Genomic DNA, 115,343 nt, shown 5'->3' with positions numbered 1-115,343 from the left:
GATGTTTTGTCCTGTTCCCATCGACCATTCAAGCTTATCATCTTTTACATCATATCTTCCGACAGCTTTTGAACCTTGAGCCGTGAACCATAATTTATCTTTTAAATAAACCAATCCATGAGATCCGTATAAAGGTCGTGTGTCAATATTTTTGAGAGGCTTTAAATTTTTTAAATCAATCAAGTTGATCTCATGAGCGGTTCCATTTACGGTATTGGCAACATATGCAAGTGAACCGTCATCAGAAGTCACAACTTCATGAGGATCTTCACCAACTGGAATTTTAGTGATAATTTCAAGGGAATTGTAATCTAAAACCACCATATTATGATCGGTTTTTGATAATCCTAAAATATATTTTGTCTGAGCAATGGTAAAGTTTGAAATAAGAAAAAAAAGGAATAAAGTGAAAAACCGCATATAAAATTGTTTTAACGTCATTTTTTTGGATGAAATTTTTTTCTGTTTGTTAAATCACGAATCAATTTTAATTTCTTGTAAAACGTGTAATAATCATACAATAAATCGAATTAAATAATTATTTTTGTTCTTTAACAATTATTAAAAAAATATTAAAGTTTTATGGCATCTGGTTTTTTTGCGATTTTGGATGATATCGCAGCTTTGATGGATGATGTGGCGGTTACAAGTAAAGTAGCAACTCAGAAAACAGCAGGAATCTTAGGAGATGACTTAGCTGTAAATGCTGAAAAGGCTACCGGTTTCCTTTCTTCAAGAGAAGTTCCTGTATTGATGAAAATTATGAAAGGCTCATTCATTAATAAATTGATTATTGTGCCTGTTGTTTTTTTCCTTGAATGGCTGTATTCTCCTGCTATAAAGTTTATTTTGATTCTAGGTGGTTTATATCTTGCCTTTGAGGGAGTTGAAAAAATCATTGAATTTTTATTTCATAGAGATAAAAAAGGGCATGAGGTGATAGAAGAAGCTACTGAAGTTGCAGATGAAAGTGAAGATTCTGAGAAAGTAAAAGTAAAATCAGCTATTACAACCGACTTCATTTTATCCCTTGAGATAGTAATCATTGCATTGGCTGCGGCAAAAGATGGCTATGAAGCTTTGAAATCACAATTTGATCCGTTTCTTGTAGAAATTGTTACAGTTTCAGTGGTGTCAATCATTGCAACTATAGGTGTTTACGGAATCGTAGCTTTGATTGTTAGAATGGACGATGCTGGTTTTAAATTAATTAAAAAAAGCAAAGGTAAAGGTTTTGTTGCTAAAATAGGAAAGCTTTTGATAGACGCTCTTCCTTGGGTAATTAAAGGATTAGGTATTGTTGGAACAATTGCGTTGATTTTAGTAGCTGGTGGAATTTTCGATCATAATATTGATTTTTTGCATCATAGTTTACCAACATGGAACGAAGCACTGAAACAAGTTGTATTCGGCTTGGCAGGAGGGTTGATTGGTGTTGCACTTTTCACAATGGGAAAAGGAGTTGTTTCCTTGGTTAAAAGAAAATAGAAATTTGATAAATAATGAAACAAAGCGGGGCTTCAAGAATTGAAGCCCCGCTTTGCTTTTAATAGAGAATATAGAATTTAATTAATCTTGCCCGTTCATTGGTTTAATATGTCCTTGTTGATCATATTGAAGCTCTCTTACTTTAATGCTTCTCAAATGATTTTTTCCACCTGAAGGTTTACTGTCATGATAGAATAAATACCACTTTTTGTCAATTTCTACAATGCTGTGGTGCGTTGTCCAGCCTACAACCGGACTCAGGATTTCTCCCTGAAAAGTAAATGGACCGTAAGGATTATTTCCGATTGCATATACAAGCTTATGAGTGTCACCGGTAGAGTAGGAAAGATAATAGGTATTGTTGTATTTGTGAATCCAGACTCCTTCAAAAAATCGGCGCTCATGATCTCCAGCTTTTAAAGGATTTCCGTTTTCATCTAATATCAGAATATCTCTTGGCTTTTCTGCAAATTCAAGTATATTTTTACTTAATAAAGCGATTTTAGGAGAAAGTGCATTATCCTGATCATTGGGTTCTTTTGCTTCGGATAAAAGCTTATTGTTTCTGTATTTTTCCAGTTGACCACCTTTCAACCCTCCAAAATAAATATAATATTGATTGTTGTCTTTTAAAACAGTCGGATCGATGCTATAACTTCCTTTTATAGGATTTTTTTCAGCAGTAAAAGGACCTTCAGGAGTATTTGATGTTGCCACTCCGATTTTAAAGTTTCCTTTTTTATCTTTCGCAGGGAAATAGAGAAAGTATTTACTGTTTTTCTCAGCAATATCAGGAGCCCAAAGTTGTTTGTCAGCCCATGGAATGTCTTCTAGTTTTAAAACAATTCCAAGGTCTTTTGCTTTTTCCTGCTGAATATTGTCCATCGAAAGCACATGATAATCTTTCATGTTATAGTGACCTCCATTAGTTGGATCTTTTACTTCAGTATCAATATCATGAGAAGGGTAGATGAAAATTTTGTTATTAAAAACATGGATCGATGGATCTGCGAAGTACAAATCATCAAATAAATATCGAGGATTTTGCTGAGCACATACGATCTGAGTGAAGAATAACAGAATCAAAGCCTTTTTCATAGTCGTTTTTTAGCGATTGAAACACTAAAATAGAGAAAATGAAGAGGAAATGTAGAAGCTTTGATGAAGAAAAACCTCAATATTTCTTCAATTTCTATTGTGGAAAGTGTTAATGTTTATGATAAGCTAGAAATTAAAGCATAAAAAAGAGACTTAAAAAATTAAGCCTCTTTTACTATGATTAGTTGAATAAATCTTTTACTTTATCAAAGAAAGTTTTCTCTTTTCCGGATGGTTCTGCAACCATTTCTCCGCTGTTCATTTGATTTTCGAAGAACTCTTTTTGCTCTTTCGTTAATTTTTGTGGAGTCCAGACATTGATATGAATAAACATATCTCCTTTACCGTAGCTGTCGATACTTGGAAGACCTTTTCCTGCCAATCTTAGGATTTTTCCGGATTGAGTTCCCGGATCTACCGTGATTTTCACTTTTCCACCAACTGTTGGGATTTCTTTTTTGGTTCCCAAAGCTGCTTCAGCAAAAGAAACATATAATTCTTGGTGAAGGTTGTCACCCTCTCTTTTGATTACTTTGTCAACTTCTTCTTCAACGATTACCAATAAATCTCCAGGAACTCCGCCAAATGGAGCGTCATTTCCTTTTCCTCTTACATTTAATTGGATTCCGTCTCTAGCTCCTGCAGGAATATTGATCGTGATTTCTTCTTCGTCTTTTACTAAACCTTGTGCATTAGCTCCTGCCGGAATTTTATCGGCAACTTTTCCGATTCCCTGACAAGTTCCACAAGTGGTTTGAGTCTGCATTTGACCGAACATGGTGTTCATCACTTTCATTTGAACTCCGGAACCACCACACGTAGGACAAGTTTTTGAAGTGGCACCTTCTGCCATCTTCATCTTTTTCACCTTAATGGTTTTTTGTGTTCCGTTTACCATTTCTTCAAGGTTCAGCTTGATTCTGATTCTTAAATTAGAACCTTTCACTTGCTGACGACCACCGCCGCCGCCAAATCCTCCGAAACCGCCACCACCGAAAATATCTCCAAACTGGCTGAAAATATCTTCCATGTTCATTCCGCCGCCGAAACCGCCACCTCCGAAGCCGCCGTTTCCGCCAACTCCTGCGTGACCATATTGGTCATATCTTGCGCGTTTCTGTTCATCGCTCAATATTTCATAAGCTTCTGCTGCTTCCTTGAACTTCTCTTCAGCCTCTTTATCACCCGGATTTTTATCTGGGTGAAATTTGATAGCCATTTTACGGTATGCTTTCTTTATTTCGTCGGCTGATGCAGATTTGCTGATCTCAAGAACCTCGTAATAATCTCTTTTTGACATCTTTTATATGAGTAATTAGTAATGAGAAATGGGTAATATTCAAACTGCTTATTACCCATTACTTATTGCTTATGTTTTAATTTCCTGTAACTACTTTTGCAAAACGAATCACTTTATCTCCTAAAGTATATCCGGTTTCGATTACGTCTACGATTTTTCCTTTCAAATCTTCTGAAGGAGCAGGGATTTGAGTAATCGCTTCATGGAAGTCTACATTAAAGCTGTCTCCCGCTCTTACTTCCATTGCTTTCAATCCTTTTTCAGTCAGTTTATTCTTGAATTTGTTATAAATCAATTCAACACCTTGCAGATCAGCAGAATTTCCGTTTTTAGCAATTTCCTTAATCGCTCTTTCAAAATCATCCAAAACCCCAAGCATAGAAACCATCATATCCTGATTGGCATATTGGAAGAATTCCATCTTCTCTTTGCTGGTTCTTTTTTTATAGTTTTCAAATTCAGCATACAATCTGATGTAACGGTCTTTTTCTTCTGCCAAAAGTTCCTCTGCAGTCGGTTGAGCTGTCACATTGTCTTCAGCTGTTGTTTCGTTCTGAATATTTGTTTCTTCTTGATTATTGATGCTTTCTTCGTTAATATCCTGATTTACCATAATTCAATCTTTATTTTCCTTTTTATTCGCAAAGATTCTGCCAAAGGAAAAAGCGTGACATTTAGGCAGAAAAGGTAGCTCATTCAAATTAAGAATGAATCGGACTAATATTTTGCTATATAGTCTAGAATTTTAAAATCTATTCTCCAAAAAATGTTTGGTAAAGAAGGTAAAGATTCAGAATGATAATGATAAAAGAAATAATCCAAACGCAGGTTTTCAAAAAAGGTTTATTGACAAATTCACCCATTTTTGCTTTATCACTTGTGAACATTACCAACGGAACAACAGCGAAACTTAATTGCATAGACAGAATTACCTGACTTAAAACCAGTAATTCTGTAGTCCCTTTTTCTCCGTATAAAATGGCAACTATAAGAGCGGGAATTACTGCAATTAATCTTGTGATCAAACGTCTTAGCCAAGGTTTTAATCGGATATTTAGAAAACCTTCCATTACGATTTGTCCCGCAAGAGTTCCTGTAAGAGTTGAGTTTTGTCCCGAAGCTAATAAAGCAATGGCAAATGCAATACTTGCCATGGAAGCCCCTAAAATAGGAGTTAACATTTTATAGGCATCATGAATATCTGCAACATGTTTGTTTCCTGTAATATGGAATGTAGCGGCTGCTAGTATCAAAATAGCTGCATTGATGAAAAAAGCAAGCATTAAAGAAACGGTACTGTCTAACGTGGCAAACTTTATCGCTTCCTTTTTTCCCTCTTTGGTACGGTCGTAGTCTCTTGTCTGTACAATGCTGCTATGCAAATATAAGTTGTGAGGCATTACGGTTGCTCCTAAAATTCCTATGGCAATGTATAGCATAGCAGGATTTTGAATGATTTCTGCTTTAGGTATTAATCCTCCTAATACTTCATTAATAGCTGGTTGAGAAATAATTAATTCATAAACAAAACAAGCGAGAATAATAAAAATCAATCCTCCCACAATACTTTCGATCCAACGGAATCCTTTTGATTGAAGTAAAAGAATAAGCAGTACATCAACGGTGGTAATCACAATTCCCCAGGTTAAAGGAATACCAAATAATAAATTCAACGCAATAGCGGAACCTATCACTTCCGCAAGATCACAGGCTGCAATGGCAATTTCGCAGAAAACCCAAAGAATGAAATTGGTTGTTGGGCTGAAATGATCGCGACACGCCTGAGCAAGATCTCTTTCCGCAACTACGCCTAGCTTTACAGATAGGTGCTGCAAAACCATTGCAAAAATATTAGAGATTAAAATTACTGAAAGTAAAGTATAGCCAAATTGAGCTCCTCCTGCAATATCTGTTGCCCAGTTTCCGGGATCCATATATCCAACAGCAACCATTAAACCCGGACCTGCAAAGGCAAGGTATTTTTTCCAAAAACTGGCATTTTTAGGAACTTTTACAGAAGAATAAGCTTCTGATAAAGAGTGTGAAGTTTTATCTTTTCGCCAAGCGCTTTTTAAATTGAAATTCATAAATGTTAGAAATGACTAACAAATGTAATTAAATATATCAAAATGACCAATTAAGGACACGAAAAAATCCCGAAAATCATTTCCGGGATTTTATTTTTATAGATTCTAAAGATTTTATTTAGCGAATCTTACTGCCATTTTTCTGTCAACAGCTCTGGCTTCGTTAGAGGCACTTGCATCTACAGTTGCAAACTGACTTCCATATCCGTCTGCAGCGATTACCTGTGCTCCAACTCCTTGTTTACCTAGCCAAGATTTGATGAAGTTGGCTCTATCAGCAGATAGTTTTAGGTTTTTAGCTTCGTCACCTGTTTTATCTGTGTATCCTCCAATTTTAATTTTTGCTTCGGGGAAAGCTTTTAAAATAGCGACCAAATTTTGAAGCTGTCCTTCAGAACCGGCTTCTAACTCAGTTGCACTACCTATTTTGAAGTTTACATGGTCGAAATCATACCATTTGCTTTTTAATGCATCATCATTAGCTGCATTTTTATACCCATCGGTTTTCAGGAAAGTGATCATTTGATCTTCCATCCCTCCTTTATAGCCTTTTAATGCTGTTCCGTTTAGATCAATATCTTCATCTACCTTTGTAACAGTTGTTGTTACTGTAGTATCTGAAGGGGTAATAGTAGCCGTGCTGTCGGTAATTACGGTTGTAGAATCTGTTGTTGATAGCGTTGCATCTGCTTTTTTCTTCTCACACTGCTTCCAGATGAAATACGTTGCGGCAATTAATAATAACAAAGGAAGAAGCCATTTCCAGATTGAACCGCCACCGCCGTCATTGTTGTTATTATCAGAAGAAGAATATGATGGTATAGAATCTGTCACTTTAGAGGTAGCATCAGAAATAGTTTCTGTTACCTTAGACGTAGCGGCAGAAACACTTTCAGAAGCTCCTCCGAAAATATTTCCTAATCCTAGAGTTCCAAGAGAAAGACCAGCGGGAAGTAATGAAGAAATAATTCCTTTTTGATCGTTTAACAGACTTGAAATTCCGGATTGCCCTAAATTATTATCTGCGGCATATTTTCCGATAGAACCTGCGGCGGCTCCTGTCACTAGGTTGAGTAGTGAGCTTGAGGAGTTGTTGCTGATTCCGGCGAAAGTAGCGATTGTATTTACTAATCCACTCAGTTTGTCTCCAAAAATTGAGGATAATAATGTCGTAATGATGGAATTGTTAGAAGATTCTCCCAACAAATTACCTAAAATTCCACTCGAAGAGGCATTCGTAATGGCATCCAAAACTCCCGGATTATCCGAATTATTTGCCAATCCTCCTACAACAGCAGGCAATAAACCTCCAATTGCTTTAGAAATACCTGATTCACTTTCTCCAAACTGGGCTGCAGCCTGAGATACTAGAGCAGGACCTAATTGTCCTTTAATTAAATCAATGACATTTAAAGACATAATAAATTATTTTGAGATTAATGTGTTATAAATTTATAAAAAAATATCTTTAAATGGTGAAATCAAAAAAAAATCTTTAAAAATCGCGAAGATTTTTAAAGATTTATCAAATTTATTGCGTTAATTTTAATACGCTTTTGCGAATAAAACTCGTCTTTTAGATGGTTTTCCTGAGATTAAAGAAACACCTTCTTCGATGTCATCATCCAAAGGAATACATCTGATAGTTGCCTTCGTTTCATCTTTAATCTGTTCTTCCTCCTCAGCAGTTCCGTCCCAATGTGCATAGATGAAACCTCCTTTTTCTTCCAAGACTTTTTTGAACTCTTCATACGTATCAACTTTCGTGATATTATTTTTTCTGAATTCAAATGCTTTATTGTAAATATCCTGTTGAATTGTTTTCAATAATTCTTCGATGTAAGAATCTAGACCATCGATAGAACGAACTTCTTTCGTTAAGTTGTCTCTTCTTGCAATTTCTACTGATTTGTTTTCCAAATCTCTTGGTCCCATTGCGATTCTTACAGGAACACCTTTCAATTCGTACTCAGCAAATTTCCATCCCGGTTTGTTTTGAGTATCGTTGTCGAATTTTACAGAAATTCCTTTTGCTCTCAATTTAGCCTGAATATCCAATGCTACTTCACTAATTTGTTCTAATTGCTCTTCTCCTTTAAAAATCGGAACAATTACTACTTGAATCGGAGCCAAAGTTGGAGGCAATACCAATCCGAAATCATCCGAGTGAGTCATGATCAAAGCTCCCATCAAACGGGTTGAAGTTCCCCAAGATGTTGCCCAAGCATGTTCTATTTTACCTTCTTTGTTGGTGAATTTTACATCAAATGCTTTTGCGAAATTCTGACCTAAGAAGTGAGAAGTTCCCGCCTGAAGTGCTTTTCCGTCTTGCATTAAAGCTTCAATACAATACGTTTCATCAGCTCCTGCAAATCTTTCAGAAGGTGTTTTCAATCCTTGAATTACTGGGATTGCCATAAAGTTTTCTGCAAAATCTGCATATACTTTATTCATTTTTTCAGCTTCTTCTACTGCCTCGTCTTTTGTAGCGTGAGCAGTGTGTCCTTCCTGCCATAAGAATTCTGCCGTTCTTAAGAAAAGACGTGTTCTCATTTCCCAACGAACAACGTTTGCCCATTGGTTGATTAATATCGGTAAATCTCTGTAAGACTGAATCCAGTTTTTATAAGTATTCCAGATAATTGCTTCTGAAGTTGGTCGAACGATCAATTCCTCTTCCAGTTTCGCATCCGGATCTACAATCAGCTTTGAAGGATTGTCCGGATCTGTTTTTAATCTGTAGTGAGTCACCACTGCACATTCTTTGGCAAAACCTTCAGCATTCTTTTCTTCAGCCTCAAACAAGCTCTTGGGCACAAAAAGCGGAAAATAAGCATTAACGTGACCTGTTTCCTTGAATTTCTTATCCATTTCATCACGCATTTTTTCCCAGATTGCATAGCCATATGGTTTTATTACCATGCAACCTCTTACTCCTGAGTTTTCAGCTAAGTCAGCTTTAACAACTAACTCATTATACCATTTGCTGTAATCTTCGCTTCTTGAGGTTAATTTTGCCATTATTTTTTTTGATTTTTTTAACTTTTTCCTATTATTGTTATCTAAAAATAAAAATCTATTTTTGATAGATATTTGTACATGAGTTTTGGTACGTTTTTAGTACAGATTGCAAATATAATTTAAATTAAAAATTTTTACGTTATCATGAAAAGAAATATACATAAAAATTTGCTTGGTATGGTAAAATCAAAAGGAGTTTTAGCAGTGGCAGGCGGATTATTACTCGTGTCTTGTGGTGCTCAGATGGGTGGCTACAGTGAGACAGACGGGGTTTACTATGACCCTAATAAAGATACACTACCAGAAGGAGTGATTATTAATGATGGCGGCAACAGAGTAGGTGAATACTACGATTACAATGAAGGTTCTAATATTATCCAAAATTCAGAAGCGAATTCTAGAGAAGGAAGATATGATTCTTGGAATGATTATAACTGGAATACTAACAATAACGCAACAGATTCTGACTGGGGAGCTTTTGCCGGTTCTCAGACTAACTACTACGATAATTCATGGGGATGGGGTTCTCCGTGGGGATGGGGTGGTTGGTATAGCCCGTATTGGGGTATGAACAGCGGATGGGGCTGGAACTTTGGCCTTTCATGGGGTTGGGGAAGCTCTTGGGGCTGGAACGGTTGGAACTCTTGGGGATACCCGTATTGGGGAGGTTACTATAATCCTTATTGGGGAGGCTACTACGGAAGTCCATATTGGGGCTGGAATGGCGGATACTGGGGAAGTAATTACTATGCACCTTATAAAAGAAGAGGAGCTGACGGAAGATTATATAACAGCTATAATGGAGGATTTGGTAATAAAAATGGGGTAAACTCCGGAGGTTTCAGAAATAACGTTAATTCTAATAATGGAGGTTTCAGAAACGGAAATACAGGAGGCTTCAGAGGAAACAATGGCAACAACGGAGGTTTTAGACCAGGAAACAATAATAATGGTGGATTTAGAAATCAGGGAGGATTCCGTAATCAGAATTCACAACCTAGACCAAATTATAATAACTACCCTCAACAATCTCAGCCAAGACCAAGTGACGGAGGTTTCAGAAATAACAGCGGAAGCTTCAACAACTCTAATAGCGGAGGTGGATTTAGATCAGGAGGTTCTTCAGGCGGCGGCGGTTTCAGATCCGGCGGTGGAGGCGGTGGCTTCAGAGGTGGCAGATAATAAAAAATAATAACTATTCAAAAAATAATGTTAAAAAAATCTTTAATAGTAATGAGTATTTCTGTTGCATTTTTTGCGCAGGCTCAGGATATTTCGGTCTTAAGGAATTCCATCGACGTATATTCAAATACTCCGATGAATGGTTCTTCAAAGTTTAACGCGATGGCAGGTTCTAACGGGGCTTTAGGTGGAGATGCAAGTTCTTTGCTTACTAACCCGGCCGGTTTAGGGGTTGCTATTTCGGGAGATGTTTCCGCAACGCTTTCTATTACCAATAATAAGAACAAGAGTTCATTGGCTGGTTCTTCTATTGATTATAATGTTAATAAAGTAGATATCGGAAATGTAGGAGGTATAGCAGCGTTTCAGTTGATGACAGAAAGCGGATGGAAGTTTGTAAATGTTGGGGTTAATTTCTCCAATCAGTCTATTGAGAATTATGTTGAAAGCCCGGGGAACTCAAAGATAGTTCTTCAAAAAGATCTTATTGATTCTAATAACAATCCTGTTACAGGTAATTTGACGTATTTAGGGCATGCTTATAACAGATACGGAACAAAGTCTAAGATGAATATTGGGGTAGGTGCGAATTACGAAAATTATTTATACTTCGGTGCTGGTCTTAATTTTCATTATGCTGATGTTGAACAATGGGATACGGCAGCATTCGGACTGGATTTAGATAATTCTGTTTCTTCTTTCAATAAACAATATACACCTTATACCGAAAAATCAAATGGGTTTTCAGCTTCATTTGGTATGATTGGGAAAGTAAGTAAAGAATTAAGATTAGGAGCTACCATTGAAACACCGACTTGGTGGAGAATGGATAGAATTTACACGGAATACGGTTTGGATAACCAAGGATATATGGGATCCGGAACGTACAGTGAGACTGTAAACTTTAGAAGTCCTATGAAAGCAACCGTGAGTGGTGCTTATGTTCCAAGCAAAAATCTTTCTTTCAACGTAGATTATACATTAGGAATTACAAGACCTAAGTACAAAGAGGAAATAGATGCAGATAAAGAATTGAATGATTTCTTTAAAGATAACTACAAAAACCTTTCAGAAGTAAGAGTAGGAGCAGAATACAGAATTAAATCTTTCAGATTAAGAGGAGGGTATTCTTATGCTTCAAGTCCTTTCGATTCAGGTACAGTGAGTGCTTATTCTAATGCGGGAACTGCAGGAAATACAAGCTATAATAACTGGACATTGGGTGAAAGAAATACTTTCGGAGCAGGTTTAGGATACGACTTCGGAGCTTTTTATATTGATGCCTCTTACCAGAATGTAAGTTCAAAATATAACAATCCGTTCTTATATGGTAAGGTGATCTCAGGAAGTCCTTATTATTCTACAGGATATAGTTCTTCAGACTTTGATGTAGCCAATGAAAGCTATGCAGTATCTGAAGTTAAAAATACTTTTAACAACTTCTTTATTACATTAGGATGGAAATTCTAATTTCCAGATGTGTAATGAGTGATTAAATTGAGGCTCCGAATTTTAATTCGGAGCTTTTTATTGATAAAAGTTTAGAATCAAGAAAGCATAAAAAAGAGAGACTTTACGTAGAGTCTCTCTTATTATATTTTAAAAAGGATTGTTTATTTAATGATGATGACCAACATGAGAATGATCATGGAAGAGATGCATAACCAAAGCCAAAGAAACCCCTAAAATCACTAATCCGATTTTTACCCAGTCGATATTATGGTTCTTATTGCTTTCAAATATGATTACAGAAGAGATATGTAAGAAAATTCCTCCTACAATTGCTAAGAAATACGGCTGTAAATCGGGATTGAAATAATTACCCAATAACATTCCCATTGGCGAAGCCAGCGCGAATAAAGCCACAATTAAAAGGGACGGATAAGAAGTGGTAGACTTACCTTCTTTTCTGTTGAATAAGAATGCTCCCAAAATAAAAGAAATAGGTAGGTTATGGAAAACAATTCCTAGTAGATAAGGGGATAATTCCTGTTCTTCATTCGCTAAAGGAATTCCTTCAATGAAAGCATGAATGAATAATCCTACCATTAAAGCAACAGGAAGAATATTATGATCGTTATGATGATGAAAATGTCCGTGCTCAAAACCTTTGGTTAAAGCTTCCAGAATCATCTGTAGCAAAACACCGGCAATGACAAAAATTCCCAAGCTACTTCCTGCTTCAGCTGTGTATACTTGAGGGAAAACTTCATTTAAGCAGATCGTAATTAAAAATCCGGCGCTTAAAATTAAGAGATTTTTTGCCAGTTTTTCTTTTTTACCAAAGTACTTTCCCAGTAAAACTCCGGCAATGACGCTTAATATAAGTAGAGTAACAGTCATATTAATTTAAAAGTGGTGAGAAACAAAGTAAAACAATTATAAGATTCACACTTATTATGATGAGGTGTAATTTATAGTTTGTTTTATTTTTAAAAATTATTTTTCTGAAAAAAATTAAAGGTATTCCAATAATTACCAATAAACTGGAAATAAGAAATTGAGGAGGAGGAGTATGACTATCAAAATATCCGAATTGAATTCCGGAATAAATTGAAAAAAGGGTCGCTAATAAAAATACAATATTAGTATTCATCCTCAAACCAATTTCAGATTATTTTTTCTTAAATAAATTGATACAACGGGGTGATTTTTCTGCATTAAATTCAGACAATTGATAATCTCCCCAGATTTTAACTCTTTCAAAACCACATTCAGTGGCGTAAGAATTGATGGTTTCTAATGTGTGAAGTTTTACTTTTTCAAAGAAATGAAAAGGTTTACCATCTGCTTCAAAACGGATGTCTTTAATGATATGTCTGCCTTCAATCTTTTTGGTAATATTGAAATCAATTCCTTCTCTGTGCACCTCCATTTCAGGAACCAAAGTCTCTCTTACAAACTCTTCACTCAGATAATCCAAAACAAAGAAGCCGTCAGGTTTTAAAGAATTGTATACAGATTGAAAAACACTTTTGTCATCTTTTTCATTGTCGAAATATCCAAAGCTGGTAAACAGGTTGAAAACAGCATCTACAGGTTTTGAATCAATGGCGTCTCTCATATCATGAACTTTAAAATGTAAAGTTTCATTTTCAAACTGCTTGTTGTGTTCAATACTTTGCTTAGAAAGATCCAAACCAATCACTTCATAGCCTAATTTATTAAGGAAAACCGAGTGTCTTCCCTTTCCGCAAGCAAGATCGATGATGGTGCTAGAAGTTGGGAGCTGAAGCTCTTTTGTAAGTTTTGTGATAAAATTTTCTGCTTCAGTATAGTCTCTGTTACTATAAAGCAAATGATAATAAGGGGTATCAAACCAAGATTCAAACCATTCCATAATACAAAAATAACTAAATTTGTGCGGTAAAAGGAAAAGTATTTTAAGATTGAAAGATTGAAAGATTCAATTGATTGAAAAAATGAATACCTAATCTTTTAGTTTTTAATTCTTTAACACTTTTAATAATTACTTATGGACATAGACAATATACAGATACAGATAAAAACATTTTTTGGTCTTGAACAAATTTTAGCAGAAGAGATCAAAAAACTGGGCGGAAGAAAGGTCGAAGTTAAGAATAGAGCGGTAAACTGCGAAGGAGATTTGGGCTTTTTATATAAGATCAATTACTCTGCAAGAACGGCATTGAAAATTTTAGTACCAATTCATGAATTTAAAGCCTTCAACCAACATCAGTTTTATGACAGGCTTTTCAAGTTCAATTGGGAAGATTTTATGGATGTAGATCAGTCTTTTGCGATTGATGCAACCGTAAATTCTGAAACTTTTAAGCATTCTCAGTTTGTAACACTGAAAATGAAAGATGCTATTGTGGATTATTTTCAGGAAAAATTCAAAAGACGTCCGAATGTAGAAACAAAACATCCCGATATTAAATTTCACCTTCATATCGACAGAGAATTAATTACAATCTCTTTAGACTCTTCGGGTGATCCTTTGTTCAAAAGAGGATACAGAAGAGAGCAGGGTGAAGCTCCTATTAATGAAGTTTTAGCAAGCGGAATGCTGCAATTGGCAGGTTGGGACGGAAAAGGAAATTTCCTAGATCCAATGTGTGGTTCAGGAACTTTATTGATCGAAGCAGCGATGATTTCGATGGATCTTCCTGCGCAGATTTTCAGAAAAAGATTTGCTTTCCAGAATTGGCAGAATTATGATGCTGATTTATTTGCGAAAATTAAAGAATTCAGAATTAATCGTGTAAGAGAATTTACAGGAAAGATCGTTGGTTACGATATTGATGCAAGAATGCTGAATGCCGCAAGAATGAATATTGAAGCTGCCGAAATGGAAGATGTGATTGAAGTAAGAAAACAGAATTTCTTTGATTCTAAAAAAGATCTTTTCCCATTATTGATGGTTTTCAATCCGCCTTATGATGAGAGAATTTCGATTAATGATGATGATTTTTACAAAAAAATAGGAGATACCTTCAAAACACATTACCCAAATACATTGGCTTGGCTCATCTCTTCAGATTTGGAAGCGGTAAAGAAAATCGGTCTTCGTCCGTCAAGAAAAATCAAGCTTTTCAACGGAAAATTGGAAACAAGATTTTTGCAGTATGAAATGTATGAGGGAACGAAGAAGGTACATAAATTAGAAAACTAGAATATTACTTTAATACATCACTTTTCATTTAATAATAAAATTTCCAGATTTGAATCCTACGATTTCCATTGTTGTTGCCATATTTAACCGAAAAGATGAACTTTTCGAGCTTCTCAATTCACTGACTTTTCAAACTGATAAAGTTTTTGAAATCATTATTGTAGATGATGGTTCGCTCATAGATCTGAAACCTACAATTGAGAATTTTAATGGGATTTTAGATATTAAATATTTCAGAAAAGATAATTCAGGACCGGGTTTGAGTAGAAATTATGGTGCTAAAAGAGCGGCCAATGATTGGCTGGTTTTTGTGGACAGTGATGTAATTGTAGAAAAAGATTATATCGAAAATATTAAAAAAGATATTCTTGAAATTCCTTGCGATGCTTTTGGTGGAGCAGATAAGGCACATAAAGGCTTTAATCTGATGCAGAAAGCAATCTCTTACTCTATGACCTCGGTTTTTACGACAGGAGGGATCAGAGGAAATAAAAAAGCGGTTTCCAAGTTTCAGCCCAGAAGTTTTAATATGGGAGTGAAAAAAGAAGTCTTTGAAAAAGTAGGAGGGTTTTCAGAAATGAGAATCGGTGAAGATCCGGATCTTTCTATGACGCTTTGGGAAAATGGCTTTACAACGGCTTTTTTCGATGATATTGCGGTGTATCATAAAAGACGTGTAGATTTTGGTAAATTTTCGAAACAAGTCTATCAGTTTGGCTGTGCACGACCAATTTTGAATCAGAGACATCCTAATTATGTAAAGATTTCATTTGCATTTCCTTCTTTATTCCTGTTAGGATATGTTTTAGGATTTGTGGAGTATTTCGTGTTGGGAAGAGGTTTTATCCTTGCCTTATTTGGATTGTATACTTTTATGGTATTGCTTCATGCGCTTATTGTTACTAAAAATGTTGCGATTGCTGCAATGGCTGTAGTTTCTACTTATATCCAAATGTTTTCTTACGGTTATGGATTTTTAAAATCGTGGATTTTACTGAATGTATTAAAAATGAAACCGGAAGAGGCATTCCCAAAACATTTTCATAAAAATTGAAAAAAATAAGTTATCATTTGTCATTCTGACGAAGGAAGAATCTCATTATAAAAAGATTCTTCATTTCACTTCGTTCCATTCAGAATGACAGTGTAATACTACATTTAAAAAAAATAAAAGCTGTTGAATTTCAACAGCTTTTATACAATAAATTAGAATATGGAAATGGTTTCATGGTTGAGAACGCCTGTTTTTAGCATGCATTCTCTCATTTTCGTATATGTTCTTTCAATATCGTGATCTAACCCGATTGAGAATCTTATTAAGCCGTCTGAAATTCCCATTTCGGTACGTTCTTCTTCTGGAATCTCAGAAGAAGTAGAGCTCCCGGAGCATGAGAATAATGTTTTGTAGAACCCTAAACTTACGGCTAAATAACCTAAGTTTTCCTGTTGCATCATTTCCATCAGTTCGTTCGCTTTTTCAGTTGTTCCTGCGTCTAATGTCAATAAACCACCGAATCCGTATTCCTCATGCATCATACTTTTCATAAGCTCGTGGTTTTTGTGGGATTTCAAACCAGGATATACTACTCTTAATCCGTCGTTTTCGAATTTTTCAGCAAGATACATCGCATTGTGGCTGTGTTGCTTCATTCTGATATGAAGAGTTCTCAGGTTTTTTAAGATACTTGCCGAACGGAAGCTGTCCATAGTGGGTCCCAACAACATACAAGCTCCAGTATTTACGTTTTTAGTATCATTAATAAATTCCTGACTTCCACAGTAAACACCACCAACAGTATCGCTGCTTCCATTGATGAATTTCGTTAAAGAATGGATCACAATATCTGCTCCCAATGAAGTAGGGGAGATTGATAAAGGTGAAAAAGTATTGTCAACAATCAGTTTTAGATTGTGCTTTTTACAGATTTCAGAAAGTCTTCTAAGATCGGCAACTTCCAAAAGCGGGTTGCTTACACTTTCGCAGTAAATAACTTTTGTATTGGGTGTAATAGCGTTTTCTATCGATTCAAAGTTGTTGATGTCAACGAAAGTTGTATTGATGTTATAAGGGGGAAGAAAGTTCTTTAAAAAGGCATATGTTCCTCCGTAGATGGTTCTGCTTGAAATAATATGGTCTCCACTTTTGCAGATCTGCATTAGAACAGAAGTAATTGCTCCCATTCCGGATGCTGTTACATTAGCCGTTTCTGTATTTTCCATTTTAGCCAAAGCTTGTGAAAGATACAGATTCATAGGTGAAGAATGTCTTGAATACAGGTAGCATCCGTCTGCATTTCCTTCGAAAGTATCAAACATTGTTTTTGCTGAAAGGAAAGTATAGGTTGAGCTATCTGAAATAGAAGGATTTACTCCTCCGAATTCTCCGAAATATTGTAAATCCTGAATTTCGTTAGCCGCATTAAAGTGGTCCATAGTTTTGATGATTTTTAATACGGATAAAAATGTAAATAACTGATGTTTTTTACAATGGTATTTTAATTTTTTAGAATATAAATCTATAGAATTGAAAAAATGTAGTAATATTGTTTAAATTATGTATCGAATATAAAGTTAAACCAAAAATATAACTATGGATTTTGATGATTTTGACAAAAAACTGTTGATTTATTTGCAGGAAGATGCTAAACAAACTACCAAAGAACTGTCTTACAAACTAGGTCTTTCTGTAACGGCTGTTTATGAACGTATTAAAAAATTAGAAAAACTAGGAGTAATTTCAAAATATGTTGCGATCCTGAACAAAGATAAGATCAATAAAAACTTTACGGTACTATGTCATGTGAAGTTGGTTCAGCATAAAAAAGAATACGTCATTGAATTTGAAAAAGAAGTGGTGAATTTACCTGAAATAACAGAATGTTTTCATGTGAGTGGTGATTATGATTATATATTGAAGATTAATGTGAAAGATATGCAGGATTACAGAAATTTCATGCTTTCCAAATTAACTACGATTAAACATATTGCAAGTACACACAGCTCGTTTATGATCTCTGAAGTGAAAAATACGACTGCAATTGTTGTGTGAAAATTTTGAATAAATATAGTTTTAAATATCTCCTTTACACCAAGACTCCATTTTTAGAATTAATAGGATCAGGGAGTTCAGTTTCTCCGGTCATTTGTAATAAATCAATTTCAATGGTTCTGCAGATTGAGAGCATAGGAACATCAAACATTAATCCGGCAAACGGATTTTCGGAGTAGTCACCTACTAATTCCATAATAATATAAATCCATCCGATGATTATACAAAACGGAATGCTGTACCATACTCCCCAAGTTCCGAGTTTAGCAAATTCGTTGACTAAACCTAATGGAAGCAACATAATAAAAAGTACATTGAAAATAAATGCTGTACTTGCAAACTGTCTTGGGGAAGGGAATTTTTTAATCCTTTCTGCTTGTCCCTGGAAGTTGTAGAATTCATTGAGACAATTTTGCAACTGTGTCTGATTGAATTCAGAAATCGCTTTGATATTTTTTAGATCATTGACATCTTTTGCCTGTTGAGAGACTAAAAATGTTGCGAAGTTTTTATAATGAGATTGAAGTTCTGCCTCTTCTTCAGAAAGGTATTTGTTAAGAAAAATAGGGGTTCTTCCATAATCTGGAAACCCTGCTTTAATTAATCTGTTACGTCTATGATTAATATGTGAAGAGTGCTCTTCTTCTGCTTTGATGTGTTCCCATTCAGTCGGAACTAAAAGCTGATCTCGAAATGCATATAACCACGCAATGTGGCGATGTACAATTTTTTTTCTTCGGTCTTCTAAATCAAAAAGTCCAACTTCTTCATTGTCTGTATTAAAAGCATATACCATAGAAGCAAAGGAACGGCTGGAGTTTACAATTCCGCCCCAAATTTTTCGGGCTTCCCAAAGTCTGTCATAAGCCTGATTATTTTTAAAACCCACTAAAAAAGCTTCTGCGGTACCAATGAGGGCAACCGGAACCCAAGGAATGATCATCCATTCCCAACGAAAAAAGTGAAATAAAACGGTGATTAAAGTACACCAAATTGAAATCCAGATAAGATGAGTTCCGGATACATTGAGAATTTGTTTGTAATTAATGTATTTTGTGGTGATCATTGGTGCTTTGCGTTTTAATACTTTATTAAAAGTAATAAAAAAATTGCACAAAAAAACCTCTAAAATATTTTAGAGGTCTTATTTATTTTTACCAGAATTAATACTTCAGCATTTCTTCTATTTTTGCGGAAAGTTTTTCAGCGTTTGGAAGCATTTCTTTTTCCAGTATTAAGTTGATCGGAACAGCCGGAGTATCTAGTGATCCCATTGTTTCAACCGGAGCATCAAGATATTTAAAGCAATTCTTAGAAATTCTGTGGGCAAAAGCTTCTGCAAATGAATTGGTAAGTTGTTCTTCTGTTAAAACGATACATCTTCCATGAGCTTTTACTCTTTCGAATACCAATTCTTCATCAAGAGGAATTAGAGTTCTTAGATCAATTACTTCAACTCTTCCATTGAAGTTTTTCACAGCTTCTTTAGCCCAATACACTCCCATACCATACGTCACTACCAATAAAGTTCTTCCTTTTTCAGTTTCTTCTTTATCAGCTTCAATGATTACTTTTCCTTTTCCGAAAGGTAGGATATAATCTTCCGCAGGTTCGATTGTTTTTGCATCTTCAGTTCCCGGAACTTTGCTCCAGTACAACCCTTTGTGCTCTAACATAACTACAGGATTTGGATCGTAATAAGCCGCTTTTAATAAACCTTTAAAGTCCGCAGCGTTACTTGGATAAGCGATTTTAATTCCTTTAATATTCGCTAAAATACTTTCAACGCTTCCACTGTGGTAAGGACCACCACCTCCGTATGCTCCAATCGGAACACGGATGATATTGCTTACAGGGAATTTACCCTGACTTAAATAACTTGATTTTGAAATTTCAGTAATCAACTGGTTGATTCCCGGATAGATATAGTCTGCAAACTGTACTTCAACGATCGGTTTTAAACCAACTGCGCTCATACCTGTTGTGGAACCTATAATATACGCTTCCTGAATCGCTGTATTGAATACTCTCTTGCTTCCGAACTTTTTACCTAAAGTAACTGTTTCACGGAAAACTCCACCAATTCTTTCACCAACATCCTGTCCGTAAAGAAGGGCTTCCGGATGTTTCCACATTAATTCTTGGATAGCGTGAATAGCAGCATCCACCATTACAATTTTCTCTCCGCCTGTAGGTTCACGAGTTCCGACTTCCTCCGTAATAGGAGTTGGAGCAAAAACGTGTTGCATTACGGTTTCTGGTTTCGGATCTTCAGCATTTTTAGCTCTTTCGAAGGCTTCTTCAGCTTCAAGACGAGCTTTTTTCGTAATTTGTTTTAATAATTCTTCATCAACACCAGATTCAAGTAATTGGTTTCTAAGAATTTCTCCTGGATCTTTTGCTCTGTGTTTGGTTAAATCTTCTTCGTCTCTATAGAATTCTCTTCTAACTCCTGAAGTATGGTGACCAATTAAAACTGTTTTTGCACAAACAACTAAAGGTTTTCTTTCAGTTCTTACAAAGTCAACAGCTTTTTTCATCGCTTCGAAGCTTTCAACGAAATCAGTTCCGTCTACTCTCATTCTGCTCAATCCTGTAAATCCAGCTACAAAATCGTAAGCATCACAAGTTCTGGCTTCTTCTTTTGTTACGGAAATTCCCCATTCATTATCCTGAACCAAGAAAATAATAGGAAGTTGATGTAAAGCGGCAAACTGAAGCGCTTCACTCACTTCTCCTTCCGTTACGGAATTGTCTCCAAGACTGCAGACAACAACCGGATTGTTTTCAAATTGCTGTAAATTAAAATCCTGAATATATTTTATCCCTTGAGCAACACCTGCAGTCGGAATCGTCTGCATTCCTGTTGCTGAACTTTGGTGAATGATTTTGGGTTTGTTTTCATCTCTGCTTGAAGGGTGAGAGTAATAAGATCTTCCTCCGGAAAAAGGATCGTCAGCTTTTGCCAATAATTGTAACATCAATTGATAAGGTTCAAAACCAATCCCTAAAAGGATACTTTCGTCTCTATAATAAGGAGAAACCCAGTCTTCTTTTTTTAACTGATATGCTGTTGCCAATTGAATGGCTTCGTGACCTCTTGAAGTACTATGAACGTATTTGCAAATATTTCTGTTTTCTTCATAAATGTCTGCCATTGCTTTAGCAAGCATCATATGGTTGTATGCTTTTAACAGAATATCCTGAGAAACTTTTCCGTGAAGTGTATTTTCCATAGGAAGCAAATATACATAAAAAAACAAAATACTAACAAGTGTTAGTATTTTGTGTTAAATGCTATGTTTTTCTTTATTATTCTTTGATAACTTTTTTAGAAATTACATCTTTATCAGTTTTTACTTCAATGATGTAAACTCCATTCGTATAAGCCGATAAGTTAATGGTTTCCTGATCATTGTTAATTACACCATTTTGTAATTTTTTACCAGATAAATCATATACTGTGTAAGTAGATTTTCTAGGTGCTTTCATTACATTTACAACATCTTTAGTAAGTGTTGGAGCAACAATAATTCCGCTAACAGAGTTGGTTGCTTCTTTAGTACCTAATACTTCGTTGTATCCAGTTACAATGATTGAATAGTTTTGAGGGGCTGCAGTTCCTGCGTCATTTACTAATGTTCCTTTATTCGTAATTTCAATTCTATAAGCTCTTCCAGCTACAGGAGCATCAATTACAACTTGTTCAACGTTATCAACTGTATTGTCAGCTTTCGTGGCAGGAGTCATTGGGCTATCTGCGTTTAACTTCCAAGGATAGTAAATAGTATTATTCGTAGTATCAATTATTCTTAAATCAATATCATTGATTAATTTAGATGTTCTATTATTATAAACATCAGATACAAGTTGGTAATTGGGTGTGTATTTAGGGTCTAACCAGCTAATTGTTACTTTTAAAGGTTCTGAGCCTGAAGCTTTAACTGTTTTAGAGTTTGTGACCCCACTTGTTAAAGTTTCATTATTAAAAATAACTGTATTGTTAGATTTTCCAACTAATAACTCAGCTCCTTTCTTAGCATTGATAAAACCCCATCCGAATTGAGGATCTGGACCAATATTTCCTGCTTCTGATGCAGAGTGAATAGTAAGGACTTTTGCTGACGTAGCACTTAGTAATGAATTGCTGAATAATTGCTTATTAATTTGAGTCCAAAGCCCGATAATACCTGTTACGATAGGCGCAGAGAAAGAAGTTCCACTTCCTTGTGCCCAAGTTGAAGCGTTTGAAGTATTAACGGTGGCTGCATAAAAAACATTTGTTCCAACGGTTGATATATCCGGCTTAATTCCTCCGTCATCTCTTGGACCGGCACTACTATAGCTAGAGTGAATAACATCACTTGCGGTATTATAACGATAATTATTTGTAGTGATAATGTCTGTTGCCCCTACTACAATTATGTTTTTTGCAAGAGATCCAGTTCCAATACAATCATACCCTAAAGAACAATTATTGGGAGGTATAGTATCTGTTGAGCTGAATGCAACAGCTCCACTTCCAGAGTTGTAATATTTTGGAGCACTTGATCCAGTTCCGGTTGGTCCCATATTAAAATAATTTCCAGCGGATTTTACAATAATATAAGAGGGATTGTTATAGACAATTTCATCATACATTTTGTCATTAGTGTTGTAAGTTCCTTGGTAATCATAGAATGTACCGTTTGAAGCTTTAAAACCATTATATGTAAAAGAAGCATATCCGGTAGAGTTATAAGCTTCTGTCCATCCCGAGTTAACCCCGTAAGAATGGTTAGATACATTAGGCTGGGCTATAAGAATCTTTTGAAAAACGGTACTTGTTGAAGAGTTATTAGGTAAAGTTGTTGTACTAAACATATAGCTATCCATTGTAGAATTGACAGCAACACCTTTAGCATTTCCAACCGGTACACCATTACTAGTTAAGGGGGCATCTCTTCCCCCGATAAAGCTTGCTACACCTGTTGAATGATCAGAGTAGCTTTGTAAAACATCTTCTTTGTTGGTGATTCTTCCAGTAGCATTATTAAAGGCATTATGAGTATCATAAATATTTCCACCATCAAAAATAGTATACTTTATATTCTCTCCATTAAAAGCACCTGTCAAACCAGTAATATTTCCTGAAGTATTGAGCAGATCAGAATTTGAGTTTTGCAACTGTCTTGTATCTTCTGCTTGTAAAAAATAAGGAACTCCAAAATTAAATCCAGCTAAATTAGCTCTTAGAGATTCTATTTCTTTTAGCTTTTCTGCATCTAAATTTGTTCCATACACTTTCGCAACATAAGAGTCGAATTTTACATTGTTCTCTTTGTTTTGTCTCTCAAACTCTCTTTTCAAAGCATCATTATTCTGTGCGCTAACTAAAGCTACAGCTAATGTGCTAATTAAAAGTAAATGTTTCTTCATAACAGTCAATAATAAAATATATTAAGTTGACAAATTTATATAAAATATTTAAAATAGGGTCTAAAATTACAATAGAATGTATGAATCGTTATTTGGCTTTTTATTTTTATGTAAAATTGCTGTGTTAATGAAAATAATTATCGTGATCTGTAAATTGTAAAAAGATTTTTTTAGTTAATTTTAAATGTAAAATTAAAGTAACTTTACATTCTCTTTTAATTAAAAGCTGAAAAATTTAGATGTATTTAGTTTTTGACACAGAAACCACAGGTTTACCAAAGAATTTCAACGCTCCGCTTTCAGACTCTGATAACTGGCCAAGAATGGTTCAGATTGCGTGGCAGTTGCATGATGATGATGGAACTTTAATTGAAAATCAGGATTATATTATAAAACCTGAAGGGTATGATATCCCCTTCAACGCTGCAAGAATTCACGGGATTACAACAAAAATTGCCAATGACGAAGGTCGTGATCTTGAAGAAATTTTAAATGAATTTGCCAAAGTTTTAGAAAAAGTAAGAGTCGTTTCCGGACACAATGTTGAGTTCGACTACAACATCGTTGGAGCCGAATTTTACAGAAAAAATATAAACGACAATCTTCAGGAAAAACCAAAAGCCGATACCATGATTTTGGGAACGGATTTTTGCCAGCTTGGAGGCGGTCGTGGAGGCAGATTCAAGCCTCCGAAATTGGAAGAATTATACGAAAAACTATACGGTTATAAGTTCGATGAAGCGCACAACGCGGCAGCCGACGTAAATGCAACGGCTCAGGTTTTCTTCGAGATGATGAGAATCGGAGTGATTCCTGCTGAGGTTTTAAAAACTTCGGAAGATCAGCTTGCGTATTTTAAAACGCTCTATCCTGATCCAATAAAGCCTTTCAATATTATTATCAGAAGGCAGGTTGCGGATTTCAATAATAAGAAAAAGCAATCTGATGTCGGAAGTATTGATGATATTGATTTAGGGAAATACTTTAATTTCGATAATAAAAGTGTTTTTTCAACTTTAACGGCGACTTCAAGCATTAATGATTTAATTAAAAAAGCTTCAGACGAAAATTTCCCGGCGGTCGGAATGGTGGACTTGGGAAATATGATGGGAGCTTTTAAGTTCGTTTCCGCGGTAGAAGGAGCAAATGGTGACAGAGCCAAAAAATATAAAGAATATCTAGCAAAAAAGCAGGAAGCGGAAGAAAACGGAACTGAATTCAATGAAGATGAGCCTGCTTCGGAACCGTTAATTCCTGTCGTTGGATGTGAATTTTATATCTCAGATCGTTACGAGCAAAAACAGTTTACTAAAGACGATCCCGACAGAAGAACGCAAGTTGTTTTACTAGCGAAAGATTTTAACGGATATAAAAATTTAGCAAAACTTTCAAGTATCGGTTTCCTGAAAGGATTCTATTTCGGAGTTCCAAGGATTAGCCGTGAGTTGATTGCTGAATATAAAGAAGGAATCATTGCATTAACTTCAGGAATTCATGGAGATATTCCGGATGCGATTTTAAATACGGGTGAACAAAAAGGGGAGGAGCTTTTCAAATGGTGGAAAGATACTTTTGAGGATGATTTTTATGTTCAGATTCAAAACCATAAACTTCCTGAAGAAGAGCATTTGAATGATGTTCTGTTACACTTTGCTGATAAATATGATGTCAAAATTTTAGCTCAAAACCAAACTTTTTATACCAACAAAGATGACTCTAATATTCAGGATATTGTAAGTTGTATTAAAGATGGTGAAAAGCTGACAACGCCTGTTGGAAAAGGTTTTGGGAAAAGAAGAGGGTTGGCAACCGGAGAATATTATATTAAAAACTCTCATGAAATCAAGGAAGCTTTTCTAAATTATCCTGATGCATTTGATGCATATGAAGAATTTACGGCAAAATTCAGTCCATATACTTTAAAAAGAGATGTTCTCTTGCCGAAATTTGATATTCCGGAGCAATTTATTCATGCTGAAGATGAAATTGATGGTGGAAAACGTGGAGAAATGGCTTATTTGACCCATTTAACTTATGAAGGAGCGAAAAAAAGATACGAACCAACTGGAGGAATTACTCCTGAAATAAAAGAACGTCTTGATTTTGAGCTGGAAGTTGTTGCTAATACAGGTTACCCTGGTTACTTTTTGATTGTACAGGATTTCTGTAACGAAGCCCGAAAAATGGGAGTTTGGGTTGGTCCAGGTCGTGGATCTGCTGCAGGTTCTGCGGTTGCTTATTGTACCGGAATTACCAATGTTGATCCCATTAAATATGATCTCCTTTTCGAGAGATTTCTGAATCCGGAAAGGATTTCCATGCCCGATATTGATATCGATTTTGATGATGAAGGACGAGATAAAATTATCAAGTGGGTAGTTGAAAAATATGGTAAAAATCAGGTAGCGCAGATTATTACGTACTCAGTTTTGGGTGGAAAATCTGCGATTAAAGATGCGGGAAGAGTGTTGGATGTCCCGATTCCTGATACAAATAATATTGCAAAACTGATTCCTCCAAGTCCGGGAATGAACATTGCTAAAGCTTTGTCTAAATATGATAAGCTGAAACCAGAAGAACAAATGCTTGTCGATGAGATGAAGTATGTTCTTAATACACCGGATGATTCACGTCATGGAGTTTTAGCAAGTGCTAAAAAAATGGAAGGTTGTATCCGAAATACCGGAATTCACGCTTGTGGTGTAATCATTACGCCGGAAGATGTAAGTAATTTGGTTCCGGTGACGATTGCGGCGAAAGATGCTGATATCTTGGTGTCACAGTTTGATAACTCGGTGGCGGAAAGTGCCGGTCTTCTGAAGATGGACTTTTTGGGTCTGAGAACATTGACGATCATTAAAGATGCTTTGAAAATAGTTAAAGCGAGACATGGAGTTGATATTGATCCAGATTTGATTCCTTTGGATGATGTTAAAACATATCAATTATTTAAGGAAGGAAGAACGGTTGGGATTTTCCAATATGAAAGTCCGGGAATGCAAAAGTACATGAGAGAGCTTAAACCGACGGTTTTTGCCGATTTGATTGCAATGAATGCATTGTACCGTCCAGGTCCAATTAAATATATTCCAAACTTTATTAATAGAAAGCACGGCATTGAGGAAATTGTTTACGATTTACCCGAAACTGAAGAGTATTTAAAAGAAACTTACGGTATTACCGTTTATCAGGAACAGGTAATGCTTTTATCTCAAAAATTAGCCAATTTTACAAAAGGTGAAGCCGATACATTGAGAAAAGCGATGGGTAAAAAGCAGATTGAAGTTCTGAATAAAATGTACCCGAAGTTTATCGAAGGCGGAAGAAAAAATAATCTAGATGAAGGTCCGTTAGAGAAAATCTGGAATGACTGGAAAGCCTTTGCTGAATATGCTTTCAACAAATCTCACTCTACTTGTTATGCGTTTATTGCTTATCAAACGGCTTATTTGAAAGCAAATTATCCGGCAGAATATATGGCGAGTGTGATGAGTAATAACATTAACAATACTGAATCGATCACTATGTTCATGGAAGATTGTAAAAGTATGGGTGTCGATGTTTTGGGACCGGATGTGAATGAATCTCAATATAAATTTTCAGTAAACGAAAAAGGACAGATTCGTTTTGGTTTAGGAGCGATTAAAGGTATTGGTGAAGGTCCGAGTGAGGGTATTACGAGAGAAAGGGAGAATGGCAGATTTAAAAATATCTATGATTTTTTTGAAAGGATTTTACCTTCTCAAATGAATAAAAGAGTTGCGGAAAGTTTGGTTGTTGCAGGAGCTTTCGACGAATTAGATTCTTTCCACAGAGGTCAGTATTTCGATATTGATATGGCGGGAAGAACCAATTTGGAAAGATTAATTCGCTATGGGCAAAGCTTTCAGGAGAGTAAAAATGAGATGGAACATTCTCTTTTTGCTGATTTTGCAGAAGAAGTTCAGATTGAACAACCGAAATTAGCACCTTGTCCGGAATGGCCAAATATGCATAAACTCAATAAAGAAAAAGAAACGATCGGGTTCTATCTTTCTGCGCATCCTTTAGATGAATTTAAATATCAGTTCCAATTTATTCAGGGAAGTCTTTCTAAGAAAAATGTTTTAGAAAAAGATGAAGAAGCAAAAGTCGTGGTAGATGAAGCTCCGGTTTTGGAACAGGATTCTGCAGATGAAACAACGGATTTAACGGAAATTGTTTCTGATGATATCGTTGCAGGTGAGGAAGAAGAAGTGATTGAAGAGGTAACTAAGAAAGCAGAGCCCAAAGGTGTTTTCCATTTCTTGAATCTTGATGAAGTGGATGCTTATAAGGAGATAGCTTTTGCCAATAAACAAGAAGAGTTGTTTGAAGAAAAGAAAAAAGACTGGAAGACTCTTCAGAAAGAAAGAGAAAATGGCGGTGGCGGAAAAGAATACACGGTTGCAGGTCTTATTACTGAATATGTTGTGAGAGATGGTTTTAGAAGTGGAGAAAAAGTTGCTTTTGTGACGCTGGAAGATTATTCAGGATCCTATTCTTTCCGATTGGGAGATCGTGACTATATGAAGCTGAAAGAAAAGCTTGAAGTTCAGCGTTTTGTTATTTTGAAGATTAAATTTGCGCAGGTAAAAGACGGAAGAGTTTTTGTAAATGTAAATGAGGTGATAGAACTTCAGGAAGCTTTTGAAAGATTTGCAAAAAGTATCTCTTTGGTAATGGATGTGATGGATTTCCGACCGGAAGATTTAAATTTCTTCAGAACAGTTCTAGAACGTAATCAAGGGAATCAGAAACTGAAATTTTATATTAAAAACGTTGATGATGAACTAAATACGGAGCATTTGGAAGTGCAATCAATGAAGCATTCTGTGAATTTGAATGGAGACTTGATTAAAGAGATACAATTGCTCAATAAGTACGAGTTTTATCTTAATTAAATTGAATATATTTTGTCTTTTTAATGATAAAAGTGGCTTTTTAAGTCACTTTTTTTATTTTTTATTTGTAAAAAAAGTATTGTTAATATTCATTTTTTGTTGAAATATTGTTGTTTTTTAAAGTGTTGATAATCAGCATATTTTAAATATATCTCTTTTTATTGATTTTTTATTTAAATTTTATTTATTGTGTTTTATTGTTAATTAAAACATTGTTTTGTTAAGTGATTTTTAATTAAATGTTAATTTTAGGTGAAATTATTATGTTTGTTTTGTATTTTTACCGCAATAATATTTAATAAGCATGAAGAGAATTTTACTAATGTGTATGTTGGCCTTAGGGATAGGGGTTAGCGCACAGACAAATATTGCCAATTACGCTTTTTCTAAAAGTACCGGCAATACTTATACGCCAATTACTGGAGGGACAAAATTATTCCCAACAGGAACGAATACTACTTATGATAATGAGGTTTCGTCAGCAATTACATTATCTTCGCCTTTTACTTTTGGAGGTGTCGCTATGACAACTTGTTATGTAAGTGCAAATGGGTATATAACTTTTGGAGCTGCCCCTACGGGTACAAACTATACTCCTATGTCAACTTTAGGTTCAACAACAGGTGCTATTGCTGCTTTTGGTCAGGATGGAGGGTTCTCATCGGCTGACACTACACAGCCACCAGGAAATCATGAGGTGAGATATGAAGATTTAGGAACTGAATTTGTTGTGCAATGGCAGGATCACGCAAATTATCATAACAGAGCTACGGAAAATTTAAATTTTCAAATTAGATTAGTCTATGCAACAGGGCAGATCAATATAATCTATGGAAGTTGTACAGATCCTGGAACTGTAAGTACGTCAGGAACATCGCCTCAGGTGGGTATAAGAGGGAATAGTACCACTTATGCAACCAATGTAAGTTCACTTATGAATGGTAATATACCAGCAGGAACAACTTGTGATTGGTCTAAAGTGGTAACTGGAAGTGCGAATAGTAGCTCTTTATTGTTTTCAGGAACAACCAATGTGAATGTTAAAATACCGGCAGGATTGAAGTATTCATGGACTCCGGGTACGCAATTACCGGTAAGAACTTTCGCTGCAACCACTGCGGTAACTAATAGCGGGGCCACTTTAAGTTGGACGGCTCCTACGGGTGCAACTACTTATAATGTTCAATATAGAATTATAGGAAACTGTGATTGGACTAATTTTAGTGGAAATCCTGTTTCTGCTACCACAGCTTCATTAGCAGGTTTAGATCAGAATACGACTTATCAGGTTCAGGTTCAGGCTTTAAACGGAACCGCCCAATCTATGTATTCCCACATACCAAACTTGGCGGGAAGTGGGAGTGGATATGTAGCAGCGGGAACTTTTACAACGGTAGCCAATTGTGCGAGTACGGTGACAGGGCTTGCTTCCTCTGCTTTAACTCCAAATACGGCGACCATCAGTTGGACTGCTTCTACGGCACCTCCTGCAAATGGGTATGAATATTATTATAATACATCATCTACTACTCCAGCTAATAATGTTACACCATCGGGGTCAACTGCGGCTGGTGTAATTACAGCAAATCTATCAGGTCTGGCTCCTTCTACGCAATATTATTATTGGGTGAGAGCAAATTGTAATGGTACAGACAAAGGAGTTTGGTCTAGTTCTGCAAACTTTACAACGTTAGGTCTTTGTCCTACCGTTACGGCTCCTGCAGCAAGTGCAACAGGTCAAAGTATAACTCCTACTATTACATGGACGGCAATAAATGGAGTGACTGGATATAAATTAAGAGTTGGAACTACCTCTGGAGGAACCGATGTTATAAATGATCTTGATTTAGGAAATGTAGCGACTTATACTTTTCCAAGTGCTTTAAATTATTTTACGACTTATTATTATTCCGTAACAGGATACACTGCTACAACTGCAGCACCGGCTACACCTTGTACAATAAGAAGCTTTACAACAATAGCTAGCTGTATAGAGCCAACAGCATTAACAGTTGCTACTGCGAGTGTAACACCTTCAGGAGCTACAGCTTCTTGGACGGCTCCCTCAACGGCTCCAGCTACTGGATACGAAGTGTATTATAGTACTTTAAATACAGCGCCTACATCAAGTACGGTTTTAAATTCTACAAATTCAACTACGTCTACAACGACATCTGCTCCAATAAGTGGATTGTTACCTTCTACAATTTATTATGTTTGGGTGAGATCATCATGTGTTGGTACTGATAGAAGTGTTTGGACAGGGTCTACATCATTTGTAACCTTATGTCAGCCACCGGTAGTATTGTCTGCTACAGGAGCAACAGTTTGTCCTGGAACAACGGCAACACTATCTGCGACTACAGGTACAGGAGCGACAATCAATTGGTATGATAGTTCAACTGGAAGTACAGTTTTGGCAACGGGGAATTCATATACTACACCAGCTTTAGCAACTACGACTAATTACTGGGTGTCGGCTGCAACCGGAACAAACGGATCTGTTGGTTTTGCGAATGCGGTTTCTACAAGTAATTATACATTGGAGGCAGGTTTGTTCTTTAATGCTTTGGTTGGTTTCACACTGGAAGGTGTATATGTTTATCCTACAGGAACTGGAGCTGGAACAGTGACTATTGCATTACAGGATGGAAGTGTTTCTCCAGCAACAACTATTCAGTCTATTACTGTAAATCTAACTGGTAGTGCTACTCCTGTTAAAACATTTGTCCCATTAAACTTTATAGTTGCTCCGGGAAGCAGCTACAAGTTGATGATGATGACAAAAACAGGAAGTGTAACTGGATTGATTAGAGAGTCAGGTAGTTCTTGGGGATCTTATCCTTTAACATTGCCTGGAGTTGTGTCGATTACTAATGGAAACTGTTGTTCAGGTAATACAACTTCAACAAGTTATTATTATTTTTATGATTGGAAAGTACGTACAGGATGTGAATCCGCAAGACAAATGGTTACAGCTACTGTAAGTTCATCAGGTTGTCTAGGTACTTCCGAGACTTCAGGAAAAGAAGAAGTTAAAGTATATCCAAACCCATTCAAAGATGTATTAAATATCTCAGATGTGAAAAACGTAAAATCTGTCTCTGTAATGGATATTGCAGGTAGATTGGTGAAAACATTTGAGAATCCGAATTCAACGCTTCATTTAGGAGAATTAAATTCAGGGATGTATTTGGTTGTTCTGAATATGAAAGATGGTTCTAAACAGACTATTAAAGCAATAAAAAAATAAAATTTGTTTTTAGCAGGAATTGAGAAATCAGTTCCTGTTTTTTTTTATAGTATTAAGTGCATTGAAAAAAAGAGCTTTCCAAAATGGAAAGCTTCTTTTTTATTGTAATAGAATTTTATTTATTGGGTATAGGCTGAATGTCTCCTGTATTCAAAAGGTCAAAAACAGTGGGGAAGAACATGACAAGAATGAAATAGATGATAATCATTAATACAATCAATGCAAAAAGAATAATGACTAAACTGTTGGGCTTGTTTTTCTTTTTAGGTTCCATGATGTTGTGGTATTTGGTTAATAGATCAAATGATATCTAAACCTAAGCTAATTTCTTGCCACACTGTTTGCAGTATCTAGCATCATCATCAATATCCTCATTACCGCATTGTTCACATATCTTTTCTAAATTCTGTCTTTTGTTGCGCATTTCAGCGGTTACAATCCCTGTAGGAACCGCAATAATGGAATAACCAGCCAACATTAAAATAACGGCAAAGAATTTTCCCATAGGAGTAATAGGAGAGACGTCACCATATCCGACTGTGGTTACCGTTACCACTGCCCAGTAAATAGATTGTGGGATCGTTTCAAAGCCGGGTCTTCCTCCTTCTACCATAAACATTAAAGAGCCGACGATGACCGAAAAAATAATCAGAAATAAAAGGAAAATATAAATCTTGCGGGAGCTGTTCTTTAAGGCTTTTACAATAAGATAGCCATCGTTCATGAAATCCAGAAGGTTGAAAATTCTGAAAATCCTCAGCATTCTCAGCATTCTGAAAATAAGAAAGTATTTGGTAACAGGAAAGAAAAAGCTCAGATAGAATGGGACTAAAGCTAGGAAATCAATAATTCCAAAGAAACTAAAGATATATTGCTTTTTATTTTTGACTACAGCAATTCTGGACCAGTATTCTGCGGTGAAAAATAATGATATGATCCACTCTAAAATGATAAAAGTGTAATGGAATCTTTTGTCTAATTGGGGTACACTTTCCATCATGATGATGGCAGTACTTATTAAAATTAATGATAACAATATGATATCGAAGAGTTTTCCGAGCTTGGTATCGGCACGATAAATTATGCGATAAAGGAATCTTTTCCAGAGAATGTCTTCAGGAACAAGGTTGTGCTCTCTTTCCATTTTGGGTTGTTATTTCACAAGAAAGTTAATAATTTCTATTGAATATATACTAAATATTCGACTGTTAAAAGATTCTCTATAATGTTAAAAATTTTTTAATCGAAAATAGGTGAGTTATTGTTTGTAATTTACTGTTTTTCAAAATGTTATATTAGGTAAAATACGAATAAAATACTTAAAATAAAAATTTATTTTTTAATATATTTTAAGATGTGATTTGTAATTTTATTCAACAAAATCTAATATCATGAGAAAATTATTAACTTCTTTTATTCCAATATTCATATGTGGTATTATATATGCTCAGGTTGGGATTAATACTACGTCTCCAAATGGAGCAGCAGTGTTGGATATTACTTCTACTCAGAAAGGGATTCTTATACCCCGTCTTTCAGATGCGCAACGAGATGCGAACCTTGCTGATAATAACGCGTTAACAGTACCACCTGCAGGTGTTGTGAACGCTAACCTTACCGCAGGAACCTTGATCTTTAATACAACAGCCAATAATTTCCAGTATTGGGATGGTACCCTCTGGAGACAGTTCTTTGTTCCCACAAACTCTCAGGCTGGTAACGACGGTGTCGTTAAGATCAATTCTGGAAACGCAAATGTAAAACCCTCTCTTAGTTTAGGTGCATCAGGTAGTACGTATGGTGCAGCTGTTACAGTAACGTACGCAACACCTTTAGTATTTGCTCCGAGTCCTACTACAAGCTGGCCGGAAACAACAGTACCGTTCCCTGGTGTAACGTCTAATATTTATGTGTCTGCTACAAATAAATGGCGTGAGAATGAAATTTACGGACAAGTTCATGTATGGAGATTGATTGCGACTGTAACTCCGGGATCCAACTCTTCCGGATCAGTAAAAGCAACCTTCAGAAATCCTGATTCCGGTTTTGAAATTACTTCGGTTCAGCTGCTTCCGGCAGGTTCAAACGGAACAGGGAATATTCTTACCTTCTATTTCTACACGATTGCAGATGCTGACAGTCTTAACCCTGGAAGAGGTTATGTAATGACGATGCAGGCAGATATGACCTGTAATGTAGTTATAGAATCTTTTACAAGAGTATCATTATTTAAAGATTAGTTTCAAGTATATTTTAAGTGTTTGTTGTGAACCGGCCTTTTCTATAAGGTCGGTTTTTTCTTTGCTTCTTCAAGATGAGGTATGCTTTAAAACTCTCAATGGTAAAGTTGCTTTTAATGTGGGGATCGGGCAGAACATAATTTTATCTTCGTTTAAATCTATTAAAATTAATATCTTCGTTGAGGTACAAAATTTATGTAATGAAGCTAAGAACTGTAATTTCAAAGATTGAAGAAAGAATACAAATACATCAGGCAGAAGATTTTGATAATGTAGGACTGTTATGCGGAGTTCCGGATCGTGAAGTTTCCGGAATTTTGGTGTGTCATGATGCATTGGAAAATGTAGTAGAAGAAGCGATTGAGAAAAACTGCAATTTAATTGTCTGTTTTCATCCTATTATCTTTTCGGGGTTAAAATCATTAACGGGTAAAAATTATGTAGAAAGAGCTGTTCTAAAAGCGATTGAGAATAAAATTGCCATCTATGCTATTCATACAGCGTTTGATAATGACTTCTTTGGAGTAAATGCAGGAATTTGCAATCAGTTAGGATTAAAAGATCTGAAAATTCTTCAGCCTAAAAAAAATAATTTAAAGCAATTAACGGTTTTTGTTCCGAAAGAGCATTCCGGAAAAGTAAAAGAAGCCCTTTTCTCAGCCGGAGCTGGAAGTATTGGGTTTTATGATGAATGCAGCTTTACAATCAACGGGAACGGTACTTTCAGACCCATAGAGGGTTCAAATCCGTTTTCAGGGCAGCAGAATATCAGAGAAAATGCTGATGAGGATATGATCTCTGTAATTTTTGAAGACTATAAAAAAGGGCAGATTGTCAACGCAATGAAAACAGCACATCCCTATGAAGAAGTTGCCTACCAAATCTATAGCTTGGATAATGATAATCATCATTCAGGATTGGGAATGTATGGAGATTTTGAAGAACCGATGGATGAAAAAGATTTCCTGAAGTTTGTGAAAGAAAAATTCAATCTCGAAATCATCCGACATTCAGATTTTAATAATAAAAAAATTAAAAGAGTAGGTGTTTTGGGAGGTTCTGGAGCAAGCGGAATAAAATCTGCTATCTCTAGAAAATGTGATGCTTATTTAACGGGAGACGTAAAATACCACGATTTTTTCATGACAGAATCAAAAATGTTGATTTGTGACATCGGACATTTTGAATCAGAACAATTTGTAACTCAACAATTATTTGAAATATTATCACAAAAATTTAGTACATTTGCAATCTCAAAATCTATTGAGAAAACAAACCCGGTAAATTATTTCATTTAAAATATGGCAAAAACCAACGATATTTCAGTTGAAGAGAAGTTAAGAGCTTTATACGATTTGCAGATCATTGATTCTAGATTGGACGAAATCCGAAATACAAGAGGAGAATTGCCAATTGAAGTAGAAGATCTTGAGATTGAGATCGAAGGTCTTGAAAAAAGAGCTGAAAAATTTCATGCAGATATCAAAGATCAGGATGATCAGATTAAAACGAAGCATGAAGTGATTAACCATGCAAAAACTTTAATTGAAAAATACAAGTCTCAGCAAGATAATGTAAGAAACAATAAAGAGTTTGAAGCATTAGGTAAAGAGATTGAATATCAGGATCTTGAAATTCAGCTTTCTGAAAAAAGAATCAAAGAATTCGGAGCTAAAATTGCTCATAAAAATGAAACGTTAAGTGAGTTGAATGATAAAATCAATGATTTAAAAAATCACTTAAAATTCAAAAAAGAAGAGCTAGAAGGTCTTATTTCTGAAACTCAGAAAGAAGAAGAATATTTGCTAGAGCAGTCTAAAGATTACGCGTCAAAAATCGACGACAGATTATTAGCTTCTTACAACAGAATCAGAACGAACTCTATCAACGGTCTTGCAGTAGTAGGTCTTGAAAGAGGAGCTCCAAAAGGATCATTCTTCACAATTCCACCTCAAAAGCAGATGGAAATTGCTCAGAGAAAGAAAATCATTATCGATGAGCATTCAGGAAAAATTCTTGTAGATGACGAATTGGTAATGGAAGAAAACGAAAGAATGAAATCTGTAATTAAATTCTAATTTTCAATTACGATTTAAAAATATAAAAGCTGTTTCAAATTTTGAGACAGCTTTTTTTATGTCATTGCGAGAAGCGAAGCGACGAAGCAATCTTTTAATATCATCATAAAGTCTGTCATTCCGTAGGAATCTAAGCAATGAGTATAATAATAAAATTTAGATTCCACGCTCCACTTTGTTTCGCTCTGAATGACAAATAAAGTATTAAGACATAAAAAACCGCTTCGATAGAAGCGGTTTAATATTATTCGTGATGTTCATACATCTTATTGTAAAGATCAATAAACTTCTCTTTAATAGCTTTTCTTTTTAGTTTCAGAGTTGGAGTTAAAAGACCAGCATCAATGCTCCAGATTTCAGGAGTCAGTTCAATTTTCTTGATCTTTTCCCAATTTCCAAGATGTTCGTTGATGCCATCAATTTCTTTTTCAATTCTTTCTTTCAGTTCAGGGCTTTTAGCAATTTCCTGTGGAGTAGAACCTAGGTTTAAATTGTTTCTCATCGCCCAGCTTTTTGCAAACTCAAAATCAGGTTGTACTAATGCACATGGCATTTTTTCGCCATCACCTACGACCATGATCTGTTCTATGAATTTCGATGCTTTTGCAAGGTTTTCGATGGTTTGAGGAGCAATATATTTTCCGCCGGAAGTTTTGAACATTTCCTTTTTACGATCGGTAATCTGTAAGAATCCGTCGCTGTCGATATGTCCGATATCCCCAGTTTTGAAATAGCCGTCATTGGTAAAAGCTTCCTTGGTCATTTCATCATTTTTGAAATATCCTTTAAATACAGAAGGTCCTTTTACAGTAATTTCTCCGTCTTCCTGAATTTTTACACTTAAATTATCCAAAGGATGACCTACAGTTCCTATTTTCATGCTGTCAAAACTGTTTACGGAAATTACAGGAGATGTTTCTGTAAGACCATAACCTTCCAGAATAGGAATTCCGGCATTTTGGAACATTAAATTCAATCTTGTAGATAAAGCGGCAGAACCGGAAACTAATGTGATGATTTCACCTCCCAAACCTTCTCTCCATTTTTTGAAAACCAATTTATCAGCAATGATTTGTTGTAAACCTGAAGGTTTTGAAACGGTTTTCTTTTTCGTGATAAGATTAAGTGCCCAAAAGAAGATTTTTGATTTTAACCCTCCTGCAGAAGATCCTGTATTGTAGATTTTATCATATACTTTTTCTACTAGTCTCGGAACTACACTCATATAATGAGGTTTAACCTCTTTTACATTTTCTCCCATTTTATCGATGCTCTCAGCAAAATAGATTGAGAAACCGTTATATTGGAAAAGGTAAAAAAGCATTCTTTCAAAGATATGACAGATCGGTAAAAAGCTCAATACTCTTGTGTCTTTGTAATCTAAGCTTCTTTTTTTAGGAATTCTTGGGATAGAACCTAAAACGTTTGAAACAATATTCTCGTGAGTTAGCATAACTCCTTTAGGCTTTCCGGTTGTTCCGGAAGTATAGATTATGGTTGCCAAATCATCCGGATTAATAGCCTTGGAAAGATCTTCCACTTCAATTTGTGTAGAATCGTCTTCACCCAGATCCAGTATTTCTTTCCAGTTGGCAGCGCCACTTACGTTTTCAAAAGTGAAAATACCTTGTAGGGAAGGGATGTTGTGTTTCACTTTCATGACCTTATTCAGAAGATCCTTATCAGAGACAAAACAGTACTGAATTTCCGCATTATTGAAGATAAATTCATAATCTTCGGGGGAAATACTTGGGTAAACGGGTACGGAAACAACTCCTATCTGAGAAAGCCCCAAATCCATTATAGCCCATTCAGTACGTGAATTGGTCGTGATTAAAGCGATTTTATCTCCCGGTTTTATTCCTAATTTTAAAAGTCCGCGAGAAATTTTATTTCCTTCATTGATAAACTCTTGAGTGGATGTTTTTTTCCATTCACCATGATATTTAGTCACGAACATATCAGACTTAGGAAATTTTTCCAAAGCGTGATATGGTATATCAAATAATCTCTTGATCGTCATGATTCTTTAAGTGTAATTTTAATAAATTTAAATATAAGCATTTTTTTTAATTGGGGAAATCGGAAGCGATTAATTAGAAATTAATAAAATGTATGCCATAATATATTTAATAATTCAAACTTAATTTATATATGATGAATATTTAAAAATTAAGGGTATTCCTTGATTTAGTCTAATTTGTGATTCTATTTTCAGATTTGCTCAAAAAGTGTAAATTAGCGACCATCTAATTATTCAATTTGTATGGACTTTAATTTATCAGAAGAACAGCTGATGATTCAGCAGGCAGCAAGGGATTTTGCTCAAAACGAACTATTACCGGGAGTTATCGAAAGAGATCGCGACCAGAAGTTTCCTGCAGAACAGGTAAAGAAAATGGGAGAAATGGGACTTTTGGGTATGATGGTAGATCCTAAATACGGAGGTGCAGGTATGGATAGCGTTTCTTACGTTTTGGCAATGGAGGAGATTGCAAAAATTGATGCTTCTGCAGCTGTTGTAATGTCTGTGAACAATTCATTGGTATGTGCTGGTCTTGAGAAATTCGCTTCTGAAGAGCAAAAAGTAAAATACCTTACTCCTCTTGCAAGCGGGCAGGTAATCGGAGCTTTCGCTTTGTCTGAGCCTGAAGCAGGTTCTGATGCAACTTCTCAAAAAACAACAGCAGAAGATAAAGGAGATCACTATTTACTAAATGGTATCAAAAACTGGATCACAAATGGTGGAACTGCATCTTACTATATTGTAATTGCACAAACTGATCCTGAGAAAAAACATAAAGGAATCAATGCTTTCATCGTTGAAAAAGGATGGGAAGGTTTTGAAATCGGAACGAAAGAAGATAAATTGGGAATCAGAGGAAGTGATACACATTCTTTGATCTTCAATAACGTAAAAGTACCGAAGGAAAACAGAATTGGTGAAGACGGTTTCGGATTCAATTTTGCAATGGCTGTTTTGAATGGAGGTAGAATCGGGATTGCTTCTCAGGCTTTAGGTATTGCTTCAGGAGCTTATGAATTGGCATTGAAATATGCTAAAACAAGAAAAGCTTTCAAAACTGAGATCATCAATCACCAAGCGATTGCATTTAAATTAGCTGATATGGCAACTCAGATCACGGCGGCAAGAATGCTTTGCTTCAAGGCTGCTTGTGAGAAAGATGCTGGTAAAGATATTTCTGAAAGCGGAGCGATGGCAAAACTATACGCTTCTCAGGTAGCAATGGACACAACAATCGAGGCTGTACAAATTCACGGTGGATACGGATATGTAAAAGAATATCACGTAGAAAGATTGATGAGAGATGCAAAAATCACTCAGATCTACGAAGGAACTTCTGAAATTCAGAAGATCGTAATTTCAAGAAGCATTGCAAAGTAATTGCTTAATTATATATTGAAATAGTAAAAGGCTCTCAATTTGAGAGCCTTTTTACTTTCACACGAACCACAAATATTAATTATATATTTATTTTATTTTATTTTATTTTTTCCGGGATTACTTCTTTCTTTTGTCGTTTAAGGTTTTATTTTTCCATACTTAAAGTTAGTAAGAACTACTGGTTTGGTAAATGAAATCCGATTAAAATAAAATTAAAAAAGACAAAACATCAAAACAGTCATTCTGACTAAGGAAAAATCTTTTATCAATAGTTGAGATCCTTCCTTCGTCAGAATGACAAATAGGTATGAATAGTTTGTGTTTTTAAATGAATTTAAATTGAATTAGAATCGTCATTTGGAGTGTTTTTGTTTTTCTTTTTATAAAAATAGTATCCAATACCAACAATTAAAAATAATGGCCACAACGGAAGAATAAATAGGAAAATTGACATGATAACATCCCAACCGGAAGAAAGAGCGGCAAATGTTTTCTCGCCGAACGTTTTGGGTTCTTTGTTTTCGGTGTATCCGCCGTCTTTTCCGTAAAGAGTGATGTCAACTTCGCACATCGTATTCTGAACAAAATCCTGACCCGAAACTTCAACGCCTTTGTTTTCAACGGTACCGATATTGTAGCTGAGATCTTCCATCAGATATTCAAATTTCTGAATAGGAACTCGTACTTTTAAATAGGCTATTTTCTTCTCGTTATTGTTTAGCGAAGTATTCTCACTTTTTATGAAGCCGTCATACTTTTTTACTTCTTCTTTTACGATATCTCTTGCTGTTTCTGCATCATCTACCGTCAGTTCCAATACTCCGGTTTTTACCATTTTGTTTTTCGGAACATTCAGTTCGTAGTTTTCTGTTTTAGGTTTGTCTTTGTAGACGATTTTGGTTTCTTTAATGACTTTCGGAACCGGAACATTTACGACAATTTTCTCTTCTTTTTTTACTGAATCTTTTTTCTCTGTTTTTGCTTCTAATTTTGTCGATGAAATCTTATCTGAAAGCGAGTCTACTATTTTTGAAGTATTTTCAAACTGCTCTTTTACTTTTTCTTTAGTGTTCTCAAAATCTTTAATTTTAATATCGGCAGAATCCAAAGTTGCATTGGCCTGATCGCTGACTTTATTGATTTTATCCGAAGCTGCAGAAACTGCACTATCAGCTGAATTTATAGCATTCTCTAGATGAGAAGTTGTTGCCTCTCCTTTTTTACACATGATAAACGTGCTTGAAACAGCAACCAGTAAGATGAATTTTTTCATAACATTAATTTTTTCGATGTGGTAAAATTAGGAGGGGAGCTTTTGTAAAGATTGTAAATGGATAGTTTATTGAGTGTAAAATTTTATGTATTTGATTTTTAATATTTTGTAAAATTATTTTAGGTGTTTTACAAAAGCTTTTTCAATATAAAACCCTTTCAAAATCATCTGAAAGGGGGATTTTTTTTATAATGGATTTAAAAATGTTTTGAAAGATTATCGGCTTTCTTAAAATTTATTATTCATACTTATTTTTGAGCGTATTTTTTGTAAAGGTATGGCAATACTTTTTCAGTTTGTCCGGTTTCTTCAATATTATGTTTTATCCAATGCTCAGCTGTTTTTTTTGAAAAAACTAATGGTAAAAGTAACCAGTTGATGAGCCATCCGATTATGGGAATGTCGACTCCCATATAAGTTTCTGCGTAGAAAGCTGAGCCGTTTTCTGTGGGTTCATAATAATGATTGATTCTGCCCACAGTTAAGCTACCGGCTTTAATTAAGAAAGAAAACTCAGTCTCATCAAGAACTGTTGTCAACATTTTATTGTTGATTACTTCATGAAAATCGTTGAACTGTTCTTGGATTTTACTGTAGGCACCAACGGCAAATCCATTATTCGTACCGTTTTGGGGATGAGTGAGTGGTGTAATGGCAATATGATCTCTGTGATGCCATAAATGGTAAAAACTTACTTCAGGACCAGTGAAATCTTTTCCGTTCCAGGTTGTCTTTTGTGCCAGATTTTCAAACCACCATTTCAGCATTGTTGGTGTAATTCCTTTAGCATCTTCATGCTGAATTTGTACCCGAAGCGCACCTGTCCAATCTTTAGTTACATCTACCCACTTTGCAGAGTATTGAGGCTTAAAACCGGTATCACCTAAGTTCTCATGTACTTTCCTGGCTAAGAGCCTGTTTTCTCGAATGCCTTTTTTCTCTGGGGAAATCCATATGTGTTTTTCGTTTGACATAAGCTTTAAATTTTAAACAAATTTCAAACAAAATGAGCTTGTTTTACTGACACAAATGTGTCATTTTGAACGTTCTAGGATTTTTTTTCTGATTCGGGTCAAAGACTGCCTCTTTACTCCGAGATAAGTGCAGAGATGAGAAATAGGAATACGATTGAATAGAGTAGGGAAGTCTTCTACAAAATTTAAATAACGCTCTTCTGCATTGTCATTCAGTAGAGCTTCAAGTCGGTTAAACATTCTGCAATAAACTTGTTCAATCATAATCCGGAGATATTTTTCCAATACAGGATATTTCTCTGCACAAGAATCAATATGTATTTTTGGAATGCTTACAATGATAGTTTTTTCTAATGCCTGAAAACTAAATTTGCTGGGTTTATTCTTACTTAAAGCGTCTAAATGAACCACCAGTTTTTTTTCATCAACAAAATTAACGGTAATGTCTTCTCCTTTTTCATTGATATAAAAAGCACGTATTAATCCCGAATGAATATATCCTATGGATTTTTGAAATAACTCTGCCTGAATGAAAATATCTTTGGGCTGAAGCTCAAAGATTTCCAGCTCATTTCCTAATAATATTAAAGCATCATTAGGAATATTAGGGCAGGTTTCTTGTACAGTTGAAAGGTAGCTTTGGATTATTGAATTCAAGATTGTTCGATTTCTTAATTTAAATATACAAAGTTTACATTAACATAGTTGTTACAATCAACTATTAACTATTAATAAAACAGACTTCCAACAAAAAGAGGCGATCTCAAAAGGATAGCTTCATAGTTTTTAAATGTACATTAATTTTCTAAATTCTAATCTTTTGTTCCATATCCGATCAGTCCAGGGAAAGACATGAAAAATTTTCCGGTTTCAACACCTTTATCCAAAGATTTCCACCAATTGTTTATTTCTACTTCTGTAAATATTCCTTTGGAAATCCCTTGTTGTAATACAGGTATATAGGTCTTTTTCACAATATCCAGGATAATTTCATCGCTTCCGTAGTACGTGTAGGGTTTTGCATTTACGTTTTTAAATCCATTACTTTTCAGTTCGTAATATAGATCGGCTCCGATACGATTATTAGGGAAACTATCTGTTAAGTAATGAGTTATTCTTCTTGTAAGTTCTTTATCTTCATGAGAGATTAGTGTTCCATCCCAATGAAATTCAAAAATAACCAGTTTACCACCAGGTTTTAATAGTCTTTTGAATTCTTGCAGTACTTTTTGAATGTCTGTGATATACATTAAAACTCTCTCTGTTCTAATGGAATCAAATGACTGATCAGGAAAAGGTTGTGAACTTGCTTCAGCAACAAAAAATTCGATAGGTAAATCAGAATTTGATATTTTGCTTTTCGCAACTTCAATCATGACGTTGCTGATGTCTGTACCTACAACTTTTCCTGTTGCACCTACACGTTTTGCTATTTCCTGCGCCTGAATACCGACACCGCAACCTACATCCAGTACCTGATCGCCTGTTTTTAGATCCATCGATTTCATTTGTTGCTCTAAACCCTCTTTAACGACTGGATGGGAAGCTACATTTTCTAAAAACTGTATTAAAATTTGATATTGGGAATTATCGACGTGTTGAAAGCCTGCAATAACAGTTTGTTTTTCCATGGTAATATGTTTTGGTGTTTTTTGTGACAGAATGAGTAATGGACAAAGTTTTTTACTGCCTTCTGTTGGCCTCAAATATATAAATTTTAAGAGAGTATTATTTATTGAAACAAAAAATCCGCAGAAAAAATTCTACGGATTATATTATTAAAGGCTTTGTTTAATTAAGCATTCTTAAACTCACTAATGAAGTGAAGCTTCACATTCGGGAATTTCTCCTGTGTCATGTGAATAGTGAAAGAAGAGTCTGCCAAGAAAACCAATTGGTTGTATTTGTCTCTTGCTAAGAATCTTTGCTTCAATCTTGCAAATTCTTTGAATTCATCTGATTTTTCATCAGCTTCTACCCAACATGCTTTGTGCATAGAAAGAGGTTCGTACGTACATTTAGCCCCATATTCGTGTTCTAAACGATATTGAATAACTTCATACTGAAGTGCACCCACGGTTCCGATGATCTTTCTGTTGTTCATTTCAAGGGTAAATAACTGAGCAACACCTTCGTCCATCAACTGATCGATTCCTTTTGCCAATTGCTTAGCCTTCAACGGATCATTATTATTAATATATCTGAAATGCTCAGGAGAGAAGCTTGGAATACCTTTGAAGCTTAGTTTTTCACCGCCTGTCAATGTATCTCCAATTCTGAAACTTCCCGTGTCGTGAAGACCTACAATATCTCCGGGGAAACTTTCATCTACCACTTCTTTTTTGTCTGCAAAGAATGCATTGGGTGAAGAGAATTTCATTTTCTTACCTTCTCTTACCAGTAAATAGTTTTCGTTTCTTTTGAATGTTCCTGAAACGATTTTAACGAAAGCCAATCGGTCTCTGTGTTTCGGATCCATATTCGCGTGAATCTTGAAAACGAATCCAGTGAAAGTGCTTTCTTCAGGTTTTACAATACGTGTATCACTTTCTTTTGGCTGTGGCATCGGAGCGATGTCAATGAAGGCATCCAATAATTCACGAACTCCAAAATTATTCAAGGCAGAACCAAAGAAAACAGGTTGTAAATCCCCTTTCATATAATCTTCACGATTAAATTCTGGGTAAACGGATTGAACTAAATCTAATTCTTCTCTTAATGTTGTTGCGGCCTTTTCACCAATTACATCATCAATTGAAGTATCATTAATATCATCAAACTTAATCGTTTCTCCAACTTTCTGTTTTTTCTCTTCTAAGAACAATTGAATGTTGTTTTCCCAGATGTTATAAATTCCCTGGAAGTCACTTCCCATACCAATCGGCAAAGAAAGCGGACAAACTGTTAATCCTAGTTTTTGTTCAACTTCATCCAACAAATCGAAAGCATCTTTACCTTCACGGTCAAGCTTATTAATGAAAACCAACATTGGGATGTTTCTCATTCTACACACCTGAACCAATTTTTCGGTCTGTTCCTCAACCCCTTTTGCAACGTCGATAACAACGATTACGGAGTCTACGGCAGTTAAAGTTCTGTACGTATCTTCTGCGAAATCTTTGTGACCCGGCGTATCCAAAATATTGATTTTGTGATCTCTGTATTCAAAAGCCAATACGGAAGTTGCCACAGAAATCCCTCTCTGTCTTTCAATTTCCATGAAGTCGGAGGTAGCTCCTTTTTTTATCTTATTGGATTTTACTGCACCTGCTTCCTGAATCGCACCTCCGAAAAGTAGTAACTTTTCCGTAAGAGTGGTCTTTCCGGCATCGGGGTGAGAGATAATCCCGAAGGTTTTTCTTTTTTCTATTTCTTTGATTAAGTCTGACATATTGTATTTTGAAGTTGCAAAAATCGTGAATTTTGTCGAATTCTGAAAATTGAATTTGTTTTAACCACAAAAGTCACTAAAGAGATTATTCTAAACACATTAGAGCAGATTAGTTTTTTGCCATAAAGAATTGAAAAACGAAAGTTCAAGATAAAAAATCTTTGATTTTTTTAAACTAATGTGTTCTTCTATACGCAAAGAAAATACTCTTAAATATACTAATGTGTTAAAAGCTTTTGTGACTTTTGTGGTTAAATTTTAAGGCACTATAATTATAAACTGGATTTTCTTTTAAGCAAATATGCTAATCCTAGTCCAATAAAAACCATCGCCGCACTAAACGGAAAAATATAGCTCATTCCATAAATATCCGCAACACCACCAATTAATGGTCCCGCAACTCCTAATGAAAGATCGATAAAAAGTCCGTATCCTGCCAATGCAGATCCCTGACTTGATGGAGAAACGCTTTTAATAGCAACAACGCCTAAAGCAGGAAAGATTAATGAAAATCCTAAACCAGTGACTCCGGCTCCGACAAGTGCCATTTGGGAGTTGGAAGCAAAAGCAATGATTAAAAGTCCGATAGTTTCCACTATAAGACAAGCAATTGCTACTTTGATTCCGCCATAATTATTGATGACGTTACTGAAAACCAATCGCCCAGCAACAAATAATCCTCCGAAAACACTTAAACATAAAGCTCCGTTATTCCAATGAAAATGGTTGTAATATAAGGTGATGAATGTCGAGATAGACGCAAAACCGATTCCTCCCAAAGCCAAACACACTCCAAAAGGCGCTACTTTTCCTAAGACTTTCCAGAAAGATTGAGTTTCCTGTGGATTAATATTCGTTTTGTTTTCTTTAGTTTTAGCAAAAAGAAATCCTAAAATTCCTAAGATAATTGAAAGAACTCCTATTCCGTAAAGGCTGAACTCATGCTCAATAGTAACTCCGAGAGAAGCTCCGATTGCTAATGCTCCATAACAGGCAACTCCATTGTAGGAAATGATTTTTGCGGTATGTTTATCACCAACAGCCATAATCGCCCAATTGATAGGGCTTGCTCCAATCATCCCTTCTGCACAACCCGTAAGTAAACGAGTAATGATTAGGAATATAAGACTGATGAAAGGTGAAAGTTTAAAATAATAAGCAATTATCAAAAAAATACCGGTTAAAGAAAAGCTGATCATGCTGAATAAAACAGCTGGTTTTGGCCCTTTTCCATCGATGATCTTTCCTGAATATGCCCTTAGAAAAAAGGTGGAAACATATTGTAAACTAATAACTAATCCGGCAACAACTAAACTAAATCCTAAACTTTTATTAATAAAAATCGGAAGAACAGACAGAGATAATCCTATAATGAAATATCCTACAAAAGTAAAACACACATAAGTAAGCAAGGATAAGTTAACATTCTCTGACCGATTTACTAAACTATCCATGTAAAAAAATTAAGGTGCAAAGATACTGCAGAAAAATTTTTTATAAAAAGATATCCAAAACTTTATGATTTATTTAAAATTAGGTAAAAAACATGCTTCTTTAAAGTGAAACAATAATAAACGCTTGATGGGTTTGTTTTCATTTTTTTATAATTCAAAAATTAATATTCGGGATTCTTTCGTAGAAAATCAATTATCTTTGTTTTTCAATTGTTAATAGTAGAATATGGAAGTTAGCAAATATCCGAAATATACATTCACATGGTTAGGTGGACTGGTTTTGTTGGGAGGATATATTTTTGGAAGTGTTATTGTTGGGCTTGTAAGTGTACTTTGGAGTGTTATCTATAAAGAAAATATTCAGAACGAAGGATGGTTTATGATGGCTGGAAATGCTGTGGTTTTTATTCCGATTATTGCCGCTTTTGATTTCTTTATTGTACGACCAACGACAAAAAAACGACTGAATTTTAACTTTTCACCAACTAATTTTTACACTTATCTTCTTATTTTTCCTTTGATGATAGGGATGATGTTTATAGGAGAATTTATTACGGCTCAGATTCCGACAACTGGACCTTTTTTTGGAGAATATTATAAATTTTTTGAACAGTTGATGAGCAAGCTTACAGATGATCCTGTTATTATGTTGATTACCGCAGTGGTGATGGCTCCCATTTTTGAAGAAATTATTTTCAGAGGGATTATTCAGAAAGGATTGATTAATAAAGGAGTTGAACCGTGGAAAGCTATCCTTTTTGCCTCTGTTGTTTTTGGGTTAGTTCATGCAAATCCATGGCAGTTTGTAGGAGCGGTTTTATTGGGATGTGTGTTGGGTTTGGTGTATTATAAGACAAAGTCACTTTTGCTTCCCATGCTTTTACATGCGTTTAATAATCTTTGTTCTTCTATTTTAATATTCTATACTAAAAATGAAAGTTTTGCGGATGCTTTTAAAGTTTCCGAATGGGTGATACTCGCAATTGGAATTGTACTTTTCTCATTATTTTACTATTTATTTATGAAAAAGTATAAAGTGCATTATTCTGAAGTATAGTTGATGTTTAGGAAAATAGGGAATTTCTTAGCTAAAGATGATGGTGATGAATTTTCATTGCATTATTCATTATCATTAAAAGATTGGATTGATTTTTTAATCCATCTTTTAATTTCATTAATTTTTTTGATAATAACCGCTGGCTTATTATATTCGGTCGATCGGAAAAGCGATTTTAAAGAATTAATTTCAGTAGGAATTGTGTTTGCTTTGGGTCTGTTTTTACTCTGTGAAGGTCTTTCTAAAGTGGTAAGAGTTAAAAAAAATATTATTAGAATTATTAAAAAAGAAAATCAACTGATTCATAGAAATACATTATTTAGCTCAAAAAAATATAAACTTTCTGATATTGAAAGATTTGTTTTTTTAGAAAAGGAACAGCATGCATTTGGAACTACAAAAAAGGTTAGTTGTATTTATAATATTATTCAACTAGAATTAAAAAATAGCAAAACACAATATTTGCTGAAAATTAATACAAATAATATAAAAAGGGTAGTGTGGAAAAGAAATGGTTCTTTACTTAATATAGAACTAGGAAGCATTACTGAAAATATAGTAAAAGAATTAAATAGAAATAAGTAGAGTTAAGTAAGAAAATTTTAGATATATGGAATTATTAGTAGCAACACACAACATACATAAGAAAGAAGAAATCCAACAGATTTTAGGAAACGAGTTTGTGGTAAAAAGTCTTACGGATTATGATATTCATGATGAAATTATAGAAGATGGAGATTCCTTCAACGCCAATGCTTTAATTAAAGCTAAATATTGTTTTGAAAGAACAGGAATTCCAAGTTTGGGTGACGACAGCGGATTGGTTGTTGAATCTTTGGACGGTAGACCCGGAATTTTTTCTGCACGTTATGCAGGAGATCATGATTTTGCTAAAAATATTGAGAAAGTCTTAAATGAAATGGAAGGTATCGAAAATAGAAAAGCTTATTTCATTACTGTTTTATGCTATTATGATGAAAATGGAGCTCAATATTTCGATGGAAGAGTGCATGGAAATCTGTTGACAGAAAATAAAGGATTTAAAGGCTTTGGATATGATCCTATTTTTGTACCGGAAGGATACGACATGACTTTCGCAGAAATGGAGCCTGAAGCAAAAAATAAAATCAGCCACAGAAAACAGGCATTAGATTTGTTCTTAGATTTCTTAAAAGTAAAAGAATAATTTTTAGGGTCTCTTGTCATTCTGACAAAGGAAGAATCTAATATTTAACGATAGGTTTTCATTTCACAGAATGACAGTATTTAAATTAAAAATCTGTTGTACATTTGTCGTCATAATACACTATTACATTGAGTACTTATTTAACCATATTAGGTTTTAATTCAGCGATACCAACGGTGAATACTTCACCTACCGCTCAGTTGTTGGAAATGGAGGAAAGAAATTTCCTGATCGACTGTGGTGAAGGAACTCAGGTTCAGCTGAGAAAAGCTAAAGCAAGATTTTCAAAAATCAATCATATATTCATTTCCCATCTTCATGGTGATCATTGTTTTGGATTACCCGGATTGATTGCGTCGTTTCGCTTGTTGGGAAGAGAAGTTCCGTTACATGTTTATGGTCCCAAAGGAATCAAAAATATGTTGGAAACCATTTTCTCCATTACAGAAACACATAGGGGATTTGAAGTGGTTTATCATGAATTGGATAAAAACGTGTCTGAAAAAATATACGAAGACAATAGAGTAGAAGTATATACGATTCCGTTAGATCATAGGATCTATTGCAATGGCTATCTTTTCAAAGAAAAACCCAAAGAACGCCATCTCAATATGAAAGAGATAGCAAAATACAGCGAGATTGAAACCTGTGATTATCACAATATAAAAGCAGGAAAAGACTTTGTATTAAGTGATGGATATGTGCTGAAAAATGAAATCTTGACGATTGAACCTGCTGCATCTGTTTCTTATGCATTTTGCAGTGATACAAGATATCTGGAAAGCGTAATTCCTATCATTAAAAATGTAACGGTATTATATCATGAGTCTACATTCTTGCATGATTTAAAAGAAATGGCAGATTATACAGGACATTCAACAGCTTTAGAGGCAGCAACCATTGCTCAAAAAGCAGATGTAGGAAAATTAATTTTAGGACATTTTTCCAATCGATACGGAGATCTGACTGTATTCACGGATGAAGCCAGAACTGTATTCGCTAATTCATTTTTACCAAAAGCTTTAGAAGCTGTGAAAATTTAATACAATGAAGTTGAGTTTTGAAGAACTGAAAAGCTTTCTTGATGAAAAAGCAGATCAGTACAACCATGTTGATTTCATTGAAAACGATCCTATTCAGATTCCGCATCGTTTTTCTTTACAGCAGGATATTGAGATTGCAGGATTTCTTGCCGCAACGATTTCTTGGGGAAACAGAAAATCGATCATTAAATCAGCTGAAAAAATGCTGGATATTATGGGCAATTCTCCTTATGATTTTGTAATGAATCATTCCGATGAAGATTTAAAAATTCTTCAGGATAAAAGTATTCACCGGACCTTTAATGGAGAAGATTTCGGATATTTTATCAAGCAGTTTCAAAGGATTTATAAAGAAAACGGAAGTCTGGAAAGCTTATTTAAAACCAATGACACAGAATTCAATTTTCAGCATGGGATTGAAAGGTTCAGAAGTAATTTTTTAGGAGCTGAAAAACATAGAAGTCATAAACATGTAAGTTCACCTTACAAAAATTCATCTGCCAAAAGAATTATTATGTTTTTAAGATGGATGGTTCGTAAAGATAAGCGTGGAGTAGACTTTGGGATTTGGGAGAATGTAGATCAGCGATTTTTATCAATTCCTTTAGATGTACATACGGGAAATATATCCAGAAAATTAGGATTGGTTGCAAGAACACAAAATGACTGGAAAACTGTAGAAGAATTAGATATTGCTATCCGAAAGTTTGATGATAAAGACCCTGCAAAATATGATTTTGCACTATTTGGATTAGGTGTGACAAAAGAGTTAATATAAAAATAGAAGAAGATGAAAAAATATAATGAAAGAGCAGAGCTTTTAGAAAAAATTGCCAACGGAATTACTTGGTGGATTGGTTCTATACCATCCCTTATTGTGCATACTTTGTTTTTTGCTATTTCATTTCTTCTTCCCATATTGCATATTGTAGAGTTTGATAAAATGCTTCTTATTCTTACTACAGTAGTTTCTTTAGAAGCGATCTATCTTGCGATTTTTATACAAATGTCGGTGAATAAGAGTCATGAAAAAATTGAGGACATTCAGGAAGATATTGAAGATATTCAGGAAGACATAGAAGAGATTAGCGAAGATATTGAGGAAATCAGTGAGGATATTGAAGAGATCAACGAAGATATTGAAGACATTCAGGAAGATATTGAAGAGATCAATGAAGACGAAGATGAAGACGATCATAGTGAAAGAGCAAAAGCAGTAATGTTGAAGAGTAATGTGAATTCAAACAAAAATGAAATCAAATCTTTGAAAGATAAAATACAAGAACTCCAGAATATGATTGATGAGCTTAAAAAAGATTAATTTTCCACCGATTTACGATAACGGTAAATAATATATTTATTAAAAAGACTAATTGTAGATTAGTCTTTTTTGTTTTGAAATGAGAACGAAATTAGAATGAGATTAAAATTTAAATAAATTGAGATATTCTTATTAATTATCTAGATTAAAGTGATTTTTTAATTATAAAAATTAGTATTTTTGAACAAACAACAACAAAATGTTAAAATATAGACTAAAAAACTACCTTTTTCTCTTAGTATTATTGTTTGTTTCGGTTTCATTATTTTCTCAGAGAAAGCCACCTAAAAATGTGGTATCTAGTGTAAATAATAAAGCGGGAGTATTTATTGATGTAAATGCAACAGGCTACGTACCGTCTACGTATACTATAGATCAACTTGTTAAAAACGTTTTAATTAGTGGAGGTTCAGGTTGTACTGTGCCCAATGTGTCTAACGTAACAGTTACTCCAGCTCAGCCTCAAACTAATAATGATAGGTTTTGGGGGTATTTCCATAGAGGGACTACAAACTTTCCATTTAAAGATGGAATTGTTTTAACTACTGGGTATGCAAGACAAACAGGAAATGTGGCATCAGCTCAAAATGCCACTGTTACTGGCGCAGGTGTAGATGATGTGGATCTTGTAACGGCAGTTCCTAAGCCTAATACTTCATATGAATATAAGGATAATGTGATGTTGGAATTTGATTTTGTTCCAAACTCCAATCAAGTAAAGTTCAATTATCTTTTTGCATCAGAAGAATATACCAGTACTTATCCTTGTGATTTTGCGGACGTATTTGCATTACTGATTAAACCTGTTTCAGGAGGACCTTATGTAAATGTTGCGATATTACCCGGCGGGGCAGGTCCTGTGAGTATGACAAATATACATCCTGCTACCCAGGCAAATGGTACGCCTTTGTCATGCGGAGCTGCGAATGAGATTTATTTCGGTGGGTATAATTCTTCTTCTAATGTAGTAACGAATTTTGAAGGAAGAACAGTTCCGTTGACGGCTATTGCAACGGTTGTTCCTGGTCAGGCTTATCATTTTAAAATGGTTTTGGCTGATTTTAGAGATACAATTTATGACTCTGCGGTATTTCTTGAAGGAGGATCTTTTGATATAGGTATTAAGCTTGTTGATGGTAATGGTGTTGCATTGCCGGCGAGTATGAATGTGTGTGATAATGCACCTCAAACTTTAGTAGCTCAGCTTTCGGGTGTTACTGGAGCTACTTATCAATGGTATAAAGATGGAGTATTAATCCCAGGTGCAACAAGTCCGACTTATGTTGCAACATCGCCAGGTGTTTATACGGTTGTAGTTACTATTCCGGGAAATACTTGCCCAGTTGAAGCAAAAATAACGATTGTAGGAGGTACAACTCCAACTGCACAAAATGCAACTTTGAAGCTTTGTACAACACCAACAGTAACCACTTTTAATTTAAATGATGCGAAGCCATTAATAAGCACAACTGTAGCTGCTGTTTTTAGATTTTACGTAAATCAGGCAGATGCAGTAGCTCAAAATGCTAACTATATTCCTGATGCAGGTTTGGCAAATTATAATGGTACAGATGGACAGGTTTTATATGTTGTAGTATCAAACGGAGGTTTTTGTAGTAAGATGGTTACTTTAACATTGAGAAAAGAAGCAACTCCTGTTGCTCAGTTAGTCGCTACAAAAACAAAAATATGTGTAGGGGAGTCTGTTACTTTAACAGCTTCTAACGGGACGACTTATCAGTGGGTAAGTGGTTTATCTGGAACAAATCCTATACAAACAGTTTCTCCAACACAGACTACAACATATTCTATATATGCAATCGGAGCACAGGGATGTAAGTCTTTACAACCAGCTACTGTTACGGTAGAAGTTGTTCCTGCTCTCACTTCAAATCTTTCTGGAGGTATGATTTGTGAAGGAGATCAGATTACGTTAGATGCTGGTGCAGGTCCGAATTATACTTATCTTTGGAGTACAGGAGCTTCAACACAAACGATTTCTGTTGCTACACCGGGAACTTATTCGGTAATAATCGATAATGGGGTTTGTACTCAAATATATAAAACGGAAGTTATCAGAGCTATAGTTCCTCAAATTATAAAAGTTGATTATAATGAAAGTGAAGTATTGGTAGTTACAGCAAGTAACCCAAGTAATGGGCCATTAGAGTATTCTATAGATAACGGAGTTACTTGGCAAAATTCTAATATATTTACAAAAATTCCTAAAAATACGGTTGTTTCTATTCGTGTAAGAGTTAAAAAAACAAGTTGTGTTGGAGTCTTAGAATATTTTACATTCATCATGAAAAACGTAATTACTCCGAATGGGGATAATGTAAATGATATGATTGACTTTAGAGGAATTAGTAAATATAATAGTTTCAAAGCAGTAATCTCTGATCGATATGGAAGAGTAGTTTATAACGCTGAAAAAGTACGTCCGTATTGGGATGGCTTATTCCAGGGTAAAAAACTTCCTACAGGTTCTTATTGGTATCAGGTAACTTTTGAAGATCCTGCAACAAAACAAATCGTTGTAAAAACAGGTTGGATTCTATTGAAAAATATTGAATAATTATAAAATAAATATTTTAAAAGAAACAGGGCTGATTTTCAGCCCTGTTTTTTTATAATAATTAGTAAATATTTACCTCATGGTAAGTGGGGTGAATCACCCATTCGGCTGTGGAATAGGTTCCGTAATGTGTCGAAAATGTTTTTCTGTCACAATTTGATCGAAATACACCTACTTTAAATGTATCAATAGCAATATTGTTGGAATCTATTGTCTGAAATTGAAATTGTTCCCAATCAGTATTATTAGCTATATATCCATTCGATGCTAAAACTGGGTCATTATAACTGATAATATTAGGACCATTTAATAAATACTGAGTTATAGGAGGATTAGATAAGTTTGTATTTTCATATTTATTATAAGTTACAGAGCTGTTTGGCATTATTATGAAATCAGCAGGTATAAAAATATAATAATCATTACAATTGTTTGTTGAGTAGATATTAATTCTACCAACTACTGAATAATTTGTATTATTATTAATAACAAGTGGTTTAATTTGGGAATAAAAAAATGAAGAAATAAATAATATTAGGAAAGATAGTGGATAATAGTTTTTCATGGATAATTTAATTATTTTTTGTTAAAAGAAAAATGATAAAAATAAAAATAATTAAATAAAATCAGAAAAAGTGTTATTTTTGTTTAAAAGATTGTAAAATGTTAAATACGAGGACAAGAAGTCTATTTTTTACTTTGTTTTTAGTGCTTATAAGTAATAATTCTATGTTTTCTCAAAAAAAAGGGAGAGCGGGAAGTACTACTATGCCTACTTTACAAAGTATGAAAACAGGAGCTTTTATTGATGTAAATACAAGCGCTTACCCTGAATCAAGCTACGATATTGCCCAATTAATTAAAGACGTGCTAATAAAAGGAGGGACAGCTTGTACTTCTGCCAATATAACGAATGTTACTGTCTCTCCAAACTTATCTGCTTCTAATCAAAACAGGACTTGGGGATATTTCAATAAAGGAACGACTGCTTTTCCTTTTACGAAAGGAATTGTTTTATCTTCGGGATATGCAAGGAATGCTGGGAATTCTTATATTGCGAGTACTTTAAGTAATACGTATTCTACAACAGGTGATACCGATTTGTCTACTGCTTTGGGAGTTGCTAATAATTATAATGATGCTACCTATATAGAATTTGACTTCGTACCCACTTCGAATGAAGTTACATTCAGATATATTTTCGCTTCTGAAGAATATGCTGAAGATTATCCGTGTAATTTTACCGATGGATTTGCTTTATTACTTAAACCTAATATCCCAGGATCTACTTATACTAATATGGCAGTTTTACCGGGAGGGGCAGGTCCAGTAAGTGTGAAAAATATTCGTCCTGCTAATCAATTTAATGGTTCCCCTCTTAGTTGTGGACCTTTGAATGCAGCTTATTTTGCAGGTTATAACACTGCAGGAATAGAAACTAACTTTAACGGAAGAACAATTCCTTTAACAGCGAAAGCAACTGTAACTGTAGGGCAATCATATCATTTTAAAATGGTTTTAGCCGATTGGGATGATGGGTCTTATGATTCCTCTGTATATTTGGAAGCTGGATCATTTGATATAGGAGTCCAAATCCTGGATCCTACAGGTGTTCAGTTGCCTGCTTCTATTAATGTGTGTGACAATCAACCACAGACTTTTAATGCTTCTGTTCAGAATTCGAATGCAACTTATCAATGGTATTTAAATAATGGGTCTATTCCGGGGGCTACTTCAAGCTCTTATACAGCGACATTACCCGGAGTATACAAAGTAGAAGTATTGGTTCCTGGAAATACATGTCCAGGAACAGCAACTATTACAATTGTAGGGGGAACTTCACCTACGGTTCAGAATGCTACTTTAACGGCTTGCTATGCTGCCGGAAATATAACGTATGATTTGACATCAGCTCAGCCTTCAATCAGTACAACTGCAGGAGCTACTTTTTCATACTATTTGAATCAGGCAGATGCTAATGCTGGAAATGGAAATACGATAGCTGCTCCTACTACATTTTCAAGTGCTGGTGGACAAACAATATATGTATTGGTTAAAAATGGTTTCTGTTCTAAAGTTGCTCAGCTACAATTGGTGAAAGCTGCACAGATGATAGCTTCGATTGCAGCTCCTTCCACATTGACGTGTACTACGCCTCAGATTACACTGAATGGTTCAGCTTCAACTTATCCTACCGGATCTACATTTGCATGGACGACTACAGGAGGAACTATCGTTTCCGGAGCTAATACCTTATCTCCGGTTGTGAGTGCGGCAGGAGTTTATACATTGACGATTTCTAATACATTTGCTCCGGATAATGTGACGTGTACTGCTGTTGCTAATGTTACGGTAACAGGAAATAGTGCTCCACCTACAACAACATTAACGGCTTCAAAAGTATTAATTTGTTCAGGTGAAAGCGTGACGTTAACAGCAGGTGGAGGAGCAACTTATACTTGGACAGGTTTAACAGGAACAGGAAATACTCAAATTGTATCACCCACAACGACAACTACCTATACAGTAAATGCAATTGGTGCAAATGGATGTGCTTCACAAACCCCGGCTACAATTACTATTGAAGTTTCTCAGCCGATAACGGTACAAAATGCAACACTAGTTAAATGTTATGAACCGGGTAATATAAATTATGATTTAACTTCAGCTCAAACTCAAATAACATCTACAGTAACAGGAGTTACTTTTGCTTATTATGTAAATCAGGCTGATGCAATTGCTGGAAATGCCAGTACAATTCCGGTTCCTACTGCTTTTCCAAGTGCAGGAAATCAAACAGTATACGTACTGGTAAAAAATGGAGGGTGTAGTTATGTCGTTAACTTATTATTATTAAAAACTGCAGTGACTACTTTAACAATAGCAGCACCTCAAAATATAACGTGTACTGTATCTCAAATTACCTTAAATGCTTCGTCATCGGTTATTCCTACCGGATCTATTATTGCATGGACGACTACGGGAGGAAATATTGTTTCTGGTGCAAATACTTTAACACCGGTTGTAAACGCTGGTGGAACATATACATTAACGGTTTCAAATACATCGCAGCCTGGAAATTTAGCTTGTACTTATACAGCAAACGTAACTGTAGTACAGGATAAAGTTGCTCCTGTTGCAGCTCTGACATCTTCTGTGGCTCAGATTTGTGTTGGGGAATCAGTTACACTTACCGCTTCTGGTGGGGCAACATATAACTGGGGGAATGGTCTTACAGGAAATGGCAGTACACAAACTGTTTCACCTGCAGTAACAACAACGTATACAGTATTCGCTGTGGGAGCAAATGGTTGTATTTCTCCAAATCAGGCGTCTGTTACAGTAGTGGTGGGGCCTCCAACAGCAGGGGTTTCAGGTTCTAAATCAAAAATATGTGCTGGAGAGCCAGTTACTCTATTAGCGACAGGAGGTGTAACTTACAGTTGGGTGGGCTTAACCGGAAATGGAAATACTCAGGTTGTTACTCCTACGACAACGACAACTTATTCAGTATATGCATTAGGAGGAAACGGATGTTCTTCAGTCAATCCGGCAACAATAACGATAGAGGTTGTTCCGGCAATTGTTTCTACTCTTGAAAATGTATATGCTTGTGCAGGAGATTCTGGTATTTTAGATGCAGGAGCTGGTCCAAACTATACGTACATTTGGAATACTGGAGCAACCAGTCAGACAATAATGGTGAATACACCGGGTACATATAGTGTGGAAATTAATAACGGTACATGTACAAAGATTTTCACTGCTCAGCTAATCAATCCTGACTTGCCTAAATTTACGAATGTTGTATATGAGAAAGAAACATTGACTCTATCTGTAACGAATCCTGTAGGTGGGGTATTGGAATATTCTATTGATGGAGGGGTAACTTGGCAGACTTCAAATGTGTTTTACAATGTTCTAAAAAATACAAATTACAATTTGAGAGTAAGAATAAAAGATGCAAAATGTAGTACGCCTTTAGAGTTCTTTACATTTGTTGTGAATAACGCGATTACTCCAAATCAAGATGGAATAAATGATGGAATTGATTTCACAGGTATAAGCGGTTATAATAATTTTGCAGCATCTATATTTGATAGATATGGAGCAGAAGTATTTAAAGCAGGTAAATCCAATACAATCTGGAATGGCAATATAAAAAGTATGAACGTTCCTACTGGTACATATTGGTACAGAGTACAGTGGGAAAATCCGGCGAGTAAGAAACTCGAACAAAGAAGTGGCTGGATTTTACTTAAAAATAGAAATTAAAATTATCAGAAATATTCTCCAATTATTTGGAGAATATTTTTTTTGTATAAATATTAATAAAAAGGTGTCAGATATTTAAAAATAAATTAAATTTGTTTAAACAAATATTATTATGAGGAGATATCTATTAGCTTTTTCTTTTCTTTTATCGACTAATTTTTTATTTTCACAAACCAATCAGACTCGAAAGGTTCCGAAACCTAATAGCGGATTGGCAAAGAAACAAGGGGCTTTTATTGATGTAAACGTACCAACATATGCCCCATCAAGTTTTAATATCACGCAATTGGTTAAAGATGTTTTAATATCTTCAGGAACTAATTCTTGTGTTACACCCCAGGTTTCAAATGTTCAAGTAACTCCAAATTTACCAGCAACTAACGAAGATAGAGCATGGGGGTATTTCCATAGAGGTACAACTAGTTTCCCTTTTAAAGACGGGATAGTATTGGTTACGGGTAAAGCAAAACGTACGGGAAATGATTATGTAGATGTAACTAGTTCTTTAAGTGATATAGTAGGAACAGCAAGTGATCCTGATTTGGTAGCAGCTACAAACCCAAGTAGTACTTTAAAAGATGCTGTGGTTTTGGAATTCGATTTTGTTCCCACCTCTTCACAAGTGAAGTTTAATTATTTATTTGCTTCCGAGGAATATACCGGTGGTTTTCCATGTAATTTTTCAGATGCATTTGCGTTATTACTTAGACCAGTTTCAGGAGGTCCTTATCAAAATATGGCAGTTCTTCCGGGAAGTGCGGGTCCAGTAAGTGTTACAAATATTCGTCCTGCAGTTCAGTTTAATGGAAGTCCATTAACTTGTGGTGCAATTAATGCTACGTATTTTGCGGGGTACAATACAACAAATATTGAAACAAATTTTAATGGTAGAACAATACCTTTAACGGCAACTGCAACAGTAGTTGCTGGACAGGCTTATCACTTTAAAATGGTTATTGCTGATGCAACTGATACCGCGTATGACTCAGCCGTATTCTTAGAAGGAGGATCATTTAATATTGGAGTAGAACTATTAGATCCTAGTGGGGCTACATTACCTGAAGAAATTAATGTTTGTGATAATGCTCCTCAAGTTATTACAGCTTCTGTAAGTGATCCAAATGTTAACTATAAATGGTATTATAATAATGGTACAACGACTACTGTAGTACCGGGTGCTACTACAAATTCTATTACGGCTGTTCAGCCTGGAACATATACGGTTGAAGTAAGTTATCCGGGAAGCCCTTGTCCGGGAACGGCATCGATTGTTATTAATGGAGGGACAACACCTACTGCACAAGATGCTACTTTGCTTCACTGTGCAACTCCTGATGTTCCTGATTTTGATTTAAATTTCTCAAAACCATTAATTAGTACTACACCGGGAGCGGTATTCCGTTTCTATGTAAACCAGACGGATGCAATAGCACAAAATAATAGTTATATCCAAGATCCATATCATTATAATGGTACAAACGGACAGATTATATATGTTGTCGTGTCAAATGGTGGGTTCTGTAGTAAGATGGTTGAATTAACGCTTGCAAAAGAAACGACGCCTACAGTTACTTTAATGTCTTCTAAATTGAAAGTTTGTCCGGGAGATTCGGTTGATTTAACAGCAACTGGAGGAACTACTTACCAATGGAGTAATTTTTCAGGTACAGGTGCTACTCAGACGGTAATAATAGATCATACAACGACATTCCAAGTATATGCAGTTGGGGCTAAAGGTTGCGTTTCTACAAAACCGGCAACAGTTACTGTAGAAGTTGTTCCTGAAATTGTTACAGCTTTGAAAGATGTTGAAATGTGTATAGGAGACAGAGTGACTTTAGATGCAGGAACAGGTCCTAATTATAAATATTTATGGAGTACTGGAGAATCTACCCAAACAATAAGTGTTAATCAATTAGGGATTTATTCAGTGGTTATTGACAATGGATACTGTAAGAGAACTTTCTCTGTAAAAGTATTAGCAGCTGCTTCTCCTTTTGTTTCAGGGCTTGATTATAGCAATAATACCTTGACTGTAACCGCAAATAACCCTTCAATTAATAATATCCCAACGACTTTGGAATATTCTATTGATGGAATTAATTGGCAGGATTCAAATGTATTCAGTGGATTGACGGATAATGCAAATTACACAGTGTATGTAAGAACAAAAGGAAGAAGTTGTGAAAACTCAGTAGACTTCTTTACCCTACATATTAATAATATCATTACTCCAAATGAGGATGGAATTAATGATGTTTTAGATCTTACATCTCTAGGAGATTTTGATAACTTCACAGGTTCTGTATATGACAGATATGGCGTTGAGATCTTTAGATTTACAAAACAAAACCCAATCTGGAATGGTACTGTAGGAGGAAAAAGATTGCCGACTTCAACGTACTGGTACAAATTTAACTTCCAATATCCAAAATCAAAAGTTCAAATGAACAGTTCAGGATGGATCATGTTGAAAAATAGAGAGTAATATCTCTTAAGATAATGAAAAAAGCCTTTCAGATTATTGAAAGGCTTTTTTTATTGTTAAATCTTAAATAAAGCTTCTAACTTTATGAATTGAGAATTATTGATTCTCTTTCCAGAGTTGAGTGAAGGAAATAAAATCGGAAACGCTTAATTCTTCAGCTCTTTTATCCATAAATACATGTGTTTTTAAAGCTTCCGGAATATTCAGAATTTTCAGTGCGTTTGAAAGTTTTTTTCTTCTTTGATTAAATCCTGCTTTTACAATCTGTTTGAAAAGAATTTCATTTCCTGCTAAACCTTCTTTTGGGTTTCTTGTTAATCTGATCACTCCGGATTTTACTTTTGGAGGAGGATTAAATACATTTTCATGCACCGTAAACAAATACGAAGTATCATAATAAGCCTGAACCAAAACAGACAAAATTCCGTAATCTTTTGTTCTCGGAACTGCTGCAGTTCTCTCAGCAACTTCCTTTTGGAACATTCCTACCATTTCAGGAATCAGTTCATAATGCTCTATGATTTGAAATAAAATCTGGGAAGAAATATTATAAGGAAAATTTCCTATAATAGCAATCTGTTCTCCGTTGGTAAATTGAAAATCCTGCTTCAGAAAATCTCCTACAAAAGTTTCTTCAGTTATTTTAGAATAGTTGTTTTTTAGGTATTCTATAGACTCCTTATCAATTTCTGCAAGGTAAGTATCCTGATCTTTTTCCAAAAGATATTTGGTAAGAACTCCCATTCCGGGACCTACTTCCATTACTTTATTATAGTTCTCAAAACTAAGACCTTCTACGATTTTTCTTGCGATGTTTTCATCCGTCAAAAAGTGCTGACCAAGATGCTTTTTTGCTTTTACACTCAATGTTTTTTATGATTTTATTAACAGTGATTTTCTCTTTTTCGTTCCCAAATTTCGGAAGTTTTTTTCTATTTTAGCCAAAAAATTTAATATTAATGGCTAAATCTGTAGATGAGTTTAATAAGAAAAGGCTTAGGTCTAGCAATATTACAGTAGTAATAAGTATTGCATTAGTGTTATTTTTGTTAGGATTAATGGGGCTTATTTTAATTAATGCTCAAAAGTATTCTGACTATATCAAAGAACAGCTTGTAGTAAATGCTTACTTTGATGAAAACTATGATGCGAAAGACTCTCTTAAAATTGCAAAACTAGAAGAAGAAACTTTTAAAAAGGTGCAGATTTTAGCTCCTGTAAAAAGAGCTACCTATATTTCCAGAGAAAAAGCAGCTCAGGAAGCTAAAAAAAGTATGGGGATTGATAGCGATGCATTATTTGAAGAAAACATTTTCCCATCGTCTATAGAAGTTGCCTTAAAACCTGAATATGTAGACCCTACGAAAATAGATGAAGCAATTAAAATTATAAGTTCAGTTCCTGGGATTGTAGATGTTAAAAATGACAGCAGTCTTATGGTAGACGTATACAACAACCTTAACAGAATACTAAAATGGATCTTAGGTTTTTCTCTTTTATTCTTAGTATTGGCAGTCGTTTTAATTAATAATTCAATTCGTTTGAAGATCTTCTCAAAAAGATTTATCATTAAAACCATGCAGCTGGTAGGAGCAAAAAGAAGATTTATTTTGAAACCTTTTATTGTAGAAGCGGTTATTTTGGGAGCTATTGGTTCCGTAATAGGGCTTTTAGCATTATTTGGAGTTTGGTACTATTTCACAAGTCAAATCGGTTCTGCATTCGTACAAGATAATCAACAGTATTTCTGGCTGGTTTTATTAGTATTGGGAGTAGGTATTTTTATTACCGTATTAAGTACAGTAATTGCTACTTGGAGATTCCTGAAAACGAATGTTGATGATTTATATTATTCATAAAAATGAGCAATAAAACAAACAAATTTTCCGCGGCGGACTACGGAAAAGAAACAGAAGTTTCCAAAGAAAATACTTTTTACTTCGGAAAAGAAAACTTTAAATGGATGTTAATAGGATTAGCATTTATTGTAGGTGGATTTCTTCTAATGATGGGTCCGGATGCGAATACAGTAGGCGGAGAATATAATCCGGATTCTTGGAATGATGGTATTTTTTCTATCCGTAGAATCAGAATTGCACCGCTATTTGTAGTCATTGGTTTTGCCATTGAGGTATATGCCATTTTGAAAAAAAAATAAGAAAATAAATTTTTATTCAGAGATTAAGGAATTCAGAGATTTAAACATTATGTTCTAAATTTCTGAATTTCTTAATCTTTTAATTTTACATAAATTATGGATTTAATCAATGCAATTATTATTGCAATTATAGAAGGATTAACAGAATATCTTCCTATTTCTTCAACAGCTCATATGGGTTTCACGGCAAACTTGATGGGATTACCTGAAGATGAATTTTTAAAAATGTTTCAGGTATCGATTCAGTTTGGAGCTATTTTATCCGTCGTGGTTGCTTATTGGAAAAAATTCTTTGATTTAAACAATCTGAAATTTTATTATAAACTGGCTTTTGCGGTTGTTCCTGCTTTAGTTTTAGGGTATTTATTTGATGATAAAATTGAAGCGGTTTTAGGAAATCAAATCGCTATCTCATCAGTGTTAGTTTTAGGTGGAGTCGTTTTGCTATTTGCAGATAAATGGTTTAAAAATCCTAAAATTGATGATGAAAAAGGAATTACAGTTAGAAATGCGATTACCATTGGTTTTTGGCAGTGCTTAGCAATGATGCCAGGAACAAGTAGAAGTGCGGCCTCAATTATTGGTGGGATGGCACAAGGATTAACAAGAAAAGCTGCCGCAGAATTTTCATTCTTTTTAGCAGTTCCTACGATGTTGGCAGTTACGGTGTATTCGGTGTTTGTAAAAACATGGGGGAAAGAAACTGCAACTCCGCAAAAAGGTTATGAAATGATCATGGCTTCACAGGATCACATTACCATTTTTATTGTTGGAAATGTAGTAGCGTTTATAGTAGCGTTAATTGCCATAAAAGCATTCATCGGAGTGTTGAATAAATACGGTTTCAAACCTTGGGGATGGTATCGTATTTTCGTTGGGGTAGCTTTGCTTATTTATTTTTATTTCTTTAAATAGTAGCGGCTAAAATTACTCATTACCAATTTTCATTACTCATAAAATAATGACTGCAGAAGATCTACAATCAGGACACATATTTTTATTAGACAAACCTTTGGATTGGACCTCTTTTCAGGCTGTCAATAAAATGAAATATAAACTCAAAAGAGAGTTTAATCTTCCCAAAAAATTCAAAATAGGCCATGCTGGAACTTTAGATCCGAGAGCTACAGGACTTTTAATTGTTTGTTGTGGGAAATTCACGAAAAAAATTCCTGAAATACAAGATGCTCCGAAAGAATATTGGACAGAAATAAAAATCGGGGTACAAACAGAATCTTACGATACCGAAAAACCAGAAATTCTTCATCAGGACTTTTCACATATTACAGAAGAGCAGATTACAACTGCTTTAGGAAAATTTTTAGGAGAAATTGAACAGAAACCACCGGTGTTTTCAGCGATAAAAATTGATGGACAAAGAGCTTACAATCTAGCGAGAGCAGGAGAGGAGGTAGAAATGAAGTCAAGGAAAACAACGATCCTTTATATTGAAGATATTAAAATAGACCTTCCTCTAGTAAGCTTTACAGTAGGCTGTTCAAAAGGAACATATATAAGAAGTCTTGCTCACGATATTGGTCAGGAACTAGGAGTAGGAGCGTACTTAACACAATTGAGAAGAACAAAAATCGGAGACTATAAAATTGAAGATGCTACATCAGATTTCTTAGAAAACGATTTTAGATTTAATAATTCATGATGAAAAAATTACTTTTATTAGCCGCTTTATGTGGTTATTTATTATCCTTTTCACAAAATACGGAGACAAAAAAACAGAAAATGGATTTTTATTTTAATCCTTCTGTGAATTTAGGATACAATATATTTAAAGAAAAAGAAGTTCCCAACAACACCCAATATATAGTTCCAAAAACGCCTAATAAAATCAGCTACGGAATTACTGCAATTGGTGGATATAATTTTCTTCCTAACTTTGCATTAGGAGCGGGTTTTAAATATAGCTTTATACAAGACAATTATCATTTGTTGTATGTCATGGTGCAGCCGAAAATTATTTTTAATCCGGGAGACCGTCCGTTTTATATCGATCTTAATTACGGAAAACAGATCAATAATGCAGTGGTTTCAGATTCTGAATTCTGGGGAGTACGATTAGGAATGCAGGTTTCTTATTCAAAAAGACTGAGCCAGGAAGGAGGAATTGTTTTAGAAGGATATAAATTGGGAAATACCAATAAGAATCCGTTTATTATCGGATTAAGCTATGGAATTACCATTTTTAGCAACAAAAATTATACAGGTTACGGAGAAGATTAATGGAAAAAACACGTATCAATAAATATTTATCAGAAGTCGGATACTGCTCTAGAAGAGCGGCAGATAAACTTTTGGAAGAAGGGAGAATTACAATAAACGGTAAAGTTCCTGAAATGGGAACAAAAGTTTCTGATGAAGATGTTATTGAGGTTGACGGGAAACCTATCCGTGAACCAGAAGAAAAGCATGTTTACATTGCCTTCAACAAACCTGTAGGAATCGTTTGTACAACAGACAGCAAACGTGAAAAGAATAATATCATCGACTATATTAATCATCCTAAAAGAATTTTCCCAATCGGTAGGTTAGATAAACCAAGTGAAGGATTGATACTTTTGACGAGCGATGGTGATATTGTAAATAAAATTCTTAGATCAAGAAACAATCACGGAAAAGAATACATTGTAAGAGTTGATAAACCCATCAATCCAAGATTTCTTGAAAAAATGCGAAACGGAATTCCGATTTTAGACACTGTCACAAAAAAATGTGAAGTAGAAAAAATCGACGATATGAATTTCCGAATCGTTTTGACACAAGGTTTAAACCGACAAATTCGTAGAATGTGCGAATATTTGGGCTACGAAGTTAAGAAACTGAAACGTATCCGTGTTTTAAATATAAAACTAGATTTACCCATCGGAAAATGGAGAGATTTAACCGATGAAGAATTGGCTACTTTGAATAAATTAGTGGAAGGTTCGAGCAAAACTTTTGATTAATATATTTTTAGTTTAAAAATATATTGAGATATTTCGGCAAGCTCGGCATGACATTTTCCTAATACTAACTGTTTTTATTAGCAGTCATTTTTTTAGTGATGTCATGCTGAGCCTGTCGAAGCATCTTTACATACTCATCATCACTTCACATACAATCTCATCCTTGTTTCATATTCAGGTTTCAGCTTCAAATATTTCCATATTTTTCTGTCATCAGGATTAGTGATTCTGTAAAAAATAATTCTGTCTGCAGAATATTTAAAATAAGGATGGTTTTTGAGCCATTCTTCAGGAGCGTCTGTTAATGTATATTTGGGTACATTTGAAGTATTTAGTTGGGCAACAGCGAGTAATTTTTGCATTAATTCTACATCAATATTATAAGTGGTCAGAATTTGTTCTTTATTCACAAATCCACCCAATTTTTTTCTAAAACCTATCATCGAGCCCGCAGCTTTTTCATCAAAGCCAAATTCTATAAGCTGTTTGAAGGTGATCGAATTTAGATCTACTTTAGAGAAATCAGTTTTTTCCTGCTGTATAATCTTGGATTTCTGATTTTCATTAGTATTTGAAGCTGGACTTAATTTGATAAAAGGTTTCATCTCTTCAAATTTTTCAGCAGAAATAACGAAACACTTTTGAATTTCTTCTAAACTTTTAAAACTTCCTCTTAGATTACGGTCTCGATAATTAATAATAGTTTGTGCTTGCTTATCAGAAAAGCCAAAAGATTTCCAGCCTTCAAGATCTAATGTATTAGGATCAAAAGCATGATATTGAATTTTAATTTTCTCAGATTTAAATCCTTGAGTATTTTGATTAAAATTTGGAGGAGTTTTTTCTGGAAGAGTTAAATAAGGACTGATCTTTTGGAAATTTTCCTCACTAATAATAAAACACTCCCTGAATTTTTCTTTACTGATAAAACTACCTCCTAAATACGTTTTATACTTTAAAATAGCTTCGGCTTGTCTTTGGCTAAATCCCATTTTTATCCAGTCATCAACAGAATAATGATCCGGATTGAATTTTTTGGTAACTGTGATTACTCTTTTTTCAAATTTTTTGAAGTTGTCAGATTTAGCTTCCGTATTATTGTCGGGTAACAAGATAAAAGAATCTAGTTCAGTGAATTTTTCTGCAGAAACGGCAAAACATTTCTTGAATTGTTCCTTAGAAATAAATCTTCCGCCGACTATGTTTTTGTATTTCAGAATCGTTGCGGTTTGTTTTTCAGAAAAACCTAAATGTTGCCATTGTTTTTCGTTCAAATCATTGGGATCAAAGTCTGTTAACTTCAGAGTTGCTGTGTTCTCAGAAATGAATGTAACTTCGGGAAAATTTTCGTTTCCTGCTTTAGAATAATTCTGAAACACAAGGAGAACGAGCAGGAAAATGCCTAGTCCTGCTATTTTTGTGTAATAGCTTTTTTTCATCATAAAGTAAATTTAATAAGAAAGCCTATTAAATCTAATTATGTTTGAAATAAATCGAATTTATGTATGAAGGATTTCAGAAAATCAAACGCCTTCAACGTCCCTTTCTGCTAAAGAATCTTTAAGTTTTAAAAGTTCTGCTTTTACGAATTCCAGATGGTCAATTAGAGTGACGGTTTCTGAAATTTTACTGTTGGTAGTCAAGGCAACACGAGCTCCGTCCAATGTGTAGCCTTTCTCTTTTACCAAGTGATAAATCATCTGAAGGTTGTTGATATCTTCCGGTGTGAAATATCGATTCCCTTTTTTGTTTTTTTTAGGTTTTATAATGGGGAATTCCTGTTCCCAATAACGTATTAATGAAGTGTTTACATCAAATGCTTTTGCAACTTCTCCTATTGAATAATACAGTTTATCGGGTAAATTTATCTTCATTTTTAGAATCCTAATCTTCAAAGATAAAAATTTTTAAAAAACGTAACAAATATATAATGTATGTTTATGTTTTCTGCATTTGATAAAACTAAAAGTCGTGATGAATTTCTAAGGAAAATCCTTTTGTTTTCATTAATTTTGGTTAAAATAAAAATTACATTGGATTCTATTTCCGTGCTTCATATCGATCTGTTTCAGTCTGGGAAAAGTGCCTCTGATTTTTATTTCAGTACGTTACAGAATCATCTCATTGTAGGGCATCGTCATCTTGAAAAAGCCCATCGTCATGATTTCTACGCTACGATTTTGTTCACCAAAGGAACAGGGATTCATGAGATTGATTTTCAGAGGTACGAAATTTCCGCAGGAAGTTTATTTTTTATGTCTCCGGGGCAAATTCACAGTTGGGAACTTTCGGACGATATTGAAGGTTATCTTTTCTTTTGCTTACCGGATTTTTACGAAATGCATTACGTACATCAAAAATTAAGAAGTTTTCCATTTTTCGGATCTGTCAATTTTCCACGAAAATTACAACTTAACGAAACTGAATTAAAAGAAAATCTAAGTTTGTTTCTTGAGTTGGAAAAAGAATATCACAGTCAGGATATGATGAAAAATGGATATATGCTTTCACTGATGTCACAGATTTTTATTAAATCAACCAGACAGTTTTCCAGAGATTTCGATCATTTGGTTTCATCGGCAAGTCTTTCTTATTTTAAACATTACCAAGATTTTGAAAATTGGGTTGAGCAGTATTTCAGTAAAGAAAAATCAATTGCTTTTTATGCTTCATTAATGGATATTTCTTCTAAACATTTAAATCGTATCACTCAAACGGTAGTACAAAAAACGGCAACAGATGTGATTACCGAAAGAACGATCTTGGAGGCAAAGAGAATGCTGATGTATCTGGATGAAAGTCTGGTGGAAATTGCTTTCAGATTAGGATACGAAGAATATTCATATTTTGTGAGAGTATTCCGAAAGACTTCCGGAATGACTCCCACGCAATTTATTAAAAAATACAAGGTTTAAAAATTATAAGAGAAGTTTGAACGGCCCTTCAAATATGGTTTCAAAAGAATCTACCATTTCTCCTTTTTCATCAAACACTCCAATGGTCATATTTTGTTTTGAAAATTTAATGTCTTTTTCAGGAAAACTAATATTGATGTTTCCCTTTAAAATCTGATCTCCTTTTAAAATAATTGTATTTGTTCCGAAGAAATCGATCTCTGCATTTTTAGGAGTAATTACTTTAATTGTTAAGACCTTTCTTTCATTGGTCTTATTTAATAAAGTATAAATAAAAGAATTGGTGATTTTCCCATTTTTCACAAAGAAGGTAGATCCTGCAGGTTTGATGAATTTTGCTTCCATGGTACCTCTGTCGTACAACAGAAAACCTAGAAATCCAATTAACAAACAAAGAAATACAGCTGTAGCTTTCATTCTTGAAGTAAACTTAAATTTCTCCTGATTTTCAATTTCTGCTTCTGTGGCGTAACGGATCAAACCTTTCGGAAGTCCTACTTTTTCCATAACTTCATCACATGCGTCGATACATGCGGTACAATTTACACATTCTAATTGCTGTCCGTTTCGGATATCAATTCCTGTTGGGCAAACAACTACACATTGATGACAATCAATACAATCTCCTTTTCCTACCACTTTTCTGTCTTCATTATTTCTCCATTTTGAACGGTTTTCTCCTCTTTTAAAATCATAATACACATTAATGGTTTGTTTGTCAATTAAAACTCCCTGAAGTCTTCCATACGGACAAACGAGTGTGCAAACCTGTTCACGAAGCCATGCAAAAGTAAAGTAGAAAGCTACGGCAAAACCAATCATGCCTAAGAATTTTAAAGAATGATCTACAGGGCCTTCTGTAATTATTTTAAAAACCTCTTCATAGCCTACAATATACATAAACATGAAGTTGGTAATAATTACCGATGTTAAAGCAAAAACAGACCATTTTGTGATTCTTTTTCTGATTTTTTCTGCATCCCATTCCTGTCGGTCGAGTTTCATTTGTTTGTTTCGGTCACCTTCAATCCAGTATTCGATTTTTCTGAAAACACTTTCCATAAAAATAGTCTGCGGACAGAGCCATCCGCAAAAGATTCTTCCGAAAACAACGGTGAAAAGCATAACGAAAATCACGGAAGTTACTGCGCCTAGAGCAAGAATAAAAAAATCTTGAAGATAAAAAGGCTGTCCGAAAATGAAAAACTTTCTGTCGATGACATTCAACAAAAAAACAGGATTGCTATTGATCTTAATAAATGGTAACCCGAAGAACAAAGCCAGTAATAAGTAACTTGTGTAATTTCTGTAATTGGTATATTTTCCTTTAGGTTTTCTCGGAAACACCCATTTTCTCTTTCCGGATTGATCCATGGTTCCCACAGAATTTCTGAAGTCTTCATAATCTATTTCTGTTTGCTGGAAGTTGTCGGATTGTATATTCATCGTATTGAAAGTTGTATTATATGCTGTGCAGAATGTTATTTTGTTTGAGTAAATACTCATTTTGTAAATTTTACAATTGAAATTTTTAGTTGATTCTGCTCTTGCAAATCTCTCAAATAAATAGTTTTACTACTAATATTATCTTCTTCTTAAATAGTATTATTCGGACATTTTTAAATATTGTGTTTAATGCTTCAAATTGAAAAAATAATCTTTGAATCCGATGATACATGTTGTAAATTGTGCCTATCAAAAAATTATGTGTAGAATGAAAAAAATATTGAAAACCGGCTGGGTTGGTTTGGTTTTAGTATTACTTAGTTGTAAATCAGTAAATAATAACAAAATGTTTTATGATGGTGTGAAGCCCGAAAAAGTTTCTGATCAGTTCAGCTTTACGGAAGGTCCGTCTGCGGATAAAAATGGTAATGTATATTTTACCGATCAGCCTAATGATAAAATTTATTACTGGGATTGGAAAACGAATAAAATTGTTGAGTTTTTAGATAAAACAGGAAGAGCAAACGGAACGTATTTCGATAAAGATGATAATTTAATCACATGTTCGGATGATCAGGGAGAGATTTGGAAAATTTCAAAAGATAAAAAGGTAGAAGTTTTATCAAAAGGTTTTGAAGGAAAAAGACTGAATGGACCAAACGATTTGTGGATAGATTCTTTTGGAGGAATGTATTTCACAGATCCTTTGTATGAGCGAGATTATTGGGTGAATTTTAAACAGGAAATTCCTCAGAAAAATTTGTATTACAGAAATAAAGAAGGTAAAATTTCAAAATTGGAAACATTTACTCAGCCGAATGGAATTATAGGAAGCGAAAAATTTAAAAAATTATACGTTTCAGATATTGATGCGGGAAAAACCTATGTATATGATATTCTTGGAGAAGGAAAGCTTTCTGAAAAGAAACTTTTCTGTGAAATGGGTTCAGACGGAATGACGCTGGATAAATTTGGTAATCTTTATTTAACAGGAAATGGAGTTTCTGTTTTCAACAGAGAAGGAAAGAAAATCTATCAAATCCCGATTCCTGAAAAATGGACTTCCAATGTAACTTTCGGAGGGGAAAATAATAATGTTCTGTTTATCACAGCTTCGGAAGCAGTATATGTTTTGCCTACAAAAGTAAAAGGAGTAAAATAATTTAAGGTTGAGATTAAGGCTAAAAAAACTTAGCCTTAATCTCAACTTTAACCTTAATTAATAAGCAATTTCCATTTTCACTTTCTTACCTTTCAGTTTTTCATTGCTTAGTTTTTTCAATAGTGTATTTACTTTATTTCTTGAAACAGCAACATAAGAAGTAGTATCTTTTACTTCGATCAAGCCTACATCTTCTTTTTGAAGTTCACCTTTTTTAAGTAAGTATCCAACGATATCTACTTTATTTACTTTATCTTTTTTTCCTGCACTGATGTAAATCGTTTGAAAAGGCGTTTTCTCAGGAACTTTATTGAACCCGAGAACACTTTCTTCCGGAACATCATTTTTAATGAAAGGGAAATTATCTTCCTCCTTCATAATTAAATAAGCAAAACCTTTTGCATTCATTCTCGCGGTACGACCGTTTCTGTGGATAAAGGCATCTTCTTTTGGAGGCAATTGATAATGTACAATTGATTCAACTTCAGGTACATCCAATCCTCTTGCAGCCAAATCGGTTGTAATTAAAATTCTTGCAGAATCATTTCTGAATTTCAGTAAAGCACGTTCCCTTTCGTCTTGTTCCATTCCGCCGTGGAAGGTTTCTCGATCGATTCCTTTTTCGCGCAACAGTTCAGAGATACGATCAACCGCTTCACGGTGATTACAGAAAATCAACGTTCTTTTGTTACCGATTTTACAAATTAAATTAAACAAAGTATCCAGTTTTTCCTCAGAAATAGTCATTACTTTTCGAAGTTGAATATCCGGTTTCGCCTCACCTAATTTCAAGAAATCAACTAATTTTTCATTCTTCAATCCTGTAAACTTTGGAATTTCATCCATTGCCGTTGCGGACGTTAAGATTCTCTGTGAAAGTCCTTTTAATGAATTAGAAATGAATTCCATATCATCATGAAAACCAAGTTCTAAAGCCTTGTCAAATTCATCCAAAACCAATGTCTGAATAGTTTTAGGATCAAAATTATTGTTTCTTAAATGATAAACAACTCTTCCAGGAGTCCCAATTAAAACTGCTGGAGCTTCGATCAGATTATTAACTTCAATTTTTTTATCGTGTCCTCCATAGCAAACCGAAACTTTAAAGTCTGTTCCCATTGCTTTGAAAACCTGCTCAATCTGTAAGGCCAATTCTCTTGCAGGAACCAAAATTAATGTTTGAATTCCGGAAACATTTTTCTTTAAGTTTCGGAGAACAGGAAATAAAAAAGCCAGTGTTTTTCCTGATCCGGTAGGAGAGAGCAAAACAATATCCTGATTGTTTTCTGTCGCTTTATATGTAGATTTCTGCATCTGATTCATGTCCTGAATCTGCAGTTTTTTGTAGATAGATTCTAATTCCATGGTGCAAAGGTAGTGATTTCGTTATTGGTTACCAGTTGAAAGGTAATAAATTGAGAAGGAAAACGGTTTCCAAAAATAAAATTATTCCTATTGATTGTTAGGGAATTATGCTTTATTTCAAGAAGTTTTAAAATATTGTTTATCTGAAATAAAAGATGTATCTTTGCACCCACTTTTGTGGCGAAAAGGTTTGATGAGTAAATTACTTATAATTAATTACTTCCGTATTTTTTAATCCGCATTTATTCAAACCGTTAAAAAAGAAGGAATACAAATTTTATTTAGAAAATGTCAAAAGAGACAAATTCAGCAGAGGTTTTATTAAACCAAAACGTAGCACCAGAACAATTTGATTGGGATTCTTTCGAATCAGGTCTTGATGCAGATGCGAGAAAAGAAAAAAGCGATTTAGAAGAAATCTACAACGGATCTTTGAACAACCTAGACGATAACGACGTTTTAGTTGGTAAAGTTGTAAGATTAACTGACAAAGAAGCTATCGTAGACATCAACTTCAAATCTGAAGGTGTTATTTCTCTTAACGAATTCCGTTACAACCAAGGCCTAAAAGTAGGTGATGAGGTTGAAGTAATGGTTGACAGAAGAGAAGACAAAACAGGTCAGTTACAATTATCTCACAGAAAAGCTAGAACGCTTAAAGCTTGGGATAAAGTAAATGAGCTTCACGAAACTGGAGAAATCGTAAACGGTTTTGTGAAATCTAGAACTAAAGGAGGTATGATCGTTGACGTACACGGAATCGAAGCATTCTTACCAGGTTCTCAAATTGACGTTAAGCCAATTAAAGATTACGATCAGTTCGTAGGTAAAACTATGGAGTTCAAAGTTGTAAAAATCAACCCTGAGTTCAAAAACGTAGTTGTATCTCACAAAGCATTGATCGAAGCAGATATCGAAGGTCAGAAAAAAGAAATCATCGCTCAGTTAGAGAAAGGACAAGTTCTTGAAGGTACTGTTAAGAATATTACTTCTTACGGTGTGTTTATCGACTTAGGAGGTGTTGATGGATTGATCCACATTACAGACCTTTCTTGGTCTAGAGTGAACCACCCATCTGAAATCCTTGAGGACGGACAAACTGTAAAAGTTGTTATCCTTGACTTTGATGATGAGAAAACAAGAATCCAATTGGGTATGAAGCAATTAGAAGCTCACCCTTGGGATGCTCTTTCTGCTGACTTGAAAGTAGGTGACAAAGTAAAAGGAAAAGTAGTAGTTCTTGCTGACTATGGTGCATTCGTAGAAATTGCTCCAGGTGTAGAAGGATTGATCCACGTTTCTGAAATGTCTTGGTCTACTCACTTGAGATCTGCAGGTGACTTTGTAAAAGTAGGTGACGAAGTAGAAGCTGAAGTACTTACTTTAGACAGAGAAGAAAGAAAAATTTCTCTTGGTATCAAGCAATTGTCTAAAGATCCATGGGAAAATATTGAAGCTAAGTATCCAGTAGGATCTAAGCATGTAGGAACTGTAAGAAACTTCACTAACTTTGGTGTATTCGTAGAGTTAGAAGAAGGTATCGACGGATTGATCTACATCTCTGATCTTTCTTGGACTAAGAAAATCAAGCACCCATCTGAGTTCTGTGCAGTTGGTGATAAATTAGATGTTGTAGTTCTTGAATTAGACATCCAAGCTAGAAGATTATCTCTAGGTCACAAGCAATTGACTGACAACCCTTGGGATGCATTCGAAACTAAATATGCTGAAGGAACTATCCACGCTGGTAAAGCGGTAGAAGTACACGATAAAGGTGCTTCTGTACAGTTCGAAGATGCTGAAGTTGAAGCTTTCTGCCCATCAAGATTATTAGAGAAAGAAGATGGATCTAAAATCAAGAAAGGTGAAGAGGCTGATTTCAAAGTAATCGAATTCAACAAAGAATTCAAGAGAGTAGTAGTTTCTCACACAGGTATCTTCAGAGACGAAGAGAAGAAAAATGTAAAAGAATCTGCTTCTAGAAATGTATCTTCTTCTTCAAACAACGAAGAAAGATCAACTCTTGGAGACATCGATGCTTTAGCAGAATTGAAAAGAAAAATGGAAGAAGGTAAATAATCTTCATCACATTTGAAATAGTAAGCCACTCATTTGAGTGGCTTTTTTTATATTATTGAGTCTCAGGAAATAAGGGTTTTTGAGCATATTTAGAGTATTTATAAATTCACATTTTAGAGAAAATTGATGAAATGAAAAAAATAATTAAAATGTTATGTGAAATTTTTAAATAAAAATGATATAGGACTGTGGATTATTTGTAAATTAGCGCCTTTATTAGTGTATATGAAAAAAATAGTTTTACCCCTTTTATTTGCAGTATCTGCAGTTTTTTCTTCGAATTTATTTGCTCAAGATAATGAGAAGCTAATTAAAGATTATATTTCTCAAAATAAATTAAGAGAATATAAGAAGTCAGATCTTACTAATTTTATTATTGATAATATTGATACTTCAAAATCCTTAAATGGAAGTGTTGTGAAGTTTCAGCAAACTTATAATAATCTCCCGGTCTATAATGCAGCAGGTACGGCTCTTATAAGAGATAATAAAATTATCTACTATTCGGATAATTTTTTGAAAAATTATAGTTCAGTAGTTTCCAATAATGTGAGTATTAATAAAACAGTTGCACTTCAAAAAATTGCTCAAAATTTACAAAAACAAGAAATAGAGTCTTATCCTATTTTAAATTTTTTTGATGCAGAACCAGAAACAGGAAATGTAGCTAAGCAACGTTTGATTTATGTAGAAGATGCTGGAGTTTTGAAATTAGCTTACCAGTTTTCTATTCCTGAACCAAATGCAGCTAATTACTGGGATATACTTGTTGATGCAACAAATGGGAACATTATTAATAAACTAGATTTGAATTTATCATGTAATTTCCATAATGATGCATTCTCGCAAGATTATACTCAATATCACAATGATTTTGTAGGACCTGTAAACGGGAGTGTGCAGAATTTCTCATTATTGGTTCCTGATAATGCATCATATAATGTTTTTCCTTTGCCTTTAGAAGCTGCAACATTTGGATCTAGAGCAACTGTAAGTAATCCCTGGGTTTTAACAGCTTCTCCAGAAGGATGGCATTATGATGGTGCGACTCATTATACAAACACAAGAGGAAATAATGTGTATGCATATGATGATATTAATAATACAAATTCAGTAGGATCTTCTCCTGATGGAGGGGCTTCAAGGAACTTTGATTTTCCGTTTAGTATAATAGGAACTTCTACGAGTAATTTAAATGCCTCGATTACAAATTTATTTTATCTCAATAATAAAGTACATGACATTTTCTATATGTTTGGTTTTACACCGGCGGCAAGAAATTTTCAAAATACAAACTTTGGACTTGGTGGAGTCGGAAGTGATTATGTAAATGCTGAAGCTCAAGATGGAGGAGGTACGAATAATGCAAATTTTGCTTCCCCGTCAGATGGTAGTAAACCAAGAATGCAGATGTATTTATGGTCAAATTATAACAAATATGTTTTCTATAATACTCCTAGTAGTGCAGCGTCTCGTTATCCTGCAGCTGGAACTGCCTTATTTGGTAATGTTTTAGACGCTGTTGGCGTTACTGGAAATGTTCAGCTATCCTCAGTTTTGGATGGATGTACAGCTTTGCCTACCGGGTCGTTAACAGGGAAAATAGGTTTAGTAGAGAGAGGAACATGTGCATTTACAATTAAAACTAAAAATTTGCAAGATGCAGGAGCAATAGCTGCTATTGTTTATAATAATGCAGTAAATGGGTCTACAATATCTAATATGTCTGGTACAGATGCTACTATTACAATTCCGTCTGTGCTTATAGATAATGCCGAAGGAGAATATATTAAGGGGCAATTAGCAGTAAATACTCAGGTAAATATAACTTTAAAAAGTGGTACAGTAACACCGGATGGAAGTTTTGATAATGGAATTGTTATTCATGAGTATGGACATGGTATTTCAAACAGATTAACGGGGACGGGTGCTGGATGCTTAAGTTCATCCTCCGATAAAGAGCAAATGGGAGAAGGTTGGTCCGATTTCTTTGCTTTAATGTTGACCAATAAAGTAGGGGATAATGCTTCGGTTGCAAGAGGGATTGGAACTTATGCAGTTGGACAAGGAACAGCTGGTGGAGGAATCAGACCAGCTAGATACTCTCCTGATTTTACAATTAATGATTATACCTATGGAGATACTAACGGAATGGAATATACATCAAGTGGTGTTTTAGTTCCGGATGTACACTCTATTGGTTTTGTTTGGGCGACAATGCTTTGGGATCTTCATTGGCAATATGTTGCTAAGTATGGTTACGCTTCAGATGTGATGTCTGGAACAACAAACGGAAGTTCTAGAGTGTTGCAACTTGTAACGGACGCATTAAAGCTTCAGATTTGTAACCCTACATTTATTGATGGTAGAGATGCAGTATTAGCAGCTGAAATGGCGACTACAGGGGGAGCTGATAGATGTATGATCTGGAGAACTTTTGCAAAAAGAGGTTTAGGTGTAAATGCTGCTGCAGGATCTAAAACTAATATTAATGATCAGGTAGAAGATTTTACAGTACCAGCGGATTGTGTATTAGGTACGGATGAGGTTAAATCTGTTAAAGAGAATACCATTTCAATCTATCCAAATCCGGCTAGAAATGAATTCTTTATCAATTTCCCTAGTAGTACTTTAGGAAAAGTAAGTGTGGAAATTTATGATATGTCTGGTAAATTAGTTTCTTCAGAGGATAAAATTTCGCCGGAAGATAAGAAATCAATTTCAACAGAGAGATTGACTACCGGAACGTATATTGTAAAAGTAAAAGGGATTGGTATTGACGCGGCTTCAAAAGTTATCGTTAAAAAATAATAGTCAATTCTATAAATTAATATAATAAAATCGCCGCGAGCAAAGCTCGCGGCGATTTTATTTATCTATAATGATTTTGTCAGCGAAAATTTTAATTATTATACCATACCTTTGCAAGCTGTTCAAAAAATGAATTATGAAGAAGAAAAATATATTTAAAGGAGTTTTATTTGTAGGTATTGGAGCGAGTATATATGGGATGTTGGCTACATTTGTTAAATTGGCTTATCAGGATGGATATACCACATCAGAAGTTACAACTTCTCAGTTTGTATTAGGATTAGTTGGACTTTTAATTTTAAACCTTATTCAAACCATAACTTCTAAAAAAACTTTGCCGACTCCAAGTTCAAAAGAAGTAAGAAATCTAATGTTGGCAGGAACTTCATTAGGCTGTACAAGCTTATTTTATTATATCGCGGTTCAGTATATTAATGTTTCTGTAGCTATTGTTTTATTGATGCAGTCGGTGTGGTTTAGTGTGGTGGTTGAAAGTGTTATGACTAAGAAACTACCCAATGCAAGAAAAATACTATCCGTAATCATTGTTTTAGTAGGAACTGTTTTAGCGACAAACTTAATCAATTCAAAAATAGAGCTTGATTGGAAAGGCGTTTTCTGGGGAGTAATGGCGGCAGCCTCATATACTTTGACCATGTTTACCTCAAATACATTGGCAACCCATCTTCCCGTTTTGAGAAAAAGCTTTATAATGCTTTGTGGCGGATCCATAGTCATTTTTGCATTTTTATTTTTTGCTCAAATCGGACCTTTACATATTGATGGATTGAAGTCGGTTTATCTCAACTTTACAGAAAATACAGAACATATTCGTGCTTTTGATTATTATATTCTTTGGAAATACGGTCTGATTTTATCGCTATTCGGAACTGTTATTCCTCCGATTTTATTTAATATAGGTTTCCCCAATGCAGGGTTGGGATTAGGAAGCATAGTTTCCTCATTAGAACTTCCTGTTTCTGTAACAATGGCTTTTGTTTTGCTGGGCGAAGAAGTGGTATTTATTCAATGGATTGGAATTGCTTTAATTCTTTTTGCGATTGTTTTAATGAATTTACCGGGGCAGAAAGAGTATAAAGTAGCAGAATTATCTTAAAAAAATTATAATTAATACATTCTAAGCCGTTTCTTTGGGAACGGTTTTTTAATTTTAATGTTTAAAATAATGAGTATGATAAAAATTAAGAATGTTGTTGCTGTTTTAATGCTATCGATTGCATCAAATTTTGCTTTTTCTCAGGTCAAATCTTTAGATGCAGAACTTACAGAGTATAAATATCCTTATGAAGTTCATTTTCTCAATCTGAAATCCCAGAATAACAATCTGAAAATGGCGTATATGGATGTACAGCCAAAAACTTCAAACGGGAAAATAATAATGCTTCTTCACGGGAAGAATTTTAACGGAGCCTATTGGGAAAGAACAGCAAAAGATCTTTCAGATAAAGGTTTTAGAGTGATTATTCCCGATCAGATCGGATTTGGAAAATCTTCAAAACCACAAAGTTACCAATTTTCATTTTCGCAATTGGCAGAGAATACAAAAGCTATTTTGGATGAACTGAAAATTGATAAAATCATTGTTCTTGGGCATTCGATGGGAGGAATGGTAGCAACTAGATTTACGTTGCTGTATCCTGAAAGAGTTCAGAAATTGATCCTTGAAAATCCAATCGGGCTGGAAGATTATAAAACTTTTGCAGGGTATCAAACCATAGATCAGGCGTATCAGTCAGAACTTAAAAATACAGCTGATACCTATAAAAATTATCAGTTAAGGTTCTATTATGATAATAAATGGAAAGATGAATATCAACCCTGGCTTGATTTGATTGCGGGATGGACGTTGCATTCGGATTATCCAAAAGTAGCTTGGGACGCAGCTCTAACTTCGGATATGATCTACAACCAACCGGTTTGTTATGAATTTAAAAATATCAAAACTCCGACTTTATTAATTATCGGAACAAGAGATAGAACGGCAATAGGAAAAGACAGAGCTCCGAAAGAACTACAGGCAAAAATGGGGCAATATCAGGAATTGGGAAAGAAAACCCAGCAGCAAATTGCTGGTTCCAAATTAGTTGAGATTGAAAATGTAGGACATCTTCCGCATATAGAAGTCTATGACAAATTCTGGAATGCGCTGTATGATTTTATTAAATAATTGAATAGGAGAGGAAAACTCATTAAAAGTAAAAAGAGACTGTTTAAAGTAAACAGTCTCTTTTTGTATGTATTGTTGTCTGAATTATTTCTTGTAAGGAACGTCTTTAATTCTAGCTTTTTTACCTCTAAGGTCTCTGAAGTAATAAATTCTAGATCTTCTAACTTTACCTCTTCTATCAACTTCAATTTTTTGTAAAGCTGGCATGTTGATTGGGAATACTCTCTCAACACCTACATCTCCACTCATTTTTCTGATAGTGAAAGTTTTTGTAGAACCAGTACCTCTTAATTGGATAACTGTTCCTTTGAAGAACTGAGTTCTTGTTTTTTGTCCTTCCTTAATTTCGTAATACACAGTAATTGTATCACCTGCTTTGAATTCAGGGAATTCTTTTTTAGCAATGTACTTCTCTTGTACGTACTTTAATAAATCCATTATTAATAAATAAAATGTTAAAGCTAAGCAACTTACACGTTGATCGTCAGAGGTTGAATAACAGGATGCAAAAATATAACTTTTTTATATAAAAACCAATACCTTACAGAATATTTTTAAATAAAATTAGTAACCATATTGTTTTACTTAATTGATCTTAACCTCTTCATTCTCTTAATGGTTCAAATGAAAAGTCTTCTTTTAAAGTAATACCTTATATAAAGTAGTTTTCGCGGTTTCACAAAAATGTTTAAATTTAGAACTGAAAATCTAATACTATAATAATGATAGATAAAAGAGTAAAAAATGCAAAAGAAGCAATTGAAGGAATTGAGGATGGAATGACGCTCATGTTGGGGGGATTTGGTCTTTGCGGAATTCCTGAAAATTCGATTAATGCATTGGTAGATAGTGATGTAAAAGACCTTACCTGTATATCAAACAACGCGGGTGTTGATGATTTCGGATTAGGATTATTGCTTCATAAAAGACAGATCAAGAAGATGATTTCTTCTTATGTAGGGGAAAATGCAGAATTTGAAAGACAAATGCTTTCCGGTGAATTGGATGTAGAATTAACACCTCAGGGAACGTTAGCGGAAAAATGCAGAGCAGCTCAGGCAGGAATTCCTGCTTTTTATACACCTGCAGGTTACGGAACCGAAGTAGCGGAAGGAAAAGAAGTAAAAGATTTCAAAGGAAAACCACATATTTTAGAACATGCTTATGAAGCAGACTTTTCAATCGTAAAAGCTTGGAAAGGAGATCACGCAGGAAACCTTATTTTCAAAGGTTCTGCAAGAAACTTTAACCATCCTATGGCTGGAGCAGGAAAAATTACGATCGCTGAAGTGGAAGAATTGGTAGAACCGGGAGAATTGGATCCGAACGAGATTCACATTCCGGGAATCATGATCCAAAGGATTTTCCAAGGTGAGAAATTTGAAAAAAGAATCGAACAGAGAACAGTAAGAAAAAGAGACTAATATTTTAGCTTACAGTTTTTTAAAAATAAATTACCCCGAAATTTACTTCGGGGTAATTTTTATTTATACTTTGTCATTCTGACGAAGGAAGAATCTCTGTTTTCAATCATGTAAACTTCCAGCTCCCATCACCAAACTTCCATCCTCTATAATCTATATCCAACCCTCAATCCAAAACAAAAATTAAAAACATTTCCTGAACTTTCTTCTAAGTTTAGTTTTTGAAAAAGTGATTTTAATCCGGTTCCGTTTCGGGTGTCATTTATTTCATCATATTCAATATCGCTGTTGTCGATTTTTCGATTCATCAATCCCAATCCGATATAAGGTTCCAGAATAATTTTTTTCGACATTGAAATTTGATTTCCGAAAGTAATATTAAAACCTTTTGCCGTTCTTTTCGTTCCAAAATTATCAGTATACAACTTGGTTTCATCGTTTTTTGGCGAATAATCTACTGAATTTGTCCCTTCATTTTCTCGATAAAACAATTGTAAACCAACATAAAATTCATTTCGTTTAGATTCTATTCTTGAATGAAGCATTTTGAATAAATAAACCCGACCTTCGAGATTGGCTTTAAAGCCTTTTGATTTTAAAAATATCGTATCCGGTTTACTAAAATCATAGAGTTGATAACCAATTTCCGCATTTACACTGAAATACGGATTGATCTTTCTTTCAGCAGAAATTTGTAAAGTAGGATAAGAAACCACATCGATTAATTGCGTCGCATTCAGTTTCAAAATCCAATTGCTTTCCTTTGATTCTTGAGCAAAAATCAATGTTGAAATCGTGACAATAAAAATGGTTAAAAGTTTTTTCATTGAAATTAGTTTTATATTAAGTCAGAGTTTCCGCGATTTTTCTTTCACCGATCTGCTGTCTCCACATAGCGTAATATAAACCTTTTTCTTCAATTAATTGTAAATGTGAACCCGTTTCCACAATTTGTCCGCGTTCCAAAACGAAAATTCGATCTGCATGCATAATCGTACTCAGCCTGTGTGCGATAAGAACCGTAATTTGTTCCTTTTCCTTTGAGATTTCTTTAATGGTCGTTGTAATTTCTTCTTCGGTGATACTGTCCAACGCAGAAGTTGCTTCATCAAAAATCAACAAATGAGGTTTTCTCAATAAAGCTCTTGCAATGGCAATTCTTTGTTTTTCACCACCACTTAATTTCAATCCGCCTTCACCGATTACCGTTAAAATTCCGTTTTCAGCACGTTCTAAAAGTGCTGTACAACTAGATTTTTTTAAGGCTAATTGAAGATCTTCTTCCGTTGCAGAAGGATTTACGAACAAAAGATTTTCCTTTATGGTTCCTGCAAAAAGCTGAGTATCCTGTGTTACAAAACCGATTTGATTTCTCAATTCATCAAAATCAAATTCTTTTCCGTCAATATTATTATAAAGGATAGAGCCTTCTTTTGGCCTGTACAATCCAACAAGCAGTTTTACCAATGTACTTTTCCCGGAACCACTTGGTCCTACAAATGCTATTGTTTCTCCATTTTTCACATTAAATGAAATTGAATTCAATGCCTTATAATGAGCCGTTTGATGTTGGAAAGAAACATCCTGAAATTCCAGTTCCTCAATAGCTCCGATTTTTTTCGGATTGGTTGGTTTGGGTTCAACCTCTTTTTTCATTACCCTGTCGAAGTTATTCAAAGAAGCCTGAGCTTCACGGTAAGAAATGATGATATTCCCTATTTCCTGCATCGGTCCAAAAATGAAGAATCCGTAAAACATTAATGATAAATACTGTCCCGGAGTTACAATATTCTTAAAGATCAGTAATAATAAAGTGAAGGTAATAGTTTGCTGTAAAAAGTTCACCAATGTTCCCTGTACAAAGCTTAAAGAGCGGATGCTTTTTACCTTTCGTAGTTCCAGATTCAGGATTTTATACGTATTATTATTCAGACGTTCCACTTCCTGATTGGTGAGTCCCAAACTTTTTACAATTTCAATATTTCTAAGACTCTCAGTGGTGCTTCCCGCTAAATTGGTGGTTTCGGTTACGATATTTTTCTGGATGTTTTTGATTCTTTTGCTTAATAAATTGGTGACTACAGCAATAAGAATAATTCCTACCACATATACCGGCATAATGGTCCAGTGCAAACGAACCGCATAGACCGAAACGAAAATGATACTTACCAAAATTCCGAAAAATACATTGATGAAATTGTTGATAAACTTCACAGAATCCTCGCGAACTTTAGTTAATATAGAAAGAGTTTCGCCACTTCTCTGGTCTTCAAATTCCTGAAAAGGCAATCTCATAGAATGTTTTAAACCGTCAGTAAAGATTTTAGCTCCAAACTTCTGGATAATCACATTCACTACATAATCCTGAAATGCCTTTGCAATTCGGCTGATCATCGCTGTTCCGATAAGCAATCCTAGGAAATAGAATACGCCATGATAGATATTGGTTCCGTAGAGATATTCGTTCAGACTTCTTGGGAGAAGTTTTTCTTTGTCAAAAAAGTTGGGATGGGTAACCAGTTTGTCTAATATATTTCCTGTAATAGCCGGAGCAAACAATGAAAAGACCTGATTGATTGAAGCTAATAAAAGAGAGGCTAAAATCAGCCATTTATATGGTTTTAAATAATTTAATAAAATTTTCATGAGTAAAATTAAGAACTCACAAATTTACAACAATTTGAAAAGCAAAATTTATCATAGGATAAGAAAAGAAACTATTTCGTAATTCTGAAAAAATGGCTAATTTGGCGGGATAAGATTATGCTATGCTAACTAAAGAACAAATTGCACAAAGAATTTCCAGAGAAGTAAAAGACGGATATTATGTAAATTTAGGAATCGGAATTCCAACATTGGTGGCTAACTATGTTCCGGACAATCTTTCTGTAGAATTTCAGAGTGAAAACGGAGTGTTGGGAATGGGGCCGTTTCCTTTCGAAGGAGAAGAAGATGCAGACATTATCAATGCAGGGAAACAGACGATAACGATTCTGGATGGAGGTTCATTCTTTGATTCAGCCTTCAGTTTCGGGATGATTCGTGCTCAGAAAGTGGATTTAACAATTCTTGGCGCTATGGAAGTTTCAGAAAACGGTGATATCGCCAACTGGAAAATTCCCGGGAAAATGGTAAAAGGAATGGGAGGTGCGATGGATTTGGTAGCTTCAGCGGAAAATATCATCGTAGCAATGATGCACGTGAACAAAGCAGGAGAAAGTAAAATCCTTAAAAAATGTACTTTACCTCTAACGGGTGTAAATTGTGTAAAAAGAGTTGTGACTGAACTCGCTGTTTTAGACATTACACCAGCCGGATTTAAGCTTGTTGAAAGAGCTCCTGGAGTTTCGGTTGAACACATTATTCAATCTACAGAAGCAGATTTAATCATTGAAGGAGAGATTCCTGAAATGCAGTTTTAATACATAAAAAAATCCGTCTTACAGCTAAGACGGATTTTTTTTAGATTGTAATCTTGCTTTTAGTAAGCCGGATTCTGTGGAAAGTTTTTATTTTGATTTAAATCCAGTACCGTCTGAGGTATTGGTCTCAAAATTTTCAAGGCACCATTATTCCCATTAAAATTGGATGCACTGGTAATTTTATAATTATATTGTACGGCTCTTGTTACGAGCGTTCCTGTACGTTTAAGATCAAACCATCTGTTATATTCTCCCAGCATTTCTCTGCCACGTTCATCCAGAATATAATTGATGTCAAACTCTGCCAGTGTTGCATTTGGAACTCCGGCTCTAGTTCTTACCACATTTAATTTCGCAAGTCCTGCCGCTGAGTTTCCGGATTTTAAATAGGCTTCAGCAGCAATAAGATAAGTATCTGCCAATCTGGAAACAATAATGTCTCTTGTACTTACCGGACCTGTACTTGATGGTGTTGTGGTTGCCGGGTCATCAAACTTTTTCACTGGAATGGTCTGATAATCCAGATTCTTAACTAATGTATAAGCAGCGTCATACGTTCCTTTATCATGATAAACAAATCCGGTGGCAAGTTTTGCTGCATTGGCAGTCATCCAGGCAGTTTTGTCTATAGCAGTGTACCACATGGGTTCGTAAAAATGTTTAATTTTAAGAGTTGATTTATCCGCTACTCTAAAGAAATCATAGTACTTTTCATATACCACATTCATAAACGTAGCTTCCCATCTTAAATCCCCTTGTTTGAATAAATTTAAGGCATAAGTGGTCGGACAAAGATTATAGCTTCTCAGGGGCGCGCTTCCATTAGTTTCTGCACCTCCAAGATATGAGCTGTAATAATAAAACTGTTTATTTCCTAGTGTAGTAGGGGAGCTTGATGTTGAATTAAAATTATACTGTACAGAGAAAATAGTTTCTGTATTCAGGTCATTCCCCGGATAAAACAATTCGGATGGAAGAACAGTTAAACCTTGCCCTGCAATCGCAGCTTCAGCATAGGTTGCAGCTGTAGCAAAATCCGTAGAAGCACCGAAACTTTCATATCCTCTTGTAAGATATACTTTAGCCAAAAGGTCGTTCACGGCTTTTTTATTTACCCTTCCACTGGTGGAGTATGCTGTCGTTCCTACAGCAGCTAATGAAGCTTCCAGTTCTTTAATGATGTATGTATAAACTTCCTGAGCAGAATTTCTGTTAAATTGTAAAGTTGGATTAGTGAAATTCTCTTCTACAATAGGCACTCCGCCATACGTTTGAACCAAAAGGAAATAAGCATTTGCTCTCAAAAATCTTGCTTCTCCAACTAAAACAGGAATATTGGCAGTCTGTTCTGTAATGGCAGAATAATAGACGGTTTTATTAACAGACTGGATAAGCTGATAGCATGCCATATATAATTGATCTACTCCTTCCGAAGCAGGAATAAGCTGTTTGTATTGGCTTAGACCGGCAGGTTCCGGACTTCGTCCTTCTGCATACATATCTGTACCCGCTACAAAAAGCCATGGATCTCCACCATAGATGTCTTTTAGCCACGCATAATTGGTATTCACAAGCAACTGAAAACCGATTGCAGTTTTATAAGCTTCGTCTGCAGGTACATTAGATAAACTTTCTTCTTCTATAAAATCACTGCACGAATTAAAAAGTGAAGTGGTAAATAGTAATAATAATAGTATTTTTTTCATGATGGTTTAATTAAAATTTAGCACTTAATCCCAATTGTGTAGTTATTGCTGCGGGTCTGTTTATTCCCATATTCGCTGCAGCCCATTCCGGATCATATCCGTCGAATTTAGTAAAGACAAAGGGGTCAAGAACGTTTACGTAAATTCTCAAATTCGTCATTTTTATTCTCTTAAGAAATTCGGGCTCAAAAGTATATCCTAGAGAAATATTTTTTACTTTGGTAAATGATACATCTCTGTAATAGCCAAATCCTGTTGACCAGAAAGCTCCGGCTCCGGTTGCTACAGGTCCGGGTCTTGGGTTGCTGTTATTCGCATTAGAAGCAATTCCTGCACTGTTGGTGGGTACAAAATATTCCATTGCCATTTTTTGACGTCCTCTGTCCGAAACATCGGCAAAGTTTTGATGGAATGTACTTAAAACGGTTTGTCCCTGACTGGTTATGATCGAAAAATTAAAATCAAATTTCCCTATGGTAAGCCTTGAATAAAAACTTCCCTGCCATTTCGGAACAGAACTTCCGATAGTTGTTCTGTCATTAGCATCAAACTTACCATCTCCATTGATGTCTTTAGGTCTTGCTTGTCCCGGTGCCATTCCGTAAGCGGCTGCCTGGGCTGCTTCACTTTCCTGCCAAACCCCATCATATACATAATTAAAATTAGGGTTTAAGCTAGATCCCAAAATAAGATTATTTCCTTTGTCACTTACCTGATCCTGATTGTAAATAGATTCGAGCTTATTTACATTTTTTGTGAACGTGAAAGTAGTTTCCCAGGTAATGAGATTACTTTTTATATTTTTTGTGTTTAGCATGACTTCAACACCTTTGTTACTTACAGAACCAACGTTCCCATAGATATATTTTACACCCATCTCTGCAGGTAATTGTTGTCTGTAGATCAGATTCTCTGAAAGACGGTCATATACATCCACCGAACCTGTGATTCTGTTTCTGAGAAATCCGAAATCCAATCCAAAGTTAAGCTCTCGTGTTTTTTCCCAGGTAAGCGATTGATTGGCAAATACAGAAGACTGTAATCCTGGAACCAGCTCATTTCCATTGGCATAAAAAGTTTGTTGATCCAATAACGCAAGAGATTGATAGGGAGCTACATTATCATTTCCTGTATACCCAATACTGGCTCTCAGTTTTAAATCTGAAATAGATTTTACATTTTCAAGAAAAGATTCTTTATTGATTTTCCATCCTAAGGCCAAAGAAGGAAAAGCGGTCCACTTATTACCTGTAGACAATACAGAAGAGCCGTCCCATCTGGTAGATGCTGTCAATAAATATTTGTCTTTAAATGCATAATTTAATCGTACAGCATAAGAGTTCAGCGTTCTTTTCATGTAAGGAGGAGCTTGAAGCTGATAACTGCTTTGAAGACCAAATCCTAAGTTGTAAAATTCTGAATTGAAAGGCTGTCCGTTTGAATACCCATACGATGATTCATTTTCATTAGAATACAAACTTTGAAGGAGGAGTAGGCTCACATCATGTGCATCATTGAATGTATATTTTAAATCAATCTGGTTGTCCCAGGTATAATTAAAATTTTCTGTTTTAGCTACCGATGCAGAGTTTTTGTTGATAAGGGCAATCCCGATATTCGTTTGGGCTGTATTCGATATTCCGAGATTGGTATTTGAGAATCCTGCAGAAAAAGTTGTTTTAAAGGATAGCCATTTTTTCGGCTGATACTGGAAAAATAAATTCCCCAAAGTCTGCCAGATTCTTTCATTTTGCCTTGAATTGGCAATCTCTAACAACGGATTTATTGTACTTGTTTTATTGATGGCCCACGAACCGTCCGGATAAGTAAGCTTTCCTGGGAGCAAAAACAATTGGCCAGGAATATCATTTCCCATAGCATCAACTGCGTAAGGCGACATAAGCGGACTGAAGCTGAATGCAGAACGCATGGCAGTATCGCTACCATATTCAGTAATCGTTCTTGCCACAGTAATATTGGCTCCTGTAGTAAATTTAGAATTGATTTTATGATTGATGCCAAGTTTAAACGTATACTTGTCATTAGAATCATTGGCAATGATACCCTCATTTCCCTGAATACCAAAAGAAAGGTTATATCCTAATCCACCGTCTGATCTTCCTGAAATATTTACATAATGATTTTGCATAACACCAGGTTGCAATACAGCATCATACCAGTCGAAATTATATCCGTTATTGGCTCGCTGAACTAAAAGCGGACTTTGATTTCCTGCCAGAGTAGCCAATTGTGCAGGAGTCTGGGTAGTGGGTGTCGAACTCAGATACGCGGCTTGGTGAAAATTCCACCATTCAGCTCCCGTCATCATTTTGGGGAGGCGGGTTGCTGTTCTTATTCCGTATGACGTTTCCACAGAAACATTAATTCCGGATTTTACAGTTGCCCCACTTTTGGTGGTGACAATAACAACACCGCTTGCTCCTCTGGAACCGTAGATTGCCGCTGAAGATGCATCTTTCAAAACATCCATTCTGGCAATATCCTGAGGATTAAGGAAGTCGATATTATCTGTTGGTACACCGTCTACTACAAACAATGGATTTCCTGATGAGATAAGAGAATTGCTCCCACGAATACTAATCTTGAAACCATCACCCACTCTTCCTGAGTTTGAAGTGATATTCACTCCAGCCATACTTCCCTGTATGGCTTCAAGCGGACTTGTTGTATTTCTTTCCACAATCTTATCAGAGCTTAAAGTATTGACAGAACCGGTAAGATCTGATTTTTTAACGCTTCCGTAACCTACTAAAACAACCTGTTCGATGTTTTTCGTTTTCTCTTCTTTGAGTGGGATTGTTATAAAAGAGCGATTGTCTACGGGGATGATCTGCGACTGAAAGTTTTCATTTTCAACAGAAAGAGAAGACTGATCTTTTAACAGCTTAATGACAAAATTACCTTCTGCATCGGTTGTAACGGAATTTTCTGTACCTTCTTCCTTTACCGTTACATCAGGAATAGGAGCTTGTTTGTTGTTGGTAATCTTTCCGCTTACTTCTTTGCCCTGTTGCGCAAAAATTGCAGCAGATGAAAACAAAAATAAAACCGCAAGTTTTTTACGAACCAGAAAGCCAGATTCTGCTATTTTTTCAAATGACATAATTTAAGTTTTTTGATGTGTTAAATTTTGCTTTTCAATACGAAAAATGAGATTAGCTATTTCTCAAAAAACTACTGAAAAAAATAATTAAAAACCTTTATGTAATCGATTGCGCATTTCGATGTTTTAATTTGCTTTCTATATTAAACTTTTTTTAATAAAAATTTAATGATTTTTAACTTAATGTTAATATTTGGATTTAATTAATTGTTTTTCAGTATTTTAATTTTATTATTTGTTTGAAGTAGAATATGATTTTTATCATATTTTTAGTTTTTTATAAGATTTTGTTTCCCTAAAAAATGGAGTTGAAACAAATTTTCTTTTATCCAAGAAAAATTATTAAAAAATAAAATCACATTAATTTGAAATAATATTTGCGGTCAAAAAAATGGAGTTATTTTAGAAATGAAAACAGAATTTCTTATTTGAAAAAGCATCACTTATCATAAAAATGATGTAATTAAAAAGAAATGCAATTTGGAATCTTAAATTGAAAGAATTTTAAGTCAAAAATCGACCGTAAAATTGTTAATTTTTGAACAAAAAAATATGAATACATCTTGATTACTTTGTAAGATGAAGTAATAAGATTGATGAAGATAGAGTGGTTTCGGTTACTCTACCTTCAGCAATCTTGTTGAGAAATTTTACTTTTTCATCGACGATACTTTTTTATTTTAATTTTTTCACTAATTTTGTATCGATCATTACAATAATAAATGAAAGGAAGACCTAATCTTTATCAGGACAACGAATTAATTCTCAAAGCTCAGGAATTATTTTGGGAAAAAGGATATAATGCTACTTCATTGGCTGATCTCAGTAAAGCTACCGGTGCAGGAGCTGGAAGTCTTTATAATACATTCAAAGGTGGGAAAAAAGAACTTTTCAAGAAATCACTGCGGCAGCGAAGAGAAGATTTTGATGATTTTAAATGGAAAGTTGAAAAGAGTGATCATCCTATTCAGTTGATCAAAGATTTTTTTATTTCCGTGGCTGTAGCCTCAGAAAAGGCTCATATGAAAGGCTGTATCGTTGCAAATACACTTATAGAAATGACTTTTGTAGATGATGAATTAGAAAATGAAGCGGTTGAAATATTAAAAGAAACAGAAAAACTTTATACTTCAGTGATTACTAAAGAGCAACAGAGTGGGAATATTAAGTCAAAGCTTCCTGCGGATTCACTAGGGAAATTCCTGATTACTCTTTGGTGTGGAATTAACTCGTTGAGAAGAATGTATCCTAATGAAAAGATACTTAGACAACAGATTGAATTACAACTAAAAATACTAGATTGAAATTTTTTTAACTATTTTTTGAGTGATCATTACAAAAATAAAATAATGGATTTAAAACTAAACGGAAAAAAAGCATTTATAAGCGGTTCAACACAGGGAATCGGATTTGCTATGGCACAACAACTATTAAATGAAGGAGTTTCGGTTATCATTAACGGACGGCAAAAAGAAAAGACTGATCAGGCAAAGGAAAAATTACAGGAACAATTTCCTGACGCTACCATTTCAGCGATAGCTGCTGACTTTTCTAAAAAAGAAGAAGTGGAAAAACTTTTATTACAACTTACCGATATTGATATTTTAATAAACAACGTCGGAATTTTTGGAATTGAAGATTTTGAGAATATTACAGATGATGAATGGTATAGATATTTTGAAATCAATGTGATGAGCAGTGTTCGTTTATCAAGACATTTATTACAGGAAATGCTGAACAAGAAATGGGGAAGGATTATTTTTATCAGTAGCGAATCCGGAGTGAACATTCCAGAAAATATGATCCATTATGGAATGACAAAATCTGCGATGTCAGCAATTGCTAATGGATTATCTAAATTGACAAAAGGAACTGAAGTTACGGTAAATACAATTTTGGGTGGACCGACTTATTCTGATGGAGTTGCAAACGTTATGGAAAATATTGCTGAGTCTCAAAATCTTGATGTAGAAGTAATGAAAAATGCCGTTTTACAGCAATCAAATGCCCATATTTTGCTGCAACGATTTATAGATCCGTCTGAGATGGCAAGTTTAGCTACTTATCTTTCAAGTCCTTTATCTGTTGCTACCAATGGTGCTTCTTTAAGAGCAGATTCTGGAGTTTTGAAAATAGTTTAAAATTTTTCCCAATCTCTTACATCGATTTTTATCTGAGAGATTGGGAAAATCAATTTTTATGATCAAAGAAGATTACTTCCCATCCTGCGCTCCAAACACTTTCTGCAAAATACTCGTCGTTCTCATGGCAGGAGTATTTCTTATTCCGCCTTCTTTTTCAGCAACCATTTTAAAAACACCGTTGATGGTTTCTGTGGTGACGTAATTATTAAGATCGGTTGTTACAGACTGTCCAGTTAATGTATTATACTTTGTAATGATACTTTTCCAAACACTGTCTGCGCCTACTTTTCCTAGAGAAGCTTTTACTTTAGGCTGAAAAGCTGTAAAAAGCTGAGTCTGCGTTTTGGTTTGTAAGTAATTTGTTGCTGCATTATCGTTCCCCAACAGAATATTTTTTGCATCTGTGATCGTCATCGAAGTGATGGCATTCGTAAAGATAGGAGCCGCTTCTGTTACTGCATCTTCAGCAGCTCTGTTGAGTAATTTTACCCCTTCATCTGCAAGACTTCCCAATCCTAAAGAACGAAGAGTGGTATCAACTTTTCTTAGTTTTTCCGGCATTAAAATTTTTACAGCCTCATTCTTTAAAAAGCCGTCAGTCACACCCAGTTTTTTTACTCCTTCATTCACTCCTAGGCTTAAGGCTTCTTTTAATCCGGATGAGATTTGTGTTGAGGTAAGACTTCCAAGGTTTACGGGAGAAGAAGTTGTAGAAGTACTTTTTGGAGTGGTAGTAGAAGTTGTCGTTTTTACAGGCGTATTAAGATCGATACCCGTATTATCTTTTACAGCAGATTTAATGGCATCAAAAATTTGTGCTTGTGTCGAAACTGAAAATAATAACATTCCAGCCAATACAATTGTTTTTTTCATTGTCTATTTTATGCAAAATTAGATATTTTAGCTTTTAATAAGTTAAAAAAGATAGGTGAATTTCGGAAATTAAGTATATTCGCTGAAATCTTAATCCCGTAGTATGTTGCGTTTTTTACTGGTATTTTTCTTATTTATTTCAAACCTTATTTTTTCTCAAAAAAAACTGAATTTAATTCCTTATCCGCAGAAAATTGAATTTTCGGAGGGCGAATTTATCATTCCTAAAGCATTTATATTAAGTGAATATCTTCCTAAGGAAGAAACAGAATATTTTAAGAAGCATTTTGCTCAAGGCTTTAATTTTAAATATGAAAAAAATCAAGATAAAGTTCATTTAGTATACTCACTGTATCCGTCAACTTTATCACATATACCCAAAAAGAATGATGAAAAAAATGAAAAATATTCCATTTATATTTCTCCAAAACGTATTACCATAAATTCTTATACAAAACAAGGGTATTTTCTTGCTCTTCAGACACTGATTCAATTATTTGAACAGTATAAAGATTCAGGGAAAATTCCTGCAATGAAAATAGAAGACGAACCCAAATTCGCTTGGCGTGGAATGCATCTGGATGTTTGCCGTCATTTTTTCACGGTTGCAGAAGTCAAGCAGTATATCGATTATCTGGCAATGTATAAGTTAAATACTTTTCACTGGCATTTAACAGACGATCAAGGGTGGAGAATTGAAATTAAAAAGTATCCGAAACTTACACAAGTTGGTGCAAAACGTAAAGAATCGATGATCGGAGCGTATGTTGATAATACGTTTGATGGAAAACCTTACGGTCCTTATTTTTATACACAGGATCAGATTAAAGAAGTAGTAAAATATGCTCAGGAAAGACATATTACAGTAGTTCCGGAAATTGAAATGCCGGGTCATGCATTAGCTGCATTGACTGCTTATCCAGAATTGGCCTGTACAAAAGGTCCTTTTGAACCGGCAACAAAATGGGGCGTCTTTGATGATGTTTTCTGCCCTAAAGATGAAACGTTCAAGTTTTTGGAAAATGTTCTGGATGAAGTGATGGGGCTTTTCCCTTCTGAATACATTCATATCGGAGGTGATGAGTGTCCAAAAACCCGATGGAAAGAATGTGCACATTGTCAGGAATTGATTAAAAAGAATAATTTGAAAGATGAGCATGGCTTGCAAAGTTATTTCATCCATAGAATTGAAAAATATGTGAACTCTAAAGGGCGAAAAATTATCGGTTGGGACGAAATTTTAGAAGGTGGATTAGCTCCCAATGCAGCCGTAATGAGCTGGACAGGTGTGAATGGAGGAATTGAAGCTGCCAAATCAGGACATTTTGCTGTCATGACTCCGGGTTCTTATTGTTATTTTGATCATTATCAGGGAGATCCTGCCACAGAACCGAATGCTTTCGGAGGATTTACGCCTTTAGATAAAGTATATTCTTACAACCCGATTCCAAGCGAATTGAACGCAGAACAGGCAAAGTTTATCAAAGGGGTTCAGGCAAACTTATGGACGGAATATATTTTAGACTTTAAGCAGGTTCAGTATATGATCTTCCCAAGATTGTTCGCGCTTTCAGAAGTCGGATGGGGAACTTCTGATCCTAAAAATTATAAGGAATTTGAAGGAAGAGTGATCAATGAATTCAAGATGTTGGATAAAATGGGAGTGAATTATGCAAAAAGCATCTATAATATTACCGGAAAAGTAACGGCGGCCAATACAGGGGTTTCTTACGAACTTTCAACGTCACAGGATCCTAACGGAATTCGATATACATTAGACGGAACTGATCCTACCGCAAATTCTCAGGGTTATAAAAATCCTATTTCAGTTTCAAAATCATTAACGGTAAAATCTGCTTATTTTGAAAACGGACAATTAAAAAGTGCGGTTTCCTCACAAACTTTTACAGTTTCAAAAACGACAGGCAAAAAAATTACATTGGAGCAACAGCCGAGCGAGAATTATTCTTTTGGAGGAGCTTTCACTTTGGTAGACGGAATTATCGGAAACCAAAGACAGTTGGGAAAAACATGGTTAGGATTTCAGGGGAAAGATGTGGTGGCAACTATTGATTTTGGGCAGAAAACACAGTTTTCAGAAGTGTATTTTAATACCTTGGATAATAAAGGAAGCTGGATCCATTTTGCGAAATCAGCGCAAATCTTTATTTCTGATGACGGAACGAATTTTAAACTGATCAAAGAAATAGGGAAAGAAGAAATCCTGAATGCGAAAGGGAAAATTAAGCTTACCGTAGGAAATCAAAACTCAAAATATATCAAAGTTAAAATTGAAAATGCTGGGATTATTCCTGCCGGAAATCCAGGTGCAGATTCAAAAGCGTGGCTTTTTGTAGATGAAATTGGCGTAAATTAGTAAGGAATTTAATAGTATTATGGAAAACACGGTTTTATCTTCAGAATTTAATTCCTCTCCCGAGCTGGTTGAAAAACTTTATCAGTATGGAATTGTAAAAACGTATCAGGAAGGAGATATTATTTTAGATGAGAATTCCTCCATCCGTTCCATTCCTATTGTGATGAGAGGTATGATGAAGGTCATTCGTACCGAGGAAGACGGACGCGAGATTTTATTATACTACATCAAAGCCGGAGAAAGCTGCATTATGTCGTTTTTGGGCGGAATGCACAATGAAAAAAGTATTGTAAAAGCCGAAGTGGAAGAAGATACCGAGATTCTGTTTTTACCTGTAGATAAAGTTTCTCTTTTTATCAAAGAATATCCGGAATGGTTAGATTATATTTTCCGCCTTTATCATAAACGCTTCGAAGAATTATTGGATATTATCAACGCAATCGCTTTCAAAAAAGTAGACGAAAGATTGCTGAATCTGCTTCAGAAAAAATCAGAATTGTCAAATTCTAGTACAATCATCATCACGCACGAACAGTTGGCAAACGAGTTGGGAACGGCCAGAGTTGTTGTTTCCAGATTATTGAAACAGCTGGAAGAAGAAGGAAAACTAAAGCTGGGCAGAAATAAAATTCAACTTTTATTTTAAGTTATGTAACAAAAGTAGCGGTACAGAAATTTTGGAATTTCCATTTTTGCTTTCAAATTGAGAAGGAAGTAAAAATGGAAATTTTTGGTTATATCGCGGCTGTTTTAATTGGTGTTTCTTTAGGATTAATAGGGGGAGGAGGAAGTATTCTTACCGTTCCCGTTTTGGTTTATCTTTTCGGAATAGAGGCATTGGTGGCCACAGAATATTCGCTTTTTATTGTTGGAATCAGTAGTGTTGCAGGTTCATTGGCTTATTTTAAAAAGAAATTGGTGAATCTTAAAATAGCCGTCGTTTTTGGAATTCCCTCTGTGATTTCCATTTTTCTCACCCGAAACTATCTTTTACCTCTCATTCCGGAGAAAGTTTTTGCAATCAATAATTTGGTGATTACTAAAGATATTTTCCTGCTGCTGATTTTTGCAGGATTAATGATCCTTGCTTCCTACAAAATGATACGGAAAGATGGAAAACAAAAGGATCAAAGCGAAACAAATAAAAACAATACACTTCTAGCGGCAGGAGAAGGTTCAGTTGTTGGGATTTTAACCGGATTAGTCGGAGCAGGAGGTGGATTCATGATTATTCCTGCATTGGTTAATCTTCTCAAAACTCCAATGAAAGTAGCAATCGGAACTTCTCTAGTCATCATTTCTATAAACTCTCTGATCGGATTTTTTTCCTCTATCCACCATACTACTATTGATTGGAGATTTTTGACATCCATATCAGCAATTGCTGTTCTCGGAATTATGATAGGTTCTTACTTATCAAAAAAAATTGATGGGAAAAAGCTTAAATCAGCATTCGGATGGTTCATTTTGGTTATGGGATTTTATATCATCATTAAAGAAATATTTCTATAAAATTCTTATGTAACAAAAGTAGCGGTAGGAGAAATATTAAAACAGGAAATTTGTACTCAACAAAAACAAAATTTATTAAAAATGAAAATAGAACAGATTTATACAGGATGTTTAGCCCAGGGAGCATATTATATTATTTCTGAAGGAGAAGCGGTTATTATAGACCCATTAAGAGAAACAAAGCCTTACATTGATCGATTGGAAAAAGATAAAGTAACCCTTAAATATATTTTTGAAACCCATTTTCATGCAGACTTTGTAAGCGGTCATGTAGATTTAAGCAAAAAAACGGGAGCTCCTATTGTTTATGGACCAACCGCAAAACCAGAATTTGAAGCGATTATTACCGAAGACAATCATATTTTTGAAATCGGAAAGATTAAAATAAAAGTGCTGCACACTCCGGGACATACGCTGGAAAGTTCTTCTTATTTATTAATTGATGAGTATGGAAAAGAAAAAGCATTATTCAGTGGAGATACTTTGTTTCTGGGAGATGTTGGACGCCCCGATTTAGCGCAAAAAGCAGCGGATATGACACAGGAAGAATTGGCAGGTATGCTTTATGAAAGTTTATATCAGAAGATTCTGCCTTTAAATGATGATATTATTGTTTATCCGGCTCATGGAGCAGGTTCTGCTTGTGGTAAAAATATGCAGAAAGAAACGGTGGACTTATTGGGGAATCAGAAAAGAACCAATTATGCGTTAAACCAAAAAGATAAAGAAAGCTTTATAAAAGCGGTAACAGAAGGACTTTTGCCACCTCCCGCTTACTTTGGGATGAATGTAGTAATGAACAAAAAAGGATATGAAAGCTTTGATAAGGTTTTATCACATGGTTCACAGGCTTTATCTCCTGAAGAATTGGAAGAGAGAGTAGAGTTTTCAGGAGCTTTAGTGCTTGATGTGAGAAACAATCATGAATTTTCAAAAGGCTTTATTCCACAATCCGTTAATATAGGACTGGATGGAGATTTTGCACCGTGGATAGGAGCATTAATTGCAGATATAAAACAACCGATCGTATTGGTGACCAATGAGAATAAGGAAGAAGAAACAATTACCAGACTGAGCAGAGTTGGGTTTGATAACGTTTTAGGTTTCTTAAAAGGAGGTTTTGAAGCATGGAAGAAGAACGGAAAAGAAATAGATTCAATTCATCGTATTTCAGCTAAACAGTTTGAAGATGAAATAAAGAATATAACGGTAAAAATTATTGATGTAAGAAAAGAAAGCGAATACAATGCAGAGCACATCGATGAAGCTTATAATCAACCTTTAGCCTATGTCAATGAATGGATCACTCAGATTGATCCGGAAGAACATTTTTATCTTCACTGTGCAGGCGGATACAGAAGTATGATGGCAGCAAGCATTCTTCAGGCAAGAGGTTACCGAAATTTTACCGAAATTGAAGGAGGATTTAAAGCGATTGCCCAAACTGATATTCCTACAAGCGATTTTGTATGTCAGACGAAGGTTTTTCCTTATATTAGTTAAAATGTGCGTTACTTTTACAACATAGTATTCATAAAGAAATAGAACGAAATAATGATAAATTTTGAACAACAGGATTATAAAGATCATTGGGAAAATGTATATGAAACCAAGAATCCTGATGAGGTAAGCTGGACGCAAAAAATTCCGCAAACTTCTTTGGAGCTTATAGAAGAAGCTTCGAAAGATAAGTCTTCAAAAATTATAGATATTGGTGGTGGAGACAGTAATCTGACCGATTTTTTACTGGAAAAAGGATTTAAAGATATTTCCGTTTTAGATATCTCCGCAAAAGCATTAGAAAAAGCAAAAGAAAGATTAGGAATTCAAGCTGAACATGTAGATTGGATTGCGACAAATATTACAGAATTTGAGCCTAATAGAACCTATGATATTTGGCATGACAGAGCGGCTTTTCATTTTCTGACCACAGATGAAGAAGTTCAGAAATATGTAGAGATTGTAAGGAATACAGTTTCAGACACGCTGATTATTGGAACGTTTTCTGTAGATGGTCCGCAAAAATGTAGCGGTTTGCAGATTTCACAGTATGATAAAGAGAGCCTGAAAGCTGTATTTTCACCGGATTTTGAACTGGTAAAATCTTTTACGGAAGATCATATTACCCCGTTTAATACCGTTCAGAACTTTATTTTCTGTCAGTTCAAAAAGAAATAAATCATATCAATACTTACATAATTTATGCTGGATATTATAAAAGAACCTTGGCCTTGGTATATTGCTGGTCCGTTGATAGGTCTTACCGTCCCAATCTTACTGATTTTAGGAAACAAATCTTTCGGAATCAGTTCGTCACTGCGACATATTTGCGCAGCATGTATTCCGGGAAATATCAATTTTTTTAAATACGACTGGAAAAAAGAAAGCTGGAATTTATTCTTTGTCTTAGGCATTTTCTTTGGAGGAATGCTTTCTGCCTATTTTTTAATAAATCCGGGTGAGATCATTGTAAATCCAAAGCTTAAAACAGAATTGGCGGGATATGGAATCACAGATTACAGCAATCTTGTACCGACTCAATTAATGAATTTTAAAAGCCTCTTGACCTTAAAAGGTTTTATTACAATGGTTGTCGGCGGATTTCTAGTGGGATTTGGAACCCGCTATGCAGGAGGATGTACAAGTGGCCATGCTATTATGGGACTTTCCAATCTTCAATGGCCGTCTTTAGTGGCGACGATCTGTTTTATGATCGGTGGTTTTTTTGTGGCCAATGTTGTGTTACCAATGATCCTTTCACTCTAAAAAAATAAGCAATGAAAAATAATAATGCAGTTTGCAATAACGAAATAAACGCTCAACATAAATGGTATCATAACCTTAAATACCTCTTGGTAGGAATATTATTTGGGATTGTTTTTGTAAAAGCTGAAATCATCAGTTGGTTCAGAATTCAGGAAATGTTTCGTTTGCAGTCATTCCATATGTATGGAGTGATAGGAAGTGCGGTGCTCACAGGAATGATTTCTGTATGGCTGATTAAAAAGTTTAAGATAAAAACATTAAACGGAGAACCTGTTACCATAGCTCCTAAGGAGTTTAATAAAGGACAGATTTTCGGAGGGTTGATCTTCGGCTTCGGCTGGGCGATTACGGGAGCTTGTCCTGGACCTCTTTTTGCCCAGATCGGAACAGGAGCTTTCGCCGTAATCATCACTTTATTAAGTGCGATTTTCGGAACATGGGTTTATGGATATTTCAGAGATCAATTACCCCATTAATACATATTGTTAGATAAATATCATAAAAGGCTGCAGAAAATAATCTGTTGCCTTTTTTGCTTTTATGCTAACGCGAAAATTGCTAATTTGTGACCCAAATAAATCGAACATGCAGAGTAGAAGAAAATTCATAAAAAGATCAGCAGTAGCTTCCTTAGCATTGGCTATGAATCCACTGGATCTGATTGCTAAAGAACTTCCCGAAAATAATAAAACAGTCAATAAACCCATCGTTCTTTCCACATGGAATTTCGGATTAAAAGCGAACGAAGAAGCCTGGACCATTCTTGGAAAAGGAGGTCGTGCTTTAGATGCGGTTGAAAAAGGAGTCCGCTTAGTTGAGAATGATCCTACAGAAAGAAGTGTTGGTTACGGCGGTCGTCCTGACAGAGACGGAAGAGTGACGTTGGATGCTTGCATTATGGATGAAAATTACAATATCGGTTCTGTAGCTTGTCTGGAGAATATCAAAAACCCAATTTCCATAGCAAGAGCAGTCATGGAAAAAACGCCACACGTCATGTTAGTGGGTGACGGAGCTTTACAATTTGCCGTTTCTCAAGGATTCAAAAAAGAAAATATCCTGACGGCGGAATCTGAAAAAGAGTGGAAAGAATGGTTGAAAGACAGCAAATATCAACCCATCGTCAACATTGAAAATCACGATACCATCGGAATGATTGCTTTGGATGCCAACGGAAACCTTTCAGGAGCTTGTACAACAAGCGGAATGGCTTTCAAAATGCACGGAAGAGTAGGAGATTCTCCAATTATCGGAGCTGGTTTATTCGTGGATAATGAAGTCGGAGCTGCAACAGCAACAGGTCATGGAGAAGAAGTGATCAGAACGGTAGGAACTCATCTGGTGGTTGAACTGATGAGACAGGGCAGAAATCCGCAACAGGCCTGTAAAGAAGCGGTTGAAAGAATTGTAAAGATTACCCAAAGAAGAAATAAAAATCTGAAAGATATTCAGGTAGGATTTATTGCAATTAATAAAAAAGGAGAATACGGTTCTTATTGTATTCAGGACGGATTTAACTTTGCAGTATACGACCAAAAAGGAAACCGTCTGGAAAAACCTGAATTTGCTTTAAAATAGGGAGTTGAGTTAAGAATGGAAAAGATAATTATCGCATCTTTATTTTTAATGATTTCCTGTAAGGATAAGACTGAAGCAAAGAAAAACTTACCTTGTAATGGAGTTTACATACATCATTCCAAGGAATCTAATGAAGCAGAAAAATGGCTGAAAAATAGTATTGAAAGTTATTTTAAAACAGATTTGGGGAATTTGGATGACGCAATGCGTAGAATTACAACAAAAGATTACTATCAGTACAAAACTGACGCAATGAATGTCGATTTGGGTGTTGATGGAAGTCTTACAGAAAAACAGTTTCAGGAAAAATGGAAAGGGAAATTTGATTCCGAAAATGCTGGAATTGGTGTAGGTTTTTTGATCACAGGACAAGATTGGGGTGATATAAAAGTGTCAATGTGTGAACTTACTTTTCAGAATGGAAGAGAATTTATGTTTAACGTAATTCTTAAAGATGAAGAATTGAAAGAACATTATGCCATTCGTGTAAAAGTGATTAAAGAAAAAGAAAATTATTTTATAGCTGATGTAATTCAGGAAATTCCTAAAAATTAAATTAAAATGTCAAAAATAGAAATAGCATGTTTCAATCCTGAGTCTGCAATCATTGCTTTTGAAAATGGAGCAGACCGAATAGAATTATGCGACGGATTAAGCGAAGGTGGAACAACTCCGGATTTTGAAACCGCAAAATTGCTAAGAGAGAAGATCAATATTCCGATTTTTGTGATGATCCGTCCTCGTGGTGGAGATTTTACGTATTCTGATGAAGAGTTTGCACAAATGAAATCCGAATTGGTTCAATTAAAAACATTAAATGTTGATGGTTTTGTATTCGGAATTTTAGATGAAAATGATGAGGTAAACGTAACACAGAATAAAGAATTGGTTGAACTGGCAAGACCATATCAATGTACTTTTCACCGTGCTTTCGACCGTGCAAAAGGATTAGAAGATTCTTTAGAAAAGGTGATAAATTGTGGTTTTAAAACAATCCTTACTTCCGGTCAGAAACCGAATGTTTCAGAAGGTAAAGAAAACCTGAAAAAACTAGTGGAATTATCCAATGGAAGAATCGAAATTCTTGTAGGGGGGGGACTTCGTTCTACCAATATTGAAGAGGTAAGAGAGTTTACGAAAGCTGGATATTTTCATTCTTCTGCAATTACTGATGGGGGAGCTTTTGCTGATGCAGATGAGGTGGTTGCTTTGAAAAGTAAATAAACTTACCCGAAAAAATATTCATAACGTTTGTCATTCTGAATGTAGCGAAGCGAAATGAAGAATGTCTTTTCCATGCTTAGATTCTTCCTTCGTCAGAATGACAAATTATACGTTTAAATTGTAATCTAAATCAAACTATTGATGAATAAAACCCTACTTTTTTCTCTTCTCTTCATACAAAACATACTATTCGCTCAATTTTCAGAGCGAAACCTGTCATCAGAAAAATGGCAGTTCAAAAACGCCAAAGAAAATAAATGGCTCACGGCTTCCGTGCCGGGAACAGTTCATTTGGATTTGATGAATAATAAGATCATTCCAGATCCTTACAAAGATGAAAACGAGAAAAAAGTTCAGTGGGTAGAAAATGAAGATTGGGACTATCAGACTTCATTTATTATTTCATCAAAAGAATTGGCCAATCAAAACGTTGATTTGGTCTTTCATGGATTGGATACATTTTCCGAAATTTATTTGAACGGAAAATTATTACAGTCAACAGATAATATGTTCAGAAAATGGACGATTCCTGTAAAGCAACATTTGAAAATTGGGGGAAATGTTTTACAGATTACATTTAAATCTGCGGTAAACGCGGGAAAAGAACTGGCAAAAAAAGTTGCTTTTACGACTCCTGAATCTCCGAGAAGCTATGTAAGAAAGGCACAATATCAGTTTGGATGGGATTGGGGGCCAAGGTTGGTGACTGCCGGAATCTGGAAAGAGGTAGAATTAAATTTCTGGAATCAGGCGAAACTTGAAAATGTAAAAATCGAGCAGAAAGTTTTAACCAAGCAAAAAGCCGACTTAAATATTCATGCTGAAATTTTTACTAAAGAAGAAGGGAAATATAGTTTTTTAATCAATGGAAAATCTCAAAATATTACTTTAAAATCGGGAATAAATGTAATTTCAGTTCCTTATCAGATTCAAAATCCAAAATTATGGCAACCCAACGGTTGGGGCGATCCGAATTTATATCAAATAAAAATTTCATTACAAAAAGATTCTAAAATTCTTGCAGAAAAGTCTGAACGAATTGGGCTAAGAACGGTTGAGCTGATTCAGGAAAAGGATGAAAAAGGAAAATCTTTCTATTTTAAAGTGAACGGAAATCCAATGTATGCAAAAGGGACTAATTGGATTCCTTCTGACAGTTTTACGCCAAGAATTACCAAAGAAAAATATCAAAAACTGATTAAAGATTCTAAGGAAGCGAATATGAATATGATTCGTGTTTGGGGAGGTGGAATTTATGAAGACGATGAATTTTTCAAGGCTTGTGATGAAAACGGAATATTAGTTTGGCAGGATTTTATGTTTGCAGGGAGCTTTTATCCTTCTGACGAAAATTTTCAAAAGAATGTTGAGATGGAAGTCAAAGATCAGATCGAAAGACTTCAGAATCATCCTTCATTAGCATTATGGTGCGGAAATAATGAAGTTGACGAAGCGATCGTAAACTGGGGATATCAGAAACAATTCAAATATTCAAAAGAAGATTCGTTGCAGGTATGGAAAGATTATAAAAAGATTTTTCATGAAGTGATTCCAAACGCAATTAAAAAATATGCAACTAGTGACAAGCAAATTTATTGGGAAAGTTCACCGTCTATCGGTTGGGGACACAAGGAAAGTTTAACAGAAGGCGATTCTCATTATTGGGGAGTTTGGTGGGGAGAGCAACCGTTTGAAATTTATAACGAAAAAGTTCCGAGATTTGCTTCAGAATACGGATTTCAGGGAATGTCGACTTTGGAAACAACAAAATCTATGTTTTCGGGAGTTCCTGATTTAAGTTTACAAAACGGAACAATAAAAGCGCACGAAAAACATTCTAGAGGTTGGGAAATCATTGATAATTATATGAAACGGGATTACAAAATTCCGACAGATTTTGTAAAGTATAATTACATTTCTCAGTTGCTTCAGGCTCGTGGAATGCAGATTGCGATTGAAGCACATCGCCGTGCAAAGCCCTATAATATGGGAACTTTGTATTGGCAGCTGAATGATTGTTGGCCGGTGGTTTCGTGGTCTTCAATCGATTATTTAGGAAATTGGAAAGCGTTGCATTATCAGATCAAAAGAAGCTTTGAAAACCAAGTGATTTTAACGGAGGAAAAAGATGGAGTTTTGAATTTTTATGCTGTTAATGATACGTTGAAAAAGTTTGAAGACGTTACCATAGAATTTGATATTTCTAAATTTAATGGAGAAAGTTTGGCTGCCGCAGTGAGTGTTCCTGATGGAAAAGTTTTAGATACTCATATTTTAAAATTTGATCCTTTAGTAATTAATGATGTAATTGGTGATACCAATAAAAATGAAATTTATCTCAATGTGATTATTCGGGACAAAGAAGATAAAATCATTGCTGAAATGAACCATTTTTTTGTAAAACCAAAAGATTTAAAACTTCCAAAACCATCCATCAAAATCAGGAAAATTTCTTCTACAGAAATCGACGTTTCTACAGATGTTTTGGCAAAAGATGTTTATCTAATCGGAGACACTCATTTCAGTGATAATTTCTTCGACTTGCTTCCGAATTCTTCAAGAAGAATTAATCTTTCAAAACCTTTGGAAAAAGTGGAAGTGATGAGCCTTTGGGATACGATGAATTAATAATAGAGTTTGTCATTCCGTAGAAATCTAGGCTGTATAATTTTAGCTGAACGGTAGATTCCTACGGAATGATAAAAGTTATGTGAAAAATATCAGTTTTGATTATCAACTAGAAAATCAACCTTAAATTAGCACCATATTTTTCAACTATGGTGAATTTTGTCCTGATCGCAGTGTGTATTATCGCAGGAATGGTTTTCAAAGCTACAAAATCCATTCATCCCGATGCTCATAAAGGAATCAATACCTGGATTCTTTATCTTGCGCTTCCTGCTGTTTCGTTCAAATATCTGCCGAAAGTCCACTGGACAACAGAAATGCTTTTCCCGATTATAGCAACTTTTCTTACTTCGGTTTTCTGCTTTTTCTTTATGATGTTTTACAGTAAAAGCAAAGGATATTCAAGGCGTTCAAGAAGTACATTGGAACTGGTAAGTGGGTATAGCAATACTTCATTCATAGGATTTCCGCTTGTTTCCGCTTTTTACGGTGAAAGTCTTTTGAGTATTGCCATTATATGTGATCAGACCATGTTTTTTTCGCTTTCTACATTAGGAATTATTGCGGCCTTAAGAGGAGGAAGTCAGTCAGGGAAAATAAGCGCGACTTTCATTCTGAAAAGATTGATTACCTTTCCACCATTAGTAGGCTGTATTGCAGCGCTGATCTTATCTCAATTCATAGATTTTACGTTAGCAGAACCGTTTTTTGATAAACTGGCAGCAACAGTAAGTCCATTGGCATTATTTTCAGTCGGATTACAATTAAAATTCAATGGCTGGAAAAAATTGATTCCTCAAATGTCCGCTTCTATGTTCTATAAATTGATTCTGGCTCCTGCCATTACCTTAGGACTGGCATTTTTATTTGGTATAAAAGGAAACATCGCCAAAATCACCATCTTTGAATCTGCAATGCCGACCGTTCTTACCTCAAGTATTATTGCAGAACAGTTCAGATTGAACACAAAGCTGACGAATTTGACGATTGGTTTTAGTATTATAGTGGGATTATTTACTTCAGCATTTTGGTATCAAATTATTGAATTGCTTTTTTAATTCAATTCAAAATCATACAGGATAATAGAATCTATATTGTCTTTCCATTGTTCCATATGGGCTGTATTGCTTATTGAAGGAGTAATTGAAGTCGATTGGTAGGAAGAACTTCCTTTTAATCTAATTTTAGCTTTAAAGATCATATTTTTTCCGGTTTTCTGAATAACATTCAAAACAAAAATAGGTGATCCCATCAGTTGACCTTCACTAAATAAAAGCTCAACACTGTTATCCTTTACATCATCCTTTTTGTAGTTGCGGAGCATATCAAAAAAATCAATCTTTTCGGTAATATTTTCCTCTTTTACGATTTCGAATTTACTGATTGTATTATTTTTTATTTCAGGTTTCAGCAGAACTTTTTTGCCGATTGGGATGGTAATTTCTCCTTTGTTTAAAGTGATTTTTTCCTGTGCCTGAATGATAAGTATCAAAAAGAGTGATACAGCGGATAAAAGTCTTTTCATAAATAGTTTATTAATTTTAAAGTTCGTTTATAGTTAGAACGATAAAAATATAAATTATTGCAGTTCACAAAAGAAAAAATTAATTTTACACTTTAAATATTTCTCTTGAATTACGCCCAAATCGTTTTACCATTAAATTTAAAAGGATCTTTTACATACAAAGTTCCCCAGGAACTATTATCTGAAATTCAGGTAGGAATGCGTGTATTGGTTCCTTTTGGTGGGAAAAAGATTTATACAGGGATTGTTTTTGAACTTCATGACAATGCTCCTGAAAGTTTTGTAGCCAAAGAAGTCATCAGTATTTTGGATGACAAACCGATTGTTCCGCAAGAGCAGATACAATTCTGGAACTGGCTTTCAGAATATTATTTATCGGGATTAGGAGAAATTTATCGTTTTGCATTTCCGTCTTCCCTGAAACTGGAAAGTGAAACGTATTTAAAATTAAAGCCTAATGTTACCGTTGATTTTGAAAATCTGGATGTCAACGAAATGTATCTTATTCAGGCATTGGAAGTTCGTCAGTTGATTAATTTAACGGATATTGAAGCTTTCATTCCGAAAAAAGATATTATTAAGACGATTAATTCCTTAATTGACCTGCAATACATCGAAATTGATGAAAAAATTGCGGAAAAATACAAAGCGAAAGAAGTTGCTTATGTCAGAATTAACGATGAGGTTTTAAAAAATCAGAACCTTACGGAAATTATTTTAAGCTTAAAAAGGGCCCAAAAGCAAAAAGATCTTTTCCTTCATATTTTAGAAAAGCAGACGGAAAATCCGGATATGCATATTAAAAAATCTGATCTGTTTGAAGACGGCTATTTCGGAAGCTCACACTTCAAAGCTTTGGCAGACAAAAATCTGGTGGAGGAATATTATATGCAGAAAGACAGGATCGAAAGCTATGAAGGGGAAATTGAAGAAATTGAAGAACTTTCAGAATCTCAAAAATTAGCTAAGATTACTATTGATGAAGCTTTTGAAGAAGGAAAAAATGTCTTGCTCCACGGAGTGACATCTTCCGGGAAAACCCATATTTATTTGGAAAAAATTGAAGAATGCATCAATGAAGGAAAAAATGTTCTGTTTTTGCTTCCTGAGATTTCTTTAACCAAACAAATTACCCAAAGATTAGAAAAAAAATACGGTCGACAACTTGGTTTCTACCATCAAAAACTTACCGATTTTGAACGTGTGGAAGTCTGGAGGAGAATCAGACAAAATGATATTAAAATCCTTATCGGAACAAGAAATGCATTGTTTCTGCCTTTTCAGAATTTAGGATTGATTGTAGTAGATGAAGAGCATGATTCTGCTTACAGACCCAGAGAAGTTTCGCCTTATTTCAATGCAAAAGATGCTGCATTAGTGTTGGGGAATTTTTATAATGCTCGTGTGATTTTGGGATCTGCAACACCTTCTGTGGAAAGTTACTACAATGCAAGAAAAGATCGAATACAATATGTTTTTCTTGAAGAACGTTTTGGGAAAGTAACGCTTCCTGAATATGAATTAATTAACTTTAAAGAAGCTCAGGATTCAAAAAAAGTCTCCGGAAACTTTTCTTTGAGATTAATTGATGAATTGAAAAGAACTGTAGACGAAAAAAATCAGGCTATTGTACTTCATAACCGCCGTGGTTATGCGAATGTAATAGAATGTGAATCTTGTGGGTATGTCAATTATTGTTCGAATTGTGATGTGGTAATGACCTATCACAAGGCTGCAAACGAAATGAAATGCCATTATTGTGGTCAAAGAGCTTCAAAACCGAAAGCTTGTCCGAAATGCCATTCAGAAAAACTGAATGAAAGAGGAGTAGGCGTTGAACAGATTCATGAAGAAGTTTCTAAACTGTTTCCTGAAAATGAGGTTGACAGAATGGATGTCGATTCCATGAGAAAGAAATTTGCCTATGAGAAATTGTACGAGAAAATTGAAGACGGAGAAATCGATATTATTGTTGGAACTCAAATGATCTCCAAAGGCTTGGATTTTGACCATATCGAATTGGTAGCCATTCCCAAAGCAGATTCTATGTTGTATGTTCAGGATTTCAGAGCGGAAGAAAGAGCATATCAACTCATTACACAGGTTTCCGGAAGAGCAGGAAGAGTTTCTGGGAAAGGGAAAATATTAATTCAGACTTTTAATCCGGATCATTCTGTTTTCCAGCTGATTAAAATGAATAATCCTGCAAAGGTGTATAAATACATTTTAACTGAACGTCAAAAATTTCACTATCCACCTTTTACTAAGTTGATTATGATTGAGCTTAAACATAGAAAAGAAGAAAAGGTGAATCGTGCTTCTCAATTTTTAGGTTCGGTTTTAAGAAAATATCTTCCCGAAGACTGTGTATTAGGACCTGAAAAATCTCAAATAGCAAGACTTAATAATCTCTATCAATTTCAAATCTTACTCAAACTTCCAAGAGGAAAGAACTACGAAAAATTCAAAAAGTTGGTTTTGTTGAGTCTGAAAGAATTTGACGAAATCACTGCGTATCAAAGCATCAAAAAAGACGTTTTTGTTGATTTTTAACAAATTTTAACAAATTTTATAAGGTTTTATAATACCTTAAATATCTGAGTAATAGCAATAATTTCTACATTTGATCGTTGCTTATATGTTTGGTTGTGCTTTTTAGATTTAACTATGGTTATTCTGTGCCATCCAAATTGAGTAATAAAAAGAAAATTAGATGGTAAAATTCAGAAAATATATTTCAGGTATTACGGTATTAGCCTCTGGTTTATTCCTCGCTCAGTCTACCGTTTCTACGGTTCTTTTCACTCCCACTTACGATAGTCAGAAACCCAATTTGAGTCTGCCTTCTCCCGTGGCTGCGATTGAAAAAACAATTCTCTCGCCGAAAGAACTGTTGGATGTGAACCTTAATACAATGATGACGGATCCCGTGTTGAAAAACGCAAGTTGGGGTTTTGTGGTGTTCGATCCTAAGACCAAAAAGATCATTTCTTCGTATAACGAAAATATGCCTTTGGTTCCGGCTTCTACCACAAAATTGCTTACGACGGAGACCGCTTTGAATTTGTTGGGGGAAAACTATCGTTGGATGACGCAGCTTGAATATTCAGGTCAGATAGATGAAAACGGGGTTTTAAACGGTAATCTGTACATTGTAGGAAGTGGAGATCCTTCTTTAGGAACCAATAAAGCAGGCGCATTATCTTACAGAGAAATCATTACAGATTTTATGAGTGGGCTTACACGTGAGGGTATTAAAAAAGTAAATGGTGATATTATTATTCAGACAGCGCTTTTCAAAGGTAACATTTCAAGACTTCCGGAAAATGTTGTGTGGTTAGAAAACAATAATTACTATTTACCGGTAGGTACAACCCGTGAAATTAATCCAGCAAATGAAAAATTAATCGTCAAAAAGAATACCTTATCAGCAGATAAAAAATTCTTTTATGTTTCTCCGTATGCCAATCAAATGGTATATGCAGAAAAATATGACGGAAATGGTACTTTAACTACAAAATTACCTGATGCACCTGCTTATCTTGCAAATTCATTCAGAACTACTTTGGTGAAAAGCGGAATTGCAGTAACAGGGAAAGTAACTCCGAAAATGACGGATGCAGAACCGGAAAGCAGAAAATTGGTTTCTGCTTATAAGTCTCCTACATTAACGGATATTGTGTATTACACCAATCAGCATAGTGATAACTCTCTTGCAGAAGCATTACTGAGAACGGTAGGGTTTTTCAGAAAAGGAGATCAGACCAGCGAAAGTGGCAAAGTTGTAGTGAAAGATCATTTGAAAGATGTTGCTTTTGATGCAGAAGGTTTAAATTATATGGATGGAAGCGGATTATCGAGAAGCAATACGGTAACTCCAATTGCCCAGGTAAAATATCTTACCTCTTTAATGAACCAAAAGTATTATCAGACATATTTGACTTCATTGCCAATTGGCGGACAATCAGGAACGCTAAAGAGAATGTTCAATGAAGCCGGAAACGGGCAGGTCTTTGCAAAAACAGGAACGCTGAATAAAGTAAAAACCCTTGCGGGATACATAAAAACGAATTCAGGAAGAACATTGGTGTTCTCACTGTTGGTAAATAATTATGCAGGTTCTGTAGATATGGTAAAAAAGAGAATGGAAAAAATTCTTGAACCAACTTTAGAACTTTAACATATAAAGTAATAATTCTAAAAACCTTTTAATATTTGATTAGAAGGTTTTTTTTATCTTTGATTTTTAATAATTTATAAATGAAGCACTTCTATTTTCTGATATTAAGTATTCTTACTTTTCAACAGATTTCTGCACAGGATGAAAATATTGAAATGAAATCATTCAGAGCGAAGGAAATGAAATCTTTTGCGAATAAAATGACCGCTTACAATATCAATCCTAATACCTTAAACTATGATCTTCAGTATCAAAGGATGGATGTGAATCTGGATCCTACTGTATATCAGATTTCGGGAACCGTAACGTCTCATTTCAAGCCGAATCAGAGTATGAGTAATATTTACTTTGATCTTTCAAATACGTTGACGGTTTCTCAGGTAAAATATCACGGTCAGAATCTTACTTTTCAGCAGTTAACTACAAAAGAAGTAAAAGTGGATTTTCCGGTTGCACTTGCTGCAAATGTATTGGATTCACTTACCATTCATTATTCAGGAACGCCACCAACGGCGAATAACTCTTTTTCAACAGGATCTCAAGGTGGAACGGCCATTCTCTCTACTTTAAGTGAACCTTACGGAGCACAGGACTGGTTTCCAACCAAACAAAGCTTGAATGATAAAATTGATCGATTTGATTTTAAAATAACGGCACCTTCTCAGTATAATGTAGCTGCAAACGGAACATTGATGTCTGAAACGACTCTTGGAAACGGGCAAAAACTGACGTTCTGGAGAACGATGTATCCGACAGCGGCCTATCTGATTGCGCTTTCGATTACAAATTATGTAAAACTTACCGATACCATGGGAACGCCGCCTTTTCCATTTATCAATTATGTGTATCCTTCTACTGCAAGTAATACGACAAGCATGGCCAACATCAACTGGACAAAACAGGTGATGAATACTTTTGAAACCTATTTCGGGCCTTATCCTTTCAGGAATGAAAAGTACGGGCACATGGAATTTGAATATGGTGGTGGAATGGAACACCAGACCATGTCATCTATGGGAGGTTGGGATAAAGGACTGATTGCCCACGAATTGGCTCATCAATGGTTTGGTGATAAAGTGACTTGCGGAGCATGGAACGATATATGGCTGAATGAAGGTTTTGCAACATTTGGAGCACATTTGGCAAATGAAAAGCTGCTAATGACCAATACAGAGTTTATGAACTTTTTATTATCAGAAAAAGACTATATTACAAGTGCTGCTGGTGGAAGTGTTTACGTTGCTGATGCAAGTTTAAATAACATCAATGCTATTTTCAGTGGAAGATTATCCTATTCAAAAGGAGGATATGTGGTGAGAATGATAAAATGGATTTTAGGGGAAACAGCTTTTTATCAGGCTCTAAAAGATTATCATGCAAGACCTGCTTTAGCATATAACTACGTAAGAACGGTAGATCTCAAAAATTCTATTCAGTTATCTACAGGAAAAGATCTTACTGAGTTTTTTAACGATTGGATTTATGGACAGGGTTATCCTACTTATGATATTCGTTGGAAACAGACAGGGAATCAGATCACCTTTAAGGCTTCACAAACACAAAGTCATTCTTCTGTAAGCTTTTACGAAATGCCTTTACCGATTAAAGTGACGGGAACAGGAGGTCAGGTTGCTTATTTTGCGCTTGATAACACAACAAACAATCAGTATTTCACGGAATCTGTAGCATTTACGGTGGCGAGTGTAGAGTTCAATTATGAATATCAGATTATTGAAAAAAATTCGACAGTAACTCAGGATAATGCATTGAGTACTTCAGAGATTAATAAAGATGAATTTGCATTATATCCAAACCCGGCAAAGAACGAAATCAATATTAAAGGACTTGACAGAGCCACAGATTTTGCCATTTACTTTATTGACGGAAAATTAGTGAGAAAGGCGGTTTATGAACCCGGAAAAGCGATTAATATTTCAGAACTGATTCCCGGAACCTATATCTTCAAGGTGAAAGATAAGAACATAAAATTCTTAAAGAAATAAAATAAAACCCTTCAGAACTTCTGAAGGGTTTTTGTTTCATAAAGACTAATAAAAAGCAATAGGATAGAAAGAATACGTTGATCTTTCTGCTGAAAGGATAAGATAAATGAATTCCATAATATATTTATTTAGGGTTAAGATTTCTGTTAAATCTGGAAGTTTTTCTGTCTTTTAATCGCTCTGTTGGCTTTTCGGGTAGCTTTTCTTACTTTAAAATCAAACCATTTTTCTTTAAACAGATTTCGCATGACATTATCAAAATGCCGGATAAGAACAAGATTTTTAAACCCTCTCCATTTTTCCAACCAGCTTGAAGGTAAAGCCCTTATTGAAACAGAATAGCCCTCCGTTTCGTATTGAATGTAATGCCACCAACCGGAAGGAATATAAAGCGTTTCCCCGGGATTGATGATGGCTTCATACCCATCTACATATTTTAGTCCAGGAAATTCATCATAATCTGGTTCTTTGATATTAGTAATCGAGTGAAAATTATAAGGAAGTTTATACAGTAAATCCGATTGTTCCCAAGGGAAAAGCCAGATCTTTTTGATACCTTGAAACTGGGTAATAAAAACATGCGACATATCAATATCAACATGATTTCGGGTGATAGAGCCTTCCCCTCCAAAAAAGATAAAAGGTAGCCATTTCAGAATTTTTCCTTTTGTAACATCATTGTAATGAATATCATTTTTAAGTTCAGGTTTAATGCTTAATAGATTAAAGAGAAAAAGGCGATGCTCAGTAGGAGAGGAGGTAATTAAATCGAGATAATCTGAAAAAGTGCTCTGTCCGATCGGTTTGCTGGCCACTCTGTCCAGTGATTCGATCTCGCTTCCGTAAATATTGACTTTGTGATCGCCTGCAATTTCTTTAAAATAATCATAATTCCATTTTTTGAATGCCGGACTTTTGGGAGTTACAAAATCTTTTAAAATGACAGGTTTTGCAGGTTTCAGATAAGTTTTTAGAAAGTCTTCGGAGGATATGTTTTCAATTTTTTGTACTGGTGATAATCGCATTTTACTGAATTTAAACAACAAATATAAATAATAGTCTACTAGAATTATAGACTATTAACGAAAATAGTTGGATTTTATTTAAGCATTTAGAATAAAAAACAGAAAAGCTATGAGTTTACCACGATTTTATTAAATTAGCACATCTTAAAAATTATTAGAAATGATCTCTAAAAAGTATCTTGAAAACTTACAGAACGAACTACAAAATATTGATAACGACGGACTTTACAAAAGAGAAAGAATCATTACCTCTCAGCAGAGTGCAGAAATAGAAGCGAACGGAAAAAAGCTGTTGAACTTCTGTGCCAACAATTATTTGGGATTATCAAACAATCCGGAAGTGATGAAAGCGTCTCAGGATATGATCGAATCTCACGGTTATGGTATGTCTTCAGTACGTTTTATCTGCGGAACTCAGGATATTCACAAACAATTGGAGCAAAAGATCGCTGATTTCTTAGGATTGGAAGATACGATCCTTTATGCAGCTTGTTTTGATGCAAACGGAGGTGTTTTCGAACCTTTATTTACAGAAGAAGATGCTATTATCTCTGACGAATTGAACCACGCTTCGATCATCGACGGAGTTCGTCTTTGTAAAGCAGCAAGATACCGTTACAAAAATAATAATATGGAAGATCTGGAAGCTCAGCTGATCGCAGCTTCTGAAAAAAATCACCGTTTCAAAATTATTGTTACAGACGGAGTTTTCTCAATGGACGGAATCGTTGCAGACCTAAAAGGTGTTTGTGATTTAGCTGATAAATATGACGCTTTGGTAATGGTGGATGATTCTCACGCAACTGGTTTCATCGGGAAAACAGGTCGTGGAACTCACGAAGCAAATGAAGTAATGGGTAGAGTAGATATTATTACTTCTACGTTAGGGAAAGCTCTTGGTGGTGCTTTAGGAGGATTTACTTCCGGTAAAAAAGAGATCATCGATATGCTAAGACAGCGTTCAAGACCTTATTTATTTTCAAACTCATTGGCTCCGGGAATCGTGGGTGCAGCTTTGAAAGTATTGGATATGATCTCTGAAGACACTTCTCTTCGTGATCAGGTGATGGAAAACGCAGAATATTTCAGAGCAGAAATGAAGTCTAAAGGTTTCGATATTCCTGATGGAGATGCTGCTATTGTTCCGGTAATGCTTTACGATGCGCCTTTAGCACAAAAAATGGCTGAAAAACTGATGGATGAAGGAATTTACGTGATCGGATTCTTCTATCCGGTTGTACCGAAAGGAAAAGCAAGAATCAGAGTTCAGCTTTCGGCGGCACATACAAGAGCACATTTGGATAAAGCAATTGCTGCATTTGAAAAAGTTGGAAAAGAATTAGGGGTGATCTCTTAAGACAAAAATAAAGTTGTTCTACATTTGTAGAGTTAAAACAGGATTTCTTATATTTACAGAAATCCTGTTTTTTTATGAAAAAAATATTTATTGTTTTAGTCGTATCATTATTCACATTTTCCTGCCAAACGAAGATGAACCAATATGTAAAAGTGAGTGAAAAATCTCAAAAAAGACATGGTAAATGGAAAGAAGAATATCCTACCAACGAAGGAAACCTTGTTGCTATCGGAAAATATAAAAAAGGGGAGAAGGTAGGCGTTTGGAAAACCTATTTTGACGATAAACTCTATCAAAAAGAAAACATTCAAAGAGATATTACGAAAATCAAAAGATACTTTCCAACCGGAACGATCATGGAAAAAGGACAGACTAAGCTTGAAATTTCCCAGAACGAACGTCACTGGTATTATTACGGAGCCTGGAAATATTATGACAAGAAGGAGAACCTTTTATATACAAAGAAATATTATAAAGAAAGTAAGGCAGACAGTATTCCTGCAAGAAAAAAACAATAAATAATTGTAAAGGCAGTTTTTCTCAAAATGATATAGCAATTTTCATCCGAAATTTTTAGATTAAATTCTCTTTTTTTCCGAAATAAACTATCTTTGCGCATAATTTATTTACATGTTTTTAAAGTCCGAATATCGTGTTGAATTTTCTAAATCAAAAGAAGATGTTTTAGAAAATATTAAAAACAGCATATTTGGAGGTTTTCCTGATTTCTTTGGTAAAAGTTTTACAGGAAAAGTTTTTGAAAATGGTTTTAAAGTAAGATTAATGCAAAAAGATTTTCAAACTTTTAAGGGAAATTTTATCAGAGATAACGAGGATAAATATAGTCTTGAATTATTTATTGGACTGGAATTTTATCAATTATTAACTCTTGCTATTTTCTTCTGTTTTTCATTAACTATTTTAATAAGAAATTTTTCTGGAGAATATTATATTTTATCCATTTATCTAATGGTGATTGGGCTTGTTGCTTATAAAAATTACAGAGATTCAAAAAAAGAGAAACAATTGTTTTTTGACTATTTGAAAAACTTTGACAGAAACTGTGAAATTGTTCCTATAAAATAATATTGATTTAAATGCTGTATACCATCATCAAAGCGCTTCACATTATCTTCATGGTAAGTTATTTTGCGGGAATTTTTTATCTCGTGA

Annotated in this window: 92 protein-coding genes (2 of these 92 only partly in view); 56 read left to right on the top strand and 36 right to left on the bottom strand. The window is 34.8% G+C overall.

All coding sequences use genetic code 11. The annotated features are described in order from the left end of the window. Positions 1-441: the 5' end (the start) of a beta-propeller fold lactonase family protein gene (locus RM51_RS06355; RefSeq protein WP_052248418.1), read on the bottom strand. It extends 591 nt beyond the left edge of the window; 441 of the gene's 1,032 nt are visible here — the first part of the coding sequence; its start codon is at positions 439-441; the stop codon falls past the left edge of the window. Positions 442-582: 141 nt separating this feature from the next. Between RM51_RS06355 and RM51_RS06350 the strand changes: the two genes are divergently transcribed. Next, positions 583-1,488: a DUF808 family protein gene (locus tag RM51_RS06350; RefSeq protein ID WP_039366278.1), complete on the top strand. Its 906-nt coding sequence runs from the start codon at positions 583-585 to the stop codon at positions 1,486-1,488. Positions 1,489-1,569: 81 nt separating this feature from the next. Here RM51_RS06350 and RM51_RS06345 read toward each other — a convergent pair whose 3' ends face one another. The 6 genes from RM51_RS06345 to proS all read right to left on the bottom strand — a co-directional run bounded on the left by RM51_RS06345 (position 1,570) and on the right by proS (position 8,994). Beyond that, positions 1,570-2,586 (bottom strand): glycoside hydrolase family 43 protein, encoded by a 1,017-nt coding sequence (locus tag RM51_RS06345; RefSeq protein ID WP_052248417.1) that lies wholly within the window; start codon positions 2,584-2,586, stop codon positions 1,570-1,572. Between the two features lie 181 nt (positions 2,587-2,767). Continuing rightward, on the bottom strand, positions 2,768-3,886 hold the full coding sequence (gene dnaJ, locus RM51_RS06340; protein WP_039366276.1) for a molecular chaperone DnaJ: 1,119 nt from the start codon (positions 3,884-3,886) through the stop codon (positions 2,768-2,770). Positions 3,887-3,962: 76 nt separating this feature from the next. Continuing rightward, on the bottom strand, positions 3,963-4,499 hold the full coding sequence (locus RM51_RS06335; protein ID WP_039366272.1) for a nucleotide exchange factor GrpE: 537 nt from the start codon (positions 4,497-4,499) through the stop codon (positions 3,963-3,965). 139 nt (positions 4,500-4,638) lie between these two features. Beyond that, a complete protein-coding gene (locus tag RM51_RS06330) occupies positions 4,639-5,973 on the bottom strand; it encodes an Nramp family divalent metal transporter (RefSeq protein ID WP_039366269.1) in 1,335 nt (444 codons plus the stop codon). Between the two features lie 114 nt (positions 5,974-6,087). Continuing rightward, positions 6,088-7,392, bottom strand: coding sequence for an OmpA family protein (locus RM51_RS06325; RefSeq protein WP_039366265.1), 1,305 nt, complete (start codon positions 7,390-7,392; stop codon positions 6,088-6,090). Between the two features lie 126 nt (positions 7,393-7,518). Next, positions 7,519-8,994, bottom strand: coding sequence for a proline--tRNA ligase (gene proS / locus RM51_RS06320; RefSeq protein WP_039366263.1), 1,476 nt, complete (start codon positions 8,992-8,994; stop codon positions 7,519-7,521). Between the two features lie 144 nt (positions 8,995-9,138). Between proS and RM51_RS06315 the strand changes: the two genes are divergently transcribed. Beyond that, positions 9,139-10,176: a hypothetical protein gene (locus RM51_RS06315; RefSeq protein WP_039366262.1), complete on the top strand. Its 1,038-nt coding sequence runs from the start codon at positions 9,139-9,141 to the stop codon at positions 10,174-10,176. A gap of 51 nt (positions 10,177-10,227) precedes the next feature. Next, positions 10,228-11,646, top strand: a complete 1,419-nt coding sequence (locus RM51_RS06310; RefSeq protein WP_228375782.1) for an OmpP1/FadL family transporter — start codon at positions 10,228-10,230, stop codon at positions 11,644-11,646. 147 nt (positions 11,647-11,793) lie between these two features. Here RM51_RS06310 and RM51_RS06305 read toward each other — a convergent pair whose 3' ends face one another. Beyond that, positions 11,794-12,519 carry a ZIP family metal transporter gene (locus RM51_RS06305; RefSeq protein ID WP_039366257.1) on the bottom strand — a complete coding sequence of 242 codons (726 nt, stop codon included), beginning with the start codon at positions 12,517-12,519 and terminating at the stop codon, positions 11,794-11,796. A gap of 271 nt (positions 12,520-12,790) precedes the next feature. Beyond that, positions 12,791-13,516: a class I SAM-dependent DNA methyltransferase gene (locus RM51_RS06295; RefSeq protein ID WP_039366252.1), complete on the bottom strand. Its 726-nt coding sequence runs from the start codon at positions 13,514-13,516 to the stop codon at positions 12,791-12,793. A 135-nt stretch (positions 13,517-13,651) separates the two neighbouring features. Between RM51_RS06295 and RM51_RS06290 the strand changes: the two genes are divergently transcribed. Both RM51_RS06290 and RM51_RS06285 read left to right on the top strand, forming a co-directional pair. Continuing rightward, positions 13,652-14,812 (top strand): THUMP domain-containing class I SAM-dependent RNA methyltransferase, encoded by a 1,161-nt coding sequence (locus tag RM51_RS06290; RefSeq protein ID WP_039366250.1) that lies wholly within the window; start codon positions 13,652-13,654, stop codon positions 14,810-14,812. Between the two features lie 49 nt (positions 14,813-14,861). Continuing rightward, positions 14,862-15,866: a glycosyltransferase gene (locus tag RM51_RS06285; RefSeq protein ID WP_039366247.1), complete on the top strand. Its 1,005-nt coding sequence runs from the start codon at positions 14,862-14,864 to the stop codon at positions 15,864-15,866. Positions 15,867-16,018: 152 nt separating this feature from the next. Here RM51_RS06285 and RM51_RS06280 read toward each other — a convergent pair whose 3' ends face one another. Beyond that, on the bottom strand, positions 16,019-17,245 hold the full coding sequence (locus RM51_RS06280; protein WP_039366244.1) for an aminotransferase class I/II-fold pyridoxal phosphate-dependent enzyme: 1,227 nt from the start codon (positions 17,243-17,245) through the stop codon (positions 16,019-16,021). A 157-nt stretch (positions 17,246-17,402) separates the two neighbouring features. Here RM51_RS06280 and RM51_RS06275 point away from each other — a divergent pair, with 157 nt between their 5' ends. Further along, positions 17,403-17,861 (top strand): Lrp/AsnC family transcriptional regulator, encoded by a 459-nt coding sequence (locus tag RM51_RS06275; protein WP_039366242.1) that lies wholly within the window; start codon positions 17,403-17,405, stop codon positions 17,859-17,861. Positions 17,862-17,895: 34 nt separating this feature from the next. On the opposite strand, the gene RM51_RS06270 is transcribed toward RM51_RS06275, so the two are convergent. From RM51_RS06270 to RM51_RS06260, 3 genes are all read right to left on the bottom strand, one after another. After that, a complete protein-coding gene (locus RM51_RS06270) occupies positions 17,896-18,927 on the bottom strand; it encodes a bestrophin family protein (RefSeq protein WP_039366240.1) in 1,032 nt (343 codons plus the stop codon). A 97-nt stretch (positions 18,928-19,024) separates the two neighbouring features. Beyond that, on the bottom strand, positions 19,025-21,097 hold the full coding sequence (locus RM51_RS06265) for an alpha-ketoacid dehydrogenase subunit alpha/beta (protein ID WP_039366238.1): 2,073 nt from the start codon (positions 21,095-21,097) through the stop codon (positions 19,025-19,027). A 76-nt stretch (positions 21,098-21,173) separates the two neighbouring features. Next, entirely contained in the window at positions 21,174-23,279 is a 2,106-nt protein-coding gene (locus RM51_RS06260; RefSeq protein ID WP_039366236.1) for a S8 family peptidase, read from the bottom strand. A 239-nt stretch (positions 23,280-23,518) separates the two neighbouring features. Between RM51_RS06260 and dnaE the strand changes: the two genes are divergently transcribed. Continuing rightward, a complete protein-coding gene (gene dnaE, locus RM51_RS06255; RefSeq protein WP_039366233.1) occupies positions 23,519-28,201 on the top strand; it encodes a DNA polymerase III subunit alpha in 4,683 nt (1,560 codons plus the stop codon). 304 nt (positions 28,202-28,505) lie between these two features. Further along, the gene (locus tag RM51_RS06250; RefSeq protein ID WP_084110960.1) at positions 28,506-31,454 is read left to right on the top strand and encodes a fibronectin type III domain-containing protein; all 2,949 of its coding nucleotides are present in this window, start codon (positions 28,506-28,508) and stop codon (positions 31,452-31,454) included. A 115-nt stretch (positions 31,455-31,569) separates the two neighbouring features. On the opposite strand, the gene RM51_RS19455 is transcribed toward RM51_RS06250, so the two are convergent. Together RM51_RS19455 and RM51_RS06245 are read right to left on the bottom strand one after the other, a co-directional pair. Beyond that, positions 31,570-31,728 carry a hypothetical protein gene (locus RM51_RS19455; protein ID WP_156122033.1) on the bottom strand — a complete coding sequence of 53 codons (159 nt, stop codon included), beginning with the start codon at positions 31,726-31,728 and terminating at the stop codon, positions 31,570-31,572. 42 nt (positions 31,729-31,770) lie between these two features. After that, positions 31,771-32,598, bottom strand: coding sequence for an ion transporter (locus tag RM51_RS06245; RefSeq protein ID WP_039366228.1), 828 nt, complete (start codon positions 32,596-32,598; stop codon positions 31,771-31,773). Positions 32,599-32,845: 247 nt separating this feature from the next. Here RM51_RS06245 and RM51_RS06240 point away from each other — a divergent pair, with 247 nt between their 5' ends. The 3 genes from RM51_RS06240 (at position 32,846) to RM51_RS06230 (ending at position 35,772) form a co-directional block, all read left to right on the top strand. Continuing rightward, positions 32,846-33,694, top strand: a complete 849-nt coding sequence (locus tag RM51_RS06240) for a hypothetical protein (protein ID WP_052248416.1) — start codon at positions 32,846-32,848, stop codon at positions 33,692-33,694. A gap of 200 nt (positions 33,695-33,894) precedes the next feature. Then, on the top strand, positions 33,895-34,992 hold the full coding sequence (locus RM51_RS06235; RefSeq protein WP_039366224.1) for a Nif3-like dinuclear metal center hexameric protein: 1,098 nt from the start codon (positions 33,895-33,897) through the stop codon (positions 34,990-34,992). A gap of 3 nt (positions 34,993-34,995) precedes the next feature. After that, positions 34,996-35,772 carry a zinc ribbon domain-containing protein gene (locus RM51_RS06230; protein WP_039366222.1) on the top strand — a complete coding sequence of 259 codons (777 nt, stop codon included), beginning with the start codon at positions 34,996-34,998 and terminating at the stop codon, positions 35,770-35,772. Between the two features lie 244 nt (positions 35,773-36,016). On the opposite strand, the gene RM51_RS06225 is transcribed toward RM51_RS06230, so the two are convergent. Then, on the bottom strand, positions 36,017-37,795 hold the full coding sequence (locus RM51_RS06225; protein ID WP_039366219.1) for an AMP-dependent synthetase/ligase: 1,779 nt from the start codon (positions 37,793-37,795) through the stop codon (positions 36,017-36,019). A gap of 243 nt (positions 37,796-38,038) precedes the next feature. Here RM51_RS06225 and RM51_RS06220 point away from each other — a divergent pair, with 243 nt between their 5' ends. Further along, on the top strand, positions 38,039-39,178 hold the full coding sequence (locus RM51_RS06220; RefSeq protein WP_039366217.1) for an acyl-CoA dehydrogenase: 1,140 nt from the start codon (positions 38,039-38,041) through the stop codon (positions 39,176-39,178). A gap of 334 nt (positions 39,179-39,512) precedes the next feature. On the opposite strand, the gene RM51_RS06215 is transcribed toward RM51_RS06220, so the two are convergent. The 6 genes from RM51_RS06215 to RM51_RS06190 form a co-directional block, all read right to left on the bottom strand. Continuing rightward, the gene (locus tag RM51_RS06215) at positions 39,513-40,451 is read right to left on the bottom strand and encodes a DUF4349 domain-containing protein (protein WP_039366214.1); all 939 of its coding nucleotides are present in this window, start codon (positions 40,449-40,451) and stop codon (positions 39,513-39,515) included. 248 nt (positions 40,452-40,699) lie between these two features. After that, positions 40,700-41,425: a hypothetical protein gene (locus tag RM51_RS06210; protein ID WP_039366212.1), complete on the bottom strand. Its 726-nt coding sequence runs from the start codon at positions 41,423-41,425 to the stop codon at positions 40,700-40,702. Positions 41,426-41,485: 60 nt separating this feature from the next. Continuing rightward, on the bottom strand, positions 41,486-42,082 hold the full coding sequence (locus RM51_RS06205; RefSeq protein WP_039366210.1) for a Crp/Fnr family transcriptional regulator: 597 nt from the start codon (positions 42,080-42,082) through the stop codon (positions 41,486-41,488). Between the two features lie 155 nt (positions 42,083-42,237). After that, positions 42,238-43,056, bottom strand: coding sequence for a methyltransferase domain-containing protein (locus tag RM51_RS06200; RefSeq protein ID WP_039366208.1), 819 nt, complete (start codon positions 43,054-43,056; stop codon positions 42,238-42,240). Between the two features lie 164 nt (positions 43,057-43,220). Next, positions 43,221-44,816 carry a peptide chain release factor 3 gene (locus RM51_RS06195; protein WP_039366206.1) on the bottom strand — a complete coding sequence of 532 codons (1,596 nt, stop codon included), beginning with the start codon at positions 44,814-44,816 and terminating at the stop codon, positions 43,221-43,223. A 272-nt stretch (positions 44,817-45,088) separates the two neighbouring features. Continuing rightward, positions 45,089-46,270, bottom strand: coding sequence for an MFS transporter (locus RM51_RS06190; protein WP_039366204.1), 1,182 nt, complete (start codon positions 46,268-46,270; stop codon positions 45,089-45,091). Between the two features lie 226 nt (positions 46,271-46,496). On the opposite strand from RM51_RS06190, the gene RM51_RS06185 reads away from it, so the two are divergent. From RM51_RS06185 to RM51_RS06155, 7 genes are all read left to right on the top strand, one after another. Continuing rightward, positions 46,497-47,327 carry a CPBP family intramembrane glutamic endopeptidase gene (locus tag RM51_RS06185; RefSeq protein WP_039366201.1) on the top strand — a complete coding sequence of 277 codons (831 nt, stop codon included), beginning with the start codon at positions 46,497-46,499 and terminating at the stop codon, positions 47,325-47,327. A gap of 3 nt (positions 47,328-47,330) precedes the next feature. After that, positions 47,331-47,912, top strand: a complete 582-nt coding sequence (locus RM51_RS06180; RefSeq protein WP_131667050.1) for a hypothetical protein — start codon at positions 47,331-47,333, stop codon at positions 47,910-47,912. Positions 47,913-47,937: 25 nt separating this feature from the next. Continuing rightward, positions 47,938-48,513: an RdgB/HAM1 family non-canonical purine NTP pyrophosphatase gene (rdgB, locus tag RM51_RS06175; protein WP_039366196.1), complete on the top strand. Its 576-nt coding sequence runs from the start codon at positions 47,938-47,940 to the stop codon at positions 48,511-48,513. 128 nt (positions 48,514-48,641) lie between these two features. Then, the gene (locus tag RM51_RS06170) at positions 48,642-49,556 is read left to right on the top strand and encodes a ribonuclease Z (protein WP_039366193.1); all 915 of its coding nucleotides are present in this window, start codon (positions 48,642-48,644) and stop codon (positions 49,554-49,556) included. 4 nt (positions 49,557-49,560) lie between these two features. Then, positions 49,561-50,334: a TIGR02757 family protein gene (locus RM51_RS06165; RefSeq protein ID WP_039366190.1), complete on the top strand. Its 774-nt coding sequence runs from the start codon at positions 49,561-49,563 to the stop codon at positions 50,332-50,334. Between the two features lie 12 nt (positions 50,335-50,346). Next, positions 50,347-50,877: a DUF1003 domain-containing protein gene (locus RM51_RS06160; RefSeq protein WP_039366188.1), complete on the top strand. Its 531-nt coding sequence runs from the start codon at positions 50,347-50,349 to the stop codon at positions 50,875-50,877. A 199-nt stretch (positions 50,878-51,076) separates the two neighbouring features. After that, entirely contained in the window at positions 51,077-53,455 is a 2,379-nt protein-coding gene (locus RM51_RS06155; protein WP_039366184.1) for a T9SS C-terminal target domain-containing protein, read from the top strand. Positions 53,456-53,516: 61 nt separating this feature from the next. Here RM51_RS06155 and RM51_RS06150 read toward each other — a convergent pair whose 3' ends face one another. Then, a complete protein-coding gene (locus RM51_RS06150; protein WP_039366181.1) occupies positions 53,517-53,840 on the bottom strand; it encodes a hypothetical protein in 324 nt (107 codons plus the stop codon). Positions 53,841-54,184: 344 nt separating this feature from the next. Here RM51_RS06150 and RM51_RS06145 point away from each other — a divergent pair, with 344 nt between their 5' ends. Together RM51_RS06145 and RM51_RS06140 are read left to right on the top strand one after the other, a co-directional pair. Beyond that, the gene (locus RM51_RS06145) at positions 54,185-57,730 is read left to right on the top strand and encodes a choice-of-anchor L domain-containing protein (protein WP_228375781.1); all 3,546 of its coding nucleotides are present in this window, start codon (positions 54,185-54,187) and stop codon (positions 57,728-57,730) included. Positions 57,731-57,842: 112 nt separating this feature from the next. Then, complete coding sequence (locus tag RM51_RS06140; RefSeq protein ID WP_039366176.1) at positions 57,843-60,218, top strand: T9SS C-terminal target domain-containing protein; 2,376 nt, start codon at positions 57,843-57,845, stop codon at positions 60,216-60,218. A gap of 96 nt (positions 60,219-60,314) precedes the next feature. Here RM51_RS06140 and rsmA read toward each other — a convergent pair whose 3' ends face one another. Next, complete coding sequence (rsmA, locus tag RM51_RS06135; protein WP_039366174.1) at positions 60,315-61,085, bottom strand: 16S rRNA (adenine(1518)-N(6)/adenine(1519)-N(6))-dimethyltransferase RsmA; 771 nt, start codon at positions 61,083-61,085, stop codon at positions 60,315-60,317. A 92-nt stretch (positions 61,086-61,177) separates the two neighbouring features. Here rsmA and RM51_RS06130 point away from each other — a divergent pair, with 92 nt between their 5' ends. From RM51_RS06130 to rluF, 6 genes are all read left to right on the top strand, one after another. Beyond that, positions 61,178-62,077, top strand: a complete 900-nt coding sequence (locus RM51_RS06130) for a cell division protein FtsX (protein WP_039366172.1) — start codon at positions 61,178-61,180, stop codon at positions 62,075-62,077. 2 nt (positions 62,078-62,079) lie between these two features. Then, on the top strand, positions 62,080-62,376 hold the full coding sequence (locus RM51_RS06125) for a DUF3098 domain-containing protein (protein ID WP_039366170.1): 297 nt from the start codon (positions 62,080-62,082) through the stop codon (positions 62,374-62,376). Between the two features lie 96 nt (positions 62,377-62,472). Beyond that, positions 62,473-63,291, top strand: a complete 819-nt coding sequence (locus RM51_RS06120; protein WP_039366167.1) for an undecaprenyl-diphosphate phosphatase — start codon at positions 62,473-62,475, stop codon at positions 63,289-63,291. Between the two features lie 46 nt (positions 63,292-63,337). Continuing rightward, on the top strand, positions 63,338-64,036 hold the full coding sequence (truB, locus tag RM51_RS06115) for a tRNA pseudouridine(55) synthase TruB (RefSeq protein ID WP_039366166.1): 699 nt from the start codon (positions 63,338-63,340) through the stop codon (positions 64,034-64,036). A gap of 80 nt (positions 64,037-64,116) precedes the next feature. Then, positions 64,117-64,614 (top strand): hypothetical protein, encoded by a 498-nt coding sequence (locus tag RM51_RS19050; RefSeq protein WP_131667049.1) that lies wholly within the window; start codon positions 64,117-64,119, stop codon positions 64,612-64,614. Beyond that, positions 64,614-65,336: a 23S rRNA pseudouridine(2604) synthase RluF gene (gene rluF, locus RM51_RS06105; protein WP_039366164.1), complete on the top strand. Its 723-nt coding sequence runs from the start codon at positions 64,614-64,616 to the stop codon at positions 65,334-65,336. Before RM51_RS19050 ends, rluF begins: the two co-directional genes overlap by 1 nt. Before the next feature lie 140 nt (positions 65,337-65,476). On the opposite strand, the gene RM51_RS06100 is transcribed toward rluF, so the two are convergent. Then, positions 65,477-66,778 carry a helix-hairpin-helix domain-containing protein gene (locus tag RM51_RS06100; RefSeq protein ID WP_052248414.1) on the bottom strand — a complete coding sequence of 434 codons (1,302 nt, stop codon included), beginning with the start codon at positions 66,776-66,778 and terminating at the stop codon, positions 65,477-65,479. 81 nt (positions 66,779-66,859) lie between these two features. Further along, complete coding sequence (locus RM51_RS06095; RefSeq protein WP_039366162.1) at positions 66,860-67,210, bottom strand: MerR family transcriptional regulator; 351 nt, start codon at positions 67,208-67,210, stop codon at positions 66,860-66,862. A gap of 66 nt (positions 67,211-67,276) precedes the next feature. On the opposite strand from RM51_RS06095, the gene RM51_RS06090 reads away from it, so the two are divergent. Beyond that, positions 67,277-68,251, top strand: coding sequence for an AraC family transcriptional regulator (locus RM51_RS06090; protein WP_228375780.1), 975 nt, complete (start codon positions 67,277-67,279; stop codon positions 68,249-68,251). A gap of 3 nt (positions 68,252-68,254) precedes the next feature. Here RM51_RS06090 and ccoG read toward each other — a convergent pair whose 3' ends face one another. After that, entirely contained in the window at positions 68,255-69,697 is a 1,443-nt protein-coding gene (gene ccoG / locus RM51_RS06085) for a cytochrome c oxidase accessory protein CcoG (protein ID WP_039366501.1), read from the bottom strand. 268 nt (positions 69,698-69,965) lie between these two features. Here ccoG and RM51_RS06080 point away from each other — a divergent pair, with 268 nt between their 5' ends. After that, positions 69,966-70,859, top strand: a complete 894-nt coding sequence (locus RM51_RS06080; RefSeq protein ID WP_039366160.1) for an SMP-30/gluconolactonase/LRE family protein — start codon at positions 69,966-69,968, stop codon at positions 70,857-70,859. 57 nt (positions 70,860-70,916) lie between these two features. On the opposite strand, the gene RM51_RS06075 is transcribed toward RM51_RS06080, so the two are convergent. After that, positions 70,917-72,224: a DEAD/DEAH box helicase gene (locus RM51_RS06075; RefSeq protein ID WP_039366158.1), complete on the bottom strand. Its 1,308-nt coding sequence runs from the start codon at positions 72,222-72,224 to the stop codon at positions 70,917-70,919. A gap of 288 nt (positions 72,225-72,512) precedes the next feature. On the opposite strand from RM51_RS06075, the gene rpsA reads away from it, so the two are divergent. From rpsA to RM51_RS06055, 4 genes are all read left to right on the top strand, one after another. Further along, complete coding sequence (gene rpsA / locus RM51_RS06070; RefSeq protein WP_039366156.1) at positions 72,513-74,303, top strand: 30S ribosomal protein S1; 1,791 nt, start codon at positions 72,513-72,515, stop codon at positions 74,301-74,303. 225 nt (positions 74,304-74,528) lie between these two features. Continuing rightward, positions 74,529-77,114, top strand: a complete 2,586-nt coding sequence (locus RM51_RS06065) for a T9SS-dependent M36 family metallopeptidase (protein WP_052248413.1) — start codon at positions 74,529-74,531, stop codon at positions 77,112-77,114. A gap of 136 nt (positions 77,115-77,250) precedes the next feature. Next, on the top strand, positions 77,251-78,231 hold the full coding sequence (locus tag RM51_RS06060) for an EamA family transporter (protein ID WP_039366152.1): 981 nt from the start codon (positions 77,251-77,253) through the stop codon (positions 78,229-78,231). 75 nt (positions 78,232-78,306) lie between these two features. Next, entirely contained in the window at positions 78,307-79,302 is a 996-nt protein-coding gene (locus RM51_RS06055) for an alpha/beta fold hydrolase (RefSeq protein WP_039366150.1), read from the top strand. 84 nt (positions 79,303-79,386) lie between these two features. On the opposite strand, the gene rplS is transcribed toward RM51_RS06055, so the two are convergent. Next, positions 79,387-79,740 carry a 50S ribosomal protein L19 gene (gene rplS / locus RM51_RS06050; RefSeq protein WP_039366149.1) on the bottom strand — a complete coding sequence of 118 codons (354 nt, stop codon included), beginning with the start codon at positions 79,738-79,740 and terminating at the stop codon, positions 79,387-79,389. A 284-nt stretch (positions 79,741-80,024) separates the two neighbouring features. On the opposite strand from rplS, the gene RM51_RS06045 reads away from it, so the two are divergent. Beyond that, complete coding sequence (locus RM51_RS06045) at positions 80,025-80,726, top strand: CoA transferase subunit A (RefSeq protein WP_039366146.1); 702 nt, start codon at positions 80,025-80,027, stop codon at positions 80,724-80,726. Positions 80,727-80,872: 146 nt separating this feature from the next. Here the strand turns inward: RM51_RS06045 and RM51_RS06040 are convergent, their stop codons facing one another. Both RM51_RS06040 and RM51_RS06035 read right to left on the bottom strand, forming a co-directional pair. Then, positions 80,873-81,553: a DUF3575 domain-containing protein gene (locus RM51_RS06040; protein ID WP_039366144.1), complete on the bottom strand. Its 681-nt coding sequence runs from the start codon at positions 81,551-81,553 to the stop codon at positions 80,873-80,875. A gap of 16 nt (positions 81,554-81,569) precedes the next feature. Next, positions 81,570-83,372 (bottom strand): ABC transporter ATP-binding protein, encoded by a 1,803-nt coding sequence (locus tag RM51_RS06035; RefSeq protein WP_039366142.1) that lies wholly within the window; start codon positions 83,370-83,372, stop codon positions 81,570-81,572. Positions 83,373-83,494: 122 nt separating this feature from the next. On the opposite strand from RM51_RS06035, the gene RM51_RS06030 reads away from it, so the two are divergent. Further along, positions 83,495-84,148, top strand: coding sequence for a CoA transferase subunit B (locus tag RM51_RS06030; protein WP_039366139.1), 654 nt, complete (start codon positions 83,495-83,497; stop codon positions 84,146-84,148). Between the two features lie 59 nt (positions 84,149-84,207). Here RM51_RS06030 and RM51_RS06025 read toward each other — a convergent pair whose 3' ends face one another. Together RM51_RS06025 and RM51_RS06020 are read right to left on the bottom strand one after the other, a co-directional pair. Then, positions 84,208-85,854, bottom strand: a complete 1,647-nt coding sequence (locus tag RM51_RS06025; RefSeq protein ID WP_039366137.1) for a RagB/SusD family nutrient uptake outer membrane protein — start codon at positions 85,852-85,854, stop codon at positions 84,208-84,210. A gap of 10 nt (positions 85,855-85,864) precedes the next feature. Further along, positions 85,865-88,978 (bottom strand): SusC/RagA family TonB-linked outer membrane protein, encoded by a 3,114-nt coding sequence (locus RM51_RS06020; protein ID WP_039366136.1) that lies wholly within the window; start codon positions 88,976-88,978, stop codon positions 85,865-85,867. A 722-nt stretch (positions 88,979-89,700) separates the two neighbouring features. Here RM51_RS06020 and RM51_RS06015 point away from each other — a divergent pair. Together RM51_RS06015 and RM51_RS06010 are read left to right on the top strand one after the other, a co-directional pair. Further along, on the top strand, positions 89,701-90,282 hold the full coding sequence (locus RM51_RS06015; protein ID WP_039366134.1) for a TetR/AcrR family transcriptional regulator: 582 nt from the start codon (positions 89,701-89,703) through the stop codon (positions 90,280-90,282). A 45-nt stretch (positions 90,283-90,327) separates the two neighbouring features. After that, positions 90,328-91,119: an SDR family NAD(P)-dependent oxidoreductase gene (locus RM51_RS06010; RefSeq protein ID WP_039366132.1), complete on the top strand. Its 792-nt coding sequence runs from the start codon at positions 90,328-90,330 to the stop codon at positions 91,117-91,119. Between the two features lie 72 nt (positions 91,120-91,191). Here RM51_RS06010 and RM51_RS06005 read toward each other — a convergent pair whose 3' ends face one another. Further along, positions 91,192-91,995 carry a DUF4197 domain-containing protein gene (locus tag RM51_RS06005; RefSeq protein WP_039366129.1) on the bottom strand — a complete coding sequence of 268 codons (804 nt, stop codon included), beginning with the start codon at positions 91,993-91,995 and terminating at the stop codon, positions 91,192-91,194. A 103-nt stretch (positions 91,996-92,098) separates the two neighbouring features. Between RM51_RS06005 and RM51_RS06000 the strand changes: the two genes are divergently transcribed. The 12 genes from RM51_RS06000 to RM51_RS05945 all read left to right on the top strand — a co-directional run bounded on the left by RM51_RS06000 (position 92,099) and on the right by RM51_RS05945 (position 105,138). Then, positions 92,099-94,372: a glycoside hydrolase family 20 protein gene (locus RM51_RS06000; protein ID WP_039366127.1), complete on the top strand. Its 2,274-nt coding sequence runs from the start codon at positions 92,099-92,101 to the stop codon at positions 94,370-94,372. 19 nt (positions 94,373-94,391) lie between these two features. Continuing rightward, positions 94,392-95,018, top strand: coding sequence for a Crp/Fnr family transcriptional regulator (locus RM51_RS05995; protein WP_039366125.1), 627 nt, complete (start codon positions 94,392-94,394; stop codon positions 95,016-95,018). A gap of 74 nt (positions 95,019-95,092) precedes the next feature. Beyond that, positions 95,093-95,884, top strand: coding sequence for a sulfite exporter TauE/SafE family protein (locus tag RM51_RS05990; RefSeq protein ID WP_039366123.1), 792 nt, complete (start codon positions 95,093-95,095; stop codon positions 95,882-95,884). Positions 95,885-95,965: 81 nt separating this feature from the next. Beyond that, positions 95,966-97,387 carry an MBL fold metallo-hydrolase gene (locus RM51_RS05985; RefSeq protein ID WP_039366121.1) on the top strand — a complete coding sequence of 474 codons (1,422 nt, stop codon included), beginning with the start codon at positions 95,966-95,968 and terminating at the stop codon, positions 97,385-97,387. 51 nt (positions 97,388-97,438) lie between these two features. Beyond that, the gene (locus tag RM51_RS05980) at positions 97,439-98,062 is read left to right on the top strand and encodes a class I SAM-dependent methyltransferase (protein ID WP_039366119.1); all 624 of its coding nucleotides are present in this window, start codon (positions 97,439-97,441) and stop codon (positions 98,060-98,062) included. A 24-nt stretch (positions 98,063-98,086) separates the two neighbouring features. Further along, complete coding sequence (locus tag RM51_RS05975; RefSeq protein ID WP_039366118.1) at positions 98,087-98,650, top strand: YeeE/YedE family protein; 564 nt, start codon at positions 98,087-98,089, stop codon at positions 98,648-98,650. A gap of 11 nt (positions 98,651-98,661) precedes the next feature. Further along, positions 98,662-99,126 carry a DUF6691 family protein gene (locus tag RM51_RS05970; protein WP_039366117.1) on the top strand — a complete coding sequence of 155 codons (465 nt, stop codon included), beginning with the start codon at positions 98,662-98,664 and terminating at the stop codon, positions 99,124-99,126. 109 nt (positions 99,127-99,235) lie between these two features. Continuing rightward, complete coding sequence (locus RM51_RS05965) at positions 99,236-100,228, top strand: isoaspartyl peptidase/L-asparaginase family protein (RefSeq protein WP_039366116.1); 993 nt, start codon at positions 99,236-99,238, stop codon at positions 100,226-100,228. Between the two features lie 15 nt (positions 100,229-100,243). Then, positions 100,244-100,783, top strand: a complete 540-nt coding sequence (locus RM51_RS05960) for a hypothetical protein (RefSeq protein ID WP_039366114.1) — start codon at positions 100,244-100,246, stop codon at positions 100,781-100,783. A gap of 6 nt (positions 100,784-100,789) precedes the next feature. Beyond that, complete coding sequence (locus tag RM51_RS05955; protein WP_039366112.1) at positions 100,790-101,452, top strand: copper homeostasis protein CutC; 663 nt, start codon at positions 100,790-100,792, stop codon at positions 101,450-101,452. A gap of 141 nt (positions 101,453-101,593) precedes the next feature. Then, positions 101,594-104,080 (top strand): beta-mannosidase, encoded by a 2,487-nt coding sequence (locus RM51_RS05950; protein WP_039366110.1) that lies wholly within the window; start codon positions 101,594-101,596, stop codon positions 104,078-104,080. A 149-nt stretch (positions 104,081-104,229) separates the two neighbouring features. Beyond that, a complete protein-coding gene (locus RM51_RS05945) occupies positions 104,230-105,138 on the top strand; it encodes an AEC family transporter (RefSeq protein ID WP_039366108.1) in 909 nt (302 codons plus the stop codon). Here RM51_RS05945 and RM51_RS05940 read toward each other — a convergent pair. Beyond that, a complete protein-coding gene (locus RM51_RS05940) occupies positions 105,135-105,605 on the bottom strand; it encodes a hypothetical protein (protein ID WP_039366107.1) in 471 nt (156 codons plus the stop codon). The two genes, RM51_RS05945 and RM51_RS05940, sit on opposite strands and share 4 nt — an antisense overlap. A 105-nt stretch (positions 105,606-105,710) precedes the next feature. On the opposite strand from RM51_RS05940, the gene priA reads away from it, so the two are divergent. From priA to RM51_RS05925, 3 genes are all read left to right on the top strand, one after another. Further along, the gene (gene priA, locus RM51_RS05935) at positions 105,711-108,158 is read left to right on the top strand and encodes a replication restart helicase PriA (RefSeq protein ID WP_039366104.1); all 2,448 of its coding nucleotides are present in this window, start codon (positions 105,711-105,713) and stop codon (positions 108,156-108,158) included. Positions 108,159-108,318: 160 nt separating this feature from the next. Continuing rightward, complete coding sequence (dacB, locus tag RM51_RS05930) at positions 108,319-109,785, top strand: D-alanyl-D-alanine carboxypeptidase/D-alanyl-D-alanine endopeptidase (RefSeq protein ID WP_039366102.1); 1,467 nt, start codon at positions 108,319-108,321, stop codon at positions 109,783-109,785. 80 nt (positions 109,786-109,865) lie between these two features. Further along, positions 109,866-111,788, top strand: a complete 1,923-nt coding sequence (locus RM51_RS05925; protein ID WP_052248412.1) for a M1 family metallopeptidase — start codon at positions 109,866-109,868, stop codon at positions 111,786-111,788. 146 nt (positions 111,789-111,934) lie between these two features. Here RM51_RS05925 and RM51_RS05920 read toward each other — a convergent pair whose 3' ends face one another. Further along, complete coding sequence (locus RM51_RS05920) at positions 111,935-112,813, bottom strand: cupin-like domain-containing protein (RefSeq protein ID WP_039366100.1); 879 nt, start codon at positions 112,811-112,813, stop codon at positions 111,935-111,937. A gap of 160 nt (positions 112,814-112,973) precedes the next feature. On the opposite strand from RM51_RS05920, the gene kbl reads away from it, so the two are divergent. The 4 genes from kbl to RM51_RS05900 all read left to right on the top strand — a co-directional run. After that, positions 112,974-114,170, top strand: coding sequence for a glycine C-acetyltransferase (kbl, locus tag RM51_RS05915; RefSeq protein ID WP_039366098.1), 1,197 nt, complete (start codon positions 112,974-112,976; stop codon positions 114,168-114,170). 74 nt (positions 114,171-114,244) lie between these two features. Continuing rightward, positions 114,245-114,688, top strand: coding sequence for a hypothetical protein (locus tag RM51_RS05910; protein ID WP_131667048.1), 444 nt, complete (start codon positions 114,245-114,247; stop codon positions 114,686-114,688). Positions 114,689-114,800: 112 nt separating this feature from the next. Continuing rightward, the gene (locus RM51_RS05905; RefSeq protein ID WP_039366096.1) at positions 114,801-115,256 is read left to right on the top strand and encodes a hypothetical protein; all 456 of its coding nucleotides are present in this window, start codon (positions 114,801-114,803) and stop codon (positions 115,254-115,256) included. An 11-nt stretch (positions 115,257-115,267) separates the two neighbouring features. Next, positions 115,268-115,343, top strand: partial view of a CopD family protein gene (locus RM51_RS05900; RefSeq protein ID WP_039366094.1) — the 5' end (the start) only. 470 nt of this gene lie beyond the right edge of the window; only the first 76 of its 546 coding nucleotides appear in the window; its start codon is at positions 115,268-115,270; the stop codon falls past the right edge of the window.

The sequence above is a fragment of the Chryseobacterium taiwanense genome (assembly GCF_000813825.1).
Classification (GTDB): Bacteria; Bacteroidota; Bacteroidia; order Flavobacteriales; family Weeksellaceae; genus Chryseobacterium; species Chryseobacterium taiwanense.
This window is presented reverse-complemented; position numbering and strand designations above follow the sequence as displayed.

Bases quoted from the DNA above. Each gene is read 5' to 3' on its own strand.
- RM51_RS06145 (WP_228375781.1), top strand. From the start codon at position 54,185: ATGTTTTCTCAAAAAAAAGGGAGAGCGGGAAGTACTACTATGCCTACT.
- kbl (WP_039366098.1), top strand. From the start codon at position 112,974: ATGATCTCTAAAAAGTATCTTGAAAACTTACAGAACGAACTACAAAAT.
- RM51_RS06005 (WP_039366129.1), bottom strand. From the start codon at position 91,995: ATGAAAAAAACAATTGTATTGGCTGGAATGTTATTATTTTCAGTTTCG.
- RM51_RS06220 (WP_039366217.1), top strand. From the start codon at position 38,039: ATGGACTTTAATTTATCAGAAGAACAGCTGATGATTCAGCAGGCAGCA.
- RM51_RS06140 (WP_039366176.1), top strand. From the start codon at position 57,843: ATGAGGAGATATCTATTAGCTTTTTCTTTTCTTTTATCGACTAATTTT.
- RM51_RS06025 (WP_039366137.1), bottom strand. From the start codon at position 85,854: ATGAAAAAAATACTATTATTATTACTATTTACCACTTCACTTTTTAAT.
- RM51_RS06000 (WP_039366127.1), top strand. From the start codon at position 92,099: ATGTTGCGTTTTTTACTGGTATTTTTCTTATTTATTTCAAACCTTATT.
- RM51_RS06290 (WP_039366250.1), top strand. From the start codon at position 13,652: ATGGACATAGACAATATACAGATACAGATAAAAACATTTTTTGGTCTT.
- RM51_RS05985 (WP_039366121.1), top strand. From the start codon at position 95,966: ATGAAAATAGAACAGATTTATACAGGATGTTTAGCCCAGGGAGCATAT.
- RM51_RS05920 (WP_039366100.1), bottom strand. From the start codon at position 112,813: ATGCGATTATCACCAGTACAAAAAATTGAAAACATATCCTCCGAAGAC.
- RM51_RS06210 (WP_039366212.1), bottom strand. From the start codon at position 41,425: ATGTCAAACGAAAAACACATATGGATTTCCCCAGAGAAAAAAGGCATT.
- RM51_RS06100 (WP_052248414.1), bottom strand. From the start codon at position 66,778: ATGATGAAAAAAAGCTATTACACAAAAATAGCAGGACTAGGCATTTTC.
- RM51_RS06195 (WP_039366206.1), bottom strand. From the start codon at position 44,816: ATGTCAGACTTAATCAAAGAAATAGAAAAAAGAAAAACCTTCGGGATT.
- RM51_RS19455 (WP_156122033.1), bottom strand. From the start codon at position 31,728: ATGGAACCTAAAAAGAAAAACAAGCCCAACAGTTTAGTCATTATTCTT.
- RM51_RS06035 (WP_039366142.1), bottom strand. From the start codon at position 83,372: ATGAAAATTTTATTAAATTATTTAAAACCATATAAATGGCTGATTTTA.
- RM51_RS06310 (WP_228375782.1), top strand. From the start codon at position 10,228: ATGAGTATTTCTGTTGCATTTTTTGCGCAGGCTCAGGATATTTCGGTC.
- RM51_RS05990 (WP_039366123.1), top strand. From the start codon at position 95,093: ATGGAAATTTTTGGTTATATCGCGGCTGTTTTAATTGGTGTTTCTTTA.
- RM51_RS06330 (WP_039366269.1), bottom strand. From the start codon at position 5,973: ATGAATTTCAATTTAAAAAGCGCTTGGCGAAAAGATAAAACTTCACAC.
- dnaJ (WP_039366276.1), bottom strand. From the start codon at position 3,886: ATGTCAAAAAGAGATTATTACGAGGTTCTTGAGATCAGCAAATCTGCA.
- RM51_RS19050 (WP_131667049.1), top strand. From the start codon at position 64,117: ATGGATTTTTATTTTAATCCTTCTGTGAATTTAGGATACAATATATTT.
- RM51_RS05960 (WP_039366114.1), top strand. From the start codon at position 100,244: ATGGAAAAGATAATTATCGCATCTTTATTTTTAATGATTTCCTGTAAG.
- RM51_RS06130 (WP_039366172.1), top strand. From the start codon at position 61,178: ATGGCTAAATCTGTAGATGAGTTTAATAAGAAAAGGCTTAGGTCTAGC.
- RM51_RS06015 (WP_039366134.1), top strand. From the start codon at position 89,701: ATGAAAGGAAGACCTAATCTTTATCAGGACAACGAATTAATTCTCAAA.
- rdgB (WP_039366196.1), top strand. From the start codon at position 47,938: ATGGAATTATTAGTAGCAACACACAACATACATAAGAAAGAAGAAATC.
- dnaE (WP_039366233.1), top strand. From the start codon at position 23,519: ATGTATTTAGTTTTTGACACAGAAACCACAGGTTTACCAAAGAATTTC.
- RM51_RS06150 (WP_039366181.1), bottom strand. From the start codon at position 53,840: ATGCCAAACAGCTCTGTAACTTATAATAAATATGAAAATACAAACTTA.
- RM51_RS05955 (WP_039366112.1), top strand. From the start codon at position 100,790: ATGTCAAAAATAGAAATAGCATGTTTCAATCCTGAGTCTGCAATCATT.
- RM51_RS05995 (WP_039366125.1), top strand. From the start codon at position 94,392: ATGGAAAACACGGTTTTATCTTCAGAATTTAATTCCTCTCCCGAGCTG.
- RM51_RS06165 (WP_039366190.1), top strand. From the start codon at position 49,561: ATGAAGTTGAGTTTTGAAGAACTGAAAAGCTTTCTTGATGAAAAAGCA.
- RM51_RS05980 (WP_039366119.1), top strand. From the start codon at position 97,439: ATGATAAATTTTGAACAACAGGATTATAAAGATCATTGGGAAAATGTA.
- RM51_RS06055 (WP_039366150.1), top strand. From the start codon at position 78,307: ATGATAAAAATTAAGAATGTTGTTGCTGTTTTAATGCTATCGATTGCA.
- RM51_RS06065 (WP_052248413.1), top strand. From the start codon at position 74,529: ATGAAAAAAATAGTTTTACCCCTTTTATTTGCAGTATCTGCAGTTTTT.
- RM51_RS05950 (WP_039366110.1), top strand. From the start codon at position 101,594: ATGAATAAAACCCTACTTTTTTCTCTTCTCTTCATACAAAACATACTA.
- RM51_RS06010 (WP_039366132.1), top strand. From the start codon at position 90,328: ATGGATTTAAAACTAAACGGAAAAAAAGCATTTATAAGCGGTTCAACA.
- RM51_RS06190 (WP_039366204.1), bottom strand. From the start codon at position 46,270: ATGGATAGTTTAGTAAATCGGTCAGAGAATGTTAACTTATCCTTGCTT.
- RM51_RS06090 (WP_228375780.1), top strand. From the start codon at position 67,277: ATGTTTTCTGCATTTGATAAAACTAAAAGTCGTGATGAATTTCTAAGG.
- RM51_RS06215 (WP_039366214.1), bottom strand. From the start codon at position 40,451: ATGAAAAAATTCATCTTACTGGTTGCTGTTTCAAGCACGTTTATCATG.
- RM51_RS06020 (WP_039366136.1), bottom strand. From the start codon at position 88,978: ATGTCATTTGAAAAAATAGCAGAATCTGGCTTTCTGGTTCGTAAAAAA.
- RM51_RS06265 (WP_039366238.1), bottom strand. From the start codon at position 21,097: ATGGAAAATACACTTCACGGAAAAGTTTCTCAGGATATTCTGTTAAAA.
- RM51_RS05945 (WP_039366108.1), top strand. From the start codon at position 104,230: ATGGTGAATTTTGTCCTGATCGCAGTGTGTATTATCGCAGGAATGGTT.
- RM51_RS06315 (WP_039366262.1), top strand. From the start codon at position 9,139: ATGAAAAGAAATATACATAAAAATTTGCTTGGTATGGTAAAATCAAAA.
- proS (WP_039366263.1), bottom strand. From the start codon at position 8,994: ATGGCAAAATTAACCTCAAGAAGCGAAGATTACAGCAAATGGTATAAT.
- RM51_RS06060 (WP_039366152.1), top strand. From the start codon at position 77,251: ATGAAGAAGAAAAATATATTTAAAGGAGTTTTATTTGTAGGTATTGGA.
- ccoG (WP_039366501.1), bottom strand. From the start codon at position 69,697: ATGAATATACAATCCGACAACTTCCAGCAAACAGAAATAGATTATGAA.
- RM51_RS06030 (WP_039366139.1), top strand. From the start codon at position 83,495: ATGCTAACTAAAGAACAAATTGCACAAAGAATTTCCAGAGAAGTAAAA.
- RM51_RS05940 (WP_039366107.1), bottom strand. From the start codon at position 105,605: ATGAAAAGACTTTTATCCGCTGTATCACTCTTTTTGATACTTATCATT.
- RM51_RS06120 (WP_039366167.1), top strand. From the start codon at position 62,473: ATGGATTTAATCAATGCAATTATTATTGCAATTATAGAAGGATTAACA.
- RM51_RS06200 (WP_039366208.1), bottom strand. From the start codon at position 43,056: ATGGAAAAACAAACTGTTATTGCAGGCTTTCAACACGTCGATAATTCC.
- RM51_RS06325 (WP_039366265.1), bottom strand. From the start codon at position 7,392: ATGTCTTTAAATGTCATTGATTTAATTAAAGGACAATTAGGTCCTGCT.
- RM51_RS06180 (WP_131667050.1), top strand. From the start codon at position 47,331: ATGTTTAGGAAAATAGGGAATTTCTTAGCTAAAGATGATGGTGATGAA.
- RM51_RS06160 (WP_039366188.1), top strand. From the start codon at position 50,347: ATGAAAAAATATAATGAAAGAGCAGAGCTTTTAGAAAAAATTGCCAAC.
- rpsA (WP_039366156.1), top strand. From the start codon at position 72,513: ATGTCAAAAGAGACAAATTCAGCAGAGGTTTTATTAAACCAAAACGTA.
- rplS (WP_039366149.1), bottom strand. From the start codon at position 79,740: ATGGATTTATTAAAGTACGTACAAGAGAAGTACATTGCTAAAAAAGAA.
- RM51_RS06230 (WP_039366222.1), top strand. From the start codon at position 34,996: ATGGCAAAAACCAACGATATTTCAGTTGAAGAGAAGTTAAGAGCTTTA.
- RM51_RS06080 (WP_039366160.1), top strand. From the start codon at position 69,966: ATGAAAAAAATATTGAAAACCGGCTGGGTTGGTTTGGTTTTAGTATTA.
- RM51_RS06155 (WP_039366184.1), top strand. From the start codon at position 51,077: ATGTTAAAATATAGACTAAAAAACTACCTTTTTCTCTTAGTATTATTG.
- RM51_RS05965 (WP_039366116.1), top strand. From the start codon at position 99,236: ATGCAGAGTAGAAGAAAATTCATAAAAAGATCAGCAGTAGCTTCCTTA.
- RM51_RS06335 (WP_039366272.1), bottom strand. From the start codon at position 4,499: ATGGTAAATCAGGATATTAACGAAGAAAGCATCAATAATCAAGAAGAA.
- RM51_RS06345 (WP_052248417.1), bottom strand. From the start codon at position 2,586: ATGAAAAAGGCTTTGATTCTGTTATTCTTCACTCAGATCGTATGTGCT.
- RM51_RS05910 (WP_131667048.1), top strand. From the start codon at position 114,245: ATGAAAAAAATATTTATTGTTTTAGTCGTATCATTATTCACATTTTCC.
- RM51_RS06305 (WP_039366257.1), bottom strand. From the start codon at position 12,519: ATGACTGTTACTCTACTTATATTAAGCGTCATTGCCGGAGTTTTACTG.
- RM51_RS06270 (WP_039366240.1), bottom strand. From the start codon at position 18,927: ATGATCACCACAAAATACATTAATTACAAACAAATTCTCAATGTATCC.
- RM51_RS05970 (WP_039366117.1), top strand. From the start codon at position 98,662: ATGAAAAATAATAATGCAGTTTGCAATAACGAAATAAACGCTCAACAT.
- RM51_RS06225 (WP_039366219.1), bottom strand. From the start codon at position 37,795: ATGACGATCAAGAGATTATTTGATATACCATATCACGCTTTGGAAAAA.
- RM51_RS05925 (WP_052248412.1), top strand. From the start codon at position 109,866: ATGAAGCACTTCTATTTTCTGATATTAAGTATTCTTACTTTTCAACAG.
- RM51_RS06350 (WP_039366278.1), top strand. From the start codon at position 583: ATGGCATCTGGTTTTTTTGCGATTTTGGATGATATCGCAGCTTTGATG.
- RM51_RS06040 (WP_039366144.1), bottom strand. From the start codon at position 81,553: ATGAAAAAACTTTTAACCATTTTTATTGTCACGATTTCAACATTGATT.
- RM51_RS06260 (WP_039366236.1), bottom strand. From the start codon at position 23,279: ATGAAGAAACATTTACTTTTAATTAGCACATTAGCTGTAGCTTTAGTT.
- RM51_RS06250 (WP_084110960.1), top strand. From the start codon at position 28,506: ATGAAGAGAATTTTACTAATGTGTATGTTGGCCTTAGGGATAGGGGTT.
- RM51_RS06235 (WP_039366224.1), top strand. From the start codon at position 33,895: ATGAAGCTAAGAACTGTAATTTCAAAGATTGAAGAAAGAATACAAATA.
- rluF (WP_039366164.1), top strand. From the start codon at position 64,614: ATGGAAAAAACACGTATCAATAAATATTTATCAGAAGTCGGATACTGC.
- RM51_RS05905 (WP_039366096.1), top strand. From the start codon at position 114,801: ATGTTTTTAAAGTCCGAATATCGTGTTGAATTTTCTAAATCAAAAGAA.
- dacB (WP_039366102.1), top strand. From the start codon at position 108,319: ATGGTAAAATTCAGAAAATATATTTCAGGTATTACGGTATTAGCCTCT.
- RM51_RS06185 (WP_039366201.1), top strand. From the start codon at position 46,497: ATGGAAGTTAGCAAATATCCGAAATATACATTCACATGGTTAGGTGGA.
- RM51_RS06045 (WP_039366146.1), top strand. From the start codon at position 80,025: ATGATAGATAAAAGAGTAAAAAATGCAAAAGAAGCAATTGAAGGAATT.
- RM51_RS06280 (WP_039366244.1), bottom strand. From the start codon at position 17,245: ATGGACCACTTTAATGCGGCTAACGAAATTCAGGATTTACAATATTTC.
- RM51_RS06295 (WP_039366252.1), bottom strand. From the start codon at position 13,516: ATGGAATGGTTTGAATCTTGGTTTGATACCCCTTATTATCATTTGCTT.
- RM51_RS06240 (WP_052248416.1), top strand. From the start codon at position 32,846: ATGAGAAAATTATTAACTTCTTTTATTCCAATATTCATATGTGGTATT.
- RM51_RS06245 (WP_039366228.1), bottom strand. From the start codon at position 32,598: ATGGAAAGAGAGCACAACCTTGTTCCTGAAGACATTCTCTGGAAAAGA.
- RM51_RS06095 (WP_039366162.1), bottom strand. From the start codon at position 67,210: ATGAAGATAAATTTACCCGATAAACTGTATTATTCAATAGGAGAAGTT.
- RM51_RS06275 (WP_039366242.1), top strand. From the start codon at position 17,403: ATGGATTTTGATGATTTTGACAAAAAACTGTTGATTTATTTGCAGGAA.
- RM51_RS06125 (WP_039366170.1), top strand. From the start codon at position 62,080: ATGAGCAATAAAACAAACAAATTTTCCGCGGCGGACTACGGAAAAGAA.
- truB (WP_039366166.1), top strand. From the start codon at position 63,338: ATGACTGCAGAAGATCTACAATCAGGACACATATTTTTATTAGACAAA.
- RM51_RS05975 (WP_039366118.1), top strand. From the start codon at position 98,087: ATGCTGGATATTATAAAAGAACCTTGGCCTTGGTATATTGCTGGTCCG.
- RM51_RS06075 (WP_039366158.1), bottom strand. From the start codon at position 72,224: ATGGAATTAGAATCTATCTACAAAAAACTGCAGATTCAGGACATGAAT.